Raw genomic sequence first — 102847 nt, forward strand, 5'->3', positions numbered from 1 at the left:
TCGTTCGTGAAGAGCCGGATTCACGACGGCGACCGCCATCTTCGGCGGGTTCGCGCCGCTCGTCGGGCAGAAGCTCATCGACTCGACTGGTTGGGCACCCGCGCCCGGCGCGATGATCGCCGTCGTCGCGATCTGTGTGCTGCCCGTCGTGTGGTTCCAGAAGGAGACGGCCCCGAACGTGACAGAGGGCAACGCCGCCAACGATCCGGCCTCCCCCACCCGCACGCCGTGACCATCTGCGATTCCTGGCCACATTCGCGATCTTCGTCCACGTCTGCGATTTCCGGTCACCTTCGCGATTCCTGATCCCATCCGCGAATCCCGGTCACTTTCGCACCGCCAGCCGTGACGGCGAAGGCCGCGCCCGACGCGTCGGGCGCGGCCTTCGCGGCGTCCGACACGGGGCAGCTCGCATCGTCGCCATTCTTCGCGCCCCGGGCCCCCTGGACCACAATGGTGCGGTGAGTGAGACGAGACCCGCGCCCGAGACCGACGCCCCGCCTCTGGCGATGCAGATCGCGCTGCGCGTCGAGAAGACCGCGCCACCGGACGAACTCGACGCCTGCGCCGCGGCCGCGCAGGCCTGCGTCGGATTGCTCGTCGAGGCCGAGCGCCGCGCGCACCCCGTCGTGTCCTCTGATGCCGCCAGCGGCGCCGACGACGACGGCGCCGCTGGCGGCATCGAGACGCCCGCCCCCGACACTGCGATGCTCGACGCCATCGACGCCTGGCGCGGCATCGCCATCCGCAAGATCGTGAGGCGTTGCAGCGGCAAGCGCTGGAGTGACGCGCAGGCCCTCGACGGGGTGACGGCTCGTCACGGCAGCGCCGAGGCTCGTGCGTTCACGCCGGCGCCGACGTCACCGCTGCCGCCCGAGCTGAAGAAGATGCAGGTCGAGGGCACGCAGCTCCCGTCGCACCCCGACGATGGAACGAGCGACGCGCGCGACCCGCAGGACGTGCATGCGATGGTCACCGTCCGCCTCAGCCCCCTCGTCACGATGACGAGCGGAAAGAGCGCCGCGCAGTGCGCGCACGCGGCGCAGCGAGCGTGGGAATCGATGAGCGCCGACGAGCGCGCACGGTGGGCGGCCGACGACCACCGCGTCCGCATCGTTCGCGATACAGAGGCGCACTGGGCCGCGACGCCGGGCCGCGTCAGCATCATCGACGCCGGATTCACCGAACTCGACGGACAGCACGAGACGACCCGCGCGGACTGGTGACGCACCCGCGCACGTCACGATTCGTCGCCGAGCATCACGTGAACCGCGGTTTCCCGCGCAGGGAGCACAAGATTGCGGCCCGACGACCGGCAGAATGAATGCACCCGACCGTCAGGAGTTCTCGTGACCGCCACGCCCCGCCTCGTCGCCGACCTCGACGTGCTCGAACGCAACATCGACGCCATGGCGAGCCTGGGTCGTGACGCCGGTGTCGCGCTGCGGCCGCACGTCAAGACGCACAAGATGCCGGAGATCGCCACGATGCAGCGTGACGCGGCGACGCACGGCATCACCGTCGCGACGATCGGTGAGGCCGAGGTCTTCGTCGACGCGGGCTTCGACGACGTGTCCATCGCCTACCCCTTGTGGGTCGACGACGAGGCTGGGCGGCGCCTGCGGGCCCTCGCGGAACGCGCGCGCATCGGCGTCGGCTGCGACTCGATGACGGCCGCGCGCCAGCTGCGCAAGCCGCTCGGCTCTGCGGTGGTCGAGGTCCTCGTCGAGCTCGACTCGGGTCAGCACCGCACCGGCATCCCGGCGCGTGACGCAGGCGAGCTCGCCGCGGGCATCGCGAGCCTCGGCTTCGACGTGCGCGGCGTCTTCACCTTTCCCGGCCACTCGTACTCGCCGGAAGGCCGAGCCCAGTCCGCTGACGACGAACGCGCTGCGCTCGACGGCGCGTCACGAGCCCTGCGCGCCAAGGGAATCGAACCGCAACGTTCGTAGCGGCGGGTCGAGCCCGAGCATGGCGTTCGCTGCACGCAACGGCGCTGGCGAAGGCGCGCGCGGGCATGCCGGGGGTTGCGTCGTCGTCGGGGAGCGCCCTCACGAGCCTGCCTGGCGCCACCTCCGCCGTCAACGACGGCGCGGGCCCGTCGACGGATGTCGCCCCCACGGAGATGCGGCCCGGCGCGTACGTCTTCAACGATGCGCAGCAGTGGGAACTCGGAGCCTGCGCGGCCGGGGACATCGCGCTCACCGCACACGCGCGGGTCGTCTCGCACTCGGGTGGGCGTCTCGTGCTCGATGCCGGGTCGGAGACGCTCGCTGCCGACAAGGCGCCCTGGGCGAGCGGCCACGGTCGACTGCTCGACCATCCCGACGCGCGCATCGTGCAGATGTCCGAGCATCACGGCGTCGTCGACATGGCCGGGGCCTCCCTGCCCGCACTCGGCTCGACGGTGCGCGTCGTGCCGAATCACTGCTGCAACGCGATCAACCTGGCCAACGCGGTCGACGTCGTACGCAACGGCACGCTCGTGGACACCTGGGCCGTCGCAGCGCGGGGCATGAACAGCTGACGCCTTTCGCGTGCTCGAGTGTGTGGGGCGTGATCGATCCAGCGCTCGCACCGAGGCGCCGCGCAGGTGAGTCAGTTGGTGCCGGCCGAGTCAGTCCTGCGTGACTCGGCCAGCATCAACTGACTCGGCTGCGCGAGGCGGGCGAGCGTCAGCGCACGAATCGGCGCAGGGCGTCGCTGACCTCGGCGAGCTTGGTGGCCTGTTCGTCGCCCCCAGCTCGAGCAGCCTCGACGACGCAGTGGGCCATGTGGTCGTCGAGCAGCCCGAGCGCCACGGCCTTCAACCCCGACTGGATGGCCGCGATCTGGGTGAGGACGTCGATGCAGTACCGGTCTTCCTCGACCATCTTCTCGACGCCGCGCACCTGCCCCTCGATGCGCTTGAGCCGCTTGGACAGAGCATCCTTCGACCCGGCGTTCTCGTACCCCGGTTTCGACGGTTCACAGCACGACGACCCCGCGGCGTGATCGCCGCCATCGGACACCCCGTTGCCCGGCTCCACAGCGTCAACCAGGGCGTCTTCAGCCCCCGTCAGTGCGTCGACGACGGGTTCCTGCCGCATCGCCTCCACGGCCGGCTCCTTCGACTTCGTCTCGCTCACGCGCGCCCACCCTCCTCGTTCGATCGATGACTCGACTGTTGCTCCGCCGTCCCGGCGAAGCGGCGCAACCGCAGGCTGTTGAGCACGACGAACACCGAGCTGAACGCCATCGCGGCGCCCGCGATCATGGGGTTGAGCAGCCCCGCGGCGGCCAACGGAATCGCTGCGACGTTGTACGCAAACGCCCAGAACAGGTTGCTCTTGATCGTGTTCAGCGTCCTGCGGCCCAGGCGGATCGCGTCGCCGACGAGACGCAGATCGCCGCGCACGACGGTGACGTCAGCCGCTTCGATCGCAACGTCCGTGCCCGTTCCCATCGCGATGCCGAGATCGGCCTGCGCGAGCGCGGGAGCGTCGTTGACGCCGTCGCCGACCATCGCGACGACGCGCCCCTCACCCTGCAGACGCGTGATGACGTCGACCTTGCCCGCCGGCAGCACACCGGCGATGACGTCGTCGATGCGGACCGCGTCGGCGACGCTCCGCGCGGCGCGCTCGTTGTCGCCCGTCAGCAGGACGGTGTGCAGGCCGAGGCGCGACAGTCCGCGCAGGGCATCCGCGCTCGTCGGTTTCACGGTGTCGGTGACGGCGATGACGCCACGCGCCGCGGCGCCCCATCCGACGGCGACGACCGTCCCACCACCCGATTCGAGATCGTCGAAGGCTCCACGCAGGTGGCCGTCGAGAGCCATGCCCCGGGCCGCGAGAGCATCCGGGCGGCCGACGATGACGTCGACCATCACGGCTGCCTCAGCGTTCGGGCCGGGCACGCGCACTCGCCCCGTCACGCCCTCGCCGGGCATGTTGATGAAACCGTCGGCGGTCGGCAGATCGCCGACGCGGTCGCGGCCCGCGTCGGTGATGGCGCGAGCGATCGGGTGCTCCGAGCCGCTCTCGAGGGCTGCCGCAACAGCGAGCACGTCGTCCTCGGATTCACCACCGGCACAGACGATCTCACCGACCGACATCTCGCCGGAGGTGAGCGTTCCGGTCTTGTCGAGCACGACCGTGTCGATGCGATGCGTCGCCTCGAGCACCTCGGGGCCCTTGAAGAGCACCCCGAACTGCGCGCCGCGCCCGGTACCCACCATGAGCGCCGTCGGCGTCGCAAGACCCAGCGCGCAGGGGCACGCGATGATGAGCACCGCGACGGCTGCGGTGAACGCCGCTTCGACGTCGCCCGTCACGACGAGCCAGCCGAGGAGCGTCAGCACCGACAGCGCAATGACGACCGGCACGAAGATGCCGGAGACGCGATCGGCGAGCCGCTGCACGTCCGCTTTGCCGTTCTGCGCGTCCTCGACGAGCTTCGCCATCTGCGCGAGCTGCGTCTGCCCGCCGACGCGGGTGGCGCGCACCACGATCCGTCCGCTCGTGTTGAGCGTCGCCCCGATGACGGCGTCACCGGGGCCGACGTCGACGGGCACCGATTCGCCCGTCACCATCGAGGCGTCGACGGCGCTGTCACCGCTGACGACCTCGCCGTCGGTCGCGATCTTCTCGCCGGGTCGCACGACGATGCGGTCGCCGACGACGAGTTGGCCTGCGTTCACACGCTGCTCGCGCTCGACGCCGTCAGGGCCGGAGCGCAGGACGGTCGCCTCCTTGGCCCCCAGGTCGAGCAGAGCGCGCAGCGCGGCGCCGCTCGCGCGTTTCGAACGCGCCTCGACGAAGCGTCCGAGCAGCACGAACGTCGTGACGCCGGCGGCCGCCTCCAGGTAGATGTTCGACGCACCGTGCCCTCGCGTCGCGCCGAAGTCGAAGCCGTGCTTCATGCCCGGCATGCCGGCGTCGCCGAAGAACAGCGCGTACAGCGACCACGCGAACGCCGCGATCGTGCCGACGCTGACGAGGGTGTCCATCGTCGTCGCGCCGTGCTTGAGGTTCATCCACGCGGCGCGATGGAACGGCCACGCACCCCAGACCACGACGGGCGCCGCGAGCGTCAGCGACAGCCACTGCCAGTTCGTGAACTGCAGCGGCGGAATCATCGCCATGAGCACGACGGGCACCGTCAGCACAGCGCTGACGACGAGGCGCTGCCGCAGCTCGCGCACGTGCGCGTCGGCCGGTGATTCGCCCGCTTTGCCGGCGCGAGCGCCGCTGTCCGCCCCGTCAGCGTCGGCCGATGACGGCGGGGAAACCGGTTCCGGCGTGATGACGCTCGCGCCGTAGCCGGTCTTCTCGACCGTTGCGACGAGGTCGTCGGGCGTCACGTCGTCGGCGAAGGCCACGCGTGCCTTCTCCGTCGCGTAGTTGACGCTGGCCTCGACGCCGTCGAGCTTGTTGAGCTTGCGTTCGATGCGGTTCGCGCACGAGGCGCACGTCATGCCCCTCAGCGCCAGTTCGACACTCTGCGTCGGCGTTGCCGGAGCCTCGGGGGCTACTGGCGCCGCTGGGGTGGGGGTCCGGGTCTGCGTGGTCGTCTTGATCATCCTCAGGCGAGCTGGTATCCGGCTTCGGTGACGGCGGCGTCGACCTGCTCGCGGCTCACGGGCCGGTCGGAGGTGAACGTCACGACGCCGCTCTCGTGGTTGGCGACGACGTCGCTGACGCCGGGGATCTCCTCGAGTTCCTCGCGCACGCTCATCTCGCAGTGGCCACAGGTCATGCCGGTGACGATGTACGTGCTGGTGTTCTGCTCAGCCATGACTGCTCCTTCGTCGTGTTCTACTGACACACAACACCATACCCCCAGGGGGTATTCCCCTCCGGTCGACCGTCGCCCGCCCCCACCGTCGCGCGCGTCAGTTCGATGCCAGGTGCGCGCCGAAGCGCTGCATCCCGCGGATCCACCGGTCGTAGTCGGCGCCCTTGGCGCGGTACATGTCGAGCACGTTCGCGTGGGGCAGCACGAGGAACGTCTCGTTCTCGATCGCGCGCATGACGTCGTCCGCCACCTGCGCAGGCGTGAGCACCGGGCCCGATTCGGTGACGGCGCGCTGCGCGACGCGCGAGGCGCCGCCGGTCTCGGTCAGCAGGTTCGTGTCGACGCCCATCGGGCACAGGCAGCTGACGCCGACGCCCTTGTCGCCGTACGACACGGCGAGCCATTCGGCGAAGGCGAGCGCCGCGTGCTTCGTCGTCGCGTACGTCGACGAGCCGATCTGCGTGAGCAGGCCGGCAGCCGACGCCGTCGAGACGAAGTAGCCGCGGCCGCGCTCCACCCATCCCGGCACGAGCTGCTGCGCGGCGCGCACGTGCGCCATGAGGTTGACGTCGATCGCGGTGGCCCAGCTCGCCTCGTCGGCCAGATCTGCGCCCACGCCGACGCCTGCGTTCGCGACGTAGACGTCGACCGGCGCACCGAACTCGCGTTCGGCGAGGGCGATGACCTCGGCGATGTCGGCGGCGCTCGAGGCGTCACCGGCGGCAGCGACCACGTCGCCGTGGGCGGTGGCGAGCCGTTCGCGCGTGGCACTGAGACGCTCGCCGTCGAGGTCGGTGAGGGCGACCTTCGCGCCGCGTTCGAGCAGCGCCTCCGCAAGCGCCGCGCCGATCCCGCCTGCCGCCCCGGTCACCACGCACACCGCGCCGTGAACATCCATGTCTGCCACCTCGTTCATCGTCGTGAAGCATTGTTGAGCAATGCTCAATAGTCACCTCGATCACATCACAGACTGCGTCGGCCGCGCCAGGGGTTCATCGCCACCGGCTCTTCCGACCGGCGCCCGGCCGAGCGATCCGTGCGCATCTCAGCGCCGCCCGGCCACTGCCGGGCCGGGCGAACCACGCCCGCCCCTCGAACGACGTGCGACGACCCGCTCGGCTCCCCCGGCCCGAGACGATACGTTCGAGCCATGCCATGGAACCCTCCAGAGATTCCCGCCTCCGCCGGCTCACTGCTCTTCGATCGTTCGGGGCGCCTGCTCATCCTCGAGCCGACATACAAGAGCGGCTGGACGATCCCCGGCGGCGCGATGGAGGCCGACGGCGAGAGTCCATGGGACGGATGCCGGCGCGAGGTGCTCGAAGAGACGGGGCTGGTCGTGACGAGCGGACACCTCGTCATCGTCGACACCCGCCCGGGCAAGCTCGAGCGCAAGCTGGGGCTGCGCTTCCTCTTCGACTGCGGCACCCTCGACGACAAGCAGATTGCCTCGATCCGCCTGCAGGCCGACGAGATCGCCTCCCACCGCTTCGCCGAACGCGACGAGGCGCTGGCCCTGCTGTCGAAGCCCGTCGGACGGCGCGTCGCGCACGGCTGGGGCGCCCCTCACTGCCTCTACCTCGAGAACGGTCGGCCGGTCGACGGGGTGAACTGACGCCCCGGGGCTCACCCCTCTGCGGTTGCCTCGGCCTGTTGACGCACCCCGCATCAGCCCGCAGGTCAGGCATCCACGCCCGCGGGAATGCGGATCGCAGCGCGACATCATAGGCTGGGCATCGAACGGAACGGCGCGCTCAGCGTCGTTGATTCTTCAACGAAGGTGGTATTCGCATGTTCAACCCCGGCAAGGCTCTCGGCCGCGCGATGGTCGGTTCGCTGTTCGTCTACGGCGGCCAGAACGCCATCAAGAACCGCGCTCACCTCGTGCCGATGATCGACGCCGCGCAGGAGCGCTACGGCCTCAAGGGTCAGCTCCCGCTCACGTCCGAGCAGCTCATCCAGGCCAACGGCGCCGGCATGATCGCCCTCGGCGCGGCGATGGGCCTCGGCATCAAGTCGCGTCTCGCTGCCATCGGCCTGCTGCCGTTGCTGGCCGCCACGACGGTCTCCGCCCACAACTTCTGGGACATCAAGGACGACCCGCAGGCCCGCAACCAGCAGATGACCGCCTTCTTCGGCAACCTCGCCGCCGCCGGTGGCCTCGTCACCGTCATCATGACGAAGAACTGACGCACCCGGGCGTCGAGGTCTGAGACGTCTGCGATCGACGGCTGAGGAGTCGCCGTCCGAGAATTCGATGGCGGCCTTGCGCCGCGTCACGCGTGAGAGCCGGAACCCTGCCTGGCAGGGTTCCGGCTCTCACGCGTTTTGTCTCGCAGCGGCGAGCGGCGCCAGCGGCGTCTCGGCTCTCAACGCGTGTCACCGCGACGCACGTAGCGCCGGGCATCCGACGTGATCGGCTCGGCTCTCGCCGAATTGGGGGGCGGAGAACAGATCGGAAACCTCCCCGATCGCTTCCGATTGTCTGGCGAGCTTCTGCGACATCGACGAGACGCGTGCGCACCTCACGAGTCGACCTGGCACGTTCAGACCCTAGGTGCGAAGTGACGATAAGACGTCGACCAGCCCGATGTGCACGCGCACTCGATGAGCGACGGCTCGTGCCAGCGGGGTGTACCCACCCACGAAAGTAGGCACCCTCTCAGGTGTGCACTTTCGAAGATGCGGAATCTAGGGACGGTCCTATTGGCGGTTTCCCTCGTTGAGGTGGCCGGTCTTGCCGGATGGTCAGGCGATGCGTGCGCCGCCGTCGACGTGGATGGTCTCGCCGGTTACGAACGACCCTTCGAGCAACCACAGGGCGGCACGTGCGATGTCGTCGTTCCGCCCCACTCGGCCGACCAGGGTCGCGCGCCCGGAGTCCTCGAGAAATTCGTGCTTCGCGTTGTCTCCCATCGCATCCCAGCTGCCGGAATCGATGATGCCGGGCGAGATCGCGTTGACCCTGATGGGAGCGAGCTCCTTTGCGAGATGCGTGACGGCGTAGGTGACCGCCCCGTTCGTGATGCCCATGACGGCGTATCCGGGCGACGGGTTCCACGCGGCGACGCCGGAGAACAGCAGAAGGCTGCCGTCGGGGCGAACCGTCTTGGCTGCATGCTTCGCCAGCAACATCGGACCGATCACCTTGGCCTCGAAGGCGGAGACGACATGATCGTGGTCGAGCTGCGAGACCGGCACGTTGTGATGCGCAGACGCGGTGGTGACGATGTGATCGAGTGGTCCGACCTCGTCCAGAGCGCGCACGATGCTGTCTTCGTCGGTGATGTCGATGCTGACAGCTCGCGCTCCGGGGATCCGCTCAGCGGCCTCGCGCGCTTTCACCAGGTCGCGAGCACCGATGACAGGTGTTGCGCCTGCTTCGTGGATGGCGTTCGCGATGGCGAACCCGATATCGCGCGCGCCGCCGATGATGAGGATGTTCTGGCTGGCCAGGGGCAGGGTGGCACTCATGGGGTTCTCCCTTGCGTTGCGGTAATGAGATGCGTTGTGCGGGGATCAGATGTGGCGACGCTCGCGCGCGTCCAGTCGCAGGGTGACAAAGGCAAGGGCCAACCCCGCTGCGGTCACCATAGCGCCGACGATGTTGGCCGAGGCGTACCCGAAACCGGCCCCGATGGCGGCGCCAGGGAGCCACGCAGACGGTCCGTTCGAGCCGACTGCTTCCATCGCACGAGGTGCCTGAACGCTTCCAGGGCCGGTCTGCCTCGACTTTGCGCAAGCGGGTGGCTCCGGGCCCGACTGTGCAATGTCCGAGGCGTGTCGTGTGCAAAGTACGGCGCATCTCGACATCGGTCAGCCGCATTCCTGGGCTATTGCAAAGGCCTGGTTCGAGTCAGTTGCCCAGGCTTGCCGGTGAACGTGTGAGTGGGGCCCCGCCAAGTTTGGCGGGGCCCCACTCACACGTTCAAGCGTGCAAGACGATCAGTGCTTGATCATCCCGTGCGGGTCGATGATGTACTTCTCGTCCGAACCCTCGTTGAACTTCGCGTATGCGTCAGGGGCCTCGTCGAGGCTGATGACCTGGGTGTTCAGCATGTCGCTCAGGTAGGGCATGCGGTCCCACAGGATGGCCATCATGAGTTCACGGTTGTAGTGCATGATCGGCGCCTGGCCCGCAGAGATGCGGGGCGACTTGATCCATACCTTGCCGAAGTCGAGCGGGAAGGTGCCTTCCTTGCCTTCCTGCGTCGGCGCGAGCGGGTCGGGCCCGTAGACACCGATGACGCCCGTGGCGCCGCCGGCTCGGGTTGCGTCCATGACCTGGTTGATCGCGGCCTGCGGCATGAGCTTGTCCGCGTCGGAGCCGATGCCGTGAGCTTCGGATCCGACGTAGTCGACAGCGCTGTCGACCATCGGCTCACCGAGGATGGCCTCGATCTGGTCGGTCAGGGGCACGTCCTGGGACAGGTCGATGGTCTCGCAGCCGTTGCGCTTGACTAGGTCGAGTCGCTTCTGGTCGTAGTCGCCGACGATGATGCACGACGCACCGAGCAGGCGGGCCGCAGCAGCGCCGCAGCGTCCGACGGGGCCAGCGCCGGCGATGTACACGGTGGAGCCCGGCTTGGCGCCGGCTTCCATGAGACCGTGGAATGCGGTGGGGAGGATGTCCGACAGCAGCGCCAGGTCGCGGATCTTCTCCATGGCCTGGTCCTTGTCGGGGAAGCGCAGGAGCTGGAAGTCGGCGTAGGGCACGAACATGTACTCGGCCTGGCCGCCGTCCCAGTTACCCAGGTTGAAGCCGTAGGCGGCGCAGGAGGCGTCGGGGTTCGTCGTCTCGCACACCTCGGTGTGGCGGGCGCGGCAGTTGCGGCAGCGGCCGCAGGCGACGTTGAAGGGGACGGAGACGAGGTCGCCCTCGGACAGGAACTCGACGTCAGGGCCGACCTCGACGACCTGGCCAGTCATCTCGTGACCCATGAGCATGCCCTCGGGCACCGGGAACGAACCGCGGTAGATGTGCAGGTCGGACCCGCAGATGTTCGTTGCGACGATCTTGAGGATGACGCCGTGCGGGGCCTTCTGGCCGTTCGGCATCTCGAGCTTGGGGTAATCGACGGTGTCGACTCGCATGTCTTCGGCACCGTGGAACACCACGGCGCGGTTACCAGTTGCCATGTCTTTCACTCCTTCGACCGCCCCAGCTCGAAGCGGCCCGTCGAGGGGCCCGTGGATTACGGGTCTGGCTGTAGCTAACCAGAGTGCGGTTGTTTGTTCCAGCCCGATGCAACCGCGTCGGGGCGTCCATGTCGCGAGTTGAATCGCCCCGGGTTCGGTAGAGGCTGTCAGCCGGCGCAAGGATCGACAACATGGCAGCACCAGGGGCTGCCGAAGAGTCGATTGCACCCCAACTCGACCAGCGCGCCATCACACACTGCTCAACCGATGTCGCGGGGCGCTGCTCGTCGCGCACGCCGACTGGTGGTCAGGGGGGTGAGGTTCGCGGCGAAGCGCGCCTTCGGCCCAGACGGAGCCAGATCCGTCCTGGCTGGCGGGCCGGAACGTTACGGCCTGTTCGCCAGCAACGTCCTCAACTGCGCCGCTGCCTCGTTCGCCGCCTGCTCGCTCATCTGCGACGGGTCCAACCCGATCAGCGGGCGAACCTGCAGCATGCAGTCCAGCCTCGCCTGCTGATTTGGGTCGTAGCTGACCTGCGGCAGGCCCTCCTCCTCGGCGATGTCCTCCGCCTCGTCTCGGCCTCGTCCACCATCGTTTTCTCCCACACGCTCGGAATCGGCACAAACGCCACCTGGCTCCAATCCGGGACCGGACTCGCGGGCGGCATCCGCAGTCTCGCCTGCCTCCGGCTCGCCCATTCCGAAAGGCCGAGGACGAGTCATGACGCTCGCCGCGAGGGTGGTCGTGGCGCAAGGGCCGTCATCGATCGTCAGTTGACGCGGGTGGGCAGCTCCTGGCCCGCACGGTGGGCGTCGATGTTGGCAAGGACGACGTCGGCCATCGCGCGGCGCGTCTCGTGCGTCGCGCTCGCGACGTGCGGGGTGATGACGACCGTGTCGAGGTCGCATAGCTCCTGCGGGATGCCTGGCTCGTCGGCGAACACGTCGAGCGCGGCGCCCGCGATCGCGTCATGCTGCAACGCCTCGATGAGCGCCTCCTGGTCGACGACGCTGCCCCGCGCAATATTGACGAGGTAGCCGTTTTCACCGAGGGCGGCGAGCACGTCGGCGTCGACGAGCGCCTTCGTCTGCGCGCCGCCAGGAGTCGCGACGACGAGGACGTCGGCCCATTCGGCCAGCGCCGCGGGGCTCTCCTCGTAGTCGTAGGCGACGTCCTTGCGCGAACGATTGTGGTACCTGATCTCGCAGCGGAACCCTTCGAATCGCGTCGCGATGGCCTGCCCGATGCGGCCGAGACCGAGGATGCCGACCTTCGCTCCGGTGACGCGCCGCTGCAGCGGGTACGGGCCGTCACTCTTCCAACGACCCTGTCGCGCATACCGATCCGAGGCGGAGATGGCGCGCATGACGTCGATCGTCAGGCCGATGGCGAGGTCGGCGACACAGTCGTCGAGGACGTCGGGGGTGTTCGTCACCGGGATGCCACGCGCGGTGGCCGCGTCGACGTCGGTGGCGTCGTACCCGACGCCGAAGTTGGCGATGAGTTCGAGGTTCGGCAACGCGTCGATGAGGCGCGCATCCGCTCCGACGCCCGCACTGCTGACAACGACGCGGATGTCAGCGGCGTGATCGTCGAGCATCGCGCGTCGGTCAGCGCCACCGCGTGGCCAGGTCAAGGCGCCGTCATCGACGAGCTGCTCGACGAGCGGCGGGTACAGCCCGCCGGCGCCCAGGATCAGTGTGTCGCTCATGCCCTCATCGTGGCATCCCGGTCACGCTCGAGCCGATGCGCCCCGCGACGCGCGCGGCACCACGGAGCGGGGCACCCAAGTCCTACGTGTCGGCCGCCAGCGTCTGGGAGACGACGATCAAGGTGCTCTCCGGCAAGCTGTCCGGGCCTGACGACATCACGACCCTCTGCGGGCGGCCGGGCTCTTCGAGTTGCCCGTTCTTCCTTGGCATGCCGATGAGGCGGCGCGCGTCAGCAGCGAACTGCCCCACCGCGACCCGTTCGACGCGATGCTCGTCACCCAGGCAGCCCTCGAAGACCTGACCCTGGTGACAGCCGACCGCCATCTTCTCGGCACCTCGCTCTGCCGCACCCTCGACGCCTCGCGCCGAAGACGACCAAGCGAGCTCCTGGCCGAGCCTGCGAGGTCAGCCCCCACCCCCACGCTGACGACGATCAAGCGAGCCCGCTGGGCGAGCGCTGAGGAGTCAGCGTCAAAGATCATCGAACTCCGGGTGACCGGGCAGCGCGCTCGCGCTGCCCGGTCACCCCGAGTTGCGCAGCGCTGTCGCCAGTCCGTTCATCGTGAGCAGGATGCCGCGTTTGAGTTGGGGGTCATCGTCGCCGGCGCGGTAGCGGCGCAGGAGTTCGACCTGCAGGTGGTTGAGGGGCTCGAGGTAGGGGAAGCGGTTGAAGACGGAACGTTTGAGAGCGGCGTTGTCCCACAGCAGGTCGTCGTGGCCGGTGATCTTCTCGTACATGGCGAGGGTGCGGGCGTGTTCGTCGCGGATCTTGTCGAACACGCGCGTTCGCAGGTCGGCGTCTTCGACGAGTTCGGCGTATTCGGCGGCGAGTCCGAGGTCGGATTTCGCCATGACCTGCGCCATGTTGGAGATGACGGAGCGGAAGAACGGCCAGCGTTCGACGTAGCCGCGCAGTTGCGCGAGGCGCGCGTCGTCGTCACCGATCCAGCGTTCGAGGGCGGTGCCCGTGCCATACCAGCCGGGCAGCATGACGCGGCACAGCGACCACGACATCACCCACGGGATGGCGCGCAGGTCGGCGATCGACGACGTCGGTTTGCGTGAGCTGGGGCGGGAGCCGATGTTGAGTTCGCCGATCTCGGCGACGGGCGTCGACGTCTTGAAGTAGTCGACGAATCCGTCGGTGCGGTGCACGAGGTCGCCGTACGCCTCGCGGGCGAGGGCGGCGATCTCGTCCATCGCGGCGTAGGCGTCGTCGACCTCGGACGGTTCGAGACCCTCGACGTCGAGCAGGGACGACTCGATCGTCGCGGAGACGAGTGCCTCGAGGTTGCGCGTGGCGAGCTTCGGTTCGGCGTACTTGGCGGCGATGATCTCGCCCTGTTCGGTGAGGCGCAGCGAGCCACGCACGGCGCCCGGCGGTTGCGCGAGGATCGCGTCGTAGCTCGGGCCACCACCACGTCCGACGGTGCCGCCGCGGCCGTGGAACAGCCGCAGTCGGATGCCGGCTTCTTCGGCCACCTCGACGAGGTCGAGTTCCGCGCGGTACAGCGCCCAGTTGGCGGCCATGTAGCCGCCGTCCTTGTTCGAGTCGCTGTAGCCGAGCATGACCTCCTGCAGCCCTCCGCCCTTGCGTGCAGGTGCACCCGGGTGCATCTGCACGCAGTGGGTGTCGGCGGGCGGCGCCTTCGAATCGACGAGGGCGCGGTAGGCGGGGACGGCGAGCGCCGCGCGCAGCGTCGTCGCGGAGACCTGCAGATCCTCGATCGTCTCGAACAGGGGCACGATGTTGACGCTGCAGCGCGGACCGTCTGGCGTCACCGTCAGCAGCCCGGCCTCCTTGAGCAGGACGGCCGTCTCGAGCATGTCGGACACGCTCGTGCACATCGAGATGACGTGGTTCGGCACGGCCTTCTCACCGAACGTCCTGACGGCGTGTGCGGCGGCCGCGGTGATCGCGAGTTCCTTCGTCGTCGTCTCGCTGAACGTCGCATTCGGCCCGGCGAGGGGACGGTTGTTCGCGAGCTCCGCGGTGAGCAGCTCGACGCGGGCGTCCTCGTCGAGCGCGGCGTAGTCGTCGCAGACGCCGGCCCAGGCGAACAGCTCCGCGATGGTCGCCTCGTGCGTCTCGGAGTTCTGGCGCAGGTCGAGGCCGTAGAGGTGAAAACCGAACGTGCGCACCGCTTCTCGCAGCGTGGCGAGTCGGTCGTCGGCGATCAGGTCGTCACTGGTGCTGCGCAGCGAGGCGTCGATGACGTCGAGGTCGGCGAGGAACTCCTCGGGCGTCGCATAGGCGACGTACGGGTCGTCAGCCTCACCGCCCTGCCCCGCGCCGACGGCGCCGGCCGGCCCAGCCGCGCCCGCCGCGCCGGGATCGCCCGCATCAGCCCCCACGACGACCCCATGCGTCACCATGAGTCGGTCGTGCACGTACGACAACGCCTGACGGTAGGGCTCGTCGTCGCGCGCGTCACCGGCGTCAGCCGCGTGCTGCGCGAGGGCCAGCAACTCGTCCGTGACGGGCGCCATGCGTCGGGAGAGCGACAGGCTCGTCTGCAGCTTGTCGAGCTCGTCGAGGTAGTGATCGAGCGCCGTCTCCGCGGCACGGCGTGTGGCGTAGGCGACGACGTCACCCGTGACGTTGGGGTTGCCGTCACGGTCGCCACCGATCCACGAACCAGCCTGCAGCACAGGATCATCCGCGATTCCAGCGCCCGGGAGCAGGGCCGCGAACGCGTCACGCAGCTCGGCGTTGAGCGTCGGCATCACCTCGAAGAACGCGGCGTCGTACCAGCGCAGGCCCGCGTCGATCTCGTCGGTGATCGTGATCTTGCTCAGCCGGATGAGGGCCGTCTGCCACAGCGTCAGCACCCACAGCTTGATCTGGCGCAGGTTCTCCGCATCCTCGCTCGGGTCGAGCTGCATGCGCGTGCGCTCCCGCATGAGGCGCTTGATGTGGCTCTGCGCCTCGAAGACGGTGCGGCGGCGCGTCTCCGTCGGGTGCGCCGTGATGACGGGAACGACGGTGGCGCCCGCCAGCCGCTCGGAGGCCGTGTCACCGTCGATATGGGCGCCGGCGAGCTTGCGGAAGGTCGCCGCGAGCGAGCCGTCCTGCGGATCCTCCCCCGCCGCGACGTGAGCGGCGCGGCGACGCTCACGGTGCAGATCCTCCGCGATGTTCGCGAGCAACGCGAAGTGGCTGAACGCTCGGATGACGTGGAGGGCGTCGCGCGTCGACAGCCCCGTCAGCGTGTCGCCGAACGACGCGCGGTCGACCTCCTGACGACGGACCCCGAACGCCCTGACCCGGGCGTCCTCGACGAGGCCGAAGACGCGTTCACCCTCGTGCTCGCGGATGACGTCACCGAGCAACCCGCCGAGCAGACGGATGTCGTCGCGCAGCGGCTCGGTGGCCGAGCGGTCCGCGTCAGTGGTCGTGAAGTGCAGAAGTTCTGACATGTTCGCCAGTATGCCGAGGCCGGCCCCCGCGTTTCAGCGGCGTCCAGGCCGTGTCACACGCCCGAAACACGCTTGCGCCACAGCGTGTTCGAGCTCGGGGGATGCGGCAATGACCTGACGTGCACGAAATGGCGCGGCTGGGCCCTGCGTTCGCCGCGCGATGCAGCCCTCAGGCCGTGACGCGACGCCGGTACGCGAGCACCATGGCGGTCGCCGTCAGTGTGCCGACGATGGCGACGACGAACACGGTGTGGATGTTCGAGACGTCGAGGACGAACGCTCCGAGGGCGGCTCCGCCGGCGATCGCGAAGTTGAAGATGCCCGAATCGAGCGCTGCGGCGGGCTCGGCGTAGGGCCCGGCGCTCGTCAGCACCCAGTGCTGCAGCACGACGGCCATCGCGCCACCGAACAGTCCCCACACGCCCATCGCGAGGGCCGCGACGGCGGGGGTTCCCGACAGCATGAGGCCCGCGATGCCGGCCGTCATGCCGCACGTGACGAGCAGCAGCGCGAGCATCGGGCGACGTCGCATGATGGGCGCTGAGCCGACGTTGCCGAACAACCCGGTGATGCCCATGACGAGCAGCATCGCGCCGACACCCGCGGGGCTGACGTGCGCGAACTCCTGCAGCGCAGGGCTCGCGTAGGTGTACGCGCAGAACTGCGCGACGACGAGCACCGCCGTCACGAGCAGCGCGAGACGCACCGGGCCGATCGACCAGGCGCGGCGGTACCCGTCGGTCGTGAACTTCTCGTCGACGAGCACGCTCGGCACGAGGAACCACAGCGCCACGGCAATGACGAAGCAGAACGCGGCGAGCGCGTAGAACGCGACGTGCCACGTCCACGTCGTGCCGAGCCACGTGCCGATCGGCACGCCGAGGATCGTCGCTCCCGACGCCCCCGCGAACGCGACGGTGGTCGCGAGCGCCGCGCGTTCGGGCGCGACGATGCGGGAGGCGACGATGGCGATGAGCGCCCAGAACACGCCGATGCCGAGCCCGGCGCACAAACGCGCTACGAGGTAGACGGCGACGTTCGTCGCCATCCCGGACGCTGTGGTCGCGGCCGCGACGACGAGCAGTGCCGTGAAGAGCACGACGCGGCGATCGAGGGTGCCGATGGCGAGTGACGTCGACAACCCCATGACGCCGGCGACGGCGCCGGCCAGCGTCACGCCGAGGCCTACGGCTCCTTCGGAGGCGCCCAGGTCGTCGCTGATCAGGGTGAGGACGCCGATCGGCAGCTCCTCGACCGTCACCATCGCGAAGATGCCGAGGGCGAGCACGACCACCCCCGGCCACCCTGACGCCCGCAGACCCCTGTGCTCGTTCATCGCCCTCCTTCGACAAGATGGCCGCCCCACAGGATCGGGGGCGGCAGATGAACTCCCAGTTTCTCAGACCTGGCGCTCTTGGCGAATCGCTGCGCTTCTGGGCGTCAACACCCCGCCCCATCTGCGATTCCTGTCCCCATCCGCGTTTTTCGTCCACATCTGCGATCCAGCGACCCAACGGCGATTCACGGACACATGTGACCGAGAAGCGCCGTTGAGTAGGGGCTGATCGGGACCCAGGTGTCGCGCTCGCCGCCCGGCCCGGCTCCGCGCGGTGTCGGCGACGTGCCCGACGTCGAGGACGGCGATGCTTGACGCGCGGGGTCGATGCGTCACGATGGAGGGGAACATCCATTCCCGAGACGTAGGACGCACCGTGACGGCGCCATCAGCCTCCTCCACCACATCAGCCCCCGACGGCTGGAACGCCTCCGTCGCCGCGAACCCCGACGGCGGCGCATTCTTCCAGCTCGCGGAGTTCGCCGAGATCAAGGCCGACGCCGGGTGGAGGCCCCGCTTCGTCGACGCGGGTGGGGTCGCCGTCATGGTGCTCGAGCGGATCGTCCCGCCGCTGGGGCGGCTGTGGTACGTGCCGCAGGGCCCCGGGCTGGCGGAGGGCAGCGACCCGTCGGGCGTGCTGACGGCGCTTGCCGCGCAGGCGAAGAAGCGCCTCGTCTTCGCGATCAAGTTCGAGCCGCAGCTCGTCGATTCACCCGAGAACCGGGCGGCGCTCGAGGCCGCGGGCGCTCACCGCACGACCGACGTCCAGCCCACGTTCTCGACGGTGTGGCTCGACATCCGGCCCGACGCCGAGACCCTGCTCAAGGGCTTCGACTCGAAGGCGCGCTACAACATCCGCCGCGCCGTCAAGGACGGCGTGACGACCGCCGAGGCGCCGATCGACGACGCCTCGTGCCGCACGTTCTACGACCTGTTCGTCAAGACGGCCGAGGGCCGTTTCGTCATCCGCCCCTACGAGTACTACCGCACGTTCTGGCAGACGTACGCGCGCGACGGCCGCGGCGCCTTCTTCTTCGCCTACTACGAGGGTGAGGTCATCTCGGCAGACTTCGTCATGATCAACGGCCACCTCGCGAGCCGCAAGGACGCGGCGTCGGTGCCCGTCAAGAAGGTGCGCGGCGCCGCGGCGCTTCTCGTGCTCGACACGATCAAGGCGCTCAAGGAGCGCGGCGTCACCGACTACGACCTGTGCGGCGCCCCGCCCTCGGATCGCGCCAAGGACGAGACGCACCCGCTCTACGGCGTCGGACAGTTCAAGACGGGGTTCAACAAGGAGATCACCGACTACGTCGGCACCTGGCTGCTGCCCGTGATGCCGCTGCAGGCGAAGGCGTGGGAGGCCGGCGTCGAGAAGGCTGTGCGCAAGGCCCACTTCGTCGTGAAGAAGACGCCGTACTTCTGATCGGCGCCCGCGCATCCTGCGATTCGGGGTGAGATGCCGCGCGGGGCGAGAATAGGCCACGATGAATGCCCTCTTCGACCTCGACGCCATCGGACGCGGGCTGCCCTTCGCGACGGCCACCGCTGAGTTGACGCGCGCTCTCGACGCGGGCGCGTGCGTCGTCCAGGCCCCGCCCGGCACGGGCAAGACGACGCTCGCGCCGCCGCTCGTCGCGAACTGGCTCGCTGAGCGAGGCGACGCATGGCGCGACGTCGACACCGCAGCGGCCCGTGGAGTGACGCCCGGCCGAGCGGGCCGCGTCATCGTCACCCAGCCGCGCCGCGTCGCCGTACGCGCTGCCGCACGGCGTCTGGCCCAGCTGACGGGGACGCGTCTCGGTGACGTCGTCGGCTACGCAGTGCGCGGCGAATCCCGCTCGAGCACAGCGACACTCGTCGAGTTCGTCACGCCCGGTCTGCTCGATCGGCGCCTGCTCGCCGACCCCGAACTGACGGGCGTCGGCGCCGTCATCCTCGACGAGGTGCATGAGCGCTCGATCGAATCCGACGTCGCGTTCGGCCTGCTCGCCGACGTACGCGCGCTGCGTGACGATCTCGTCGTCGTCGCGATGTCAGCGACGCTCGACGCACCGCGTTTCGCCGATCTCCTCGCCGCGACCACCACGTCGGGTGAGGCACCCCTCGTCGATTGCCCGTCTGCGCTGCACCCGCTCGACGTGCGATGGGCGCCGTTCGACTCGCCCCGCCTCGACGCGCGCGGCGTCACCCGGGCCTTCCTCGAGCACGTCGCGCGCATCACGACCCGCGCGCTGGATGATGCCGACACTCATGCCGGCGGGCGTGGCACTGCCGCAGCGACGGACGCCGTCGCCAACTTGGCCGGCTTGCGGGGCTGCGACGCGCTCGTCTTCCTCCCAGGTGCGCGCGAGGTGTCGATCGTCGCCGAGCAGGTGCGGCAACTGCGCCCCGAACTCGACGTGCTCGAACTGCACGGGCGCATCGACGCTGCCGAGCAGGATCGCGCGACGGCCGGTCGCGGACCCGGCGAACCGCGCCGCGTCGTCGTCTCCACCGCCCTCGCGGAGTCGTCACTGACGGTGCCCGGCGTGCGCCTCGTCGTCGACGCCGGGCTCTCGCGCGAACCTCGACGCGACGTCGCGCGCGGCATGAACGGCCTTGTCACCGTGGCGTGTTCGCGCGCCAGCGCGGTGCAGCGTGCCGGCCGTGCGGCCCGTCTCGGGCCCGGCATGGCGGTGCGTTGCTACGACGAGCAGACGTTCGCGCGCATGCCCGAGCATGTCACGCCCGAGATGGCGACGAGCGACCTCACCGACGTCGCCCTGACGTTCGCGGCGTGGGGCACGCCGGGCGGCACCGGGCTTTCCCTGCCGACGCAACCACCTGCGCCCGCCCTGCGCGAGGCGACGCACACCCTCGTCGGCCTGGGCGCGCTCGACGCTGACGGTCGCATCACCGCCCTCGGCAGGACGCTCGTCGAGGTACCCGCCGACCCGCGGCTCGCCCGCGCCTTGCTCGTCGCGGCCGAGCGAATCGGCGCCCGATCGGCCGCGGAGTACGTCGCTGCACTCGCCGACGACGTCCGCTCGAGGGACGCCGACCTCGACCACGCGATCGCCGAGCTGCAGGGGGCGGCCCGTTCGAGGTGGGTGCGCGAGAGCGAACGCCTCACGCTCGTCGTCGCGGCCGGCTCGAACGACGCCGCCGCCACCCCGGACCCCGGGTGGGCGCCCGGACACGCCGCGGCATCTCGACGGGCTCGCTCCGTGGACGCCGAGACCGAGAGCGACGCCGGTCTCGTCATCGCTCTTGCGTATCCGGAACGCGTGGCGCATCGCGTCGCCGAGGGCGTCTACCTCACGGCGTCGGGAACCCGTGCGGGGCTAGACGATTCACCGTTGACCGAGTGTGAGTGGTTGGCTGTCGCGGACGTCGCGCGTTCCGATGGTCGCGCCGCGCGTGGGACGGGCGCCGTCATCCGGTTGGCGGCCCCGATCACTCGACAGATCGCGGAGGACGCAGCGGCGCACCTGCTCGTCGACGAGGTGCGCGCGACGTGGGACGCGACCTCCGGCAAGATCGTGGGGCGGCGTGTCAAGGCGCTCGGCGCGATCGAGTTCTCGGCGACACCAACGTCCCCGACGCCGGAAGTGGCGCGACAAGCCGTCGCGAATGCTCTTGCAGCGCAGAGGCTTTCGTTGCTGACATGGAGCGATGCTGCAGCGGCGCTGCGACGTCGTCTGGCTTTCCTGCACCACCACCTCGCCGACCCGTGGCCCGCGATGGACGACGACACACTGCTCGCCCGACTCGACGAATGGCTCGCCCCGGAGCTCGACCGCCTCGCCCGTGGGGGGAAGCTCGCCTCCATCGACCTGACGGAACCGCTGCGTCGCCTGCTGCCCTGGCCCGAGGCGACACGTCTCGACGAGTTGGCACCCGAGCGGCTGCGTGTGCCCAGCGGCTCCAGCGTGCGCATCACCTACCCACCTCTCGACGAACCGGGCGGCCCGCCCATCGTCGCAGTGAAACTGCAGGAGTGCTTCGGGCTGACGCAGACCCCGCGCCTCGCCGACGGGCGCGCACCTGTGCTGTTCCACCTGCTGTCGCCTGCGCAGCGACCCGTCGCCGTCACCGACGACCTCGCCTCGTTCTGGGCCGGGCCCTACGCGGGCGTGCGCGCCGACATGCGCGGCCGCTACCCGAAGCATCCGTGGCCCGAGGACCCTCTCACACACGTCGCGACGGCGAAGACGAAGAACCGCCTCTGACGCCCGGCGGCACTTCGGAGGCACAATCCTGCATGGCCGAGTTGCAGTCCCCCAACTCCCAACTCGAGGGGCACAATCCTGCATGGCTGAGTTGCAGTCCGCAACTCACCGGCCGACAGCCTCAACCCGCCTGGCGACGCCGCAGCTCTGACGTCCGCGTCACGCCGGCGCAGCCGTCACTCCTCGTGCAGCCACTCGTCGAGCACGCGGGTGGCGAACGGCAGCATGATGTAGGTCATGAGCGGCGTGAGGATCGACGTCTGGATCAGCGTGCGCAACACGACGTGCAGGCTCGCGATGTGCGGCTGCAGCAGGTAGGCGGCAAGCACCGACATCGGGAAGAACACCGCCCAGATCATCGTGGCCTGCTTCCACCGCGGCGGCGCGAGACGACGGCCGGGCGCGGGCGCTTCGCCGGGCAGGACGACGTCACTGCTGTGCGACGGCTCGTCGAACCATCCCTCGATGCCGACGCGCTTCTCGCCGCGGGTGTGCTGCACGATGTCCGCACCGAACGACAACCACCAGGCGCGCTCGGGGCTGCGATCCCACGCGTCGAGGCATGCCTGATTGCGGAAACGACACAGCATGTGCCATTCCTGCGAGTTGCTCGACGAGCGCACCCACCCGGTGCCGAGGAAGCCCTCGAACTTCTCCGCCATCGCCATGCCGGCATGCACCCAGGCCAGCACCTGAGTCTCGTTGTCGGTGCTCATGTGGCGCGTGAACGACACCGTCACGGGCGCCTCGTCAGGCGCGGTCGGCGCGGCAGCGACAGCATTCGTCATACCCGTCATCGTCGGGCATGCACGGCGCAGACAACGAACCGAACCGGTGTCACATGCGTCACGCCGACGACGCTCGCCGCCCAGGCAGCACGCCCCTGGGCACCCGCGCCGCCCACCCTTATCACCCCCACGACGATCGGCGCTCGCCGCCCGCGCGGCGCACCTCAGATGTTCATCTCGTCCGCCCTCGTCACGGGGGCATCGCACACGAAACCCCGGCATACGTACGCCGTCGTCTGGCCGTCGACCGCAGGGCGATCTGCCAGCAACGGCACCCCGCCGGCGTCGGCAGCGCCACGAACACGCACCAACCCCGGACCCGTCGAACGCCAGGCGCGCAGCCACATCTCATCCGCCTCGGCCGCATCAAGCGGCCCATCGCCGGACCCCGCAGCCGCACCCCCATCCGCAGGGTCGACGACGGCGACCTGCACCGGCCCCGCAGCGAGCGCCTCCGCCGCAGCGAGCGCCCAGCCGGCGAACCGCGGGTTCGACGCCATCACACCCACGAGGCCGGACAGGCAGGCAAGAGCTCGCACGCGGTAATCGCCGTGCCCCGTCAGAGCGAACGCCATGACGTACGCCGAGGCGAGCGACGACGCGCCGCACGGTTCGGCGTTGTCGCCGTCGGAGCGCGGCCTGATGAAGAGCTGCGACGCGTCCGACCCCGTGTCGTACACGGTGTCGCCGTCGAAGAACAGGCGCGCCGCGTCGTCGAGCAGACCGATCGCCACCTCGGCATGGCGCGTCTCGCCATTCGCCTGATGCAGCACCAGCAGCCCCTCGGCGAGGTTGCCGTAGTCATCGGCGCAGGCGAGCGCCTCGCTCACCCGGCCTTTGAGCGACGCCCGCCGCAACCGGCCGTCGACGACGTGGGTCGCGAGCACGACGTCAGCCGCCTCCCGCGCCGCCGCCACCCACGAGGGTTGTTCGAGGATCATCCCGGCCTCGGCGAGCGCGGCGATGGCGAGGCCGTTCCATGACGTGACGACCTTGTCGTCACGGGCCGGCTGCGGGCGCTCGGCCCGCACCGAGCGCAGCCTGGCCCGAACGTCTGACCACCACGCGTCCGGGGAGCGGTCACCCAGCACCTCGGGCGAGAAAAGCTCGGCGGGGTCACGACGCAGCTGCAGGGTCGAGCGGCCGTCTTCGAACGTGCCGTGACGGGTGACGCCGAGAAGCTCAGCGGCGCGCGCGCCGTCGCTGCGGCCCAGCACCTCGACGAGCTCCTCCGCGTTCCATACGTAGGTGAGGCCTTCGACGCCGTCGGTGTCAGCATCGAGCGCGGAGGCAAACGCCCCCTCACTGGTGCCGAGGCGCCGCATGATGAAGTCGGCCGTCTCGTAGGTCACGCGACGCGCCCAGTCGTCGCCGGTCGCGCGCCACAGATGCGCGTACACCCGCAGCAGTTGCGCGTTGTCGTACAGCATCTTCTCGAAGTGCGGCACGACCCAGTCGGCGTCGACGCTGTAGCGCGCGAACCCTCCGTCGAGCTGGTCGTACATGCCACCGCGCGCCATCGCCTCGCCCGTGCGGCGAGCCATCGCGAGGGCGTCCGCGTCGCCCGTGCGGGCGTGGTGACGCAGCAGGTGCTCGAGCGTCATCGACGGCGGGAACTTGGGCGCGCCACCGAAGCCGCCCCGGCTGTCGTCGAACTGGCGACGCAGGCCGACGACGGCACGCGTCAGATCGACCCCCACGAGCTGTCGCTCAGCCCGATCGCCCTGCCCGAGCAGGTCATCTCCCCCAGGCCCCAAACCCGTCGCGTCGGCACGCGAGCGCGTCTGCATCGCCTCGACGATGGAACGCGCTGCTCCCTCGACGCGCGCCCGATCGTCACGCCACAACTCACCGATCGAGTGCAGCAGCGACGAGAACTGCTCACGCGGGAAGTAGGTTCCGGCGTAGAAGGGCTCACCGTCCGGCGTCAGCAACACCGTCATCGGCCAGCCGCCGTGCCCGGTGAGCGCCTGCGTGACGTTCATGTAGACGGCGTCGACGTCGGGGCGCTCCTCACGATCGACCTTGACGGCGACGAACCCCTTGGCGAGCTGCGCCGCAATGGCTGCGTCCTCGAACGACTCGTGCGCCATGACGTGGCACCAGTGGCACGCCGCGTAGCCGACGGACAGCAGCACGGGCACGTCACGATGTCGCGCCTCGGCGAACGCCTCGTCTCCCCATTCGTGCCAGTCGACGGGGTTGTCGGCGTGCTGACGCAGGTAGGGGCTCAGCGAGGCAGCGAGTCGGTTGGCCATGACCCCAAGCTAGGACCCGACACCGACAACCGCGTCATCCCAAGGGATTCAGCATGCAGAGCGCCCCCGTCACGATCATCACGTGAAGGGGGCGCACATCGTCAGGTATGCGGTTCAGGCGGCCCGCGACAACTCGGCCGCCGGCTCGAGCGCCGCGACGGGCGCCTCGTCGGTCTCAGCGTCCGGCGTGACCATGACGTCGTCGAACATCCGTGTCTCGACTCCCGCCATCACGAAGACGAGAACGAACATGGTCACGACGACGAGAACGGCCAGACCCAACGCTGCTCCAAGGCTCATGCCTCCACCCTGACAGGTTTGCGCTCATAGCGGAACCCCGACGCGCGGCGGGGGATGGTTGCATTGACGTATGTCACATTCGCCGGAGCCCGGGCGGCCAACGCGCCCGAGGCACGCCTTCATCGTGACGCCATCGCAGCGCCATCAGGCGGTCACCGGCCCGACGCGTCCCGTTCCACCAGCTCGCGCATGGCGCGCTCCTGCTCGGACGATTCCCATTCGACGTCGTCGAGCAGCCGGTGGATCTCGTCGATGACGCGCTGCACGCCCGCCTCGGAGATCAACCCCAACTCGTGAGCCTTGGCGGCCGCACCGACGTAGGTGTCGACCACCCAGATCCCCTTCGCGGCGAGTTCGGCGCGGCGTCCGGCATCCAGGGCCACGACGTCGTGGATGAAGACGGCCTTGACGACGTCACCGTGCGCCTGCAAGATCTGCTCGCCGACGGCGATGTCCCCCTGCCCCGAATCGCCGACGAACACGAGGTCGTACTCGGGAAACAAGGTCGCGTAGTGCGCGATGTTGGCGACCTTCTTCGCGGCCATCGCGTCGTGCGTCGCAAGATGGAAGATGCTGCCCGTCATGATCGACAGATCCGCGAACCCGGCCTTGGTGAGTGACTCGCGGCTGTAGCTCTTCATCAACCCCAGGGCATCCGCAGGCCGCGCCGTGACGAACGTCAGGTCACCGCGCGAGAGCGGCGCGTCACGAGGTCCGAGGTCGAGTGCTTCGTAGAACGCGATGATGCCCGGGATGACGGTTCCGCGCGGGTAACGCGTCTCGTGGATCTTCGCCAGGGCGGTGTCGTCGATGTCGGACAGGGTCTTCGCCTGCCGCTCACCCTCGAGCGACGAGGACGCGGCGAAGTGGTCGAGAATCTCGGCGCGGATGGCGTCGTCGTCGATGTCGGCGAAGACGAGACCCTCCAGATCGTGTCGGCCCTTCGCGAGGTTGAGCGTGTTCTTCAGGTGCGTCAGGTCGTTGCCCGTGTGGGCGAGCAGCATGTCACGGATCGCGCCCTCCATCGCAGCCGACGTCGCGCCGCCCTGCATCCCGTGGATGACGGCGACCTGCGCCGCCATGCTCAACTCGTGACGCCTCGTGCGGGTGAGCAACTCGATGAGGGCGGTCTCGTTGTCGGGGCCGATGAGGCGGTCGTCCATGTCGTCGAACAGCTTGGCCGCGTCGACGTTCTCGAGGACGTCGTTCAGCTCACCGGCGGGCGCCTCGCGCAGCAGCGTGAGGATCTGCTTCTCATCACGTCGCCCCGTCGGGCCGTCGAGAAGAGAATTGACGAGATCGAGCGTGGCACCCACGAGGCCTCCCCTGGCCGAACGGCTGACGGCAGCCGATCACGGCGCCACCCGGGCGCACCACGCCCGCGGCGACAGCTTATCGAGCCTCGACGCGGCGCCCCGCACCTCACCGACACACCGCGCGGGATACTCGCCCGCCCGCGAGTTCGGCGTGCCACAGTGAGTGCATGAGCGACACCATCACCGTGAAGAAGAACACCGAGACCCACCGCTACGAGGGTTTCCTCGACGACGAGCAGGTCGGGTTCGCCGACTACCGCGAGGACGGCGACGTCGTCACGATGCCGCACACGATCGTGCCGGAGCGCTTCGGTGGCCGCGGTTTCGCGAGCCAGATCGTCCGTTTCGCGCTCGACGACGTGCGCGCGGCCGGCAAGAAGGTCGACCCGGTCTGCCCGTACGTCGCGTCGTGGATCGACAAGCACCCCGACTACGCGGACGTGCGCGTCACGGCCTCCTGAGCGGGCGGTTCGTGGCCCCAACGGCGCGCGAACACCGCGAGGTCCTCGACACCACGCGTCGACGACGCCGTCGGCGCGTGCAATACGTGCGCGCCACCGACTCATGCCATGGACAGCCCGGCCTGCTCGGCGCGCATCGCGAGATCGAGGTCGCCGATGGCCGGGTCGCGGTAGTCGGGGGCAGAAACCACCGAGCAACCGCCACTCGCGCACGCGGACGGCGAAGTTGCCCGACAGGAGCAACCGATGGTCCTCGTTCGCGTGCACGTCACCAGGAGGCGGGAACGCGCGGCGCGGGTGCGGGTCGACGAGCTGCGCGACTCTGCGTCGTTTCATGGCCGCCAGGTCATCATCGGCCGACAGGTAGGTGATGGGGCCGTTGAACAACCACCCGCGGCTCGTGCCGCACACGGCAAAGGCGTCGCGATACGCCTCGAGGAACCCTGGTAGTGGGATGCTGCGCGAATCGGGATGGATGAAACCCTCACACCCCTGAGCGATGGCGATGCTGGCACCCATGTTGCCCGCCCGACCGATCATCAAGTCGGCCGCGTCGAGCTCGTGCAGCTGTACGTCGGGATCGTTCGCGAGCAAGGCGATCGATCGCGCTCACGCGAGATCGTCCACGACGACGTGCGGGACGCCGGATGCGACGTCGCGGAGGAATCGCCGCTGCTGCTCGAGCGAACCCAGATCTCCCGACGTCGCCGTCACGAAGGCGAGACGCGGCGGTGCTGACGAGGGTGTAGGAGACCACTGGGGCTTCGCGCGGAGGCAACGCTGAGGCACGCAAGACCTTCCGAGACATCCGCGACGAGGTCGTCGACACCCCGGTAACGAATCGCTTCTATCCCAAAATGCGACCCACATCTGAAAATTAGTCGCCGGTACAGCTCGAAACCGAACACCGCGCGCTGGCCGAGTCAGCGCAGCCTGTCAACGCGCCCAGCCGGTCAACCCGCCGTCAGGAGTGCGAGCGGGTGCGCGTGAGATCCGCCTCGAGCGGGTCGACCTTCTTCGACTTCGTCATGAGCTTGTGGCCGGCCCACACGGCGAGGAACAGCGGCAGGCCGATGTAGCTCTCGAGCAGGCCGCCGGGGTCGACGGTGCCTTCGAAGATCAGGTCTTTGTTCTGCAGCACGATGACGAGCGCGCACATGCCGAGCGCGACGACCGGCCCGAGCGGGTACCACTTCGCGCGGAACGGCAGATCCTCGACGCGGCCACCTTGTGCGACGTACGCCTTGCGGAACTTGAGGTGGCTCCACGCGATACCGCACCACGTGATGAACCCCGCGAGACCGGAGGCAGCGACGAGCCAGCCATAGGCGTCGGACGAGAGCAGGCTCAGCCCGTAGCAGCCGAGCGCGACGAGGGCCGTCAGCAGCAGCGCCGGCATCGGTACGGAACGGCGGTTGGTCTTGAGCAGGAAGCGGGGCGCCATGCCCTTCTGGGCCATCGCGTAGAGCATGCGGGTCGAGACGTAGAGACCGGACGAGCCGGCCGACAGGATGGCGGTGAGAATGACCGCGTTCATGACGCTCGCCGCACCGACCACGCCGACCTTCTCGAAGATCAGCGTGAACGGCGACGCCTGGATGTCGCCGTCAGCGGCATTGACGAGGCGCGGGTCGGTGTACGGCAGCAGGAAGCCGATGACGACGAACGCGCCGATGTAGAAGATGAGGATGCGGAAGAACACGGCGCGGATGGCCTTCGGGATCGTCTTCTCGGGCTCGTCGGCCTCACCGGCGGCGACACCGATCATCTCGGTGCCCTGGAAGCTGAATCCGGCGATCATGAAGATGGCGATGATGCCCGAGAACCCGCCGACGAACGGCGCCTGGCCGGTGGTCCAGTTCTTCGTGCCGGGCGCCTCCGTCATGATGCCGAAGATCATGAGGACGCCGACGGTGAGGAACACGAGGACGGTGATGACCTTGATCGAGGCGAACAGGAACTCGCTCTCGCCGAAGGCGCGAACACTGATCGCGTTGATGGCGAACAGGATGGCGAAGAAGACGAGCGCGACGAGACGCTGGTCGACGTCCGGCGCCCAGTAGTTGACGACGGCGCCCGCCGCCGCGATCTCCGCCGCGACCGTGATCGCCCAGTTGAACCAGTAGTTCCAGCCCTGCGCGAAGCCGAAGCTGCGGCTGACGAATCGGGTGCCGTACGACTCGAACGAGTTGGCGAGCGGCAGATACGTCGACATCTCGCCGAGGCTCTGCATGAGCAACCACACCATGAACCCGATGACGCCGTACGCGACGAGCGCGCCGCCGGGGCCCGCCTCGTGGATCGAACCGGCGGAGGCGAGGAACAGGCCCGTCCCGATGGCGCCGCCGATGGCGATCATGTTGAGGTGGCGCGCATTGAGGTCGCGTCGCAGCTCGTTCTGACCACCCGCGCCAGGCGTCGGGTCGGCGACGGAGCCCGCGGGCCCTGACGGCTCGGCGGGCGTGGAATCGGCCTGTGTGGCCATGGCGTCTCCTGCGAGATCGAGAAGTGGATGACGCGGCGTGAGGACCGGTCGTTCGGTTCCTCGCCGGGCACCTGCCCGGCGGGCGAGCCGGGCTCAGAGTAGCAACGCGAGCCGCCCGGAGAAGGGGCGACACGGGGGCCGACAACCCCTGCTGCGGCGTGAGATGTGCGGCAAATCACATCTTCGCGACAAAGCTGTGGCGCCGCGCTGCCTCAGCGCTGCGGAACCTCGCAGATCGGGGCCGCAAGGCGTCCGAGCACTGGACATTCCGGGGCATCGGCGATGGGATGAGAACCGTTTTTTCCCATTCGAGACGAACACCCACGAGCGACGAATGCGCTGCGGGCCCGGCTTCGCCCACCCGAACGTGCGCAGGAGAAACACACATGTCCCATACCGCTTCCGCCGCACCGGACGGCGAGCCCCGCGAGCTCGAACGCGACCACATCACCGTGGTCGAGAAAGCTCCACTCAAGAAAGCCATCACGGGCGCCACCATGGGCAACCTCATGGAATGGTACGACTTCGGCATCTACGGCTACCTCGCCGCCACGATGACGAAGGTGTTCCAGCCCGAGGGTGGCGACGACTCGACGAAGATGATCATCACCTTCGCCGTGTTCGCCGTCAGCTTCCTCGCCCGCCCCTTCGGTGGCCTCGTCTTCGGCCCCCTCGGCGACAAGATCGGGCGTCAGAAGACGCTCGCCATCACGATGCTCGCCATGTCGATCGCGACGGGCGCCATCGGTCTGCTGCCGTCGTTCTCGACCGCCGGCTGGTGGGCGTTCGCCGGTCTCATCATCTGCCGCCTCATCCAGGGCTTCTCCACCGGCGGTGAGTACTCGGGCGCAACGACGTTCGTCTCCGAGTACTCCCCCGACAAGCGTCGCGGCTACTTTTCGAGCTTCCTCGACACCGGTTCCTACCTCGGTTTCGCGGTCGGCGCCGCCGTCGTCGCGCTGTTCAGCATCGGCCTCGGCTCCGAGACGATGGACGACTGGGGCTGGCGCATCCCGTTCCTGCTCGCTCTGCCGTTCGGCCTGCTCGCCATGTACTTCCGCATGAAGATCGACGAGTCGCCGACGTTCGAGAACACGCAGGCCGCCAACGAGGCAGCCGAGAGCAACGACGCCATCGACGAGTCGCAGACGCAGCTCGGCCCGGTCGGCATCATCAAGCACCACTGGCGCCCGCTGCTCATCGCCATGGCGCTCGTCGGCGCGACGAACACCGCCGGCTACTCGCTCACGTCGTACATGCCCGGTTACCTCGAGAGCAACCACGGCTACACCACCCTGGGTGCCGCTGCAGCCACCATCCCGGCGCTCGTGGCGCTCTCCCTGGCCGTGCCCTTCGTCGGGCGCTTGTCGGACAAGATCGGCCGCAAGCCCGTCTACTGGATCGCGATCATCTCGACGCTGCTGTTCACCTACCCGGCCTACATGATGATGGAGAACCAGACGCTGGCCTTCGTCGCGATGTTCATGCTGGCCTTCTCCGTCTGCTTCTACGTCGCGATGTCGGCCTCGACGCTGCCCGCGCTGTTCCCGACGGCCTCACGCTTCGGCGGCATGGCGCTGTCGTACAACATCGCCGTCTCCCTGTTCGGCGGCACCGCGCCGATGATCAGCGAAGCGCTCGTCAAGTGGACCGGCAGCAAGAACGCGCCGGCGCTCTACACGATGTTCTTCGCCGTGCTCGGCGGCATCGCATTGCTCGCGATGAAGGAGTCGGCGCGCAGACCGCTGCCGGGTTCGATGCCGACGGTCGCCTCCGACGAAGAGGCCCACGAACTCGTCGAGACGCAGCACGACAACCCCGACATCGTCCACGAGGACCTGCCGTTCGACGCGCACGACGCCGCGAACGCGGCAACCGCGGGGACCACTTCGGACGCCGAGAAGCACTGACGTCCGCTGCCGCGAGCGCTGAGTCCACAGCGCTCGCAGCCACGAAGGCCGCCACCCGATCGGGGTGGCGGCCTTCGCCGCCGTCTCGCCGCGACCACCGCTCGTTCAGTCGCCCTGGTTCGCGTGCTCGTGCAGCAGCTTGGTGACCTCGCGGCGCAGCACCTTGCCCATCGGGTTCGTCGGCAGTTCGTCGACGACGACGAAGCGACGCGGCGCCTTGTACGCCGTCAGCTTGCCCTTGACGTGGCGGCGCAGCGCCTCGGCGTCAGCATCGGTGTGGCCGTCGGCGAGCACGACGGCGGCGACGACGTCCTCACCGCCCGCGGTGGCGGGCAGCCCGACGACGGCGGCGTCAGCGATCGAGTCGTGTTCGCGCAGCACGCCTTCGACCTCACTCGGGTAGACGTTGAAGCCACCCGTGACGATCATCTCCTTGATGCGGTCGACGACCGTCAGGTAGCCGCCCTCACCCATCTCGACGACGTCGCCGGTGCGGAAGAAGCCGTCGTGGAACGCCTCCTGCGTCGCCTCGGGCTTCTTGTAATAGCCACCGAAGACCTGCGGACCCTTGACGAGCAGCTCGCCCGGGCCGGAATCCGGCGCGTCCTTCGTGACGTCCTCGGGGTCGGCGAGGCGGATCTCGACGTCGGGGAACGGCACGCCGATCGAGCCGGCGCGACGATCGTCGGAGATGGGGTTGCCGACGACGACTGGGCTCGTCTCGGTGAGGCCGTAGCCCTCGATGAGGTGGCCGCCCGTCGCCTTCTCCCAGCGTTGCACGAGCGCGGACGGCAGCGACATCGCGCCCGACAGGCCGATGCGGATGCCCTCGAGGCTGATGTCGCGCTTCTCCGCCTCGTCGAGGATGCGGGCGTACAGCGGCGGTACACCCGGCGCGAACGTCGGGGTGCGACGCTTCACGGCGTCGATGATGAGCGGCACCTCGGGGGCGGGCAGCATGAGCAGGCACGCGCCGAGGTTGATGCCCGCGAGGACGCCGATCGTCAGGCCGTACGCGTGGAACATCGGGAGGACGACGAGGAACGTCTCCTCACCGTCACGCAGCTGCGCCCACGCCTTGCCCTGCAGGCAGTTGGCGGCGAGGTTCGCGTGCGTGAGCGGGACGCCCTTGGGGGTGCCGCTCGTGCCCGAGGTGTAGAGCATGATCGCCGGGTCACCGGCCGATGGCTTGGGGTGGTCGGCGGGCAGCGTGCCGCGTGATAGCAGGTCGTTCCAGCTCAGCAGGCCCTCGGGCGCCGGGCCGGTGAGGCGCTCGCGCGACTCGCGCGCCTTCTTCACCGGCAGGCGCAGCGCGAGACGCTTGACGAACGGCAGCTCCGCCGTCACGTCGATCGCGACTATGTGGCGGACGCCGTTCTCCTGCGCGAGGTCGACGAGCATCGGGCTGATCTTGTCCCATGCGATGACGACCTCGGCCTCGTGGTCCTCGAACGGCGCGCGCAGCTCACCGATCGTGTAGAGCGGGTTGTGCTGCACCGCGATCGCGCCGATGCGCATGATCGCCTGCGTGACGACGACGTTCTGCGGGCAGCCAGGCAGCAGGACGGCGACGCGGTCGCCCGCCGTCACACCGAGGTCCAACAGACCGGCCGCGGCGGCGTCGACCTGAGCCTTGAGCTGGTCGTACGTCGTGACGCGCCCCATGAAGTCGATGGCCGGGCGCTCGCCGAATCGCGCGACGGCGGAGTCGAACTGATCGACGAGCGTCGCCATGCCGTAATCGAGGCGCAGGGGCACACCGGGCGAGTAGGAGTTCGCCCACAGCGCGTTCGTCAGCATCGTCGTCATCCTCCATCGGCGCGTCGCGCCTCGTCACGGCTGGTCTCGTCACAGCACGAGGTGCCGAGCGGGATCGCCGGCACCGTCTTCGAGTGTATGCCCCGTCACGTCGAGCTTCTACACCCGTAGTACCCATCGGCGATTCCTGTCCCCTCCTGCGAACTACGTCCCCGGTCGCGATTCCTGTCCCCTGTGCGATTTTCGGTCACATTCGCGAATCCCGTCCCCACCTGCGGAACTGCGGCGCGGTGCAGGATGGGTGCCATGAACACCGTGACAGTCCATGAGGCCCCCTCCGTCGAGATCGTGCGTGGCGACATCACGACCGAGCAGGTCGACGCCGTCGTCAACGCCGCGAACTCGGGCCTGCTCGGCGGTGGCGGCGTGGACGGTGCCATCCATGCCGCAGCAGGGCCGCAGCTGCGCGAGGAGTGTCGCAAGCTGCGCGCGACACGGCTGACGGGCGGATTACCGACCGGCGAGGCCGTCATCACCGGCGCGGGGCGGATGCCCGCGCGCTACGTCATCCACACTGTCGGCCCGAATCGTCATGCGGGCCAGACGGATCCGGCTCTTCTAAGCTCCTGTTTCGCCGAGTCATTGCGGATCGCCGACGAGGCGGAATGCCGCTCCGTGGCCTTTCCCGCCATCAGCGCGGGCGTGTACGGCTGGGACGTCGAAGAGGTCGCGTGCATCGCTCTCGAGGTGGCGCGTTCCGCCCGATGTGCACATGTCCGGTTGATCCGTTTCGTGCTGTACGACGATCGCGCACTCGCCGCTTTCGAACGTGCTGCCGACCGAGCCTGACCGCATCCCGGCCAAGGCGAGTCGGATCTCTCTCGGGCAGACCAACGGCAGGGTGCGGGGAGCGTTCCTGCGGGCCGGTTGGGTGGCCACGTTCGATGGCTTGTCGGCGCCGCGTGGTTGGCTTCGACCATGGAGCTGAACGAGTGGAGTGGACGCATCGAGGGCATCTCGGCTGCGTACGGCGAGTACTTCGCTGTGGAGCGCACGCCGGAGTGGGTCCTGCTCGAGCTCACCGAGGAGGTCGGGGAGCTCACGCAGGCCTATCTCGCATCGAGCGGGCAGGGTCGAAACCGGGGCAAGAGCGACGACGAGCTGCGCCAGGACCTCGAGGGTGAAGTCGCCGACGCGTTCGCCATGATCCTGGTCTTCGCGCGGAGCGCGGGTATCGACATCGAATCAGCGCTGACGACGAAGTGGTTGCCGTGGGAGAAGTTCCACACCGATCGAGCCGCAGGTCTGGCCCCCGAGCCACTCGCCCATCGGTGGCCCGAGCCGTCCGACGATGACCCGCAGGCGCCGTCATGACCGTCGCGAGCCCTCCCCTGCTGCGCGGTGACGGCGCGAGCGCGCAGAATCGTCGGTCAACCCGCCTCGCGACGCCGCTGGGCGACATGCTCGTCGCCGTGAGCGATGACGGAGTGCTCGGCGCCTACTTCGACGGCCAGGCGCATCAGCCGGACGCGGCGTGGTTCGGGGCGCGAGTGGAGCAGCGTGACGATGCCCTCCTCGACGCCGTCGCGCAGCAACTCACCGCCTGGTTCGCTGGGGAGCGGACCGATTTCGACCTTCCGCTCGCTACGCTCGGCACCCCGTTCCAACGCAGCGTCTGGGAGCTGTTGCTGCAGATCCCTCCCGGCGAGACGACGACGTATGGCGAGCTGTCGGCGTCGCTCTCACCCGACGGAGTCGCCACCCCTGGCCAGGCACAGGGCGTCGGGCAGGCCGTCGGTCACAACCCGATCAGCGTCATCGTGCCGTGCCACCGCGTCGTCGGCTCGGGCGGTTCCCTCGTCGGCTTCGCCGGCGGCCTGGATCGCAAACGCTGGCTCCTCGCCCACGAGGAGAGCGAGACGACCCGTGAATCCCGTTTGTTCTGAACGGTTCTCGCGCCGCTCGGCTCGGTTGCGAAAAAAGTTCTCTCGCCGACCTCACACTTCGTCGTTCTCGGACGACTCCTGAGTGATGACACAGCAACCGCTCTTCCACGAGATCGTGGAACGCCATGGGCCGACGGTTCTGCGCGTGTGCGCCGCGACCCTCGGGCCCGGTGCGGACGCGGAGGACGCCTGGTCCGAGACGTTTCTCGCGGCGCTGCGGGGCTACCCGTTCGACGACATCGAAGACGTCGAGGCATGGCTCGTGCGCGTGGCGCGGCACAAGAGCGTCGACATCGTGCGACGGAATCGCCGCGCCGCACCACACCCCGAGCTCGTCCGCGATGTCGAGGCGGCCCACGACTCGACTCGATCGCGGCGCCTCGGCGCCGGAGCCGCCAAGGACGACGACGCCGGGCAGGCGCTTCAACGCCTGTTCGTCGACGACGTCCACCCGGGCGCCGATGTCGAGGCCTGGGACGGCGAGTTGTGGAGCCACGTGGGCGCTCTGAGCGAACGGCAACAGTTCGTCGTCGTGCACCGCTACGTGGGGCAGTGGACCTACCCGGAGATCGCCGACAAGCTCGGCTGCTCGACGGCGGCTGCCCGACGTTGCGGAGCCGACGCCATCGCCGCGCTGCGTCATCGACTCATCCCGACCCGAGAGGACACCTGATGACCAGCGACGACGTGTTCACCACGACCATCGACGCCTTCACCGACGCGTCATCGACCGAGGCGCTGACGAGTCGGCTGCTCGAACATGTGCGTCCGCGGGACGTCGACGTCGTGTGGACGACGCACGAGACGCTGCTCGGCCGGCTCCTGCTCGCCTTCCGCGACGACGCCGTCGTCCGCATCGCGTTCGAGTCGGAGGGCTTCGACGCCGTGCTCGACGACCTCGGTGAACGTCTCGGACGCCGCACGCTGCGCTCGGCCCAGCCCGCCGACACCCTGCGCCGCCAGCTCGACCTGTACTTCACCGGGGTGCGCGTGGAGTTCAGCGTGACGCCCGACCTGTCGTTGTCCACTGCCCCCTTCCGACGGGAGGTGCAGTCGAGCCTGCCCACGATTCCCTACGGCCGCACCATCAGCTACGCCGATCTCGCCTCCTCGACGGGACGCCCCCGCGCGGTTCGCGCCGTCGGCAGTGCCTGCGCGAGCAATCCGCTACCCATCGTCCTCCCCTGTCACCGGGTCGTGCGTAGCGACGGCTCCCTCGGCAACTACCTAGGCGGCGTCGAGGCGAAGCAGCGGTTGCTCGAGCTCGAGTCCGCCGCCGCGCCTTAGGCCCACCTAAGTCATGCAGCCGGCTCTCAGGGTTTACGCCGACGACATCTGCGCGACGTCTCGTGTCTGCCTCGACGCCCAAGGATCGACCCGCGTGGGCGCCCCCACCGTCCGCCCTGATCAGCTCCCGACTTTCCGCCCCGGCGAGGAGACCCCATGAGCCCCAAGCTGCTCCCCCTCATCAATACCCGCCACGGTTCGCGCAGCGCGAAGACGTGCGAGTACCGCTGCGCCAACCAGTGCGACGCGCCTACGCCGAACACCTCGGGCAACGAGGAATTCCAGACTCTCGCTCAGCGTGCCATCGCCCGTCGCGCGATGCTCACGGGCTCCGCGGGCGCCATGGTGCTCACCGGTTTCGGCGCGCAGGCTGCTGCGGCGGACACTGCGCACGGCCACCACCCGCGACCCGAGCGCAATGTCGGGCGCGCCTCCTTCACCTCCGTCGCGCCGAACCGCAAGGATGACGTCGTCAACGCCGAAGGGTTCACGCAAGACGTGATCATCCGTTGGGGCGACCCCGTCACCAAGCGCGCACCGCGTTTCGACGTCCACCACCAGACGCCCGAGGCACAGGCGCAGCAGTTCGGTTACAACAACGACTATGTCGGCATCATCCCGCTCGACGGTCGCCGCGCCCTGCTGAGCGTCAACCACGAGTACACCGACCCGGAACTGATGTTCCCGACCGGGACGGACGAGCTGCTCAAGAAGAAGATCGAGATGGCCGCGCACGGTCTGGCGGTCGTCGCCATCGAGAAGGGCCGGGCCAAGGGGTCATGGAAGGCCAGCGACCCGCGCTGCTCGCGCTACAACCGCCGCATCACGGCCAGCACGCCGCTGCGCGTCGACGGCCCCGCCGCTGGTCACGAGCTGCTGCGCACCAAGGCTGACCCCAAGGGCACGACGATCCTCGGCACCTTCGCCAACTGCTCCGGCGGCACCACACCGTGGGGCACGACGCTGCACGGCGAGGAGAACTTCCACGGTTACTTCGACGCCTCCGGCGCGCTCGACCCCAAGCAGGCCGATGCCTACAAGCGGTACGGCATCACCGGCCAGGGCAAGGGGTGGAAGGACGTCGACGAGCGCTTCGACCTGACGAAGACCCCGAACGAGGCCAACCGCTTCGGTTGGATCGTCGAGCTCGACCCGCTCGACCCGTCCGCCCCGCCCGTCAAGCACACGATGCTCGGCCGCGTGAAGCACGAAGGCTGCAACGTCACGATCGCACGTGACGGCCGCGTCGTCGCCTACACCGGGGACGACGAGAAGGGCGAGTACATCTACAAGTTCGTCTCACGTGACCGCTACCAGCGCAGTGCCTCGCCCGCCGCACGCCGCCACAACAAGACACTGCTGTCCGCCGGCACGCTCTACGTCGCGAAGTTCACCGGTGACGGCGACGCCGACGGCGTCCACGACGGCACGGGCACGTGGATCCCGCTCACGAGCGAGAAGAAGTCGTACGTTCCGGGCATGAGCGTCGCGGAGGTGCTCGTCCACACGCGCCTGGCGGCCGACAAGGTCGGTCCGACGCGCATGGACCGCCCCGAGGACATCGAGCCGAACCCCGTCAACGGCAAGATCTACTGCGCGCTGACGAACAACTCCGACCGCGGCAAGAAGTTCACCACGGACGAGGCCAATCCCCTGGCCTCGTCGATGACACGCAAGAAGCTGGGCGAGCCGCTCACGGCCACGTCCGGCAACCGCAACGGATACATCCTCGAGATCACGGAGGGCCGTGGCCGCTCCTGCGGCAAGGGGTACGAGACCTCGACCGACTTCACCTGGGATCTCATGCTCATCTGCGGTGACCCGGCCGCGCAGGAGACGTACTTCGCCGGCTTCCCGAAGGAGCACGTCAGCCCGATCAGCTGCCCCGACAACGTCGCCTTCGACGCCGTCGGCAACCTGTGGATCTCCACCGACGGCAACCAGCTCGGTTCCAACGACGGGCTCTTCCGTGTCCCGACGAACGGGCCGGAGCGCGGCCGCGTCCAGCAGTTCCTCACGGTGCCCTTCGGCGCCGAGACCTGCGGGCCGCTCGTCAGCCCGGACCAGCTTTCCGTCTTCACGGCCGTGCAGCACCCGGGCGAGACCGACGACGCGACGTTCGAGAAGCCGACGAGCACGTGGCCGCACACGGACGCCTTCCCCCGCCCGTCGGTCATCGTCTCCTACGCGAAATGACGATGCTCGTCTGACCGAGCGTGAGGCGTGAGGTCAGACGAGCAGGCGCCGGCGGCTCACCCGCGCATCGGGTGAGCCGCCGGCGTCATGCGTCATGGCCTAGGCTCGGGCCGTGAGTTCGCCCGCCTTGCATCGTCGCATCTCGATGGTCGCTCTCGTCGCCCTGGGCGGCGCAGCGGGGGCGGTGGCCCGCGCCGGTGTTGCGGCCGCGATGCATGCGCCGTGGGCGACGCTGACGGTCAACCTCGTCGGCGCGTTCGTCCTCGGCGGGCTGCTCGAGTTCTTCACCCGCGCAGGCGACCGCCCGGCCTGGCGTCTGCTGCTCGGCACCGGGTTCTGCGGGGCCTTCACGACGTACAGCACGTTCGCGCGAGAGGTCGCCGAACGCTCCGCTGGGTCGGGAGTGGGCCTCGCCGTCGCGGAGGTCGCGCTCGGACTCGTAGCCGCGGCGGCGGGGGCCGTCGTCACCGCCCGTTGGGCACCTCGGAGCAGCGCATGATGACGTGGCCGCTCATCGCCCTCGGCGGCGCTGTCGGAGCCGTCCTGCGCTTCGTCCTCGACGGAGAGATGAAGGCCCGCGGCCCACGCACGTGGCCCCACTCGACGTTCGCCGTCAACCTCCTCGGCTCGTTCGTGCTCGGCGTCCTCACCGCGCATCCTCGCCCAGGATGGTTGAGCGCCCTCGTCGTCACGGGCGTCTGCGGCGGCTTCACGACGTTCTCCACCGCGAGCGTCGAAACGCTCACCCTGCTGCGCGCACGGCGCGCGGCCACAGCTCTCGCGTATGCGGTGGGCAGCGTCGTCGTCTGCGTCGCCGTCATCCTGTTGGCCCACCGCATCGCCTGACGGCCGGGCTCGGGCCGGCTGCCGAGCCGCGCATCCGACACCGCGACCGGCTGGAACCGAAGCTCACTCAGCCCCGAGCGCTGCGGGGCGGCGCGGCAACGTCACGATCGCCGTCGTGCCGGCAGTGCTGGAGTCGAAGTGGATGCTCGCCTCCATCGACTCCGCGAGTGCCATCGTGATGGCGAGGCCCAGCCCACCGCGACGATCGGTGTCCGAACGCGACGCCCCCTTGAAACGTCGCCCTGGTTCGGCGGCGACGGACGCGGGCAGCCCCGGCCCGTCGTCGGCCACCTCGACGACGACGCTGTCGCCGGCGTCGCGCACGCTGAGCTGCACGCGCGTACCGGCGGGCGTGTGGCGTCGCGCGTTCGTCACCAGATTGACGATGACGCGGCGCACCCCGTTCTCGTCGCCCACGATCTCGCACACCTCGTCCGGCGCGTCGAACGCCCACAGGTGCTGCGGCGCCATCAGTTTCGCGTCGGACAACGCCTCCAACGCGAGGAACGTGACGTCGACGCTTTCCTGTGCCGCGCGTTGGCCGGCGTCGAGGTGGGCGAGGAGCAACAGATCCTCGACGAGGCGAGCCATGCGGATGCTCTCGCGTTCGATGCGACGCAGCGATGGCGCCAGCTCGAGCTCGAGCGCTCGGACGTCACTCGCCGCCCTACGTCCGTGGTCAGCGCCGCCATCCTGGCCCTCAACGCCCGGGAGGCCCCCGCCGGCAGAGTCGCCCGCCGCCTCGGATCGCTCGGCCTCCACGGCGCGCGCGAGCATCGACGCGGACAGCTCGGCATGCGATCGCACGACGGCCAGCGGCGTGCGCAGTTCATGGCTGACGTCGGCCAGCATGGTGCGCAGGGCGGCCTCGCTCTCGTCGCGGCGCGCGAGGGCCGCCTCGACCTGACGCAGCAGATCGTTGATGGCGTGCGTGAGCACCCCCACCTCGTCGGCGGCTCGTCGCGGTTCGGGCACACGGCGGCTGACGGCGTCCTCCACCGATTCCGCGGGTGTCTCGGCGATACTGCGCGCGGTGCGCGTGACGGCCTGCAGGGGCCGCACCTGACGTCGCGTCAGCCACACGCCGACGGCGCTCGCCACGATGCCCGCGGGCACCCACAGTGCCAGTTGCCACGCGGCGAGGCGGGTGAGGTCGCGCTCCGCAGGTTCCATGCTGACGGCAGCGAGCACCTCGGTGCCGGGCTGCCTCAGCGTGGCGACGCGCATGTCGTCGCGTTCGGGCAGCTTGACGTCGCGCAGGCCGTCCGGGCGATCGAGCTCGGTTCGCAGCGCGGTGGCGTCCTCCGCCGCCACCACGCGGTCGGGGCCGTTGGCGCGCACGTCGAGCCGGTCGCCACGTCGCACCATGACGATCGCCCCGGACGGTAGTTCTTCCGCCAGCTCCTGCGCCGACGTGTGCTCGTGGTTGACCGCAACGTGCAGGGTGTCGTCGATGCTCGCGTGGATGACGGCGCGTGACAGCAGGAACGAGGCGATGCAGCCGATGGCGGCGAGCACCATCGTCAGCGTCATGACGAGCACTGCGACGCGGGTGCTCAGCTTGCGTGGCCGCAGCCGTGCGAGGTTCATCCCGCGGCGGGTCGCATGGTGTATCCGAGGCCCCGCACCGTGTGGATGAGCGCCGGATGCGACCCGTCGATCTTCTTGCGCAGGTAGCTGATGTAGAGCTCGACGACGTGCTCACCGCCCTGGAAATCCTCTCCCCACACCGCGGCGAGCAACTCCTGCTTCGAGCACACGCGACGCGCGTTCTGCGCCAGGTGCCGCGCGAGCGCGAACTCGGTGGCGGTCAGACGGATCGGTTCGCCGGCGCGCGACACCTCGTACGTCAGGGTGTTGATGACGAGGTCGTCGACGACGAGATGCTCGCCCTGCCCCTGCGCGACCATGCCGCTGCGGCGCATGAGCGCCTCGGCGCGGACGATGACCTCCTCGAGGCTGAACGGCTTCGTCAGGTAGTCGTCAGCGCCCTGCCGGATGCCACTCACCCTGTCCTCCAACGCATCCCGCGCCGTGAGGAAGATGACTCCCGCCTCGGGCAAGATCGAGCGGATGCGGGCGAGGACGTCGAAACCGTCCGTGTCCGGCAGCCCGATGTCGAGGACGACGACGTCCGGGCTCTCGCGCCGCGCGAGGGCGACGGCCTGCGAGCCGGTCGTCGCCGTCAGCACCTGCCAGCCCTGGAACGTGAACGCCGCCGACAGCGACGCGAGCAGGCCCTCCTCGTCGTCGACGATGAGGACGCGCGCCGCACGTCCGGTGACGTGACGAAAGGATGCCTCGCGGGTGTTCATGCTCCCACGATAGAAGCCGCCGAGACGCGCGAAACAGACCACAGTTCCATGAGAGGGAATTCTGAGGAAGGGGCGATAGTTTCATCTCCGTGCCCAGGAAGGTGCTTCCGTTCCCCCCTGGTGTGATGCGTCCTGGGCACCCCAGCGGCGGTGGAGGTCTTGACCTTCACCGCCGCTTTCTTCCCACCGCGGGCGCATCGTCCACAGGCCGGACGGCTGGAGCGCTCTTTCCGCTGCCAGAGCAGGCTGATCCACAGGGTGGCCGTGCTGACGTTGGCGCCGCTCATGGCCCGCCCGCCACGCTCGAGCCATGAGCGACGATCTGGCACCCAGCCCCGTGTTCGACACCCCCGCGCCTGACACCCCCGACGACGCCGCACCGACGCTCGTCGGCGCGTGGATGAGCCCCGGCCTCCTGACACATGACAGTGTCGTGCCGCATGACGATCGGCTGCCGGGCGATTTCGGTGCGACCGGCCCCGGGGCGGACGATCCCGACGCGGGCGGCCCGGCGGAAACCGGCCTCGGGTCGGACGAGGCGCCGTCGGCCAGCCAGCCGTCCCCTGCTGACCCGACGGCCGGTGAGTCGGCCGCTCCCGAAGACGCGCCTGCTCCGGAGAACGAGCCAGCTCTCGAGGACGGTCTCGTTCCAGGGGACGATCTCGAGTCGTGCGCGGCGACCCTCGCAGTCGCCGTCGTGCTCGAGCGCGGCACTCCGTCTGCATGGCGCGCCGTGCCGGTGCGTCAGGGCCTGAGCAGCGCCGTCATCGATGCGGTGATGACGCCCCGCGTCATGACGAGCACCGTCGACGCCGTCGTCGCCCGCCACGAGGCCGCGTTCGGGGCGGGCACCGCGTCGGAGCTGCTGCACGCGTTCGATCTCATGGGCGAGACGACGTGGCGGGAGGAGATCGGCACCGGCCACCGCACCCGCGCCAGTGTGGACGCACCCCACAAGAGCGCCGTCATCCGTCAGGCGGCGGCGCTCCTCGCGGGCCGAGGTATCGAGTCATGCGCCGACCTGGTGGCGGCCGCCCACGACGACGACCTCCGACGGGCCTGGTGCGTGCTGCCCGGCCAGTCGTCCGGCTCGACGTGGCGTCATCTGCTGCTCGCCGCAGGGTGCGACGACGTCATGCTGTGCCCCCTCACCCGATCCTTCGCGCGCCGCGCCACCGGCCACACCTTCACCGCCGACGAGCTCCACGCCGTCATCGTCTCCGCGGCCGTCCAGTTGGGCATCACGCCCGCCGCGATCGAGCACCAGATGTGGCGCGGCGCGCTCACGGCGAAGCGCCGCCGCCCCAGCGTGAGGGACGACGGCGCTGCGCGTGAGGGGGCCGATGAGCCCCCTGCTGTCGACGATCAGCTCTGACGGCGCAGCCGCATCGCGATGCCCGCACCGGCAGCTACCACGACGACAGCCAGGCCCGCGAGGCCTGTGACGGCGCGCTCGTTGCTCACGCCATCGGTGTCGACCTTCGGCCCCGTCGTCGTGGTCGGGGACGCGCTGTCAGAAGCGGAACCGGTCTCCGTCGCGCCGGTGGTGGAGCTCGTCGAACCGGCCGTCGGCGTCGTGGGCTCGGTCGTCGGCGTCGTCGGTTCCGTCGTCGGCGTCGTCGAACCGGCCGGCGGCGTCGTGGGCTCGGTCGTCGGCGTCGTCGGTTCCGTCGTCGGCGTCGTCGGTTCCGTCGTCGGCGTGGTCGGCTCGGTCGTCGGCGTTGGGGTCGTCGTGGCGCCGGCCTCGAGCGTCACGGGGAAGCTGCCCGTCGTGCCGGATTCCTTGGCCCTCAGCGTGATCACGGCGTCGCCGGCGGCGAGGTCGCTCGGGGCGGTGAACGAGATCGTGGCCTCACCGTGGTTGGCCGGGTAGGGCGGGGTGGCGGCGCTCGTCGCGCTGATCGGGAACGTTCCGACCACGTGGCCACCGATCGAGACCTCGACCGAGGTGTTCGTCGGCGAGTTCTTGCTCGTCATGTCGAAGCCGGAGGCGGTGAACTCGACCTTCTCCCCGGCCTTGACGTTCGTCGGCTGCCCGTGGATCGACAGCGACTGCTTGGCGTACGACGGCTTCACCGGGCTGTGCGCCTTGAGCCACTCGACGAACAGGCCCTGGTCGATGAGACCGGAGTCGGAGATCGGGCCCCCCTCGTTGAGGGCGGTGAAGTTGTCTCCGCCGGCCATGAGGAAGGAGTTGGACGCGACGGTGTACTTCGCCGCCGGGTCGATGGGCTTGCCGCCCACCATGACGCTGGTGATGCGCGAGCCCGCGGGCTTGGTCTCGTCGAACGTGTACGTGACGTTGCTCGACAGGCCCATCTTGAGGAACGGGCGGGAGGCGCCGTCGGGCTGCCACTGCTGCTCGAGGAGCTTGACGAACGTCGCGCCCGAGATCTCACGCGTCGCGACCGTGTTGTTGAACGGCATGACGGCCGCGGCCTGCGCGAACGTCAGGTTGCCCGCGGCGTCGGGGACGAGGTCGGCGCGCACGCCGCCGGGGTTCATGATGCCGATCTCGACGCTGCCCGGGCGACCGGGCGCGTTGAGGGAGTCGACGTAGCTCTGCGCGATGGCGTTCGACAGGTTCGACTCGGCGAGACGGTCGTCGCGCGAGCCGTCGGGCTTGAGCGCCGAGGTGATCGGGCCCGTGGCCTGTGCGATGACCTGCTGACCGATCTGCGCGGCGCGGGCGTTCGCCGAGTCGACGATGGAGGCGGCAGCGGTGTAGGCGGGCAGCGACGCGCAGGCGTCCGTCGGCGCCGTGACCTTGCGGTTGACGACGGAGTACTGCTTCACCTTCCCCGAGGCCTTGTCGTAGCCGAGGTTGAGGATGCCCAGGTTGTGCGCGTAGAAGTCGGTCTGGATGATCGGGCGCGTGCCGTCGCCGTCAGGCATGGGAGCGTCCCAGTCGTACAGCTGGTGGGTATGGCCGGTGAAGATCGCAGAGACGTTCGCGCTCGTCTTCGTCACGATGTTCTTGAAGACGGGGCTCGCGGATTCCATCTGCTCCAGCGTCGCGCTGCCGCCCTCCGGCGCACCCTCGTGGTACTCGGCGACGACGACGTCGGCCTCACCGTTCGACGGGTCGCCGTCCTTCAGCTTCGCCGCGACACGGTTGACGGCGGCCACGGGGTCACCGAAGTCGATGCTCGCGATGCCGTCGGCGCCGACCATGTTCTTCGTGTCCGTCGTGACGGCACCGACGACGGCGACCTTGACGCCGTTGACGTCGAGCACCTTGTACTCGGGCAGCGCGGGCGTCGTCGTGCCCTTCTCGTAGACGTTGGCACCGAGGTAGGTCCACTGCGCGCGCGACTGGACGTGACCGGTCAGGTCGTCGAAGCCCTTGTCGAACTCGTGGTTGCCGACGGAGGAGACCTGCAGCTTCAGGGCGTTGAGGTAGTCGATCGACGGGTTGTCGTCCTGCGAGGCCGACTCGAACGGCGAACCGCCGACGTTGTCACCGGCCGAGATGAACGCCGAACCCGGGAACTCCTGCTCGGCCGAGGCGACGGTGCAGGCGAAGTCCTTCGTGAAGTGGCCGTGGAAATCGTTGGTGCCGAGCAGCGTGACGGGCGTGAGGTCGGCGTCGAGCGCGGGAACGACGGTGGCGGCGTTCGCGGCAGGCGTCAGGGCACCGGCGAAGGCGAGTGCGAGCACACCGGAGAGGGCACAGGTGCGCGCGATGCGGTTGGTCATGAGGTTCCTCGAGGTTCGAAGTGTTCGGCGGACGCTCGGCCTGGGGCACGTCGCCGCGGGGAAGGACAGCGCCTCATTGTGCGCAGGCTGGCCGCCCCCTGGGTGCCCCCAGCGCCCCCTGCGCGTGATGTTCACCAAGTGTTCGCCTGACGTCGTCGACCACGGGCGAAACCGCGGCGGCGGCCGTCCACCTCACCCGCCCCGCCAGGCGGAATAGTTGAAATGTAAACTAGGTTGAACCAGGCAACCGATCGCCAGGAGGATCACATGCCCGCCGTCACCGCAGACACGCTCACGCTGCCGCGCCTCGCCGCACCCGCGGCCACGGCCCGCGAGCGCCGCGTCACCCGTCACGTGGCCGGCCCGAAGGGGTACGAGGGCGAGGGTTTCCCGGTCACGCGCGCCTTCGCCGGCATACCCCACGACGAGCTCGACCCCTTCGTCCACATGGACGAGATGGGCGCCGTCAACTACGCCCCGGGCGAGCCGAAGGGCACCGACTGGCACCCGCATCGCGGTTTCGAGACCGTCACCTATATCATGGACGGGCGCTTCCAGCACCAAGATTCGCACGGGGGTGGCGGCATGATCGAGAACGGCGCCACCCAGTGGATGACGGCCGGTTCGGGCGTGCTGCACATCGAGACGCCCCCGGCCGAGCTCGTCGTCTCGGGCGGTTTCTTCCACGGCATCCAGCTGTGGGTCAACCTGCCGGCCGCGCAGAAGTTCGCCGACCCGCGATACCAGAACATCGACGGCACGGACTCCGAGCTCGTGACGACGCACGACGGTGCCGCGCTCATCCGCATCATCGCCGGCTCCATCGGCGGCTTCCGCGGCCCGGGCAGCACGCACACGCCGATCACGATGGCACACGCGACGATCCCTGCCGGCGTGCGCGCCGACATCCCGTGGGAGGCGTCCTACAACGGCCTCGTGTTCGTCCTGTCCGGTTCGGGCACCATCGGCAGCACGCCCGCTGACGGTTCGTCGCCCCGGCCCATCTCGGCGGGTCAGACGATCGTCACGAGCGCCGGTGACCTCATGACGCTGACCGCCGACGCCCGCCAGGACGTCGAGACCCCGTCGCTCGAGGTGCTGCTGCTCGGCGGTCGCCCCATCAAGGAACCCGTCGTGCAGTACGGTCCCTTCGTCATGAACACGAAGGCGGAGGTCATGGCGGCGTTCGAGGACTTCCGCTCAGGACGCCTCGGCCGCGTCCCCGCGGACGCCCTGCGCCCCTACCGCGCGACGGAGGCCGAACTGCGCGACGCCGTGGCCGCCATGCCGCACGGGGGCACCATCACGACCCCCTGACCACCGCGCCGCCGTCCCCAACTGCGATTTTCGTCCCCATCGGCGATTTTCGTCCACCTTCGAGGCCGGCTCGTCGCCCACGACGGGCCGGCCGGCGTCGTCACCCAACGGGCAGAGCGGGCATCTGCATGACGAACCACACCGCGAAGCCGACGGCCAGTGCGAGGGTGACGATGGCGACGACGGCCGTGACCGCGGGCGCCGTCCGAGGGCGTGGGCGCTGACCGCGCGGAGCTGCGATGACCTTCGGCAGCCGCCACACGTAGGCGAGGACGTGCGTCGCGGCGCAGATGATCCACCCCTAGAACGACGCCTCGTGCAGTGTCAGCCAGATCGTGTCCGGTTCGTACAGCGTCACGATGCCGGTGCCGATGACGCTCGCAGTGAGCACCACGAGCAGCGGCGCAAGCAGTCGCAGGACGATGAACGGTGGCCCTGACGCGACGTAGCGGCCGTCGCGCGTGTAGTAACGCACGAGCCGGTAGCCGGTGGAGGTCAGCTTGACGAGGACGACGACGCCCGCGGCGATGCCCAGCCCCGCATGCCACTCGATGAGCCCCTCGACGTCGAGCAAGGTGACGCCGACGGCGCTCAGGATGAGGACGAGCGAGGCCCCGAGCGTTGCGGTCAGGCGTGAGTTGGCGACGACGCCGTCGTCCGCGGCGGGCTTGTCGACGCTTTCGGGGCGGAACAGCTCGGCGGGGAAGAGCACCTCGTCGAGCGGTTCGGGCAGGCGATTCATGCGCCGATCATGCGGCCGCGCAGCGAGATGCGCCAACCAGTGCAGGCAAACCTGAGCTCGCCACCTCGTGCTCACTCCGGCGACACAGAACCCGCCCCGCGAAGCTGCCTGCCCGTTATCCACGCCCGCGGGGTCGATATCCACCGCGAGGCCATCGCGAAGCTGCGATGCTGAGGGGACGAGAACGGCGCTGACGCGCCCCGAGACCGAACCCGAGTTCAAGGAGAGATGACGATGACGCACGGTGAGCGGGCATGAAACTGCGTCCTCTGCGCCACCGTTCGGCAGGCCGCGCAATCACCTCACTTCCCGGCGCGGCCACGCGCCCTGCAATCGCTCGCCTCGCGACGACGCGCCCCTCGGCCGCGGCATACGTCGTCGTCGCTGCGACGACCAGCCTCGGGGCTCTGTTGCCCGACGATCGCCTCCACGCCGTCACCAAGCATCTCGTCGCACCGCTCGCCGCGCTCGACGTCGCGACTCGCCCGGGGGCGTGGACCCCGCGTCGCCGTCCTACGACCGGCACGCTGCTCGTCGCCCTCACCGGCTCGGCCATCGGCGACCACCTCATGCTCGCCGAGTCGCGCAGCGAGGGCGCGGCGGCTCGCCGTCATCTGCGTCGCGGCGCGGCCGCATTCGGTGTGCAGCAGCTCGGCCTGCTCACCGTCATGCGCACGCGCGGCCAGCGCTTCACGCCGCGCACGATCGCAGTCGGCGTGACGACGCTCGCCGCGCTCGCCGTGGTCGATCACGTTGCCGCCCGGCGCGATTCCGTCTCGTCGATCGTGCCGGACGACAGCGCTCCGAGCGCCGCTCACAACCCGGACGCCGCCAGGGTTCAGCCGCGCGCCCCCGAGCCGCGCACGCCCGACGCGCCATCGTCCGCACTGCCCGACCCTGTCGTCGCGACCTACGGGGCGCTCCTCGTCGCCATGGCCATGCTCGCCCAGGACGACGCCCGTACCGCCCGTGGCGGGGCCCTCTTCCTCGCGAGCGACGCCCTCATCGTCACCCGACAACTGCTGCCGCACAGCAGGCTGCGGCGCGTCGCCGACACCGCCGTCGTGGCGACGTACACCGCGGCGCTCGCGATGCTCGTCGACGCGTTGGCCGCCGACGACATCACTCCCGCGCGATGTCACCGCGGGTGATAATGCAGGCATGGCTCTGCAGATCGACTACTTCGCCGCCGCGTCCGACGAGGAGGCCGCGGCGCTCGTCAACCTCGAGACGGGCGTGCGCTCGATCCCGTTCGACGACGAATCCGACGCTCCGGCAGTCGAATACGACGTCGTCCCCTCCCAGGTCGTCGATCCGGGCCTCGCGTTCGGCTACCTCAACAAGCTGTTGACGGGCGTGCCCGTCGAGGAGTTCGTGACGAACGGCTGGCCCGCGCTCGTCGCGACGAGTGACGACGAGCAGAAGTTCGTCCTGCAGGTCGACCCGGGATTCGTCGCGCTCATGTCGACGCGCGAGGGGCCGTTCGACGACCTCGCCGCCCAATGGGCCGCCGTCGAAGCACCCGAGGACGCCGACGAGTGGGAAGCCGGCCCACGTGAACTCGGCGAGTTCCTGGCCCAGTTCGTCGCGCTCGCGCTGACGGCCGGCGACGAGGGCAAGCACGTCTACTGCTGGCTGTGGCCCTGACGGGTCTGGGTGCTCGCCGGCCCGGCGCCGCAGGAGACGCCCGCCGGATGGCAGGTCACTCACACGTAGGCGCGCAACTGCGTGCCTGCCTGTTCGTCAGTCGCCATCCTGCATCACGCGAGGCCACCGCAGCGTGTCATGCGAGGTCGCCACGCCGCATCACGCGCAGCGATCACCTCGCAAGATCCTCCCGCGACAGCGCACGGTAGGCGTGCCAGGCCGGTTCCTCGTACGGGTGCGCGGCGAGCATGGCGTCGAGCGCCCGCACGGCGTCGCGCCGCGGGCACACGACTTCGATGCGCTGCTCCTGCACGACCTCGGGGCGCCCTACGGCGCCGATGTGCGGCTGCGCGCCGGCGAGCGGTTCGAAGCGCCCTTCGCCGGTGACGCTGAACGAGCACGCGCGGTAGTCGCCGATCGCACCCGCCCCGGCCCGCGCCGCAGCGTCACGCACCGCGTCGACGTGGCTGACAGGGGCGAACACGACGATGACGACGAGGTCGTCGCGGCCGCCCGCACCCCCGTCACCGGCGCCGAGGTACTGGCCCCCACGCCGGACGGCGCGCGCCCAGCGCGTCTCATGCACCGTCGATCACCCGAACAGGACGGCTGCCTCGTCCCACTGCTTGCGCGGGACGGTCTTGAGCTCCTTCGTCGCCTCGGCCATCGGCACCGTCACGATGTCGATGCCCGAGAGCGCCACCATCTGACCCCACTTGCGCTGCATGACGGCGTCGATGGCGGCGTGCCCGAAGCGCGTGGCCAGCACGCGGTCGTAGGCCGTCGGCACACCGCCGCGCTGCAGGTGGCCGAGCGTCGCGGCGCGCGTCTCGATGCCGGTTGAGCGTTCGATGAGCGGTGCGAGCGCCTCACCGATGCCACCGAGGCGCGGGCGTCCGGCGGCATCGAGGCCGCGTTCGGCCGCGATGTCCTCGAGTTCGCCCTTGTCGTTCTTCAGCTGGAACCCCTCGGACACGACGACGACGGGTGCACGCCCGCGCGCCTGCGTCAGCAGTACCCATTCGGTGATCTGCGCGAGCGTCACCGACACCTCGGGGATGAGGATGGCGTGGGCGCCGCTCGCGAGCCCGGCGTGCAGTGCGATCCAGCCGACGTGACGGCCCATGACCTCGACGACCATGCAGCGGTGGTGCGCCTCCGTCGTCGTGCGCAGTCGGTCGATCGACTCGGTCGCGATGGAGACGGCGGTGTCGAAACCGAAGGTGTAGTCGGTGCCCGACAGGTCGTTGTCGATGGTCTTCGGCACGCCGACGACGGGCAGCCCGTCAGCGGCGAGACGCGCGGCACCCGACAGCGTGCCCTCGCCTCCGATCGCAATGATCCCCTCCATGCCGTGCCGTTCCATGACGGCGCGGATCGCGTCGGGGCCTCCGACGCCGTCGATGCCGTTGTAGGGGTGCGTTCGGGAGGTGCCGAGGATGGTGCCCCCCTCCTTGGACAGCCCACGCACGCGACGGCGTGGAAGGGAGAACACGTCGTCGACGATGAGGCCGCGCCACCCGTCACGGATGCCGGCGAACTCCTGCTCATAGATCTTGTCGCCCTTCATCACCGCGCCACGGATGACGGCGTTGAGGCCGGGGCAGTCGCCGCCAGAGGTCAGGATGCCGATGCTCATGCGCCTAGTTTCTCCCATGCGCGGCGGCAGGGGGCACCCGCACCGCCGGGTGGGACGTCGCGTCTCTCCCTACGGACGAGTAGACCCGCAGCCATGTGGATGGGACGGCAGCCGGCGCGACGCATCGCGCGTGCGCGGGGGACACCCGTCGGGAGGAGCGTTGCCCATTACGATAAGGTGTCACCACACCTCGACGGCAGGATCCGTGAGCATGACGCGCCCCGACGACACGACGCCTCAAGCCCCTGTTCCCACCGAGCCGGAGGCTGCGGAGCCAGAGCCATCCGGAACCCGCGACCCGTTGCTGCGTGGCGATCTGGCTCCCGCGCCGCGCACACTCGTCGACATCCTGCGCGCGAGCGTCGCCGCGCACCCGGACGACCCGGCCGTCGACAACGGCCAGGACGTGCTGACGTACGCCGAATTCGCCCAGGCCGCAGAGCAGTTCGCCGACGCCCTGCACGAGCTGGGCATCGGTTCGGGTGAGCGCATCGGCATCCGCATCCCGTCGGGAACCCTTGATCTGTACGTCGCGATCGCGGGGACGCTCGTCGCGGGCTGCGCGTACGTGCCGGTCGACTTCGACGACCCCGACGAGCGCGCCGACACCGTCTTCGGCGAGGCCGACGTCGCCGCCATCGTCGGCAAAGACCTCGTCATCAGCCCCCGCGCGCCGCACGCCGACGACGCCGCGGCGCATGACGACGTGCGCACCGGCGACCCTGCCCTCACCGACGACGCGTGGATCATCTTCACCTCGGGTTCGACGGGCAAGCCGAAGGGCGTCGCCGTCACGCATCGCAACGCTGCGGCGTTCGTCGACGCCGAGGCCAACCTGTTCCTGCAGAACGCACCCATCGGGCCGGGTGATCGCGTCATGGCGGGTCTGTCCGTCGCGTTCGACGCGAGCTGCGAGGAGATGTGGCTCGCGTGGCGCTACGGTGCCTGCCTCGTGCCCGCACCGCGCAGCCTCGTGAAGTCGGGCATGGATCTGGGGCCGTGGCTGACGGCGAACGACATCACGATCATCTCGACGGTGCCGACGCTCGTCGCGCTGTGGCCGCACGAGGCGATCAAGGACGTCCGCCTCGTCATCCTCGGCGGCGAGGCGTGCCCGCCCGAGATCGGCGCCCGTCTCGCGACCGAGGCCCGCGAGGTGTGGAATACCTACGGCCCGACGGAGGCGACCGTCGTCGCCTGCGCCGCGCAGCTGACGGGTGAGCCACCCGTGCGCATCGGCTTGCCCCTCGACGGGTGGGATCTCGCCGTCGTCGACTCCGAGGGCAACCCCGTGCCGCAGGGTGAGGCGGGCGAGCTCATCATCGGCGGCGTCGGCCTCGCGCGCTACCTCGATCCGGCCAAGGACGCGGAGAAGTACGCGCCGATGCCGACGCTCGGGTGGGAGCGCGCGTACCGGAGCGGCGACATCGTCGTCAACGATCCGATTGGTCTGACGTTCCAAGGCCGCGCCGACGACCAGATCAAACTCAACGGCCGACGCATCGAGCTCGGCGAGGTCGACTCCGCGCTGCTGCAACTGCCGCACGTCAGTGGTGCGGCTGCGGCGGTGCGTACCTCGGAGACGGGCAACAAGCTGCTCGTCGGCTACCTCACCGTCAAGGACGGCTTCGACCGCAAGGCCGCCACCGCGCACCTGCGCGAGACGATGCCCGCGGCGCTCGTGCCGCAGCTCGCCGTCGTCGACACGCTGCCGACGCGCACCTCCGGCAAGATCGACCGCGATGCGCTGCCGTGGCCCCTCGAGATCCCGACGGGTGACGGCGACGGCGAGACGTTCACAGGCACGGCGGCGCGGCTGCAGGAGCTGTTCGCCAGCATCCTGGGCACTCCCCCTACGTCGCCGGACGACAACTTCTTCGACCTCGGCGGCGGCTCGCTGACGGCGGCGCAGCTCGTCGCGCGGCTGCGTGAGACGAACCCGGAGATCACCGTCGCCGACGTCTACGAGGCGAACTCGATCACCGAACTCGCCGCGACGATCGACCAGATGTCCTCTCCCACCGGGCGATTGAACGACAACGTCGTCAAGGTGCGCCGCAGCACGCAGACGTTGCAGGTCGTCGCGTCGCTCGCTGTACGCCAGTTCTCGGCGCTGCGTTGGCTGACGTGGTTGGGTGCCGGCGCGAACCTCGCGCACGCCTCCGGCATGACGTGGGTGCCGACGCTGAGCTGGTGGTGGATCCTCGTGGGCTGGGTGCTGTTCGTCGCCCCGCCGGGGCGGATGCTGCTGGCCGCCGGATTCGCCCGCACCATCCTCGCGGGGGTGACGCCGGGCGCGTACAGCCGCGGTGGACGCACCCACCTGCGCGTCTGGCTCGCCGAACGCATCGCCGACGAACTGGGCGCCACCAACCTCGCCGGTGCGCCGCTCGTCAAGTTCTACGGCCGCCTGCTCGGCTGCGACATCAAGAAGCACGTCGACCTGCACAGCCTGCCGCCCGTCACCGGCTTCCTCACGCTCGGCAAGGGCTGCTCGATCGAGCCCGAGGTGGAGCTGCGCGGGCACTGGATCGACGGTGACACGTTCCATCTCGGACGCATCGAGGTCGGACCGAACGCCCGCGTCGGCACGCGCTCGACGCTGCTGCCCGGCGCCCGCGTCGGCAAGCGCGCGGAGATCGCTCCCGGTTCGGGCGTGTTCGGTCGCGTGCCCGCCGACCAGCTCTGGTCCGGGGCGCCCGCCGAGCACATCGGCACCGCACGCGGCCCGTGGGACGAGCAGGCGCCACCGAACAAGCCGATCTGGCTCGTCGCGTACGGCGCGACCGGCATGGCCGCGTCGCTCATCCCCGCGGTGGGTTCGGCGGCCGGGCTGGCCGTGCTGTGGCCCTGGCTGCGTCACGCCGACTCGGTCGCGGACATCGCCCGCATCGGCGCGATCGGCGTCATCCCAGCGACGCTCGTCGGTTTCGTCGTCACGGCCCTCGTCATCCTGGCTGCGGTGCGCGCCCTCGGCCGCGGCCTCGTCGCCGGTCACCACGCGATTCACGGCGGTCAGGGCTGGCGCGCGTGGACGACCATGCGCATCCTCGACGAGGCCCGCACCTGGCTGTTCCCGCTCTACTCGAGCACGCTGACGCCGAACTGGCTGCGCGCGCTCGGCGCGAAGATCGGACGTGAGGTCGAGGCCTCGACCGTGCTCATGCTGCCGAAGATGGCGGACGTCGGCGAGGGCGCGTTCCTCGCCGACGACACCCTCGTCGCCAACTACGAACTCGGCGGCGGCTGGATTCGCATCGCGCCCGTCAAGGTCGGCAAGGGTGCCTTCATCGGCAACTCGGGCATGGCCGCGCCCGGGCGCAAGGTGCCGAAGCGCGGCCTCGTCGCCGTACTGTCGGCCGCGCCCGCACGCGGGGCGGCGAAGAAGGGCACGAGCTGGCTCGGCTCGCCGCCGCAACGTCTGCGCCGCCAGGCCGGTGAGACGGACGCCTCCCGTACCACCGCGCCGCCGACAAAGCTGCGTGTCGCGCGCGCCGTCGTCGAGGCGCTGCGGATCATCCCGCAGTCGCTGCACTCGGCGCTCATCGCCGGTGCAGCGCTGACGATGCTGTGGGTCGCCGACACGCACTCGTGGTGGCTGGCGGCGCTGACGGCAGGATTCGTGCTCGTCGGTTTCGGCGCGCTCGGCGGGGCGTCCGCCGTCATCGCGAAGTGGCTACTGGTCGGGCGCCTGCGCGTCACCGAATACCCGCTGTGGAGTTCGTTCGTGTGGCGCAACGAACTCGCCGACACGTTCACCGAGGTCGTCGCCGCGCCCTGGCTCATCCGCGCCAACGGCGGCACGCCGGTGCTCAACCTGTGGCTGCGCGCGATGGGAGCGAAGATCGGCCACGGCGTGTGGTGCGAGACGTACTGGCTGCCCGAAGCCGACCTCATCCGCCTCGGCGACGGCGCCTGCGTCAACTCGGGTTGTGTCGTGCAGACTCACCTGTTCCACGACCGCATCCTCGCGATGGACACCGTCACCCTCGGCGCCGGCGCGACGCTTGGCCCCAACAGCGTCGTCCTGCCCGCTGCGAAGATCGGCACACACGCGACCGTCGGGCCGACGTCCCTCGTCATGCGCGGCGAGAGCGTGCCTGACAAGACCCGCTGGCTCGGCAATCCCATCGGCCCGTGGATCGAGGACGAGAACCCCGCCGACGCCCGCCGCGACGGCGGCGAGATGGAAACCGACGCCGTCGCGCACGATGACGAAGCGGCGCGCACTTCGCAGGGCGCGACCCACGTCGAGTTCCACGACGAACCGTCCTCACCGGTAGCATCCGACGAACACCCCGGCGACGGGCAACCCGTCACGAACGGCGCCTCCTTCGAGGGACGCGACGCCACGCCGACCGCACGACCCGAAAGCGATTCCTGATGTTCAGCAGCACTCCGAGCGGCGGCGCCGACCCCTACGTCCCGGGTCACGGCGATCTGGCGTTCGGCGTCGATTCCTACGATCTGACCCTCGACTACACGCCCGCCGGTAACCGTCTCGACGCCACGGCCGCGCTCGCCTGCCGCATCGTCGACGACGTGCCGGAGGCCTCGCTCGACGACGGCGGGGTGCGCCGGATCGAACTCGACCTGCATCACCGGCTCAAGGTCGCGAAGCTGACGGTGTCGGGCGCGAAGATGGCGCGGTTCGGCCAGGAGCGTTCGCGGCTGTTCATCCGGTTCGCGCAGCCGCTCGCGCCGGGCGCGCGCTTCACCGTCACCGTCGCCTACAAAGGTTCGCCCGGTCCGATGCGCGGGCCCGATGGCGACGCGGGCTGGGAGGAGCTGGAGAACGGCGTCATCGTCGCGTCGCAGCCCCACGGTTCGCCGACGTGGTTCCCATGCAACGACCGTGCCGCGGACAAGGCCGTCTACCGCTTCGCCGTGACGACGGATGCCGAGTACCACGTCGTCGCCAACGGCACTCTGCTGCGCCGCCGTCACACGGGCCGACGTGCGACGTGGACGTACGAGTGCACAGCACCCATGTCTCCGTACCTGGCGACGTTGCAGATCGGGCCGTACCAGACCCGTCAGATCCAGGCGAAGTCGACGGACGTCCGCCTCGTCTTCCCGCCTCGTCTGCGTGAGCCGGTCCGAGAGGCGTTCTCCGACCAGCTGCACATGATCGATTTCTTCTCCTCGCGCTTCGGCGCGTACCCCTTCGCCTCGTACACGGCCGTCATCACCGACGACCCGCTCGAGATCCCCCTCGAGTCGCAGACGTTGTCGACGTTCGGTTCCAACTTCGCGAACCGCGGCTGGGACGCGCAGCGCCTCATCGCGCACGAACTCGCGCACCAGTGGTTCGGCAACGCCGTGACGGCGGCGTCGTGGGAGGACATCTGGCTCCACGAGGGTTTCGCCTGCTACAGCGAGTGGCTGTGGAGCGAGGAGATCCATCTCGGGAGCGCCGACCAGCGGGCGCGCGAGGCGTGGCTGCGCCTGTCGCGGCTGCCGAAGGATCTGCGCCTGCACGATCCGGGCCCGAAGGACATGTTCGACGACCGCGTCTACAAGCGCGGAGCGCTGACGCTGCACGCCCTGCGCCTGACGATGGGTGACGCCGCGTTCTTCACGCTGCTGCAGCGATGGGTGGCCGAGAACACCGGCAAGACGGTGACGACGCAGCAGTTCGTGCGGCTCGCGGACGAGGTGGCTGCCGCAGCCGGCGTCGAACCCGTGGGCGCCCTCATCGCCGAGTGGCTCGAGACCCTCCCCCTGCCGCAGCTGCCTGGGCCAGGCTCCACGCGCGTCTGACCCGCTCGAGCCACTGAATGTGGACAGGAATCGCAGATGGGTACGCGGCGCCGCCACCGAAGCGATCCAGGTCACACCAGATGGGTAGGGTGAGGGCATGCCAGCTGATGCACCTGAGCTTCCTGCGTTCACGCCGCGCGAGGACGTCGACACCTACTTCATCCCCCGCCTCGAGACCCCCGAAGGAGCCCCCGAGGGCGCGCGCCTGTTCGATCCGACGATCCACGTGCAGGGCGCCTGGAACGAGGGCGAGCAGCACCTCGCCGCGTCGGCAGGGCTCATGGTGCACTGCATCGAACAGCACGAGCCGCGCGACGACATGCAGCTTGCGAAGATCACCTTCGACGTCCTCGGCTTCATCCCGCTGCGTCCGACGCTCGTGTCGGTGCGCACGATCCGCCCCGGCCGCACGATCGAACTCGTCGAAGCCACGTTCAGCGTCGACGGACGAACCATCATCGTCGGGCGCGCGTGGCGTCTGTCGAAGCAGGATTCCTCACCGGTGGCGGGCGCCGACGTGCCCACCATGCCGCCCCTCGAAGAATGCACCCCCTACAGCATGGCGAGCATGTGGCCGGGCGGCTTCATCCACTCCCTCGACGGTTACGAGGCCGAACCCTACGTGCCGGGCCGACACCGCGTCTGGCTGCGCACGCAGCTGCCGATCGTCATGGGTGAACAGATCACCCCGACGACGCACTTCCTCTCCGTCATCGACGGCGCCAACGGCATCGCCGTCCGCGTCGATCCGCGCGAGTGGATGTACCCCAACGTCGATTTGACGGTGCACCTCTTCCGCCAACCCGACCCCACCGCAACGGGATTCGACACCATCGTCGCGATGGGCGAGAGCGGGCTCGGCGTCACGATGACGTCACTGCACGACATCCACGGCCCCGTCGGACGCATCGCGCAGAGCCTGACGGTCCGCAAGCTCTGACGCGCGATGTTGCCCGGGAATCGTCAGTGGGTGAACTGCACGCCCTGGGAGGCGTCGAGCACGACGCCGACGCGGGCGCCGGGCTCGAGCGCGGCCGGTTCGACGTCGCCGGGGTAGGCCACAGCAGCCAGCTCCAGCATGGGCAGCGCATCGAGCCGGACGCTCACGCGCGTCAACTCGTCCGCCACCGCGCTGTGCACGATGCTCGCCGCCAGCGCGCGGGGGGCCCGGGCGTCACGCGCTCCGGCCGCTTCGCCCCACGAGGAACCATGCGTCGCCCCGGCGTCACGCATTGCGACACCGTCTCCCGAAGAGGAGCCGGACGCCGTTCCTGTCGCAACCACCCGTAGGGCACTCTGACGCAACTTCCAACGCCCCGGCGCGAGGCCCACCGCTGTCGCCTCGTCGGGGTCCAGGGTCGTCGTGAAGCCGAGGAAATCGGCGGTGTCTTCGTCGGACGGCACGGCCCACACCTCAGGCGCGGCACCGTGCTGGACGATGCGTCCGTCGCGCATGACGGCGATGTCGTCGGCGACGGTGAGCGCCTCGCCGTGATCGTGCGTGACGAACAGTGCGGTCGCGTTCTCGGCGGTGAGGATGGCCCGCAGATCGGTCGACAACCGCTCGCGCAGGCCTCTGTCGAGGGCCGAGAGCGGCTCGTCGAGGAGCAACAACCGCGGTCGCACCGCGAGGGCCCGCGCGAGCGCCACACGCTGCTGTTGACCGCCGGAAAGCGTTGCGGGAGAACGCTTCTCGTAGCCAGGCAGCCCGACGAGGTCGAGCAGTTGCCCGACGCGTGCGGCCTGCTCGGCGCGCCCCACACCACGTCGCGCCAGCCCGTAGGCGACGTTCGCGGCGACGTCGAGGTGCCCGAACAGTTGGCCGTCCTGGAACATCAGCGCGAAGTCGCGCTTGTGCGTCGGCACGCGCGTCACGTCGTCGCCGTCGAAGCTGACGCGCCCCGCGTCGAGACGCTGCAAGCCTGCGACGGCGCGCAGCAGCGTCGACTTGCCGCAGCCGCTCGGGCCGAGGACGGCGAGCACGCGCCCGGCGTCGACGGTGACATCGACGTCGTCGAGCGCCGGTGACTCCTGGCCGGCGAACGTCACGCGGGCGCCGCTGACGACGAGCCCGCGCGCCGCCTCCGCGGCCCGCTCACCATCGGCCCGCTCGCCACCAGACGTCATCCCCTCGGACCGCGTCCCACCGGCTCGCAACCCGTCGGACCTCTCGCCACCAGACGGCATCCCGTTGGCCCGCTCTTCACCGACCGGCGTCCCACCAGCCCACGCCGGACCGGCGTCGCCTCGCCTGGGTCGTCCCACCATCAGCCCATCCTCCCTGCGGCGACGCCGCCGATCTTGTCGACGGCCACCATGACGAGACCAGTCACGGCTGCGAGCACGACGGACGCTGCCATCGCGCCACCGAAGTTGGCGTCACCGGGGCGCCCGATCAGCTGGTAGATGACGACGGGCAACGTCGGCGAATCAGGTTGCGCGAGAAAGGCCGTCGCGCCGAACTCGCCGAGCGAAACCGCGAGCGCGAACCCGGCTGCCGCGACGAAGGGTCGCCACAGCACCGGCAGATCCGCCGTCATCCATGCCCGGACCGGCGAGGCCCCGAGCGCGGCGGCCGCCTCGCGCGGACGGGGGTCCAGCGAGCGCAGCACGGGCGTCAGCGTGCGCACGACGAGCGGCAGCGCGACCATTGCCTGCGCGATCGGAATGAGCGCTGACGACGAACGCAGGTCGAGAGGCGGCCGGTCGAGCGTGATGAGGAAACCGAAACCGACGGTCACGGCCGAGACGCCGAGCGGCAGCATGAACGCCGCGTCGAGCAGCCGGACGACACTCCGCCCCTTCGGGCTCGCCGCGCGCCACGACACGACGACGCAGACGCACACCCCCAGCACGAGCGCGAGCAACGCAGCGTCGATCGCGATGCGCCAGCTCTGCGAGAGCGCACCGACGACCCCGAGGTCACCCAATCCGCGATAGTGCTGCACCGTCCAGCCGCCATCGGAACGCAGCGAGCGCACGAGCAGCGTCACCAGCGGCGCCAGGATGAGCGCCCCGACAGCGGCGGTGAGCGTCAGGGCAGCCACGTCACCGCGACCAGGACGTCGCAGCGCCGTCTGCTGCGTCACGCCACGCCGCACCCGCTCGTCATGACGCCCGATGCGCGAGCGTTCGCTGACGACGAGCAGCGCCGCGACGAGGACGAACTGCGTCACCGACAGCACCGCCGCGGCTCGCAGGTCGAGGAATTCGACGGTGAGGGAGTAGATCTCCGTCTCGAGTGTCGAGTAGCGCAGGCCACCGAGCATGAGGACGATGCCGAACGCCGTCGAGCAGAACAGAAACACGACGCTCGCGGCGCTGACGACGGCGGGGCGCAGCTGCGGCCACGTCACCGTCCGGAAGACCTGCCGCGGTGATGCCCCGAGTGCCGCCGCCGACTCCGCCGTGCGCGGGTCGAGCGACGCCCACATCGGCCCGACGGTGCGCACGACGACGGACACGTTGAAGAACACCATCGCGAGCAGCACCGGCTGCCACGAGCCGTCCCAGCCCAACCAGGCAAGCGGGCCGCCGTCGGCGAACAGCGACCGGAACGCGACGCCGACGACGACCGTCGGCATGACGAACGGCAGGACGACGAGCGCGCGCCACACCCCCGCCCCCGGCACGCGCAGCCGGTACAGGGCGTGCGCGACGGGCACACCGAGCAGCACCGAGCACGCCGTCGCGAGCGCCGCCATCCACACGGTGAACCACAGCACGCGCAGGATGCGCGGGCGCGTCAGGACGTCCGTGAATCCGCCCAGATCGACGTGCCGACCCGGCGCGAGCCCACGCACCGCCATCGCTGCGACGGGCCACGCGAAGAAGATCGCGAGGAACACGAGCGGGACGACGGCAAGCGCGGCCATGACGAACGGCGCGCGAGCGCCCCGGGCTCGTGCGCCGCGACGCAGACCATCACGGGTGCCGTTCATCGCTCGGGCGTCACTTGGACGTGACGTCCTTCCACTTCGTCAGCCATTCGGAACGGTTCTTGTCGATGTCGGCGGGCGACACCTCGATCGGCTTCGTCGGCTGCTTCGCGTTCGCCGCCCACGCCTTGGGCAGTTCGACGTTCGAGTCGACGGGGAAGACGTACATCGAGTCGGGCAGCGACTTCTGGAAGCTCGCACCGTTCATGAAGTCGATGAGCGCCTTCGCGCCGTCGGGGTTCTTCGCCCCCTTGAGCACACCGGCGTACTCGGTCGATCGGAAGCACGTGTCGAGCAGCGCCGACGTCGTCGACGTGCCCGCCTTGTCGACGGTGAACGCCGGCGAGCTGTCGTAGCTGACGACGATCGGACGCTTGCCCTTGCCGCTGCCGGTGAAGTCGACCTCGTACGCGTCGCTCCAGCCCGACGTCAGCTTGAGCCCGTTCGCCATGAGCTTCTTCCAGTACGCCTCCCAGCCGTCCTGGCCGTAGTGGCCGACGGTCGCGAGGAAGAACGCCATGCCCGGCGAGCTCGACGACGCGCCCGGCGCGACCATGAGGTTCTTGTACTCGGGCTTGACAAGGTCGTCGAACGACGCGGGCTTCGTCTTGTGGTTCTTCGTGAACCACGCGTCGTCGACGTTGACGCACACCGACGCGGTGTCGATCGGCGACAGCTGCCCCTTGCCCTGGCCGTCCGGCAGCTCGTACTTCGACGCCGACGCAGGCGCGCCCTTCGGGCTGTACGGCTCGAGGACGTCGTTCGTCGTGACACGCGAGGCGAACGTGTTGTCGATGCCGAACACGACGTCACCGAGCGGGTTGTTCTTGCTCAGCACGAGCTTGTTCGCGAGCTCACCGGCGTCACCGGACTTCACGACCTTGACGGTGTAGCCCGTCTGCTTCGTGAACTCGGCCATGACGTTCTTGTCGGGCGCCCACGACTCGTGCGTCACCAACGTGACCGTCTTCGACGCGCCCGAACCCGACGCACCCGAGCCGCCCGCTGAACTCGACTTCGAGCCCGACGAGTTGTTGTCGACGCTGCACGCCGCCAGCGCACCCACGCACGCGAGCGCCAGCACGGCGCGGCCACCACGAGACATCATGTGAACGTTCCTCCTCACGGCCAGTGAGGGACGTCGTCGCCCGCACGTACGCGCGACGAGTGAGAACTCGACTTCCTCCGCCGGTGCTAACCGGGTCAGGTTCGAGGGTTTGGTGCCGGATGCGGCACGATCTCAGCGCACACTGCGCTCCCCTGTCGTTCGAGCGTGAGATTAGCACCGACCACCGACGGACGACACGCTTCGGCCCGCTTCGCACTCCGGCATCCCCGCTGACGGCTCGTGCGCACCTCACGCCGACGCCGGATCCCTCGTGCACGAGCCGGCCGCCACGACGCCCACCCCCGTCAGACCGGGCTGATGAGCATGCCGACTGGCGCAGCGACACATGCACGCGCGAGGATGGACCCAAGACATCAACGGCCCGAGGCTCGACGACGCCTCACGACGGCCGACGACACGTAAGGGGAAACACCATGGGCAACCTCGTGTGGAAGGTGCTGAGCATGGGCGCCGGCATCGTCGCGAGCAAGATCGCGACGACCACCGCAACCAAGACGTGGAAGATGACGACCGGCAAGAGCCCGCGCAGCGCGAAGGACCCGAACGCCAGCATCATCGAAGCCGCGATCTACGCCGCCATCTCCACCGGCGCACTCGCCGCCGCCAAGATGTACGCCGAACGCCGCGCCGCCGACTACTTCACCAAGTCCGCCGGCCACCCGCCGCAGGCCCTCGTCAAGCGCGCCGAAGAAGAGGCCAAGGAAGCCCAGAAGGGCAAGAGCCAGGCGCCCGTCGTCGTCATGAAGTAATTCCCCTTCGTCCGCTTTCCGGCGTGGGAGCCTCGCGGGCTCGGCTCCCACGCTCGGTGCAGCAGACTCGGGGGCGTCCATGTTGCGCATGGAGCTGTTCGCTTGGAGGGTCAGGTTCTGCCTGGCCCTCCTCGCGTGTCTCTGGCCGACGCATCACTGAGCGTCGCGAATTTCGTCCACACCGGCGAATTTCGCCCACATTCGCGATTCACGTCCACCTCGGCGGATCTCGTCCACATTCACGTCCCGGCCGAACATCACGCCGCGCTCCGGTGGCATGCTGACGCCATGAGCACGGCCACCCGAGCGCAACTGCGCCTCGGCACGTCAGGGTGGACGTACGCCTCCTGGAAAGGCACCGTCTACCCCGCAGGCGTCGCCGACCGCGTGCGCCTCGAGTACTACGCGGCGAACCTCTTCGACACCGTCGAACTCAACGCCGGCTACTACCGCTGGCCGGCACTCACGAGCTTCGAGAGCTGGCACCGCCGCCTGCCCGACGGCTTCCGCATGACCGTCAAGGCCCCCAAGGGCCTCACCCACGTCGGCCACCTCACCGCCCTCGACGAATGGCTACCGCACATCACCCCCGCCCTCGACGCGCTCGGCGACCGCCTCGGGCTGTTCCTCGTCCAACTCCCCCCGGCTCTGCAACGCGACGATGCGCTGCTCGACGCCTTCCTCACTGCGATGCCGAGCCGCTTCGACATCGCCGTCTGATTCCGCCACGACAGTTGGCTCGACGACGAGGTCTTCGCGCTGCTCAAACTCCACGACGCGGCCTACGTCGTCATGGACGGGCCCACCCCGAAGACGCACACCGCCGACGTCCGCGTCACCTCCTCGAACGTCTGCATCCGCTTCCACGGCCCGAAGGGCGCCAAGCTCTATGGCGGCAGCTACTCGGACGACGCCCTTCTTGCATGGGCAATCGGCATCGACGGCCGGCTCACCGAGAGACGCACCGTCTGGGCGTACTTCAACAACGACATCGACGGCGCCGCCGTCGCCAACGCGCAGACCCTGGGCCGCCTCGTCCGCGAGCGCACGTGAGCCGTCTGCCGTAACGTCGTCCCCATGACCACGGCACAGGGCACGAACCCGACGAACGACGAGGGCGCCGAGGGCGAGATCGTCCCCGTGGCGTTCAGCGAATACCGCGAGCACGAACCCGAGACCCCGGGCGTGCACGACGAATCCGTCACCGACGATGCGGAGCTGCGCCCCGACTACGCGGCCGTCATCGAGCGCATCGAGACGCTCGGGCCCGACGAGGTGTCGCGCCGCCTCGAAGCGGCCGGCAAGGGCCTGACCGAGCTCGGCGTGACGATCAACTCCGAGGACGGCAACCGCCCGTACCCGATCGACATCGTGCCGCGCATCATCTCGGCCGAGCGCTGGGCCGAGCTCAGCGCCGGCGCCGAGCAGCGCGTCCGTGCGCTCGAACTCTTCCTGCGCGACGTCTACGGCCCCGGCGAGATCATCAAGGCGGGCCGCGTCGACGCCGACATGCTGCGTCGCTCGCCCGGCTGGTCCGAGGACGGCCAGCGGGTGCCCGCTGACTTCGTCCGCGCCGGCATCTGCGGCCTCGACCTCGTCTCGCCCGCGTCCGGCGAGTGGATGGTGCTCGAGGACAACCTGCGCATGCCCGGCGGGCTCGGCATGACGCACATCAACCGTGAGGTGCTCGAGAACCACTTCGCCGAGATCCTGCCGCCCGCGGAGACGCTCGAGCACCCGACCCGGACGTACGGGCTGCTGCACGAGTCGCTCATCGCGAGCGCAAGACTCGTCGACGGTGGCGTTGCCGAGGCCGAGATCGGCCTGTGCATGGTCTCCCCCGGCCCGACGGACACGACCTGGTACGAGCAGAACCTCGTGAGCGGCCAGGTCGGCGCCGCCATCGTGACGGCAGACGCCCTCGTCGTCGACGACGGCAAGCTGTGGCGCCTCGACGGCGGCGAACGTCACCGCGTGCACCTGCTCAACCCGCGCATGGGTGAGACCGAGCTGTTCGAAGCGAAGGGCGCGGACGGTCGTCCGCTCGGCGACGCGCTGCGTGACGTGCTCGCGGCGGGCGCGGTCGCCATCGTCAATGCGCCCGGCAACGGCCTCGCCGACGACAAGGCGACGTACGCGCTCGTGCCCGACATCATCGATTTCTACCTCGGCGAGAAGCCGCTGCTCGCGCAGGTGCCGACGCTGCTGTGTGCCCGCGAGGACCACCGCGAGGAGGTGCTCGATCGCCTCGACGAACTCGTCGTCAAGCCGATCGACGGCTACGGCGGCAGCGGCATCACTGTCGGCCCGGAGTGCTCGGCCGACGAGCTGGAGACGCGCCGTCGGGAGATCCGTGAGACGCCGGAGCGCTTCGTCGCGCAGGACATCGTGCCGTTGTCGACCCTGCCGACGCTCGTCGACGGCTCGTTCGTGCCGAGCCACGTCGACCTGCGCGCGTTCGTGCTGCAGCGCCCGGACGGGCAGGACGCCTCGCGCACCGTCGCCGTCACGACACCGGGAGCGATGACGCGCGTCGCCCCAGCGGGCACGATGATCGTCAACGTCTCGGCCGGCGGCGGCGCGAAGGACACCTGGATCCAACGCTGACGCCCGCATCGCGGCCCGGTGCGACGCTCGAAGCGCCCTGACGCGATCGTCGACGGCCGCGCCACCGTGCGCAGAGTTACGCCCGGTCGCGCAGCCCCACGCCTCTGCGTGCAAGTGCACCCAGGTGCACTTGCACGCAGAGGAGACGGGGCGCGGCGCCGTGGGTGAGACTGAAGACATGACGCGCGACGCCAGCCAGCAGCCGACCGAGTTCATCCGCACGATGGCGGACGGCACGACGAAGCAGGTCAACCCGCTGAGCGGTACGAAGGTGTGGACGGTGCCCGGCCGCGGCGACCGTCCCCTCGGGCTCGTCCCGCCTGATGTCAAAGACCTCGTGGCGCAGGACTTCACGTCGTCCTGCGCGTTCTGCTCCGACCGCTACCTCGAGACGCCACCGGAGAAGGTGCGCTCGGTCCTCGCCGCAGGTTCCGCCGAGGGGTCGCGCTTCGTCCGACTGCGTGGTCTGACGCCGGCCGAGGTGACGTCGCAGGTCGCCGAGTTCCGCCGCATCCCGAACCTGTTCGAGATCATGTCGGTCGACTACTGGCAGGCCAACCACGGCTACACGTTCGACGACGCGATCGAGGCCCGCCGCCGCGCCTACGAGGCTGCTGACGGAGGGCGCGAACACCTGCTGCGCCTCGCGCGGGTGCGTCTCGGCGAGCGCGCCGAGGCCGCCACGGACGCCGAACTCCTCGACGCTGCAGGCGATTTCTTCGCGAGCACCCATGACGTCATCGTCGGCCGCCGCCACTACGTCGACGGCGCGACGCGCAGCGACCAGCTCGCCTCGTCAGGCGCCCTGACGCCGACCGAGCACCGCGAATACCTCGACCTGACGATCGACGCGATGGCCGAGCTGTACGCGACGAACCCGCACGTGCGCTACGTCGCGGCCTTCCAGAACTGGCTCAAGCCGGCGGGCGCGTCGTTCGACCACCTGCACAAGCAGATCGTCGGCATCGACGAGTTCGGCACCTCGACCGACCTCGACATCGATGCGGCGCGTCGCGATCCGCGCGTGTTCGAGGAACTCATCGCCTACGCGCGCAGCCACGATCTCGTCGTCGCGGAGAACGCTCACGCGATCGCCTTCGCCGGGTTCGGCCACCGCTACCCGAGCATCGAGATCTGGTCGACGTCCGGCACGTGCGAGCCATGGCTCATGACCGACGACGAACGTCACGCAATGGCCGACCTCGTCCACGCCGCGCATGCCGCGACCGGAGCCGACGTGCCGTGCAACGAGGAGTGGCACCACCGTCCGCCGTCCATGAGCGAGGTCGAGATCCCCTGGCACGTCGTGCTCAAGTGGCGCATCGCCAACCTCGCCGGGTTCGAGGGCAGCACGAAGATCTACCTCAACACCATCAGCCCCGCGGGCGTCCGCGACCGCGTCGTTCCCGCGCTCCGCCGGTTGCAGGACGAGGGCCGCCTCGCCCCCGGCATCCGCCTCTGATCGCTGCGCGCGTCACCGTCGGGTCGCGAAGAATTCCTTGAGGACCGCCGAACACTCGTCCTCACGGATGCCGCCGACCACCTCGATGCGGTGGGTCGAGCGTGAGTCGCGCACGACGTCCCACAGCCCGCCGCAGGCGCCGGCCTTGCGATCCCACGCCCCGAGGACGATGCGCGGCAGCCGCGCCTGAACGGCTGCCCCCGCGCACATGAGGCACGGTTCGAGCGTGACGACGAGGGTGCAGCCGTCGAGGCGCCAGCCCCCTCGCGACGCTGCAGCGCGCCGCATCGCGACGATCTCCGCATGACCCGTCGGGTCGCCGTCGACCTCACGAAGGTTCGCGCCGACGCCGATCACCTCGCCGTCAGGATCGACGACGAGCGCTCCGACCGGCACGTCTCCCGCCGCGCCCACCTCACGCGCCAGTTCGAGCGCGCGCCCCATCCACGCGTCGTACGTGAGCTCGATCGCTGGTGCCACGGGAAGATCCACGGGTTAAGTTTGTCCCATGCGCGTCATCGTTGCCGACCACCCGCTCATCTCGCACAAGCTCACGACGCTGCGTGACAAGCGAACCGACTCCCCGACGTTCCGTCGCCTCGTCGACGAACTCGTCACGCTCCTCGCGTACGAGGCGACGCGTGACGTCCGCGTCGAGGAGGTCGACGTCGAGACGCCGGTGACGACGGCGCGCGGCATCAAGCTCGCGACGCCGCGTCCGCTGCTCGTGCCGATCCTGCGCGCCGGCCTGGGCATGCTCGACGGCATGATGCGGCTCCTGCCGACGGCCGAGGTCGGCTTCCTCGGTCTCGTGCGCAACGAGGAGACGCTCGAGGCGACGACGTACGCGAACCGTCTGCCCGACGACCTGTCGGGCCGTCAGGTCTACGTCGTCGACCCGATGCTCGCGACGGGCGGCACCCTCGCCGCGACGATCGACTACCTCGTCGAGCGCGGCGCCGACGACATCACGGCCGTCGTGCTCATCGCCGCGCCGGAAGGCCTGGCGAAGCTCGAGGAGTTGACGTCGCACATCGAGGTGCCCATCACCCTCGTCACCGGTGCGATGGACGAGAAGCTCAACGAGAACGGCTACATCGTGCCCGGCCTCGGCGACGCCGGCGACCGTCTCTACGGCATCGCGACGCACGACGCGTGAGCGCCTGAGCCGCATTCTCGATGGGGGCCGAAATCCTGCAGTGCAGGGTTTCGGCCCCCATCACGCTCATTCGGGGCTGAAACACTGCATGGCAACGTTTCAGCCCTCAGCCCCGAGCACCCAGGTCGATGGCGTCGCCCCAGCCAGCGTCACGAGCCTGCTTGTAGGCCGGGCCGGCCTTCTTCGTCACGACGGCGCGTCGCACCTGGCCGGCGAGGCCTGAGGCGTCGAGCGCCTCGCACACCTGCAGCTCGACGAACCCCTTGTTCTTCTTCGGATGCCGGATGATGCGGGCGTCGCGCTCGCTGGGGCGCTGCGTCAGATCGACGCCGTCGCGCAACGGCACACCCTGCGCCACGTGCGCGGGCTCACGCACCATCGCGACGTACGAGAACTTCTCGTCCTCGTGCGACAGCTCGCCACCCTTGATCTGCCGGTGCACCGACGAACGGTTGACGCGCGCCGCGAAGTGGCACCAATCCGGTTCCGTCTTGGCGAGCAACGGGCACGCCCCCTGATGCGGACATGGCGCCGCGACCGACCACGACTGCTCGAGCAGTTGATCGCGGGCTCGCAGGATGCGCGCGTAGCCGTCCGGCGTGCCGGGTTCGACGATGACGACGGCGCGCGTCGCCGCTGACGTCGCCTCGGCGACGATGCGATCGGCCTGCTGCGGCGACAACTCGCTCAACACATAGGAGACCGTCGCGAGATCGGCGCCGCCACCGGATGGCGCACCGACCGTCACGTTCCACGACCCGACGCGGCCCTCCTGCCACACGGTGCGCTCGAGGGCGGGCACCCCACTGGCGCGCGCGAGCCGCTGCCCCAGGTCGAGCGCGGCCGGCACCTGGTCGAGGACGCTGATGTCGCGCAGCGTCTCGAAGACGTCCGCCGCCGCCCAGGCCGCGGCGCCGGTGCCGCCGCCGAGGTCGACCATCGACGTCACCGAATCAGCGTCGAACACACCGGAATCGGCGAGGGCGCGCAGCGCCGAACGCACCGCACCGAACGTCGCGGGCATGCGGTAGTGGGCGTACGCGAGCACGTCGACGGGGCGCGCGAGAATGGGCTCGTCAGCCGCCGCGACGGCCCGATACCGGGTCGACAGGCGCGTGACAGCGTCACTCAACTGCTTGATCGCCGTACCGGAGGCTTCTCGTTCGAGCGCATCGCGCAGACTCATCGCCAGATCCACGCCGTCAGCGTACGCACCACCAGCGACAGCGGCGCGCGCGTTCCACGGCGGGCCCGACGGCGCGCACCCGCCGGCGAGCGCCGCGAAAACGGTTCGGCGCGCCTGCGCCGCAGCATGGGTGAACCCTGCAAGGATGCGAGAGTTGCCCGTGCCTTCCCCCGCGCGCTCCACCCACCAGAAAGAGACGACGCCATGGACAAGATCAACTTCAAGTCGATCCTGAAGTTCTTGTTGTTCGCGTTCATCATCTACGCCGTCTTCTCGAGCCCCGCGAAGTCGGCCGACGTCGTGCGCGCCGTCGGCGACGTGCTGCGCAACGCCGTCACCAACCTGCGCGAATTCTTCGACGCGCTGCTCGGCAAGAACTGAACCCATGGGCCCACTGCGCCCACATCAGGCGAGCGACCGCGTCGCCGGTTATCTCGCGCGCGGTGAGGACGTCGTCCTCGAGATGAAGCAGCACTGGGCGCGCGTGCTGCCCGCCATCACCTCGTGCGTCGTCGGGTTCGTCCTCGTCATCGTCGCGGGCATCTGCGCGCCCGCCTGGATGGGCCCGCTGACGAACGCCGCGTGGTGGATCTGGCTCGTCCTCGCCGCGCACCTCGCCTGGCGCGTCGTCGAATGGTGGGACCAGACGTTCGTCATCACGAACAAGCGCCTCATCCTATTGCACGGGTTGTTCGTCAAGAAGGTGGCGATGATGCCGCTGTCGAAGGTGACGGACATGTCGTACAACCGCTCGCCCGCCGCGCGGCTGCTCGGCTACGGCACGTTCAAGATCGAGTCGGCGGGTCAGGAGCAGGCGCTCAACGTCATCGACTACGTGCGCAACCCCGACGAGAAATACCGCGACATCTGCGGGCTCATCTTCGGTTTCGAGGACGAGGACGACCCGCGCCCCAGCGGGCACGCGGACGCGCGGCACGCCGACGACGAGGGCTACGACGACGAATGGCGTGACCCGTGGGTCGAGGACGACTGGCGCGACGAGTTGCAGCATGACGAGTCGTGGGATGGCGTCGGCTGGTCCGACGACGAACAACGCCGCGAGACGCCGCGCCGCGAATCGCAGCGTCATGAGTCGCAGCGTCACGGCCCGTCAGGCGGCGACGACACCCGCCCCCTCGCGGTCCGTCAGCCCCGAGCTCGCTACGGCCGCGGGCAACGTCGAGCCGCCGAGGACGACACCGATCCTCACGGATTTGTCACGGTTGACCACCCAAACCCCCACAGTGACACCGATCACACGTACCGTCAGCGGCATGACAGGGACGAGACGTCGCCCGAGCAGGGTGACGAATCGGCCTGGTGGGTGAGCCGTGAACACGCGACCTCACCTCAACCCGTCCGCCGACGAGGTCGCGACCACGATGTGGACGATGGCTCCACATGGCGAGACGGAACGTAATCTCACACGGTTCCAACCATCCGGTGAAAGGGCGCTCACATGAGCCTTTTGCGCACCAAGTCGATCGAAGCGTCGATCGCAGACTCGGAAGCCTCCGAGTTCCAGCTGAAGAAGAACCTGTCAGCGCTCGACCTGACGGTCTTCGGCATCGGCGTCATCATCGGCGCCGGCATCTTCACGGTGACGGGGCGAGCCGCGCACACGATGGCGGGCCCCGCCATCGTCATCTCGTTCCTCATCGGCGCCTTCTGCTGCGGTCTCGCGGCCCTGTGCTACGCCGAGATGTCGTCGGCGGTGCCCGTCTCGGGCTCGGCCTACACGTTCTCCTACGCGACGATGGGCGAACTCATCGCCTGGATCGTGGGCTGGGATCTGCTTCTCGAGCTCATCCTCGCCGCGGGCGTCGTCGCCCAGGGTTGGAGCGCGTACTTCAACATCCTGTTCGGTGAGTGGGGGTTGAAGCTGCCCGACAATCTGCAGGGCGGCACCGGCTGGTTCACCCACTTCGACATCGCCGCCTTCGGCCTCGTCGCCGTGCTCACCTGCGTCATCGCGACGGGCATCAAGGAGTCGATGCGCGTCAACCTGACGCTCGTCGCCGTCAAGCTGTTCATCGTGCTGTTCATCATCGTGATGGGCATCCAGTACATCAACACGTCGAACTACACCCCGTTCGTGCCGCCGGCTCAGCACCTCGAGAGCACGTCCGACACGCTCAAGCGCCCCCTGTGGGAGCTCATGACGGGCATGGAACCGCAGGCGTTCGGCGTCATGGGCGTCATCTCCGGCGCAGCCCTCGTGTTCTTCGCCTACATCGGCTTCGACGTCGTCGCGACCACCGCCGAGGAGACGCGCAACCCGAAGCGCGACCTGCCGATCGGCATCATCGGCTCGCTCGCGATCTGCACGATCCTCTACGTCTCCGTCTGCCTCGTCATCACCGGCATGGTGAGCTACGACAAGATCGACCCCAAGGGCGCACTCGCCGCGGCCTTCCGCGATCACGGACATCCCGGGTACGCGCAGATCATCGCAGCCGGCGCCGTCGCGGGTCTCGCCACGGTCGTCATGACGCTGATGATCGGCGCCACCCGCGTCATGTACGCGATGTCGCGCGACGGCCTGCTGCCGATGGGCATGGCACGCACGAACCCCAAGACGGGCACGCCGGTCCCGATGACGCTCGTCATGGGCTTCATCATCGCGGTCGCAGCGGCGACCATCCCGATCGGTGAGTTCGAGGAGATGGTCAACATCGGCACCCTGTCGGCGTTCTTCCTCGTCAGCCTGGCCGTGCCCGTGCTGCGCAAGAAGCGCCCCGACCTCGAGCGCCCGTTCAAGGTGCCGGGCAGCCCCGTCCTCCCGTGGGTCGCCGCCGCTGTGTGCCTCTACCTCATGCTCAACCTGCCCGTCGAGACGTGGCTGCGTTTCGTGGTGTGGCTCCTCATCGGCTTCGCGATCTACTTCTTCTACGGCCGCGGCCACTCGCGCGTCGGTCGCAACCCGCAGCTGCAGGGCGGCGTCGGTGACGGCGTCTACGCCACCGACCTCGACACGTCGGTCGGTGACGGCGCCGAGGCGCTGCGCAAGAACGAGCGACGCTACTGAGCACACTCGCCTCGTTTCATCTCGAAGCCCCTCACCCGCATCGTCGGGTCGAGGGGCTTCGACGTGCTCCGTCGCCTCTTGTCGCAGCTCACCCGCGCCCGCGATCGAGCGGAATCGGTGGGATCGAGCGTCGGGGCACTCGATCCCGCCGATTTCGCTCGATCACGTCGGCGAGCACCCATGCACCCGGTCGCCCCACCCGAGGGCCCTAGAATGATCGACGCCCACCCGCCGACCCGCGTTCTTCGAGGTTCCTCATGGCTGTTCGCCCCATCACCATCGTCGGCCACAAGGCCCTGCACGCACCCACGAAGCGGGTCAAGGAGATCACCGACGACACGCGCGCCCTCGTCGAGGACATGTTCGAGACGATGGAGGCGGCGAACGGCGTCGGCCTCGCAGCCAACCAGGTCGGCGTCAAGCAGCGCATCTTCGTCTTCGACTGTCCCGACGACGAACTCGGCGATAACCGCCGCGGCGTCGTCATCAACCCGAAGCTCGAGAAGGGTCGCGTGCCTGCCGGCGAGGCCGACGAGGAGAACGACAACGAGGGTTGCCTGTCGGTGCCCGGCGAGCACTTCCCGACGGCGCGGGCCGACTGGGCGAAGGTGACGGGCACCGACCTCGACGGGAACGAGATCGTCATCGAGGGGCACGGCTTCTTCGCCCGCATGCTGCAGCACGAGACCGACCACCTCGACGGCTACCTCTACCTCGACCGCCTCACGCCGACGATGCGCCTCGAGTCGCGCGAGGCGGTCAAGGACCGCGGCTGGCAGTACGACGGCATCACCAAGTGGGACCCGACCGAACTCAAGGCCGAGGACGTCTGAGCCGACAGCGGCATCCGAGCATCGTCGCGGAGCGTTGCCGCCCGATATAGCCTGACGTCATGAAGGCTGAAGCTGTCGCGAAACCGCACGCCTACCACGGTGAGGGCGTCATCTGGGCCGACGATTGGGGCGGCGGCCACCCGGCGCTGCGCTACGTCGACATGCTGGCCGGGGACGTCCTCGAGCTCCAGCCGGGCGGTGATGTCACCCGATTCCACGTCGGGGACGTCGCGGCAGCGCTGCGTCCGCGCGCAGGTGGAGGCGCGATCGTCGCGACGGAGCGTGGTTTCGCACTGACGCGTTCGGTCGACTTCGCCGATCTGGAGCACACCGCCGATCTGTGGCCGTCGACGCACGAGCCGCGCACCCGGTTCAACGACGGTGGATGCGCCCCCGACGGGTCGTTCTACATGGGGTCGATGGCCTACGACCAGAGCGAGGGCGCGGCATCGATGTGGCGGCTGGCGCCGGACCGGTCGACGAGCCATGTCTTCGGTGACGTCACCATCTCGAACGGCCTGTGCTGGTCGCCCGACGGCACGCTCGCCTACTACAACGACACGCCGACCCGCATCATCTGGGTGTTCGACTGGAGCGCCGAGACCGGCCTGACGAACCGTCGGCCCTTCGTCCGGCTCGAGGACGGCATCGGCCACCCCGACGGGCTGACGGTCGACGCCGAAGGCGGAGTGTGGACGGCGCTGTTCGGCGGCTCCGCCGTGCGTCGCTACGACGCTGACGGCTCGCTCAGCGAGATCGTCGAGGTGGGGCCGAGCCTGGTGACGTGCCCGGCCTTCGGCGGCGACGACCTCGACCAGCTGTTCATCACGACCTCGCGAGAGAACCTGCCGGACGACGCGGAGCCCGACGCCGGCGCCCTCTTCGTCTGTACGCCGGGTATCCGCGGTCAACGCACCCTCCCCTTCACCGGCTGACCGCACCAGTCCGTCCCCATGTACGATTCTTGACCCTTCCGCGAACCGCGTCCACATCGGCGATTTACGTCCCCATTCAACGGACGTTGCCACCAGGGCGACCCGTGTCACGACGACTCGCGCCGACGCGTGCGAATGTGACGCTGATTCGCAGATGTGGACGCCGTTCGCGCGTGTGAACGTGGATCGCGGATGGGGACGCGATTCGCCGATGTGGATGAAAATCGCAGGTCATGACAGGCGGGGCTGGCGGAGGAGCACAGGCCGGTTCACAAGGGGCGGCCGAGCCGATTAGCGTTCCCCCGAGGATGCGTGTAGAGTTCTATCTCGTTGCAGCGGCCGCTGAGGCCGGGCAGCAAGCACCCGTAGCTCAACGGATAGAGCATCTGACTACGGATCAGAAGGTTTGGGGTTCGAATCCCTACGGGTGCACTCTGTGTTGAGACAGAGGAAAGAACCCCCGGCTCGCCGGGGGTTTTTGCTATGTCCGGGCCTTGCTCTCCGCGCGGCCCGACAACCTTCGCCGAAGTGGGGTCCGATGCCGCTCACCACCCTGCTGGTCCTCGGTCTCGTCGTCGGCGTCGGCGCCTTCGTGCAACGCATCGCCGGGTTCGGCCTCGCCGTCGTCGCAGCGCCGTTCGTCGTCATGGTCGCTCCGCAAGTCATGCCGGCGGCACTGCTATTCGTTGTCCTGCCACTGCCCGTGCTGGAGATGGCTCGGGCCCACCGTGACATCCGGTGGCGGCCGTTCGGGTGGGCGATGGCAGGCCGCCTCGCGACGATGCCACTCGGCGTCTGGCTCGCGGCCAACGCGTCGCACACCGTCACGTCACTCCTCGTGGCCGGCATGGTGCTCGTCGCCGTCGCCGGATCGCTCACGCGCTGGCGCGTACGCCCGTCGTCGGGCATCGCCCTCGGCGCCGGAGCCTTGACGGGCATCTCGGCGACGACGGCGTCGATCGGCGGCCCGTTCTTCGGCCTCGCCCTGCAGGAACTCACACCGCAGCAGGCACGCTCGACACTCGCGCCGTTCTTCCTCTTCGGCTCACTGAGTTCACTGCTCGGCCTCGCGATCGGCGGCCAGATCAGCGCTGACGGTCTGCGTGCCGGGCTCGCGTGGCTGCCGTTCATGGCCGTGGGCGCTCTCGCGGCGCAGCCGTTGCGGCACTCGATCGACGCGGTGCGCTTCCGCCACAGCATCCTCGCGCTCGCGACGGTCAGCTCCCTCGCCGTCATCGTCCGCGTCGCGCTCACCTGAACGCGTCCCTCTCGACGGCGAGCGCCACGCCGTCCGCGTCCCGCGCGTCGTCATCGAGCCCGCGACGCTGGGCGCGACGTCCCCGTCACGAACGCTTTGTCGCATAGGTGCACCTTGCTGGCGCAACGCCCTTCGTCAGCGTGAGATTGAGGGCAAACAGCCCCCGATTCCGGGGCCGTCTCACGGAGGTAGCCATGGACATCACCGAGATCATCCTGCAGCAGCACACCGCTCAGCGACGCGCGTTCGCCGTGCTCGAGGAGTGGCCGCGCGACGACACCGACGGTCTGGCCGCGCTGTGGAGCCAGCTGCGCATCTTCCTCGAGCTGCACGCTGAGGCAGAGGAGCTGTACTTCTACCCCGAACTCGTCAAGATCGGCACCGGCGGCGCAGACGCCGAGAGCAACGACGAGCAGGTCGAGGACGCGATCCACGACCACAACCTGCTGCGCGACGCCATCAAGCGCGCGGACGCCGCCACGACCGGGTCGAAAGACTGGTGGGAGGCCGTCGTCCAGGCCAACATCGCGAACTCCGACCACATGGCCGAGGAAGAGCGTCAGGACCTGGCCGACTTCCGTCAGCAGGCGAGCCTCGAACTGCGTCACCAGGTCGGCATCAACTTCCTGCGCCACCTCGCGGCGTCGTGGTCGAAGCCGCTGACGATCGAGGACAAGAACCCCGAGCGCTTCATCGCCGACGCCGAGAAGGCCGGCCCGAGCGGCGCCGTCCGCGCCGCAGCTGCTCAGGCGAAGGAGCAGACGTCGACGCGCGTCAGCGCCCACCCCGAGCCGTCGCTCAAGGCCGACGACCCGGAAGGCGACGACTGAGCTCCCCTGATCGAACGCAACGCGCCATCGCTGGGTCCTTCCCAGCGGTGGCGCGTTGCTACGTCTGTGCGGCTGGACGCACGTCGAAGATCGGCCCCGAGCGGCGGTCGGTCGGCGCCGGGCGCGGGTGGTGCGCCCCCGGCGCGCTCGGGTGGGCCTCAGTCGGTCGCGATTCCGACGCTCCGTCCGACGGTGCTGCGCTCGGCCCCGTCCAGCACGATTCAGCGCACGACGACGCGCGCGTTGCCGTCACGCCGCGTCCAGCCTCGCGCGTCGAGATGCTCGAGCAGGGGGATGACGACGCGGCGCGTCGTGCCGAGCGCCTGGCGCGCCTCGCTCGTCGTGAACGGTTGCGGCAGTCTTGCGAGCTCGCGCATCGCTCGCGCGGGCGCGTCGGGCAGCAGGACGATGTCGGCGGGCTCGGCCTTGAGTCGCAGGATCGCTCCGCGCTGTGCAGCCGCGGCGAGCTGCCGGTTGCCGAGGCCGAGCGCCACGAGGTCATCGGCTTCGGGGGCATCGAACGGGTTGGCGCGCAGCCGTTCTCGAAGTTGCTCCAGGGCCGCTTCATCGGCACCGAACGATGAGCCGTGGCGTGAGCCGACAACCCGCCCGTCGCGGATCACGAGACCCGCATCAGGGTTCGTCACGCCGCATGACTCGACGAGGGCGGGCAGCAGACGTCGGGGCACGCCGAGGCGCGTCTCGATGGCGCCTGACGGCAGCCCGGGGCTCAAGGGGTCGGCGGCGTCAGCGGTGACCGCCTCGATGATCGCGGCGCGCCAAGCCGTCGCCTGTTTCTCGTGCACGACGAGTCCCTCGACACGACCCAGGCCCTCCCCCGGCAGGGGCAGCCCCTCGCGCAGCACCTCGGGGCGGCGGGCCCCGACGGCGGTGACCCACTCGTCGCGCACCCAGCCGCGGTCGGCGACGAGTGGTTCGAGCTGCGCGACCGCGTGGCCGGCTAGGACACGTGCGCGCTCCCGACCGGCGCCGCGCCTCGTCAATGCCGCCGGGTCGAGGTCGAGCACCGTTGCCCCGCAATGGATCCGCCCCGCTGACGCATCGCGCACGATGATGCGATCCCCCAGCCGCAACGGCAGCGGATCGCTCAGCGTCAACCGCGCGTGACGCTCGTCGAACGGTCGCACCCGCGCCTCGACGGACGCTGTGCCGATGTGGACGCTGACCTCCGCCGACGCATCCTGCCACTCATGCCCGCCCTCGCTGCGCACGTCGAGGACGTTCACCCACGACGCCGACCCCGGCGTCAGCAGGGGCGTGCCGCGCGGCACGTCGTCGGTGTGCAGACCTCGCAGAGCGACCGCGACGCGCGAGACCGGCGCGACCTCGTCATGACGCTGCCCGAGCACCTGCAACGAACGCACGACCGCTCGTTCGTCACCCACCTCCAACTCGTCCCCGAGACGCAGCGTGCCCGCCGCGAGCGTGCCGGTGACCACGGTGCCGGTGCCCTTGACGGAGAACGAACGATCGACCCACAACCGCACAGGGGAAACCGTGTCCACGGGTGGCATCTGCGCGACGAGATCGTCGAGGGCGCACCGCAGTTCGTCGATGCCACGGCCGCTGACGGCGTCGGTCTCGACGACGTCGACAACTTCGAGTGACGTCGCGGCGATGTGGCCGAGCGCTGTCTCACGCACCTCGGCGACGCGCTCGGGCGTCGCCAGGCCACAGCGCGTGATGACGAGCAGGCCGTGCCTGAGACCGAGTGCGTCGATCGCGTCGAGGTGCTCGCGCGATTGCGCCTGCCACCCCTGATCCGCGGCGACGACGAGCATGACGGCCGGCGCCGGCCCGAGGCCCGCGAGCATGTTGCCGATGAAGCGACGGTGGCCGGGCACGTCGACGAATGCGAGCTTCTCGCCCGACGGCAGGTCGAGCCCCGCGAACCCGAGATCGATCGTCAGGCCACGCTTCTTCTCCTCCTCGAGCCGATCCGGGTCGGTGCCCGTGAGAGCCCGCACGAGGGTGCTCTTGCCGTGGTCGACGTGACCGGCCGTCGCGACGACGCGCATCAGCACTCACTCCCCGCGAGCCGCACCGCGCCGCCGCTGCGCTCGGCGACGTAGCCCCTGGCGGGGAGGAGCGGTGTCGTCGCCGACGGGGCCGTGGCATCACGCCGCGCGTTCATCGTCATGCGCGTCCTCCGTCGTCAGCTGGGGTGCCGGATTCGTTGCCTACAGCGACGGCCCGGATCGCGGCGGCGACGTCGGCGTCCGAGGACGCAGGGACGCACCGCAGGTCGACGAGGCAGCGTCCAAGCGCGGTGCGGGCCAGGACGCACGGGCGTCCGAGGCGTAGCGCCTCCGCGAAGGGCTCCGGCAGGGCGACGGCGAGGCTCGGCAGCTCGAAACCAGGCGCGCCTCCCCCACCGACGCGTCCGATGACGTCGACGACCTCGGCGCCCGGAACGACGTCAGCGATGGCCGCCGCAAGGTGTGTCGTGCGCTGACGGAGCGAGTCGCGCGTCTCGTGCAGGGCGCGGGTAACGGGGGGTTCGGGGCCGCGCAGGGTGGCTTCGAGAGCGGCGAGCGTCAGCTTGTCGACGCGCATCGCGCGGGCCATCGGGTGGCGGCGGACGCGTTCCACGGCGTCGGCGTCGCCGAGAACGAGCCCCGCTTGCGGCCCGCCGAGTAGCTTGTCGCCGCTCGCGGTGACGACCGTCGCGCCATCGCGCAGCCAGCTCGTCGCGTCGGGCTCGTCGGGCAGCACCCGTTCGGGGGCGAGCAGGCCGCTGCCGACGTCCGCGATGACGGGGACGCCGAGCGCCGCGAGATCGCGCACGCCTGGCACCCCGGCGAACCCTTCGACGCGATAGTTGCTCGTGTGGATCTTGAGCACGGCGCCCACCCGGCGGCCGTGACGTTCGGCGTCGACGATGGCGTTCTCGTAGTCGCGCAGATGCGTGCGATTCGTCATGCCTACCTCGACGAGCCGGGCCCCGGCCGACTGCAGCAACTCGGGCAGACGGAAGCCGTCGCCTATCTCGATGAGTTCGCCGCGGCTGACGAGGACGTCCGTGTCCCCGGCGATCGCGAGGCAGGCGAGCAGCAGTGCCGCCGCGCCGTTGTTGACGACCAGTGCGCCGCCCGCGTCCGGCACCCGCTCCTGGAGCGCGTCGAGCGTTGCGCGGCCGCGCTTGGCGCGCGTGGCAGTGACGGGGTCGAACTCGACGTCGACGTACCCCGCAGCGCGACCGAGCGCCTCGACCGCGGCGTCGCTGAGAGGCGCGCGCCCGATGTTGGTGTGCACGACGACGCCCGTTGCGTTGAGGATCGCTCGCAGGGTGGTGGCCGACTCGGGCAGGCGCAATGCGATGGCCGCGTCGATGCCGTCGGGGCTGATGGTGCCCGCGCGGACGTCGGCCTGGGCAGAGACGATGGCGCGCTTCACAGCGTCGCGTCCGAGCGCGCCTACCTCGTCGGCGAAGCGTGCGAGGAGCTCGTCGGTGCGCGGGATGCGTCGACGTGGGTCGTCGCTCGTGGCCATCGTTCCTCCAGGTCGAGTGCTGATGCGCCCCAACCTATCGGGCAGGTCTGACAATCCTGCGCAGCAACGGTTTTCACGCCCTTCGCCGCTCCGGCGCACTCATGGCTCGAGTGACCCTCCGTGGCACGTCGCTCCGAGCCGCGGCGGCGAGCCCACGCGGCCGGAAGACGGGCCAATGACGACACATGCGAGAAGCCCCGCCAGCTCGCGGGGCCCTGAGACTTGCGGAGGCGGACAGGAATCGAACCTGCCAAACCGAGATGCTCGGTTTCACCGGTTTTGAAGACCGGGGGGCCCACCAGGAACCCGGACGCCTTCCCTTGGTGCGTGTCAATCATAGGGGCGCTGGGGTCGTGGGTGCGCCGGGGCGATGGGCGGGCGGGGTCCGCGCGGCGTACCCGTCGGGGTCGTTGTCAGGGGTACGGCGTAGGGTCGGGTGCATGGAGTCGATACGTCTGACGCAGTACGCCCATGGTGGCGGGTGCGCGTGCAAGATCCCGCCCGGCGAGCTCGAGGAGGCGGTGAAGCACCTCGTGGGGCAGCCGAATCCGAGTGTCATCGTCGGCCTCGACGACGGTGACGACGCAGCCGCCGTGCGCGTCGGCGAGCAGGCGGTGCTCTCGACGGCTGACTTCTTCACCCCTGTCGTCGACGACGCGTACGACTTCGGTCGCATCGCGGCCGCGAACGCGCTCAGCGACATCTACGCGATGGGCGGCACCCCCGTCGTCGCCATCAACCTCGTCGGCTGGCCGCGCGACGTGCTCGGCCTCGACATCATGGCCGAGGTGCTCCGAGGCGGCGCCGACGTCGGTGCGCAGGCGAACTGCCCCGTCATCGGCGGCCATTCGATCGACGATCCGGAGCCCAAGTTCGGCATGGCCGTCACCGGCATCGCCGACCCGGGCAAGCTCATGCGCAACGACGCCGCCGAGGCGGGCCTGCCCATCTCCCTGACGAAGCCGCTCGGCGTCGGTGTGCTCAACAACAAGCACAAGTCGACGGGCGAGGTTTTCCCGCAGGCCATCGAGGTGATGACGACGCTCAACCGCGACGCGTCGATCGCCGCCGTCGCGGCGGGTGTCAAGGCGGCGACAGACGTCACCGGTTTCGGTCTGCTCGGCCACCTGTGGAAGATGTGCCGCGCCTCGGGCGTTCGCGCCGAGATCGACTCCGCTGCCGTGCCGTACATCGAAGGCGCCCGCGACGCCGCAGCCGAGGGTTACGTCTCCGGCGGCACGCGTCGCAACCTCGACTGGGTGCGTGAGCACATCACCGCAGCCGACGGGATCGGCGAAGACGAACTGCTGCTGCTCGCGGACGCTCAGACGTCCGGCGGCCTCCTCGTCATCGGCGAGGTGCCCGGCGCGCCCGTGATCGGCCGCACCCTCCCCCTCGACGGCGGCGCCCCCGGCATCAGCGTGCGCTGACTCGAACAGCACAGCTGCACGAGAAATGCGCATCTGCACGGGTATCAGCAGTCACGATCCCGGTGCAGATGCGCATTTCTCGTGTACAGACCCGGCCAGCCGACGAGCCGACCCGCCAGACACGCGAGCGCTCAGAGGTTGACGGGCTTGCCGTCCGGGCCAGGCAGCGGTCGGCGCCCATCCGCGGTGCGGGGGGCGTCATCCGCCGAGGCCAGCCGCGGGCCTGTCGTGATGTTCTCCGTCCCGCCACGCGCGTCGAGGCGGCGGCGCTGCGGCCCCATCGTGTACTTCGGGTCCTTCGCCGATTCCATGCCGGCTTCGAACACCGCGAAGCGTGTGCACACCGAGCCTGCGACGAAGCAGGCCCCGGAGACGACGGACGCCACGCGCGAGCGTCGCGCGAACAGCGCCGTCCCGACGAACCCGGCGACGTTGAGCGCCATGCTCGCCTTGTTGAGCTTGCCGGCAGTACCGTGGTGCAGCGGCTCGCCGACGCCCTCGGCGTCGAGGTGCTTCTCGAGACGATTGAGCACGCCGAGGTCGACGGCCGACCCGATGAGCGCTAGCGCCCGGGCGGGGCCAGCCTTCTCGACTGGCGTCCACATCATCGCGTTGCCGCTCGCCGCGGCCGATGCTGAACCGCCGAACACGAACGGCAGGTACAGCCGCGACTCGTGCCACGTCGGCGTCGACGTGTTCGACAGCAGCACCGCCGTGTACGTCGCCAGCGGCGCCGCCATCGACGCACCGAGCGCGACGAATCCCGGTTCGGTGACGCCGAGCATCTTCTCGACGCCGACGAGTGCCCCGTTGACGCGCAACCCGGCGTCACGACGACCCGCAGCACGCGACTGCCGCCGCAACCACCGCGACCCCGGCACCTCGAGCGAGGACGCCGACGCGACCTCGCCTGCAGCCCCGGCCACGCGATCGAGCGCGCCGACCAGACCCGTCACGGTGCCGCTTCGCTTGAGCGGCAGCATCCGCAGCACCTCGAGGGCCGCGAGCGGCATCGCACCGCCGCTGAAACCGGAGAGGATCCACGTGCCCACCGACATCGGCGAGCTGAGCTTCGCCACGCGCATCATGTTGTAGAAGCGCTCCGGGCGACCCAGGTCGCCGATGAGCGACGCACCCGAGACGGCGACCGCAACGGCCGTCGTCAGGCGCGTCACGCGCTGCAGGGGTTCGTTGCCCGTCAGGTACGCGCCGGTCGCGAGCAGCTGAGAACCGCCCGCGAGGCCACCGAAGAACAGGTACGTCGGGATCGGCCATTCCCACGGCACGGGCTTGATGACGCCACGCCCGTAGTAGCTCTGGAACTCGACGTCCGGCACGAGCGCGCGCTCACCGCGGCCCTCGCGACCGTTCAGCCAGTCGGTCGGACGGCGACGTTTGCCGCCACGCCCGCCGCGACGGCGCCGCCCACCCTCGGGTTCAGGATCCCTATACGCATCAAGGGAATTCACGCTCACGCCACACCACCTCCGACGAACGCCAGCGCTGCTGCGGCCATCATTCCGCCGGCCGCCATCGCCATCCGCTTGTACGACTCCGGCAAGGTCTTCGACGGCGCCACCGGGTCCGGTGGCAGTCCGTACACCTCGGGATCGTCGAGCAGGAGGAAGACCGAACCGGTGCCGCCGACGCCGTCGTCGAGGTTCGCGCCGTAGAGGCGCGCCTCCGTCATGCCCTGCGCGTGCAGCTGCGCGACGCGCTCCTCCGCGATCGCGACCATCTCCGCATGCGTGCCGAACTTGATCGACGTCGTGGGGCACGTCTGCGCGCACGCGGGCGTCTGGCCTTCCTTGAGCCGGTCGTAGCACAGCGTGCACTTCTGCGCGTTGCCGTGATTGACGGTCGCCGTCTTCTCACGCCGTTCGATGACGCCGAACGGACACCCGCCGACGCAGTAGCCGCAGCCGTTGCACACGTCGGCCTGCACGACGACCGTGCCGAACTCGGTGCGGAACAGCGCGCCAGTCGGGCAGTTGTCGAGACACCCGGCGTGCGTGCAGTGCTTGCAGACGTCGGAGGCCATGAGCCACCGGAAATCCTGGGCCTCGTGCAGCGCCGTCGGCATGACGCCGTTGTCGGTCGCGACGATGTCGAGCACGTTGACCCCCGCCAATTCGTCCGTCACCTGCGCCCGTTCGACGTCGAGCGCCGGGGCGCCCGGGTCGAGCGCTGACGGTGCGTCGGTCGCGTAGTCGGTGTGCCCACCGGCGACGCGGATGGCGCGCGCGGCGTCATCCGGCAGGTCGGCGAGGTGCGACGCTTCGCCCGAGCCGCCCGCAGCGTCTGCACCGGCGCCGGAGGCCGACCGCAGCGTCGGCATGCCGAGGTCGACGAGCTTGCGCCCCGACTCACGGGCCCGCGCGATCTGCTCGCCCGACTGCTCGACGAACGCGACGTGACGCCACGTGTCGGCACCCAGCTCACCCGTGTTGTCGTAGGAGTAGCCGGTGAACTCGTACCCGTCCTCGGGGTTGCGGTTCCACTCCTTGCACGCGACCTCGCAGGCCTTGCAGCCGATGCAGATCGAGGTGTCGGTGAAGAAGCCCATGCGTTCGGCGAGGACGTCGTTGGGCGCACCACCCGTCAGCGTCGTCGCCTCCGGGGTGCCCCAACCCGCCTGCTTCGACGGGTCACCTCCACCCGCGAACTGCGAACGGATGTACTCGGTCACCAGGCTCATCAGTCACACTCCTGGCAGATCTCGTTGCCCGTCTCGACGGTGACGCCGGCGCGGCTCTGGTACTCACTGACGAGCTGCTCGTACTCGTCCCGATCCTGTGGACGGCGGCCCGGGCGGATGTCGCACATGCCCATCTTGCCCTCCTGGATCTGGGTGTTGCGATCGAGCACCACGCCGAGCAGGTCGTTGGCCGAATCACCATGCACCTCAGCGGACTTCGCGCTGCCCCAGTGGTACGGCATGCCGATCTGGTGCACCATGCGACCACCGATCTTGAGCGGCACCATGCGGTCGGTGACGAGCACGCGCGCCTCGATCGCCGCGCGAGCCGACACGACGGTCGCCCAGTCGCCGTTCTCGAGGCCCTTCTCGGCCGCGAGATCGGGTGAGACCTCGATGAACATCGACGGCTGCAGCTCCGACAGGTACGGCAACCAACGGCTCATGCCGCCGGCCGTGTGATGCTCCGTCAGGCGCCCGATCTGGAACACGTACGGGTACACGTCGCCACCCGGCATGCCCTCGCTCGGCGCGTTGAGGTTGTCCTTACGACGGAACGTCACCCGTGTCGGGTTGGACTGCTGGCTGTAGAGCGGGTTGCGCATCGGCGATTCCGCCGCCTCGTAGTGCGTCGGCATCGGGCCGTCGACGAGACCGAGCGGCGCGTAGAGCCAGCCCTTGCCGTCCGCCATCATGATGAACGGATCGTCGCCGGCGAGGCCGTCGGGCCCACCCACACCCTCCTTCGGACGGTAGGACGGGGCGGTCTTGAGCGGGAAGTCGGGGTTGTCCTTGCCGACCCACTGCCCCTTCTCCTCGTCCCACCAGATGAGCTTCTTGCGCTCGCTCCACGGCTTGCCCTCACGGTCCGCGGAGGCGCGGTTGTAGAGCGTGCGGCGGTTCGCGGGCCACGCCCACGCCCATTCGGCGGCCGTCTCGTCCTGCTCGTACCCAGGCTTGCGCCGCGCGGCCTGATTGACCCCGTCCTTGTAGATGCCGGCGTAGATCCAGCATCCCGACGTCGTCGAACCGTCAGCCTTGAGATCCGCGTACGTCGCGAGGGGCTTGCCCTCCGCGTCGGTTCCGTTGATCTCGGCCATGACCGATTCGGCGATGACCTCGCCGTGCTCGTCCTTGGGGTAATCCCACGTGATCGCCTTGAGTGGCTCGTCGATGGGGTCGCTCGAATCGGCCAGCCTGGCACGGATGCGCACCCCGACCTCGTGGAAGAAGTCGAGCTCGCTCTGCGCGTCGCCCGGCGGGTTGACCGCCTTGTGACGCCACTGCACGAGGCGTTGGGTCTGGGTGAACGTACCGGCCTTCTCGACGTGCGTCGCCGCGGGGAAGAAGAAGACCTCGGTGTCGATGTCCTCACTCCTCCACTCCCCGGAGGCGATCTCCGGCGCGTCCTTCCAGAACGTCGCGGTCTCGATGAGCTGGAAGTCGCGCACGACGAGCCACTTGAGGTGGCGTAGGCCCTCACGTTGCATACGGGCGTTGGCCGAGCCGACGGCCGGGTTCTGCCCGAGCACGAAATAACCCTCGACCTGGTTCTCGATCATGCCCATGACCGTCTGGTACGTCCCGTGCGCGCCGGACAGACGCGGCATGTAGTCGAGCCCGAAGTTGTTCGCACTTGTCGCGTTCTCGCCGTACCAGGCCTTTAACAGCGACACGGCGTACTTGTCGGCATTCGCCCAGTACCCCTTGGCGTCCTTCGACACGATCGAGTCGATGTAATCCTCGAGCGTTTCGTGGTCGGAGACCCGCGGCATCGGAAGGTAGCCCGGCAGCAGGTTGAACAGTGTGGGAATGTCGGTCGATCCCTGAATCGTCGCGTGTCCGCGCAGCGCCATGATGCCGGCGCCAGGACGCCCGACGTTACCCATGAGCAACTGCAGGATCGCCGCGGTGCGAATCATCTGGGCCCCGCCGACGTGCTGGGTCCAACCGACGGCGTAGGCGAACATCGTCGTGCGCTCGCGACCAGAGTTGGCGACGACCTCGCGGGCGACGAGTGCGAAGTCCTCCTTGGAGACGCCGCACACCTCTTCGACCATCTCCGGTGTGTAGCGCGCGTAGTGCCGCTTCATGATCTGCAGCACGCACATCGGATCGGTGAGCGTCTCGTCGCGCAGCACGGCCGAATGCGCGAGCGTCGGGCCACCCGAGCCGTGCGTCTCGGCGCCACCGCTCGCCTGGTGGCCCGAGGAACCGCTCTTCTCGTCACTCGAGGTGCCCTGATCCGGTTTGCCGGGCGGCGTCTTGTACTGCCACGAACTCTGGTCGTACTGACCCGTGGTCGGGTCGTACCCGGAGAACAGCCCGTCGAGCTCCTCGGTGTCGACGAAGTCGTCGCTGACGATCGTTGCCGCGTTGGTGTAGGCGACGACGTAGTCACGGAAGTAGGACTCGGTAGTCAGCACATGGTTGATGAGTGCACCGAGGAAGACGATGTCACTTCCGCCACGGATGGGGATGTGCTTGTCGGCCACGGCGGACGTGCGCGTGAAGCGAGGGTCGATGTGGATGACCTTCGCGCCGCGCGCCTTGGCCTCCGTCACCCACTGGAAACCCACCGGATGACACTCGGCCATGTTCGACCCCTCGATGAGGATGAGGTCGGCGTTCGCCATGTCCTGCAGTGAATTGGTGGCTCCACCACGCCCGAACGAGGCTCCCAGACTGGGAACCGTGGCGCTGTGTCAAATACGCGCCTGGTTCTCGATCTGTATGGCCCCCGCGGCGGTGAACAGCTTCTTGATGAGGTAGTTCTCCTCGTTGTCGAGCGTTGCTCCACCCAACGAGGCGATTCCCATGGTGCGACGCAGGCGGTTGCCTTTGTCGTCCGTCTCCTGCCATCCGTTGCGGCGGCTGGCGATGAACCGGTCGACGACCATGTCAATGGCCTTGTCGCGCTCGATCGGCTCCCAATCGGTGCCACCCGGCTTGCGGTAGAGCACCTGCTTGACGCGTGAGGGGTTGTTGACGAGCTGCTCGCTCGCTGCCCCCTTCGGGCACAGGCGGCCGCGCGAGATCGGCGAATCTTTATCGCCTTCGATCCCGACGACCTTCTCGTCCTTGACGAACACGCGCTGGCCGCAGCCGACGGCGCAATAGGGGCAGACCGACTGCACGACGCGGTCGGCGGTCGTCGTGCGCGGTTCGAGCGTTCGAGTCTTCTCACTCGTCACTGCCGGGCCGCGACCGAGGAAATCCTTCGATCGCACCTGACGCAGGACGGGCCACTCGAGGGGTGACAGACCCATTGAGCTCCCCTTTCGTCGCATGCGTGATCGTTCTGCGTCCAAGTCTAGACCCGAGAGCCGACAACCCAACCGTCAGGCGCCGCCCGGAGCGCCGATCACGTTGCCGGGCGGCGAGATTCGCTCGCCTCGAGCTCTTGCCGCGCCGTCGCGCAGATCACTGCGGGCAGGCCTCCTGCAGCACCTCGACGACCGACGGCAGGACGTGCGTGTGCGGGCTCGCCTCAAGCGTCTCGCGCGAGACGGAACCCGAGAGCACCCCCGCGACGAGACCCGCCCCGCTGCGGGTACCCGCGACGAGATCGGCACCCGTGTCGCCCGCGACTACGACCCTTCGGACGTCGACGACGCCGGCACGTTCCATCGCCCGGAAGATCATGTACGGCGCGGGACGCCCCGCCGCCACCTCGTCGGCCGTGACGAGCGCATCGACCATCCCGCCGTCCTCGAGCGGCCCGACGCGCCAGCCCACCCCATCGAGCACCATGTCGGCGACGTCGCGGGTGAAACCGGTCGTCAGGGCGACCTTGAAGCCGGTGGCGCGGTGGATGGGCACGCTCGTGCGTGATCAGGTGATGTTCACCCCCGGCTGATTGGATGAGCGGGTGACCACCCTCCTGCTCATCCGCCACGGCCAGACCCCCAACAACGTCATCGGTGCGCTGGATACCGCGCTGCCCGGCGCCGGGCTCACCGAGCTCGGCCACGCGCAGGCCGACGACCTCGTGCCGCGCCTCGCCGATCGCCGCATCGATCGAGTCGTCGCGTCCGCCCACGATCGAGCGCGTCTCACGGCCGGACCGCTCACCGCCGAACGCGGGCTGACGCTGACGCAGGACGCCGGCTTCGGTGAGATCTTCGCCGGTGATCTCGAGATGGCGACGACGCACGAAGCCGCCGACATCTACCTCGACACGGCCTACGCGTGGGCCACCGGTGACCTCGAGGCGCGCATCCCGGGTGGCCCCGCCGGCGCGGAGACGCTCGAACGGTTCACCGAGGCACTCGAACGCTCCCTGGACGGGCTCGACGACGATGCGACGCTCGCCGTCGTCAGTCATGGCGCGGTGCTGCGGCTATGGGTGACGTCGCAGTGCGAGAACCTCACGCCGCGGGAGGTGCGTCAGCGTCGGATCCCCAACACGACCGTCCTGACGCTCGAGGGTCGGCCGGGCGCCTGGCGATTCGTGGCCTGGGACGAACCGCGCCTGCTCGACCTCGCCGCCGACGACCCGACGGCCAACGCCGACGAAGACTGAATAGCCCGCGGCGCGCATCGCGTCAGCCGTCCGCCGCCTGAGCCACATGATGCTGCCCGAGTCAGTCAGGACTGACTGAGTCAGTCAGGACTGACTCGGGCAGCGCCACGTGACGCGACTGATCAGGCAGCCTGCGCGCTCGTGCTCGACGAGGTGGGCGCCGTGGTCGACGAACTCGTCGAACCCGAACCACCCTGCGTCTGGCCGCTCGGCGCGCCATCGTGGCGGGGTCCGTCATGCCCGCCCGGCCCGCCGGGCTTGCCGGCCGTCACAGTCACGGTCTTGAGATCCTTGCTGACGTCGATCCGCACGTGCGCACCCGCCTTCGTGCCGAACGCGTGGTAGGTGCCGTCGCTCTCCTTGTAGACCTTCTCGACGGTGACGCCCGAGTCCTTCGCCTTGACGGCGTTCTTGACGCCGGTCAGGGCGGTACCCGTCACCTCGGTGCCGCGGTGGTGACCGTGGTGGCCGTGACCCCGGCCGGTGCGGACGGTGACCGTCTTGAGGTCCTTGCTCACCTCGACCATGACGCGCTTGCCGGACTTCGTGCCGAACGCGCGGTACGAACCGTCCGGCGCCTGACGCACGCCCTTGACGGTGATCGACGCGTCCTTCGCCTTCACCGCATTCTTGACGTTCGTCGCCGCGGTCCCCGTGACCAGCTTGTCGTGCATGCCGCGCATGCCGTGCCCGTCCTGGCCGGCGGCGCTGCCCTGCTGCGTCGTGGTGTTCGGGGTGGAGGTGCCGGTGCTCACCGTCTGCGAGCTCGCGAGCGCCGCCCCCGAGACCGCGAGGGTGCTCACTGCGCCGACGCCGGCGGCGATCTTACGACCGTTCTTCGCCATGGTTGACTCCTTCATCCGTGGGCCTCGACCGTTCGTGGCCCGACGGATGCACGCTGACCGCCGCGGCTGTGATGAAGCTATGTGCGCTACAAGGCGAGCCCATGCGTTCGCCTGCCGTCAGGTTCGAAGAAGCTGAGAGAATGCCGCCATGCCCGGCGCTCCCTCCGACGATCTCGCACCCATGACCTCTCCCGCTCCGTCCGCCCTCCCGTCGAGCGGCGATCACATCGCGTTCTATCGGTTCGTCGCGGTGCCCGACGTCGACGCCGCCGTCGTGCGGGTGCGCGAGCTGTGCGCTGCGCGCGAGGGTTTGACGGGGTCGGTCCTCATCGCGAGCGAGGGCGTCAACGGCATGCTCGCCGGAGCGCCCGAACAGGTCGACGCCTTTCTCGCGGCAGCGAGCGCCGACGCCGTCACGCGGGCCCTGTTCGACGGCATCGTCACCAAGCGCACCGCGTTCACACGTCCGCCGTTTCGCCGCATGATGGTCAAGGCGAAGCGCGAGATCGTGCCGCTGGGCGTCGACGGGCTCGACATGCCGAACCGCATGGAGGACGTGCGTGCCACCGACGTCGCGCCGCAGCGATGGCGCGAGCTGATCCGGCGCGACGACGTGATCGTCCTCGACAATCGCAACAGCTTCGAGTTCGGCGTCGGCCACTTCGAGGGGGCGATCGACCCGGGCGTCGAGAACTTCCGCGACTTCGCCGACTACGTCGAGGCGCACGCGCCTGCGTGGCGTGAGAGCGGGACGAAGGTCGCGATGTACTGCACGGGCGGCATCCGCTGCGAGAAGTCGAGCCCGTGGATGCAGGATCTGGGTCTCGAGGTCTTCCAGCTTCAGGGCGGCATCCTCAACTACTTCGCGCAGATGCCGGACGCCGACGTCGACTGGCGCGGCGAGTGCTTCGTGTTCGACGAACGCGTCAGCCTCGACACGCACCTGCGCGAGAGCGGCACGGGCGCCGCGGACGTCGACGAGCCCCGCCCCTCCGAGTGACGAGCGCGGGGCGCCTGCCCGACGGCACATGACATGTCGCCCCGGCTGACGAGTGCCCGCTGGGTCGTCGGGGCGTCGCGTCGTCGGGGCGTCAGGTCGCCGGGCCAACTGGCTGACGGACCGCCCAGCCCGCTGAAAATTGGGTGACGCCACCCCGCCACGCCGCCTAGCGTGAGGGTGTTCCCACCACTCCAGGAGGCCTGTGTATTCATCGTCCTTGCCCTCGGCCGGCGGCTCGTCCGGCAGCCACCTGCGCGTCGACGGCGTGTCGAAGAGCTACCCCGACCGTCGCGTCCTGACGAACATCTCCTTCAGCGTCGCGGGGGGCGAACGCGCCGCCCTCATCGGCGAGAACGGCACGGGCAAGTCGACGCTTCTGCGCCTCGTCGCCGGCCTCGAGCGCCCGGATGCGGGCAGCATCACCGCGCCCGGCAGCGTCGGTCTGCATCATCAACAGGCGCCGTTCGCCCTGACGCTGACGGCGCAGCAAGTGCTCGACGACGCCGCCGAGCCGATCCACGCTCTGGCGCGAGCGGTCGAGGTCGCGGGCGAGCGTCTCGCGCGAAACGCCGAGGACGCGCTCGCCGCAACCGAACTCGACGCGGCCCTCGCCGCGGCGGAGCGAGCCGATGCGTGGAACGTCGAGCACGCGATCGACGAACTCGTCGACGGCCTCGGCATCGGCGCAATCGCGCGTGACACGCCGATGAACGAGGTCTCCGGCGGCCAGCTCGCCCGCTTCTCCTTGGCGTGGATGCTCATCCGCCGTCCGCAGACGCTGCTGCTCGACGAGCCGACCAACCACCTCGACGATCGTGGCGCGCAGCTGCTCACATCGATGCTCCTGACGTGGCCCGGCCCGGTGCTGCTCGCGAGCCACGACCGTGCCTTCCTCGACGAGAGCGTCACCGACCTCATCGACCTCGACCCGCGGCCCCTGCCGCACCGGGTCGCCGCCCGCATCTCCGATGCCTCGGACGCCGGCGCCGCCCACGGCGTCACGCGTTTCACGGGCACGTTCTCCGACTACGTCCTCGCTCGCCACGACGAGCACGAACGCTGGGCGCGCCAGTATGAGGACGAGCAGGCCGAACTCAAACGGCTGCGCGCGAAGATGAGGGACGACCACACCGTCGGGCGCCCCGAACGAGGGCCCCGCACCGAGGCGCGCGGGGCGAAGAAGTTCTACTCGGACAAGAACGCCACCGTCGTCGCGCGCCGCGTCAACGATTCGCGCACGGCCTTGGAGCGACTCGAGAAGACGCAGGTGCGCAAACCCCCGGCCACGTTGCGGTTCAACACCGAGCGTTCCCTCGCGGCGGCCTCACGCCCGTCCGAACTTCCCGGCGGGCCGCTGCTCGCGGCGTCCGCCGTCAGCGTTCCGGGGCGTCTGGAGCCGACGAGCCTGACGGTGTCCGCCGGCGAGCGCTTCCTCGTCGAGGGGCCGAACGGGTGCGGCAAGTCGACGCTGCTGCGCGTCCTCGCCGGCGAGTTGGAGCCCGTCACGGGGTCAGTGCATCGCGAGCGTCGCGTCAGCGTCGGATTGCTCGGCCAGGACACGGCACCGCTCGCGTTCGACCGTCAGCCCTCTGCCGGCCCTGACGTCGACGCCCCGCACCTCGAGCCCGACACCACCGTCCTCGACGTCTACCGCGCCCGTGTCGGTGACGACCTGGCAGCGCGACGTCCGCTCGCGACGTTCGGCCTCATCGCCGCACGCGACGAGAACCGTGCGTTGGCCGACCTCAGCGTCGGGCAGCGTCGTCGTCTCGATCTGGCGTGTCTGCTGGCGTTGCCGCCGGACGTGCTGCTGCTCGACGAACCGACCAACCACTTCTCGCTCCTGCTCGCCGAGGACGTCGAACGGGCTCTTGACGACTACCCGGGCGCCGTCGTCGCCGCGAGCCACGACCGCATGCTGCGCTCGCGCTGGGCAGGAGAACGCCTCGCACTGAGCTCCCAGAAAACCCCCTAGCCACGCTCCGGAAAGCGGCGTAGGGTCGAGGCAACTGTTGTCCAGAGAAAGGAGTTCATGTCATGGGTATCGATGACAAGTTCGACAACGCCAAGGACGAGAAGCTCGGCCAGGCCAAGGAGGCCTTCGGCAAGGCGAGCGACGATCAGGGTCTCGAGGCCGAGGGCAAGGGCGACCAGATGGGCGCCAACCTCAAGCAGGCCGGCGAGAAGATCAAGGACGCCTTCAAGGGCTGATTGCCCGAAGCGTTGCCTACTTGGTCACGGGGCGCATCCTCACGACGAGGATGCGCCCCGTGTCGTATGTCCGCCCGGTCCAACCCTGCAGGCTCCCCCCGGGTACGAGCGCAGCGTCGACGGCCGATCGTCACGATGCGGTCTCGGTTGCGTCGCGTCCAGAGCGCTCGCCCAGGCCGCCCCGCAGCGTCAGACCGCGTCACCCACGCGACGTTCACAGGCCCCCTTAACACTCCCGTAACAATGGGGCGCGAGGGGTGTCACCTCGCTGGCCTAAAGTGATGAGCGGCACACCTGACCGGCGACGTGCGTCCCCGCGCGAGGCCGAGGTGTCCTCCTGTTCATGAAAGGCAACGTATGTCCTCGACTCCTGACGCGCTGAAGAATTCGGCCGCGTCCGATTCGCGCGACTCCGGTGACACCGGGTACGCCAAGCACCTGAAGAACCGCCACATCCAGATGATCGGCATCGGCGGCGCCATCGGCTCCGGCCTCTTCCTCGGCTCCGCGGGGCGTCTCAACGAAGCCGGCCCGTCCCTGATCTTCAGCTACGCCATCTGCGGCGCCGTCGCGATGATCGTCGTGCGTGCGCTCGGTGAGATGGTGCTGCACCGCCCGAGTTCGGGTGCCTTCGTCTCCTACAGTCGCGAGTTCATCGGAGAGAAGGGGGCGTACGCAGCGGGCTGGTTCCACTTCCTGAACTGGGCCTTCACTCTCATCGCGGACGCAACGGCGATCGCGACGTTCCTGTACTTCTGGAAGCCGGTGTCCGACGCCTTGCCGAAGTGGGCGCTCGCCCTCATCGCGCTGGCGATCGTTCTCGCCATCAACCTCATCGGCGTCAAGCTGTTCGGCGAGGTCGAGTTCTGGTTCTCCATCATCAAGGTCGCCATGCTCGTGGTCTTCATGGTGGTCGCGATCTACTTCATCGCGACGTCGCACCAGCTGGGCCCTGATACCGCAGGCCTGCGCAACATCACCGATCACGGCGGGATGTTCCCGAACGGGCCGAGCCACATGTGGACCCTGATGTCCGGCGTCATCTTCGCCTACGCCGCCATGGAACTCATCGGTGTGGCCGCCGGCGAGACGGAGAACCCGCGCGAGGTCATGCCGAAGGCCGTGCGCTCCGTCCTGTGGCGCATCCTGATCTTCTACGTCGGCACGATCACGCTGTTCTCGCTGCTCCTGCCGCACACCGCCTACCAGGCGGACACCTCGCCCTTCGTGACGGTCTTCGACCGCATCGGCTTCCACATCGGCGGCGTGAAGATGGCCGACATCATGACCGTGGTCCTCGTGACGGCGGTCGCCAGCTCGATGAACTCCGGCCTCTACTCCACCGGGCGCGTGCTGCGCTCGATGGCCGAGGCGGGCACGGCGCCGCGTTACCTGCGCAAGATGAGCAAGCACCAGGTGCCGTGGGCCGCGATCGCGACGACGGCTGCCTTCGGTCTCATCGGTGTGGCCATCAACTATGCGTGGCCCTCGGATGCCTTCGAGATCGTCCTGGAGGTCGCCGTCCTCGGCATCATCGGCGTGTGGGCCATGATCCTCATCTCTCACATGATGATGGTGCGCAAGGCGAAGCGCGGTGAGATGCAGCGACCCGACTTCCAGCTCAAGGGCGCGCCCTTCCTCAACATCGTCGCGCTGGGCTTCCTCGGCTTCATCCTGGTCCTGATGGCGACGCAGGGTGGCGTGCTGCAGAAGGTCGTCCTCATCATGGGCCCGGTCGTGGCCGCTCTCATGATCGGCGGTTGGTTCCTCGTCCGCAATCGGATCAACGCCGAAGCGTTCGACTCCGAGGACAACGCCATGGTGTGAGCCTCCGCTCATCACGTCTGATGCCCCGTCTACGTTCGTAGGCGGGGCATCACGCGTCGATGGCGTCATCTCAGAGCGGACACATGTGTGCACGCGGTCACATCGGTGGCCTAGAGTGTGCCAGTCATGTGGCCTGGGCTACGGCCCTCGAGCAGTAAGGCATCCCTCGATGTCCTCCCTCCTCTCTGAGCCTGCGCCCACCTCCGGGTCCGCGGCTCCCGGCGCGAACGGCCCCGCCGACGCCCCGCATTCCCGCGACGCCGGTGACACCGGGTACGCCAAGCACCTGAAGAACCGCCACATCCAGATGATCGGCATCGGCGGCGCCATCGGCTCCGGCCTCTTCCTCGGCTCCGCGGGGCGCCTGCACGAGGCCGGCCCGTCCCTGATCTTCAGCTACGCCATCTGCGGCGCCGTCGCGATGATCGTCGTGCGTGCGCTCGGTGAGATGGTGCTGCACCGCCCGAGCTCGGGCGCCTTCGTCTCCTACAGTCGCGAGTTCATCGGCGAGAAGGCGGCCTATGCCGCCGGGTGGTTCCACTTCATCAACTGGGGCTTCACCGTCATCGCCGACTCGACGGCCATCGCCGGGTTCCTCATCTTCTGGAAACCGATCTCCGACGCGCTGCCGCAGTGGGCTCTGGCGCTGCTGGCTCTCACGATCGTGCTCGTCATCAACCTCATCGGCGTGAAGTGGTTCGGCGAGATGGAGTTCTGGTTCTCCATCATCAAGGTCGTCACGATCATCGCGTTCATGTTCGTCTCGATCTTCTTCATCGTGACGAGCAAGGATCTGTCGTCGGACGGTCAGCACGCCACGGCCGGCCTGCACAACATCACCGACAGCGGTTTCTTCCCGAACGGCGTGTCGCCGATGTTCATGCTGATGTCCGGCGTCATCTTCGCGTACGCGTCGATGGAACTCATCGGCGTCGCCGCCGGCGAGACGGAGAACCCGCGCGAGGTCATGCCGAAGGCGGCGCGCGCCGTCGTGTGGCGCATCCTCGTGTTCTACATCGGCACGATCACCCTGATGACGCTGCTGCTGCCGACCGACCAGTACAAGAAGGGCGAGTCGCCGTTCGTCACCGTGCTCGACCGCGTCGGGTTCCACATCGGCGGCGTCCACATGGCCGACATCATGAGCGTCGTGCTGATCTCCGCCGTGGCGAGCTCGATGAACTCCGGCCTGTACTCGACCGGCCGTGTGCTGCGCTCGATGGCGATGGCCGGCACCGCGCCGCGCTACCTCGCGAAGATGAGCAAGACGCAGGTGCCCTACTGGGGCATCTTCACGACGTTCGCGTTCGGCCTCATCGGCGTCGGCATCAACTACGCGTGGCCGTCGGACGCGTTCGAGATGGTCCTCGAGCTCGCGACGCTCGGCATCATCGGCGTGTGGTCGATGATCCTCATCAGCCACCTCATGATGGTGCGCAAGGCCAAGCGCGGCGAGCTGGAGCGACCCGACTTCAAGCTCAAGGGCGCGCCGTTCCTCAACATCTTCGGCCTGCTGTTCATGGCGGCCGTGCTGCTGCTCATCATGTTCGGCGACGACCCGAAGGCCGCCAAGGCCGTCTACATCGGCGGGCCCGTCCTCGCGGCGCTCATGGTCGGCGGCTGGTTCCTCGTGCGCGGCCGCATCAACTCCGAAGCGTTCGACGACGAAGCGTCACGCATGTCCTGACGATCGAATGCCCGACGTGACGGCGCCCCACCCGGCCGGGTGGGGCGCCGTCACGTCTGTGCACTCCAGACGCCTCCTCGTGACCGGATCGCTCACGGCGATGACGGCCCTGCGTGCGTTGATGCCGCACGCCTCCCCTAGTGTGTGCGTGCCCAGGCCGCACCCGGCCTCGACGTGAAAGGGAGCGATGTCGACCTCCGCCGACACCCAGAACAACCCGGCGCCCACCGCGGGACGCCCCGCCGACGCCGGTGACCACGGCTATGCGAAGAACCTGAAGAACCGCCACATCCAGATGATCGGCATCGGTGGCGCCATCGGCACCGGACTGTTCCTCGGTGCCGGTGGCCGCCTCGAGAAGGGCGGGCCGTCCCTGCTCATCTCGTACGCCATCTGCGGTGTCGTCGCGATGATCGTCGTGCGCGCCCTCGGCGAGATGGTCGTGCACCGCCCGAGCTCGGGCGCGTTCGTCAGCTACAGCCGGGAGTTCATCGGCGAGAAGGCTGCCTACACCGCCGGTTGGATGCACTTCATCCACTGGGCGACGACGATCGTCGTCGACTGCACCGCGATCGCCCTGTACTTCCACTACTGGGGCTTCTTCAGCGAGCACGTCCCTCAGTGGGTCATCGCAGCCATCGCCCTCGTCGTGACCGTCGCGATCAACCTCGTCGGGGTGAAGCTGTTCGGTGAGATGGAGTTCTGGTTCTCCATCATCAAGGTCACCGCCCTGCTGGGGTTCATGGCCCTCGCGATCTACTTCATCGTCTCCGGCCACCACGTCGGTGGTTCCGCACCCGGGCTGCACAACATCACCAACCACGGCGGGTTCTTCCCGCACGGTCTCGCGCCGATGTTCATGCTCATGCAGGGCGTCATCTTCGCCTACTCGTCGATGGAGCTCGTCGGCGTCGCCGCCGGTGAGGCCGAGAACCCGCTCGAGGTCATGCCGCGCGCCGTCAACTCGGTGCTGTGGCGCATCATCGTCTTCTACCTCGGTTCTCTCGTGCTGCTGACGCTGCTGCTGCCCACCGATGAGTATTCGTCGACGACGTCGCCGTTCGTCACCGCCCTGGCGCAAGCCGGCGTGCCACACGCGGGGGACGTCATGAACGTCATCGTCATCACGGCCGCGGCATCGTCGATGAACTCGGGCCTGTACTCGACGGGACGTGTCATGCGGTCGATGGCCGTCTCCGGTTCGGCGCCGCGCTTCCTCGGCGTCATGAGCGGACGCGCCGTGCCCGCCGCCGGCATCATCGCGACGGCTGCACTCGGCGCTGTCGGCGTGGTCATCAACTATCTGTGGCCGAGCGAGGCGTTCGAGATCGCGCTCAACTTCGTGTCGGTGTGCATCATCGCGGTGTGGTGCCTCATCATGCTGAGCCACCTCGCGTTCGTCGTGAAGTCGAAGCGTGGCGGCGCCCCGCGGCCCGCGTTCCGCCTGTGGGCCTCCCCCGCGAGCGACATCTTCGCGCTGCTGTTTCTCGTCGCCGTCGTCGTGCTCCTGGCGACCAGTGACAACAAGGGCTTCCTGACGGTCTGCGTCGCCTCCCCGATCGTTGCGATCGCCCTCGTCATCGGGTGGTTCTTCGTGCGGAACAAGATCGACCCCGACGCCTTCGACGCCGAAGAAGCACGCCTCGAGGGCCCCGAACACTGACCCTCACCTCTGCACCCTGACGAACCCCCACCTGCCTGATGGGTGGGGGTTCGTGACGTCGCCGGTGCAGGAGGTTCGGTTGTGGCCGACGGCCGCCGACGCGCGATGGGGGTCATGTCGTTCGCCACTAGACTGACCGGGTGATCGAGCTTCCCGTGCTGTTCTCCACCACGCCCGACTACTACCGCTTCGCCGTCGTCGAGCTGCGCCGTGAGCTCGACATCGAGAAGGTGACGCGCGTCGGCGAGGACGCCGGGCTCGTGCAGTTGAAGGACGGCGGCCTCGAACGGATCCACGACCTCGCGACGAGCGGTTACCTCAGGTTCTGCAAGTACCTCGCGAACGTCGAGGCGAACACGCCGACGAAGGCGCATCGGCACGACGACGTCGAGGAGATCGCCGAGTGGGCCCTCGACGCGATGACGACGCGCCTCGAAGCGCTGACCGAGGCGGGCCGATATCGGGCCGGTGACGCCGTGTCGCTGCACACCTGGGATTCGGGGCAGGCGCCCTGGGCGCCGGGCAAGGTGCGTCGCCCCCTGCTCGAGATGCTCATGGACGAAGGTGTCCGCGTCGTCCCCGGCGGCGCCGAGCACACGCTGTCGCTCTGCCTCGGTGAGGATCGTCTGACGACGGGGGTGACGCCGACCCACCTCGGCCTGTCCGACTGGGCCGGCGGGCGCATCCGCCTCGCCGCGCGCAAGGAGCAGGTCAGCCGCGCCGAGTTCAAGCTCGAAGAACTCTTCGGTCTCATCGACGTGCCGCGCGGAGACGTCGCCGTCGACCTCGGCGCGAGCCCCGGGGGCTGGACGCGCATCCTGCGCTCGCGCGGTTTCTCGCAGGTGCACGCCGTCGACCCGGCCGACATCGACGAGCGCGTCATGAACCTCGGCGGCGTCGAGCATCACAAGACGACGGCGGGCGAGTTCGTCGCGAAGCACGGCGAGCGCGTCGACCTCATCGTCAACGACATGCGCATGCCGCCGCAGCTTTCGGCGCACACGATGCTCGAGGCGTCCGACATGCTGCGTCCCGGCGGCAGCGCGATCGTGACGTTGAAGCTCGGCACGAACAACCCCGTCAAGCAGGCCGACGAGGCGATGACGATGCTGACGAAGGCGTACGACATCACCTTCGCGCGGCAGTTGCAGCACAACCGCCACGAGATCACGCTGGTGCTCTCTCGCGTGTGATGCCGGCGCTCATCTCCCAGCATCGGGAGAAAATGCGTCGCCGCTCGCCGAGTTGGCTTTAGAACTCCCAACGTTGGGAGGTAATGAGTCGCCGCTCGCCGAGTCGGCTGCAAAACTCCCGACATGATGAGTTCTGAGCCAGATACTGCGACGCCGCCCGACTCTTGCGTGAACAGGCACCTCACCTTTCGACGCTCGAGGTGCGCCCGAGCAAGACGTCCGGCAGCAGCAACTGGGTCTTCCGGATCGGGGAGCACCTCGCGCTTCGGCTGACACGCTCCGATGCCTACGCCGACGACCTCGCCAAGGAGGTGACGTGGCTGCCGATGCTCGGAGCTGCCGTGAGAACACCGATCCCCCGAATCGAGTTCACCGGGCGCCCAAGTGCGGTGTTTCCGCGCCGATGGGCCGTCGTCACATGGCTCGAAGGCCGCACGCCCAGAGATCTTGAGGCGCCGATGCAGCAAGCGCTTGCCACCACGCTCGGCGAGTTCACCGCAGAGCTCCACGCGCTCGACACCTGCGGCGAAGTGGGCGGCGCCGAGCGCTGGGGCTACCGCTGTGGGGAGCCGGTGAACGACACCACTGACGGCTGGGTCGAGGAAGCAGCCGATGAGCTGAGCGATCTCTTCGACCCGGCTCAGGTGCGCCTGGCGTGGAAGCGGCTGCGCGAGGTCGGCCCCGCGCCGAAGGCCGGGGCCTGGGTGCACACCGACCTGTCGCCCGAGAACGTGCTCGTCGACGCTCGCGGCGCGCTGGCCGGGGTCATCGACTTCGGCGGGCTCGGTGTGGGTGACCCCGCGGTCGACCTGCTCTACGCCTGGGACCTCTTCGACGCACCGGGTCGCGCCGTGTTCGCGCGTGCCGCTGGTGCCGACGAGGCGATGTGGGCCCGTTCTCGCGCATGGGCCTTCGCCGGGCCGGGTCTTCTCACCTTGGCGAATTACCGCGACACCATGCCCGAGCGCACGGCGCGTCTCACCCGCATGGTCGAAGCCGTCGCCACCGACGTCGGGGTCGCTCTGCGCTGAAACGTCCAACCTTGGGAGTTTCGCAGCCAGTGCCTGGCCGAGTGGCTGCCGAACCCCCAACGTCAGGAGTTTCACAGCCAGTGCCTGCCCGAATAGCTGTAGAACTCCCAACGTCAGGAGTTTCGTCCGCCTACGCGAGCTGACGGAAGTGAGCCCGCCACTCGTCCGACGTTCGCACCGCGAGGCCCCGGCGTCCGAGGGCTGCGGCCACGGCTCGCACCGTTCCAGCCGGGTCGCGGTATATCCCGTGCGACACGACGCGGATGACCTCCCACCCCTCTGCGCGCAACGCCGCTTCGCGCTCGAGGTCCGCGTGCTTCTGCGCCTCGGTGGTGTAGTGGTGATCGCCGTCGTACTCGATCGCGATCTTCAGCTCGGGGTACGCGAGATCGAGCCGACGACGGCGCCCGCCGGCGACCACCTCGACCTGCGCCACCGGTCGCGGCAACCCCGCAAGGATGAGCAACACGCGCAGCCGCGTCTCCATCGCCGACTCTGCTGCCCCATCGACGAGCCGCACGAGATCCCGCCCGCGCCCCGGCCGCGTGCCGAGCGACTCCGCCCATGCAGCACGAGCCCGCACTGCATCCACCGACCTCAGGCGCAGGATGGCATCGGCGAGAACGACGGCGTCGACGAGGGAGAGCCACGGCAGGCACTCGCGCACGAGATCGAGCGGAGCCGTCGTCGGCAGGCGCCGCCGCACCGACGGCACCCACACCTCGGCAGTCTGCGAACGACCGAGGTGCCGATGCACGACCAACCCGGCGCTGCGTACGTCCCGATGCGCAGGGATGCTGACGCTGACACCCTCGAACGCAGGCACCGGCAATCCCCACAGCTGCGCCGCATCGAGGCGGGAGATGCGCGCTCCCTCCCCGCAGCGTCGTAACGCCGCCGCGCACCGAAGCCCGTGCGCCACCGGAACGCGAGCGTCGACGAATACACCTCGGAAGAGGCGACGGACGTCATCGGAGGCGAGGTCGCTCCGACTCAGGCCCGCCGCGAGCGCCTCCTGCGAGGTGAAGGGCAACGGACCGAATGCGCCCAGCGCGGTGCGTCGCCGCTCGGCTACCGCTCGGCGGGACGCGCGCTGTCCGGACGACGTTTCAGCTGCGGGTGAAGAGGTGGTCATGCCCCCAGACTCGCGGGTTCGCTGCGACCGTGCCGAAAGTTATCCACAGGACCTGGGAGCTTGGCGGGCGCGGCCGTCGAAGCGCCCGAGCTTGGGGTTTCGCAGCCGACCCGCGCCCCCGCCGGCCTTAAACGCCCGAGCTTGGGAGTTTCGCAGCCGACCCGCCACCCCCTGGGCCTCAGACGCCCGAGGTTGGGAGTTTCGCAGCCGGCCCGCGGCACGCGACCGTCGAAACGCCCAAGCTTGGGAGTTTCGCACTCAGCGTCCGCGCAACGTTCCGAATGCCTCCGAACGAACCCGCCAACAACCCGTGCCACAGGTCATCGTCGTGGGTGGAAATGTTGAGTTAACGGCGAGTTCGTCGTCACTTTCGACATTCGACACTGAAAACCAACAGGTCACCATGCATTTGTGACTCAGCTCACACGTTTGGTTCGATCGCCCATTTTATCTTGACGTCGAGATACCCGTACGTTCGAAGAGTCCCCATTCGTGCAGCGGAAAACAATCGTGGCCAGCCACGAAACGTCCGCGGCCGGGGTGACCGACGACAGCGATCAGGACGGCACGCGCGGAGATCCCGCTCGGGCCCGATCGCACACTAAGGATGGCCGATCCACATGACGACGATGGACATGCCGAAGGCCGGCGTTCCCACCGAAGGCGGCACGACGCACGAGGGCCTCGCGGCCTGGGTTGCGGAGGTCGCCGAGATGACCACCCCCGACCGCATCCAGTGGGTGACTGGATCGGATGAGGAGTGGAAGCAGATCACCGACAAGCTCGTCGAGCAGGGCACGTTCACGCGCCTCAACGAGGAGAAGAAGCCGAACTCGTTCTACGCCGCGAGCTCGCCGCAGGACGTCGCGCGAGTCGAGGACCGCACGTACATCTGCTCCGTCGACGAGAAGGACGCCGGGCCCACCAACAACTGGATGGACCCGAACGAGATGAAGGACCTCATGCGTGGCCTGTACAAGGGCTGCATGAAGGGCCGCACGATGTACGTCATCCCCTTCGTCATGGGTCACCTCGAGGCCGAGAACCCGATGTTCGGCGTCGAGATCACCGACTCGGAGTACGTCGTCGCGTCGATGCGCGTCATGGCGCGCTGCGGCACGAAGATCCTGAAGCGCATCGAGGAGCTCGGCGAGAACGCCAAGTACGTCCCCGCGCTGCACTCGCTCGGCGCGCCGCTCGCCGACGGCCAGAAGGACGTCGCGTGGCCGTGCAACGAGGAGAAGTACATCGTGCAGTTCCCCGAGGAGCGCACGATCTGGAGCTTCGGCTCGGGTTACGGCGGCAACGCGCTGCTGGGCAAGAAGTGCTACTCGCTGCGCATCGCGTCCGTCATGGCGCGTGACGAGGGCTGGCTCGCCGAGCACATGCTCATCCTCAAGCTGATCTCCCCGGAGAACAAGGTCTACTACGTCGCGGCGGCCTTCCCGAGCGCCTGCGGCAAGACGAACCTCGCGATGCTGAAGCCGACCATCCCGGGCTGGAAGGTCGAGACGCTCGGCGACGACATCGCCTGGATGCGTTTCGGTGAGGACGGCCGCCTCTACGCCGTCAACCCCGAGTTCGGATTCTTCGGCGTCGCGCCGGGCACGAACGAGCACACGAACCCGAACGCGATGGCCGCGATCAACAAGGGCAACAGCGTCTTCACGAACGTCGCCCTGACCGACGACGGCGACGTGTGGTGGGAGGAGCTGGAGAACACGCCGGCTCACGCGACGGACTGGAAGGGCAACGACTGGACGCCCGAGTCGGGCGAGCTGTCGAGCCACCCGAACAGCCGCTACTGCACGCCGATCGACCAGTGCGACATCCTGGCCGACGAGTACAACGACCCGCAGGGCGTGCCGATCTCGGCGATCCTGTTCGGTGGCCGCCGCAAGACGACGGTTCCGCTCGTCACCGAGGCCCGCGACTGGCTGCACGGCACCTTCATGGGCGCGACGCTGTCGTCCGAGACGACGGCCGCCGCGACCGGCGCGGTGGGCCTCGTGCGCCGCGACCCGATGGCGATGCTGCCGTTCATCGGCTACAACGCCGGCGACTACTTCCAGCACTGGGTCAACGTGGGCAAGGACGCCGACGCATCCAAGCTGCCGGCGATCTTCTACGTCAACTGGTTCCGTCGTGACGAGGACGGCGGCTTCCTGTGGCCGGGCTTCGGCGAGAACAGCCGCGTCCTCAAGTGGGTCATCGAGCGCATCGAGGGCAAGGCCGCCGCGGTCGAGACGCCCATCGGCCACGTCCCGACGCCCGAGTCGCTCGACGTCGACGGCCTCGGCCTGACGGACGCGCAGCTCGAGAAGGCGCTCGCCGTCGACGTCGAGGAGTGGAAGGCCGAGATCCCGCAGATCGAGGAATGGTTCGCGAAGTTCGGCGACCAGCTGCCCGTGCAGCTGCAGGTCGAGCTCGACGGTCTCAAGGAGCGCCTCGGCGCCTGAGCCCGTCACGGAGACGCTCACCGCCTCGGTGCCTGCATGAGTAGGTTCCGCCTCGGCGGGGCGTGCGCCAGCAGGTTCCGCTTGGGCGGGGCAGACTCGATGAAGCCCAGCAGGGTGCGTCTCCCCCACGACGTGGCGATCCCGGCCGATCGTCACTGGCCGTCGTCGGTCACGAAGCCTCCCGCGTGCTCACCCGAGCGCCCGGGAGGCTTCGCCGTCCCCCCGGCGATCCTCGTCCCCGTCGGCG

The 102847-nt window shown here is 69.2% G+C and carries 83 protein-coding genes, 2 tRNA genes, 1 pseudogene and 1 riboswitch; of the genes and pseudogenes, 48 read left to right on the forward strand and 38 right to left on the reverse strand.

Features of this window, described 5'->3' with window-relative positions:
* A partial coding sequence (locus HMPREF0321_RS16765; protein ID WP_217490529.1) for a hypothetical protein occupies positions 1-255 on the reverse strand: 255 nt, incomplete at its 3' end.
* A gap of 206 nt (positions 256-461) precedes the next feature.
* Here HMPREF0321_RS16765 and HMPREF0321_RS07895 point away from each other — a divergent pair.
* From HMPREF0321_RS07895 to HMPREF0321_RS14885, 3 genes are all read left to right on the forward strand, one after another.
* A complete protein-coding gene (locus HMPREF0321_RS07895; RefSeq protein WP_254653979.1) occupies positions 462-1226 on the forward strand; it encodes a peptidyl-tRNA hydrolase in 765 nt (254 codons plus the stop codon).
* Between the two features lie 123 nt (positions 1227-1349).
* On the forward strand, positions 1350-1952 hold the full coding sequence (locus HMPREF0321_RS07900; protein ID WP_006945722.1) for an alanine racemase: 603 nt from the start codon (positions 1350-1352) through the stop codon (positions 1950-1952).
* 65 nt (positions 1953-2017) lie between these two features.
* The gene (locus HMPREF0321_RS14885; protein ID WP_006945700.1) at positions 2018-2527 is read left to right on the forward strand and encodes a hypothetical protein; all 510 of its coding nucleotides are present in this window, start codon (positions 2018-2020) and stop codon (positions 2525-2527) included.
* A 148-nt stretch (positions 2528-2675) separates the two neighbouring features.
* Here HMPREF0321_RS14885 and HMPREF0321_RS17405 read toward each other — a convergent pair whose 3' ends face one another.
* The 4 genes from HMPREF0321_RS17405 to HMPREF0321_RS07920 form a co-directional block, all read right to left on the reverse strand.
* A complete protein-coding gene (locus HMPREF0321_RS17405) occupies positions 2676-3128 on the reverse strand; it encodes a metal-sensitive transcriptional regulator (RefSeq protein WP_006945739.1) in 453 nt (150 codons plus the stop codon).
* On the reverse strand, positions 3125-5563 hold the full coding sequence (locus HMPREF0321_RS07910) for a cation-translocating P-type ATPase (RefSeq protein WP_006945698.1): 2439 nt from the start codon (positions 5561-5563) through the stop codon (positions 3125-3127). The genes HMPREF0321_RS17405 and HMPREF0321_RS07910 overlap by 4 nt, the downstream gene beginning before the upstream one ends.
* A 2-nt stretch (positions 5564-5565) precedes the next feature.
* A complete protein-coding gene (locus HMPREF0321_RS07915; RefSeq protein WP_006945696.1) occupies positions 5566-5778 on the reverse strand; it encodes a heavy-metal-associated domain-containing protein in 213 nt (70 codons plus the stop codon).
* Between the two features lie 97 nt (positions 5779-5875).
* Positions 5876-6676, reverse strand: coding sequence for an SDR family oxidoreductase (locus HMPREF0321_RS07920; protein ID WP_040014715.1), 801 nt, complete (start codon positions 6674-6676; stop codon positions 5876-5878).
* Between the two features lie 252 nt (positions 6677-6928).
* Here HMPREF0321_RS07920 and HMPREF0321_RS07925 point away from each other — a divergent pair, with 252 nt between their 5' ends.
* Both HMPREF0321_RS07925 and HMPREF0321_RS07930 read left to right on the forward strand, forming a co-directional pair.
* Complete coding sequence (locus HMPREF0321_RS07925) at positions 6929-7393, forward strand: NUDIX hydrolase (protein ID WP_006945706.1); 465 nt, start codon at positions 6929-6931, stop codon at positions 7391-7393.
* Between the two features lie 176 nt (positions 7394-7569).
* Complete coding sequence (locus HMPREF0321_RS07930) at positions 7570-7968, forward strand: DoxX family membrane protein (protein WP_006945735.1); 399 nt, start codon at positions 7570-7572, stop codon at positions 7966-7968.
* A 558-nt stretch (positions 7969-8526) separates the two neighbouring features.
* On the opposite strand, the gene HMPREF0321_RS07935 is transcribed toward HMPREF0321_RS07930, so the two are convergent.
* The 7 genes from HMPREF0321_RS07935 to HMPREF0321_RS07965 all read right to left on the reverse strand — a co-directional run bounded on the left by HMPREF0321_RS07935 (position 8527) and on the right by HMPREF0321_RS07965 (position 17385).
* Positions 8527-9252 (reverse strand): SDR family oxidoreductase, encoded by a 726-nt coding sequence (locus tag HMPREF0321_RS07935; protein WP_006945713.1) that lies wholly within the window; start codon positions 9250-9252, stop codon positions 8527-8529.
* Between the two features lie 471 nt (positions 9253-9723).
* A complete protein-coding gene (locus HMPREF0321_RS07940) occupies positions 9724-10917 on the reverse strand; it encodes an alcohol dehydrogenase catalytic domain-containing protein (RefSeq protein WP_040014706.1) in 1194 nt (397 codons plus the stop codon).
* Positions 10918-11303: 386 nt separating this feature from the next.
* The gene (locus HMPREF0321_RS07945) at positions 11304-11615 is read right to left on the reverse strand and encodes a hypothetical protein (RefSeq protein WP_038566873.1); all 312 of its coding nucleotides are present in this window, start codon (positions 11613-11615) and stop codon (positions 11304-11306) included.
* 71 nt (positions 11616-11686) lie between these two features.
* Entirely contained in the window at positions 11687-12628 is a 942-nt protein-coding gene (locus tag HMPREF0321_RS07950) for a 2-hydroxyacid dehydrogenase (protein ID WP_006945730.1), read from the reverse strand.
* 82 nt (positions 12629-12710) lie between these two features.
* On the reverse strand, positions 12711-12953 hold the full coding sequence (locus HMPREF0321_RS16770; RefSeq protein WP_006945682.1) for a hypothetical protein: 243 nt from the start codon (positions 12951-12953) through the stop codon (positions 12711-12713).
* 198 nt (positions 12954-13151) lie between these two features.
* Complete coding sequence (gene ppc / locus HMPREF0321_RS07960; RefSeq protein WP_006945736.1) at positions 13152-16049, reverse strand: phosphoenolpyruvate carboxylase; 2898 nt, start codon at positions 16047-16049, stop codon at positions 13152-13154.
* A 169-nt stretch (positions 16050-16218) separates the two neighbouring features.
* Positions 16219-17385 carry an MFS transporter gene (locus HMPREF0321_RS07965; RefSeq protein WP_040014707.1) on the reverse strand — a complete coding sequence of 389 codons (1167 nt, stop codon included), beginning with the start codon at positions 17383-17385 and terminating at the stop codon, positions 16219-16221.
* Positions 17386-17761: 376 nt separating this feature from the next.
* Here HMPREF0321_RS07965 and HMPREF0321_RS07970 point away from each other — a divergent pair, with 376 nt between their 5' ends.
* Positions 17762-18808, forward strand: coding sequence for a peptidoglycan bridge formation glycyltransferase FemA/FemB family protein (locus HMPREF0321_RS07970; RefSeq protein WP_006945670.1), 1047 nt, complete (start codon positions 17762-17764; stop codon positions 18806-18808).
* 61 nt (positions 18809-18869) lie between these two features.
* Positions 18870-21596 (forward strand): ATP-dependent helicase HrpB, encoded by a 2727-nt coding sequence (gene hrpB, locus HMPREF0321_RS07975; protein WP_006945743.1) that lies wholly within the window; start codon positions 18870-18872, stop codon positions 21594-21596.
* A 176-nt stretch (positions 21597-21772) separates the two neighbouring features.
* Here hrpB and HMPREF0321_RS07980 read toward each other — a convergent pair whose 3' ends face one another.
* The 4 genes from HMPREF0321_RS07980 to HMPREF0321_RS07990 form a co-directional block, all read right to left on the reverse strand.
* Positions 21773-22384, reverse strand: a complete 612-nt coding sequence (locus tag HMPREF0321_RS07980; RefSeq protein WP_006945738.1) for an antibiotic biosynthesis monooxygenase — start codon at positions 22382-22384, stop codon at positions 21773-21775.
* Positions 22385-22548: 164 nt separating this feature from the next.
* A complete protein-coding gene (locus HMPREF0321_RS07985; protein ID WP_006945681.1) occupies positions 22549-24642 on the reverse strand; it encodes a thioredoxin domain-containing protein in 2094 nt (697 codons plus the stop codon).
* Between the two features lie 114 nt (positions 24643-24756).
* On the reverse strand, positions 24757-24942 hold the full coding sequence (locus tag HMPREF0321_RS16055; RefSeq protein WP_136788793.1) for a hypothetical protein: 186 nt from the start codon (positions 24940-24942) through the stop codon (positions 24757-24759).
* A gap of 152 nt (positions 24943-25094) precedes the next feature.
* Positions 25095-26258, reverse strand: a complete 1164-nt coding sequence (locus tag HMPREF0321_RS07990; RefSeq protein ID WP_006945749.1) for a phosphatase domain-containing protein — start codon at positions 26256-26258, stop codon at positions 25095-25097.
* 167 nt (positions 26259-26425) lie between these two features.
* Here HMPREF0321_RS07990 and HMPREF0321_RS07995 point away from each other — a divergent pair, with 167 nt between their 5' ends.
* Positions 26426-26719 (forward strand): GNAT family N-acetyltransferase, encoded by a 294-nt coding sequence (locus HMPREF0321_RS07995; protein WP_006945741.1) that lies wholly within the window; start codon positions 26426-26428, stop codon positions 26717-26719.
* Positions 26720-27683: 964 nt separating this feature from the next.
* Here HMPREF0321_RS07995 and HMPREF0321_RS08005 read toward each other — a convergent pair.
* Positions 27684-29204 (reverse strand): amino acid permease, encoded by a 1521-nt coding sequence (locus HMPREF0321_RS08005; protein ID WP_006945746.1) that lies wholly within the window; start codon positions 29202-29204, stop codon positions 27684-27686.
* A 386-nt stretch (positions 29205-29590) separates the two neighbouring features.
* On the opposite strand from HMPREF0321_RS08005, the gene HMPREF0321_RS08010 reads away from it, so the two are divergent.
* Positions 29591-31114: an MFS transporter gene (locus tag HMPREF0321_RS08010; RefSeq protein ID WP_006945703.1), complete on the forward strand. Its 1524-nt coding sequence runs from the start codon at positions 29591-29593 to the stop codon at positions 31112-31114.
* Positions 31115-31219: 105 nt separating this feature from the next.
* On the opposite strand, the gene HMPREF0321_RS08015 is transcribed toward HMPREF0321_RS08010, so the two are convergent.
* The gene (locus HMPREF0321_RS08015) at positions 31220-32914 is read right to left on the reverse strand and encodes a long-chain-fatty-acid--CoA ligase (protein WP_006945727.1); all 1695 of its coding nucleotides are present in this window, start codon (positions 32912-32914) and stop codon (positions 31220-31222) included.
* Between the two features lie 264 nt (positions 32915-33178).
* Here HMPREF0321_RS08015 and HMPREF0321_RS08020 point away from each other — a divergent pair, with 264 nt between their 5' ends.
* The 8 genes from HMPREF0321_RS08020 to crcB all read left to right on the forward strand — a co-directional run bounded on the left by HMPREF0321_RS08020 (position 33179) and on the right by crcB (position 39147).
* Positions 33179-33721, forward strand: a complete 543-nt coding sequence (locus tag HMPREF0321_RS08020; RefSeq protein WP_006945675.1) for an O-acetyl-ADP-ribose deacetylase — start codon at positions 33179-33181, stop codon at positions 33719-33721.
* A 129-nt stretch (positions 33722-33850) separates the two neighbouring features.
* On the forward strand, positions 33851-34246 hold the full coding sequence (locus HMPREF0321_RS08025; RefSeq protein WP_006945720.1) for a MazG nucleotide pyrophosphohydrolase domain-containing protein: 396 nt from the start codon (positions 33851-33853) through the stop codon (positions 34244-34246).
* Positions 34243-34818 (forward strand): methylated-DNA--[protein]-cysteine S-methyltransferase, encoded by a 576-nt coding sequence (locus HMPREF0321_RS08030; protein WP_006945687.1) that lies wholly within the window; start codon positions 34243-34245, stop codon positions 34816-34818. Before HMPREF0321_RS08025 ends, HMPREF0321_RS08030 begins: the two co-directional genes overlap by 4 nt.
* 85 nt (positions 34819-34903) lie before the next feature.
* Positions 34904-35491, forward strand: coding sequence for an RNA polymerase sigma factor (locus HMPREF0321_RS08035; RefSeq protein WP_038566850.1), 588 nt, complete (start codon positions 34904-34906; stop codon positions 35489-35491).
* Positions 35491-36105: a methylated-DNA--[protein]-cysteine S-methyltransferase gene (locus HMPREF0321_RS08040; protein WP_006945660.1), complete on the forward strand. Its 615-nt coding sequence runs from the start codon at positions 35491-35493 to the stop codon at positions 36103-36105. Before HMPREF0321_RS08035 ends, HMPREF0321_RS08040 begins: the two co-directional genes overlap by 1 nt.
* 156 nt (positions 36106-36261) lie before the next feature.
* Positions 36262-38301 carry a PhoX family phosphatase gene (locus HMPREF0321_RS08045; protein WP_006945732.1) on the forward strand — a complete coding sequence of 680 codons (2040 nt, stop codon included), beginning with the start codon at positions 36262-36264 and terminating at the stop codon, positions 38299-38301.
* Positions 38302-38413: 112 nt separating this feature from the next.
* On the forward strand, positions 38414-38800 hold the full coding sequence (locus tag HMPREF0321_RS08050; protein ID WP_254653980.1) for a CrcB family protein: 387 nt from the start codon (positions 38414-38416) through the stop codon (positions 38798-38800).
* A complete protein-coding gene (gene crcB, locus HMPREF0321_RS08055) occupies positions 38797-39147 on the forward strand; it encodes a fluoride efflux transporter CrcB (RefSeq protein ID WP_006945705.1) in 351 nt (116 codons plus the stop codon). The genes HMPREF0321_RS08050 and crcB overlap by 4 nt, the downstream gene beginning before the upstream one ends.
* A gap of 63 nt (positions 39148-39210) precedes the next feature.
* Here crcB and HMPREF0321_RS08060 read toward each other — a convergent pair whose 3' ends face one another.
* Both HMPREF0321_RS08060 and HMPREF0321_RS08065 read right to left on the reverse strand, forming a co-directional pair.
* Positions 39211-40737, reverse strand: coding sequence for a HAMP domain-containing sensor histidine kinase (locus HMPREF0321_RS08060; protein ID WP_006945710.1), 1527 nt, complete (start codon positions 40735-40737; stop codon positions 39211-39213).
* Positions 40734-41462: a response regulator transcription factor gene (locus tag HMPREF0321_RS08065; protein WP_006945717.1), complete on the reverse strand. Its 729-nt coding sequence runs from the start codon at positions 41460-41462 to the stop codon at positions 40734-40736. The genes HMPREF0321_RS08060 and HMPREF0321_RS08065 overlap by 4 nt, the downstream gene beginning before the upstream one ends.
* 310 nt (positions 41463-41772) lie before the next feature.
* Here HMPREF0321_RS08065 and HMPREF0321_RS14890 point away from each other — a divergent pair, with 310 nt between their 5' ends.
* Positions 41773-42837, forward strand: coding sequence for a hypothetical protein (locus HMPREF0321_RS14890; RefSeq protein ID WP_006945718.1), 1065 nt, complete (start codon positions 41773-41775; stop codon positions 42835-42837).
* On the opposite strand, the gene HMPREF0321_RS08075 is transcribed toward HMPREF0321_RS14890, so the two are convergent.
* On the reverse strand, positions 42828-45161 hold the full coding sequence (locus HMPREF0321_RS08075; RefSeq protein WP_006945668.1) for a bifunctional UDP-sugar hydrolase/5'-nucleotidase: 2334 nt from the start codon (positions 45159-45161) through the stop codon (positions 42828-42830). The two genes, HMPREF0321_RS14890 and HMPREF0321_RS08075, sit on opposite strands and share 10 nt — an antisense overlap.
* Before the next feature lie 267 nt (positions 45162-45428).
* On the opposite strand from HMPREF0321_RS08075, the gene HMPREF0321_RS08080 reads away from it, so the two are divergent.
* The gene (locus HMPREF0321_RS08080; RefSeq protein ID WP_006945690.1) at positions 45429-46478 is read left to right on the forward strand and encodes a pirin family protein; all 1050 of its coding nucleotides are present in this window, start codon (positions 45429-45431) and stop codon (positions 46476-46478) included.
* A gap of 301 nt (positions 46479-46779) precedes the next feature.
* Here HMPREF0321_RS08080 and HMPREF0321_RS08085 read toward each other — a convergent pair whose 3' ends face one another.
* The gene (locus HMPREF0321_RS08085; RefSeq protein ID WP_006945714.1) at positions 46780-47220 is read right to left on the reverse strand and encodes a hypothetical protein; all 441 of its coding nucleotides are present in this window, start codon (positions 47218-47220) and stop codon (positions 46780-46782) included.
* Positions 47221-47474: 254 nt separating this feature from the next.
* Between HMPREF0321_RS08085 and HMPREF0321_RS14895 the strand changes: the two genes are divergently transcribed.
* Positions 47475-48371, forward strand: a complete 897-nt coding sequence (locus HMPREF0321_RS14895; RefSeq protein WP_006945680.1) for a lysoplasmalogenase family protein — start codon at positions 47475-47477, stop codon at positions 48369-48371.
* Between the two features lie 10 nt (positions 48372-48381).
* A complete protein-coding gene (locus HMPREF0321_RS08095) occupies positions 48382-48867 on the forward strand; it encodes a hypothetical protein (RefSeq protein ID WP_006945704.1) in 486 nt (161 codons plus the stop codon).
* Between the two features lie 172 nt (positions 48868-49039).
* Here the strand turns inward: HMPREF0321_RS08095 and HMPREF0321_RS08100 are convergent, their stop codons facing one another.
* A complete protein-coding gene (locus HMPREF0321_RS08100; protein WP_006945701.1) occupies positions 49040-49453 on the reverse strand; it encodes a hypothetical protein in 414 nt (137 codons plus the stop codon).
* A gap of 6 nt (positions 49454-49459) precedes the next feature.
* Positions 49460-50506: an ATP-dependent 6-phosphofructokinase gene (locus tag HMPREF0321_RS08105; protein WP_006945748.1), complete on the reverse strand. Its 1047-nt coding sequence runs from the start codon at positions 50504-50506 to the stop codon at positions 49460-49462.
* Positions 50507-50717: 211 nt separating this feature from the next.
* On the opposite strand from HMPREF0321_RS08105, the gene HMPREF0321_RS08110 reads away from it, so the two are divergent.
* From HMPREF0321_RS08110 to HMPREF0321_RS08120, 3 genes are all read left to right on the forward strand, one after another.
* Complete coding sequence (locus HMPREF0321_RS08110; RefSeq protein ID WP_006945750.1) at positions 50718-54890, forward strand: Pls/PosA family non-ribosomal peptide synthetase; 4173 nt, start codon at positions 50718-50720, stop codon at positions 54888-54890.
* A complete protein-coding gene (locus HMPREF0321_RS08115) occupies positions 54890-56269 on the forward strand; it encodes a M1 family metallopeptidase (RefSeq protein ID WP_006945683.1) in 1380 nt (459 codons plus the stop codon). Before HMPREF0321_RS08110 ends, HMPREF0321_RS08115 begins: the two co-directional genes overlap by 1 nt.
* Positions 56270-56366: 97 nt before the next feature.
* The gene (locus tag HMPREF0321_RS08120) at positions 56367-57209 is read left to right on the forward strand and encodes a thioesterase family protein (RefSeq protein WP_006945674.1); all 843 of its coding nucleotides are present in this window, start codon (positions 56367-56369) and stop codon (positions 57207-57209) included.
* 23 nt (positions 57210-57232) lie between these two features.
* On the opposite strand, the gene HMPREF0321_RS08125 is transcribed toward HMPREF0321_RS08120, so the two are convergent.
* The 3 genes from HMPREF0321_RS08125 to HMPREF0321_RS08135 form a co-directional block, all read right to left on the reverse strand.
* Positions 57233-58396, reverse strand: a complete 1164-nt coding sequence (locus HMPREF0321_RS08125; RefSeq protein WP_006945740.1) for an ABC transporter ATP-binding protein — start codon at positions 58394-58396, stop codon at positions 57233-57235.
* A 140-nt stretch (positions 58397-58536) separates the two neighbouring features.
* Entirely contained in the window at positions 58537-60210 is a 1674-nt protein-coding gene (locus HMPREF0321_RS08130; RefSeq protein ID WP_006945742.1) for an iron ABC transporter permease, read from the reverse strand.
* A 10-nt stretch (positions 60211-60220) separates the two neighbouring features.
* On the reverse strand, positions 60221-61315 hold the full coding sequence (locus HMPREF0321_RS08135; protein ID WP_006945684.1) for a thiamine ABC transporter substrate binding subunit: 1095 nt from the start codon (positions 61313-61315) through the stop codon (positions 60221-60223).
* 55 nt (positions 61316-61370) lie between these two features.
* Positions 61371-61479, reverse strand: a riboswitch (TPP riboswitch).
* Between the two features lie 270 nt (positions 61480-61749).
* On the opposite strand from HMPREF0321_RS08135, the gene HMPREF0321_RS08140 reads away from it, so the two are divergent.
* From HMPREF0321_RS08140 to HMPREF0321_RS08155, 4 genes and pseudogenes are all read left to right on the forward strand, one after another.
* Positions 61750-62085, forward strand: a complete 336-nt coding sequence (locus HMPREF0321_RS08140) for a DUF4235 domain-containing protein (RefSeq protein ID WP_006945679.1) — start codon at positions 61750-61752, stop codon at positions 62083-62085.
* Between the two features lie 288 nt (positions 62086-62373).
* Positions 62374-63138, forward strand: a pseudogene (locus HMPREF0321_RS08145) (DUF72 domain-containing protein).
* Positions 63139-63162: 24 nt separating this feature from the next.
* Entirely contained in the window at positions 63163-64692 is a 1530-nt protein-coding gene (locus HMPREF0321_RS08150) for a circularly permuted type 2 ATP-grasp protein (protein ID WP_006945728.1), read from the forward strand.
* A gap of 178 nt (positions 64693-64870) precedes the next feature.
* Entirely contained in the window at positions 64871-66154 is a 1284-nt protein-coding gene (locus tag HMPREF0321_RS08155) for a DUF4921 family protein (RefSeq protein ID WP_040014711.1), read from the forward strand.
* A gap of 12 nt (positions 66155-66166) precedes the next feature.
* On the opposite strand, the gene HMPREF0321_RS08160 is transcribed toward HMPREF0321_RS08155, so the two are convergent.
* Positions 66167-66598: a nucleoside deaminase gene (locus HMPREF0321_RS08160; RefSeq protein ID WP_040014727.1), complete on the reverse strand. Its 432-nt coding sequence runs from the start codon at positions 66596-66598 to the stop codon at positions 66167-66169.
* Positions 66599-66662: 64 nt separating this feature from the next.
* Between HMPREF0321_RS08160 and upp the strand changes: the two genes are divergently transcribed.
* Complete coding sequence (gene upp, locus HMPREF0321_RS08165; RefSeq protein ID WP_006945708.1) at positions 66663-67313, forward strand: uracil phosphoribosyltransferase; 651 nt, start codon at positions 66663-66665, stop codon at positions 67311-67313.
* A gap of 106 nt (positions 67314-67419) precedes the next feature.
* Here the strand turns inward: upp and HMPREF0321_RS08170 are convergent, their stop codons facing one another.
* On the reverse strand, positions 67420-68511 hold the full coding sequence (locus HMPREF0321_RS08170; protein ID WP_062255809.1) for a small ribosomal subunit Rsm22 family protein: 1092 nt from the start codon (positions 68509-68511) through the stop codon (positions 67420-67422).
* 192 nt (positions 68512-68703) lie between these two features.
* Here HMPREF0321_RS08170 and HMPREF0321_RS16470 point away from each other — a divergent pair, with 192 nt between their 5' ends.
* From HMPREF0321_RS16470 to HMPREF0321_RS08205, 8 genes are all read left to right on the forward strand, one after another.
* Positions 68704-68880: a hypothetical protein gene (locus HMPREF0321_RS16470; RefSeq protein WP_006945715.1), complete on the forward strand. Its 177-nt coding sequence runs from the start codon at positions 68704-68706 to the stop codon at positions 68878-68880.
* Positions 68881-68884: 4 nt separating this feature from the next.
* Positions 68885-69919: a PH domain-containing protein gene (locus tag HMPREF0321_RS14900; RefSeq protein WP_006945688.1), complete on the forward strand. Its 1035-nt coding sequence runs from the start codon at positions 68885-68887 to the stop codon at positions 69917-69919.
* A gap of 39 nt (positions 69920-69958) precedes the next feature.
* Positions 69959-71527, forward strand: a complete 1569-nt coding sequence (locus HMPREF0321_RS08180) for an APC family permease (RefSeq protein ID WP_006945664.1) — start codon at positions 69959-69961, stop codon at positions 71525-71527.
* 257 nt (positions 71528-71784) lie between these two features.
* Complete coding sequence (gene def, locus HMPREF0321_RS08185; protein ID WP_006945693.1) at positions 71785-72360, forward strand: peptide deformylase; 576 nt, start codon at positions 71785-71787, stop codon at positions 72358-72360.
* A 59-nt stretch (positions 72361-72419) separates the two neighbouring features.
* Entirely contained in the window at positions 72420-73295 is an 876-nt protein-coding gene (locus HMPREF0321_RS08190; protein ID WP_006945667.1) for an SMP-30/gluconolactonase/LRE family protein, read from the forward strand.
* Between the two features lie 359 nt (positions 73296-73654).
* Positions 73655-73727 (forward strand) — tRNA-Arg (locus tag HMPREF0321_RS08195).
* A 106-nt stretch (positions 73728-73833) separates the two neighbouring features.
* Positions 73834-74553, forward strand: coding sequence for a sulfite exporter TauE/SafE family protein (locus HMPREF0321_RS08200; RefSeq protein ID WP_006945666.1), 720 nt, complete (start codon positions 73834-73836; stop codon positions 74551-74553).
* Positions 74554-74747: 194 nt separating this feature from the next.
* Positions 74748-75383: a hemerythrin domain-containing protein gene (locus HMPREF0321_RS08205; protein ID WP_006945733.1), complete on the forward strand. Its 636-nt coding sequence runs from the start codon at positions 74748-74750 to the stop codon at positions 75381-75383.
* Positions 75384-75604: 221 nt separating this feature from the next.
* On the opposite strand, the gene selB is transcribed toward HMPREF0321_RS08205, so the two are convergent.
* The 3 genes from selB to HMPREF0321_RS16475 all read right to left on the reverse strand — a co-directional run bounded on the left by selB (position 75605) and on the right by HMPREF0321_RS16475 (position 79214).
* Positions 75605-77422, reverse strand: a complete 1818-nt coding sequence (gene selB, locus HMPREF0321_RS08210; RefSeq protein ID WP_006945707.1) for a selenocysteine-specific translation elongation factor — start codon at positions 77420-77422, stop codon at positions 75605-75607.
* A gap of 118 nt (positions 77423-77540) precedes the next feature.
* Entirely contained in the window at positions 77541-78896 is a 1356-nt protein-coding gene (gene selA, locus HMPREF0321_RS08215) for an L-seryl-tRNA(Sec) selenium transferase (RefSeq protein WP_006945663.1), read from the reverse strand.
* Positions 78897-79121: 225 nt separating this feature from the next.
* Positions 79122-79214, reverse strand: a tRNA-Sec gene (locus tag HMPREF0321_RS16475).
* Between the two features lie 122 nt (positions 79215-79336).
* Here HMPREF0321_RS16475 and selD point away from each other — a divergent pair.
* The gene (gene selD, locus HMPREF0321_RS08220) at positions 79337-80326 is read left to right on the forward strand and encodes a selenide, water dikinase SelD (protein WP_006945665.1); all 990 of its coding nucleotides are present in this window, start codon (positions 79337-79339) and stop codon (positions 80324-80326) included.
* A 131-nt stretch (positions 80327-80457) separates the two neighbouring features.
* On the opposite strand, the gene nrfD is transcribed toward selD, so the two are convergent.
* From nrfD to HMPREF0321_RS08245, 4 genes are all read right to left on the reverse strand, one after another.
* Positions 80458-81801, reverse strand: coding sequence for an NrfD/PsrC family molybdoenzyme membrane anchor subunit (nrfD, locus tag HMPREF0321_RS08225; RefSeq protein ID WP_006945724.1), 1344 nt, complete (start codon positions 81799-81801; stop codon positions 80458-80460).
* Entirely contained in the window at positions 81798-83024 is a 1227-nt protein-coding gene (locus HMPREF0321_RS08230; RefSeq protein WP_006945686.1) for a 4Fe-4S dicluster domain-containing protein, read from the reverse strand. Before HMPREF0321_RS08230 ends, nrfD begins: the two co-directional genes overlap by 4 nt.
* Positions 83024-86314, reverse strand: a complete 3291-nt coding sequence (gene fdh, locus HMPREF0321_RS08235) for a formate dehydrogenase (protein WP_217490530.1) — start codon at positions 86312-86314, stop codon at positions 83024-83026. Before fdh ends, HMPREF0321_RS08230 begins: the two co-directional genes overlap by 1 nt.
* Positions 86315-86447: 133 nt before the next feature.
* Positions 86448-86846: an HAD hydrolase-like protein gene (locus tag HMPREF0321_RS08245; RefSeq protein WP_006945734.1), complete on the reverse strand. Its 399-nt coding sequence runs from the start codon at positions 86844-86846 to the stop codon at positions 86448-86450.
* 49 nt (positions 86847-86895) lie between these two features.
* Between HMPREF0321_RS08245 and HMPREF0321_RS08250 the strand changes: the two genes are divergently transcribed.
* Positions 86896-87549 (forward strand): histidine phosphatase family protein, encoded by a 654-nt coding sequence (locus HMPREF0321_RS08250; RefSeq protein ID WP_006945659.1) that lies wholly within the window; start codon positions 86896-86898, stop codon positions 87547-87549.
* A 122-nt stretch (positions 87550-87671) separates the two neighbouring features.
* Here HMPREF0321_RS08250 and HMPREF0321_RS08255 read toward each other — a convergent pair whose 3' ends face one another.
* Positions 87672-88394: a hypothetical protein gene (locus HMPREF0321_RS08255; protein WP_006945699.1), complete on the reverse strand. Its 723-nt coding sequence runs from the start codon at positions 88392-88394 to the stop codon at positions 87672-87674.
* Between the two features lie 181 nt (positions 88395-88575).
* On the opposite strand from HMPREF0321_RS08255, the gene HMPREF0321_RS08260 reads away from it, so the two are divergent.
* The 8 genes from HMPREF0321_RS08260 (at position 88576) to HMPREF0321_RS08295 (ending at position 99006) form a co-directional block, all read left to right on the forward strand.
* Positions 88576-89394 (forward strand): rhodanese-like domain-containing protein, encoded by an 819-nt coding sequence (locus HMPREF0321_RS08260; protein WP_136788809.1) that lies wholly within the window; start codon positions 88576-88578, stop codon positions 89392-89394.
* Between the two features lie 202 nt (positions 89395-89596).
* Positions 89597-91369, forward strand: a complete 1773-nt coding sequence (locus HMPREF0321_RS08265) for an ABC-F family ATP-binding cassette domain-containing protein (RefSeq protein WP_006945723.1) — start codon at positions 89597-89599, stop codon at positions 91367-91369.
* 62 nt (positions 91370-91431) lie between these two features.
* Positions 91432-91605 (forward strand): CsbD family protein, encoded by a 174-nt coding sequence (locus HMPREF0321_RS08270; protein ID WP_006945671.1) that lies wholly within the window; start codon positions 91432-91434, stop codon positions 91603-91605.
* A 357-nt stretch (positions 91606-91962) separates the two neighbouring features.
* Positions 91963-93432, forward strand: coding sequence for an amino acid permease (locus tag HMPREF0321_RS08275; protein WP_006945676.1), 1470 nt, complete (start codon positions 91963-91965; stop codon positions 93430-93432).
* Between the two features lie 169 nt (positions 93433-93601).
* A complete protein-coding gene (locus HMPREF0321_RS08280) occupies positions 93602-95119 on the forward strand; it encodes an amino acid permease (protein ID WP_006945689.1) in 1518 nt (505 codons plus the stop codon).
* A 187-nt stretch (positions 95120-95306) separates the two neighbouring features.
* Complete coding sequence (locus HMPREF0321_RS08285) at positions 95307-96782, forward strand: amino acid permease (protein ID WP_006945716.1); 1476 nt, start codon at positions 95307-95309, stop codon at positions 96780-96782.
* A 140-nt stretch (positions 96783-96922) separates the two neighbouring features.
* Positions 96923-97975 carry an SAM-dependent methyltransferase gene (locus HMPREF0321_RS08290; RefSeq protein WP_254653981.1) on the forward strand — a complete coding sequence of 351 codons (1053 nt, stop codon included), beginning with the start codon at positions 96923-96925 and terminating at the stop codon, positions 97973-97975.
* A gap of 164 nt (positions 97976-98139) precedes the next feature.
* Positions 98140-99006 carry an aminoglycoside phosphotransferase family protein gene (locus tag HMPREF0321_RS08295; RefSeq protein WP_006945685.1) on the forward strand — a complete coding sequence of 289 codons (867 nt, stop codon included), beginning with the start codon at positions 98140-98142 and terminating at the stop codon, positions 99004-99006.
* A gap of 130 nt (positions 99007-99136) precedes the next feature.
* On the opposite strand, the gene HMPREF0321_RS14905 is transcribed toward HMPREF0321_RS08295, so the two are convergent.
* Positions 99137-100141, reverse strand: coding sequence for an endonuclease domain-containing protein (locus HMPREF0321_RS14905; protein ID WP_082740941.1), 1005 nt, complete (start codon positions 100139-100141; stop codon positions 99137-99139).
* Between the two features lie 620 nt (positions 100142-100761).
* Between HMPREF0321_RS14905 and HMPREF0321_RS08310 the strand changes: the two genes are divergently transcribed.
* The gene (locus HMPREF0321_RS08310; protein WP_006945726.1) at positions 100762-102600 is read left to right on the forward strand and encodes a phosphoenolpyruvate carboxykinase (GTP); all 1839 of its coding nucleotides are present in this window, start codon (positions 100762-100764) and stop codon (positions 102598-102600) included.
* Positions 102601-102847: the final 247 nt, after the last annotated feature.

The sequence above is a fragment of the Dermacoccus sp. Ellin185 genome (genome assembly GCF_000152185.1).
Lineage (GTDB): Bacteria > Actinomycetota > Actinomycetes > Actinomycetales > Dermatophilaceae > Dermacoccus > Dermacoccus nishinomiyaensis.

What these genes read in the sequence shown, in the direction of transcription:
- HMPREF0321_RS14885 (WP_006945700.1), top strand. Translation starts at nt 2,018, where the DNA reads ATGCCGGGGGTTGCGTCGTCGTCGGGGAGCGCCCTCACGAGCCTGCCT.
- HMPREF0321_RS07910 (WP_006945698.1), bottom strand. Translation starts at nt 5,563, where the DNA reads ATGATCAAGACGACCACGCAGACCCGGACCCCCACCCCAGCGGCGCCA.
- HMPREF0321_RS07915 (WP_006945696.1), bottom strand. Translation starts at nt 5,778, where the DNA reads ATGGCTGAGCAGAACACCAGCACGTACATCGTCACCGGCATGACCTGT.
- HMPREF0321_RS07920 (WP_040014715.1), bottom strand. Translation starts at nt 6,676, where the DNA reads ATGGATGTTCACGGCGCGGTGTGCGTGGTGACCGGGGCGGCAGGCGGG.
- HMPREF0321_RS07925 (WP_006945706.1), top strand. Translation starts at nt 6,929, where the DNA reads ATGCCATGGAACCCTCCAGAGATTCCCGCCTCCGCCGGCTCACTGCTC.
- HMPREF0321_RS07930 (WP_006945735.1), top strand. Translation starts at nt 7,570, where the DNA reads ATGTTCAACCCCGGCAAGGCTCTCGGCCGCGCGATGGTCGGTTCGCTG.
- HMPREF0321_RS07935 (WP_006945713.1), bottom strand. Translation starts at nt 9,252, where the DNA reads ATGAGTGCCACCCTGCCCCTGGCCAGCCAGAACATCCTCATCATCGGC.
- HMPREF0321_RS07940 (WP_040014706.1), bottom strand. Translation starts at nt 10,917, where the DNA reads ATGGCAACTGGTAACCGCGCCGTGGTGTTCCACGGTGCCGAAGACATG.
- HMPREF0321_RS07945 (WP_038566873.1), bottom strand. Translation starts at nt 11,615, where the DNA reads ATGGGCGAGCCGGAGGCAGGCGAGACTGCGGATGCCGCCCGCGAGTCC.
- HMPREF0321_RS07950 (WP_006945730.1), bottom strand. Translation starts at nt 12,628, where the DNA reads ATGAGCGACACACTGATCCTGGGCGCCGGCGGGCTGTACCCGCCGCTC.
- HMPREF0321_RS16770 (WP_006945682.1), bottom strand. Translation starts at nt 12,953, where the DNA reads ATGGCGGTCGGCTGTCACCAGGGTCAGGTCTTCGAGGGCTGCCTGGGT.
- ppc (WP_006945736.1), bottom strand. Translation starts at nt 16,049, where the DNA reads ATGTCAGAACTTCTGCACTTCACGACCACTGACGCGGACCGCTCGGCC.
- HMPREF0321_RS07965 (WP_040014707.1), bottom strand. Translation starts at nt 17,385, where the DNA reads ATGAACGAGCACAGGGGTCTGCGGGCGTCAGGGTGGCCGGGGGTGGTC.
- hrpB (WP_006945743.1), top strand. Translation starts at nt 18,870, where the DNA reads ATGAATGCCCTCTTCGACCTCGACGCCATCGGACGCGGGCTGCCCTTC.
- HMPREF0321_RS07980 (WP_006945738.1), bottom strand. Translation starts at nt 22,384, where the DNA reads ATGACGAATGCTGTCGCTGCCGCGCCGACCGCGCCTGACGAGGCGCCC.
- HMPREF0321_RS07985 (WP_006945681.1), bottom strand. Translation starts at nt 24,642, where the DNA reads ATGGCCAACCGACTCGCTGCCTCGCTGAGCCCCTACCTGCGTCAGCAC.
- HMPREF0321_RS16055 (WP_136788793.1), bottom strand. Translation starts at nt 24,942, where the DNA reads ATGAGCCTTGGAGCAGCGTTGGGTCTGGCCGTTCTCGTCGTCGTGACC.
- HMPREF0321_RS07995 (WP_006945741.1), top strand. Translation starts at nt 26,426, where the DNA reads ATGAGCGACACCATCACCGTGAAGAAGAACACCGAGACCCACCGCTAC.
- HMPREF0321_RS08005 (WP_006945746.1), bottom strand. Translation starts at nt 29,204, where the DNA reads ATGGCCACACAGGCCGATTCCACGCCCGCCGAGCCGTCAGGGCCCGCG.
- HMPREF0321_RS08010 (WP_006945703.1), top strand. Translation starts at nt 29,591, where the DNA reads ATGTCCCATACCGCTTCCGCCGCACCGGACGGCGAGCCCCGCGAGCTC.
- HMPREF0321_RS08015 (WP_006945727.1), bottom strand. Translation starts at nt 32,914, where the DNA reads ATGCTGACGAACGCGCTGTGGGCGAACTCCTACTCGCCCGGTGTGCCC.
- HMPREF0321_RS08020 (WP_006945675.1), top strand. Translation starts at nt 33,179, where the DNA reads ATGAACACCGTGACAGTCCATGAGGCCCCCTCCGTCGAGATCGTGCGT.
- HMPREF0321_RS08025 (WP_006945720.1), top strand. Translation starts at nt 33,851, where the DNA reads ATGGAGCTGAACGAGTGGAGTGGACGCATCGAGGGCATCTCGGCTGCG.
- HMPREF0321_RS08030 (WP_006945687.1), top strand. Translation starts at nt 34,243, where the DNA reads ATGACCGTCGCGAGCCCTCCCCTGCTGCGCGGTGACGGCGCGAGCGCG.
- HMPREF0321_RS08035 (WP_038566850.1), top strand. Translation starts at nt 34,904, where the DNA reads ATGACACAGCAACCGCTCTTCCACGAGATCGTGGAACGCCATGGGCCG.
- HMPREF0321_RS08040 (WP_006945660.1), top strand. Translation starts at nt 35,491, where the DNA reads ATGACCAGCGACGACGTGTTCACCACGACCATCGACGCCTTCACCGAC.
- HMPREF0321_RS08045 (WP_006945732.1), top strand. Translation starts at nt 36,262, where the DNA reads ATGAGCCCCAAGCTGCTCCCCCTCATCAATACCCGCCACGGTTCGCGC.
- crcB (WP_006945705.1), top strand. Translation starts at nt 38,797, where the DNA reads ATGATGACGTGGCCGCTCATCGCCCTCGGCGGCGCTGTCGGAGCCGTC.
- HMPREF0321_RS08060 (WP_006945710.1), bottom strand. Translation starts at nt 40,737, where the DNA reads ATGAACCTCGCACGGCTGCGGCCACGCAAGCTGAGCACCCGCGTCGCA.
- HMPREF0321_RS08065 (WP_006945717.1), bottom strand. Translation starts at nt 41,462, where the DNA reads ATGAACACCCGCGAGGCATCCTTTCGTCACGTCACCGGACGTGCGGCG.
- HMPREF0321_RS14890 (WP_006945718.1), top strand. Translation starts at nt 41,773, where the DNA reads ATGAGCGACGATCTGGCACCCAGCCCCGTGTTCGACACCCCCGCGCCT.
- HMPREF0321_RS08075 (WP_006945668.1), bottom strand. Translation starts at nt 45,161, where the DNA reads ATGACCAACCGCATCGCGCGCACCTGTGCCCTCTCCGGTGTGCTCGCA.
- HMPREF0321_RS08080 (WP_006945690.1), top strand. Translation starts at nt 45,429, where the DNA reads ATGCCCGCCGTCACCGCAGACACGCTCACGCTGCCGCGCCTCGCCGCA.
- HMPREF0321_RS08085 (WP_006945714.1), bottom strand. Translation starts at nt 47,220, where the DNA reads ATGAATCGCCTGCCCGAACCGCTCGACGAGGTGCTCTTCCCCGCCGAG.
- HMPREF0321_RS14895 (WP_006945680.1), top strand. Translation starts at nt 47,475, where the DNA reads ATGAAACTGCGTCCTCTGCGCCACCGTTCGGCAGGCCGCGCAATCACC.
- HMPREF0321_RS08095 (WP_006945704.1), top strand. Translation starts at nt 48,382, where the DNA reads ATGGCTCTGCAGATCGACTACTTCGCCGCCGCGTCCGACGAGGAGGCC.
- HMPREF0321_RS08105 (WP_006945748.1), bottom strand. Translation starts at nt 50,506, where the DNA reads ATGAGCATCGGCATCCTGACCTCTGGCGGCGACTGCCCCGGCCTCAAC.
- HMPREF0321_RS08110 (WP_006945750.1), top strand. Translation starts at nt 50,718, where the DNA reads ATGACGCGCCCCGACGACACGACGCCTCAAGCCCCTGTTCCCACCGAG.
- HMPREF0321_RS08115 (WP_006945683.1), top strand. Translation starts at nt 54,890, where the DNA reads ATGTTCAGCAGCACTCCGAGCGGCGGCGCCGACCCCTACGTCCCGGGT.
- HMPREF0321_RS08120 (WP_006945674.1), top strand. Translation starts at nt 56,367, where the DNA reads ATGCCAGCTGATGCACCTGAGCTTCCTGCGTTCACGCCGCGCGAGGAC.
- HMPREF0321_RS08125 (WP_006945740.1), bottom strand. Translation starts at nt 58,396, where the DNA reads ATGACGTCTGGTGGCGAGCGGGCCGATGGTGAGCGGGCCGCGGAGGCG.
- HMPREF0321_RS08130 (WP_006945742.1), bottom strand. Translation starts at nt 60,210, where the DNA reads ATGAACGGCACCCGTGATGGTCTGCGTCGCGGCGCACGAGCCCGGGGC.
- HMPREF0321_RS08135 (WP_006945684.1), bottom strand. Translation starts at nt 61,315, where the DNA reads ATGATGTCTCGTGGTGGCCGCGCCGTGCTGGCGCTCGCGTGCGTGGGT.
- HMPREF0321_RS08140 (WP_006945679.1), top strand. Translation starts at nt 61,750, where the DNA reads ATGGGCAACCTCGTGTGGAAGGTGCTGAGCATGGGCGCCGGCATCGTC.
- HMPREF0321_RS08150 (WP_006945728.1), top strand. Translation starts at nt 63,163, where the DNA reads ATGACCACGGCACAGGGCACGAACCCGACGAACGACGAGGGCGCCGAG.
- HMPREF0321_RS08155 (WP_040014711.1), top strand. Translation starts at nt 64,871, where the DNA reads ATGACGCGCGACGCCAGCCAGCAGCCGACCGAGTTCATCCGCACGATG.
- HMPREF0321_RS08160 (WP_040014727.1), bottom strand. Translation starts at nt 66,598, where the DNA reads ATGGGGCGCGCGCTCGAACTGGCGCGTGAGGTGGGCGCGGCGGGAGAC.
- upp (WP_006945708.1), top strand. Translation starts at nt 66,663, where the DNA reads ATGCGCGTCATCGTTGCCGACCACCCGCTCATCTCGCACAAGCTCACG.
- HMPREF0321_RS16470 (WP_006945715.1), top strand. Translation starts at nt 68,704, where the DNA reads ATGGACAAGATCAACTTCAAGTCGATCCTGAAGTTCTTGTTGTTCGCG.
- HMPREF0321_RS14900 (WP_006945688.1), top strand. Translation starts at nt 68,885, where the DNA reads ATGGGCCCACTGCGCCCACATCAGGCGAGCGACCGCGTCGCCGGTTAT.
- HMPREF0321_RS08180 (WP_006945664.1), top strand. Translation starts at nt 69,959, where the DNA reads ATGAGCCTTTTGCGCACCAAGTCGATCGAAGCGTCGATCGCAGACTCG.
- def (WP_006945693.1), top strand. Translation starts at nt 71,785, where the DNA reads ATGGCTGTTCGCCCCATCACCATCGTCGGCCACAAGGCCCTGCACGCA.
- HMPREF0321_RS08190 (WP_006945667.1), top strand. Translation starts at nt 72,420, where the DNA reads ATGAAGGCTGAAGCTGTCGCGAAACCGCACGCCTACCACGGTGAGGGC.
- HMPREF0321_RS08200 (WP_006945666.1), top strand. Translation starts at nt 73,834, where the DNA reads ATGCCGCTCACCACCCTGCTGGTCCTCGGTCTCGTCGTCGGCGTCGGC.
- HMPREF0321_RS08205 (WP_006945733.1), top strand. Translation starts at nt 74,748, where the DNA reads ATGGACATCACCGAGATCATCCTGCAGCAGCACACCGCTCAGCGACGC.
- selB (WP_006945707.1), bottom strand. Translation starts at nt 77,422, where the DNA reads ATGCGCGTCGTCGCGACGGCCGGTCACGTCGACCACGGCAAGAGCACC.
- selA (WP_006945663.1), bottom strand. Translation starts at nt 78,896, where the DNA reads ATGGCCACGAGCGACGACCCACGTCGACGCATCCCGCGCACCGACGAG.
- selD (WP_006945665.1), top strand. Translation starts at nt 79,337, where the DNA reads ATGGAGTCGATACGTCTGACGCAGTACGCCCATGGTGGCGGGTGCGCG.
- HMPREF0321_RS08230 (WP_006945686.1), bottom strand. Translation starts at nt 83,024, where the DNA reads ATGAGCCTGGTGACCGAGTACATCCGTTCGCAGTTCGCGGGTGGAGGT.
- HMPREF0321_RS08255 (WP_006945699.1), bottom strand. Translation starts at nt 88,394, where the DNA reads ATGGCGAAGAACGGTCGTAAGATCGCCGCCGGCGTCGGCGCAGTGAGC.
- HMPREF0321_RS08260 (WP_136788809.1), top strand. Translation starts at nt 88,576, where the DNA reads ATGACCTCTCCCGCTCCGTCCGCCCTCCCGTCGAGCGGCGATCACATC.
- HMPREF0321_RS08270 (WP_006945671.1), top strand. Translation starts at nt 91,432, where the DNA reads ATGGGTATCGATGACAAGTTCGACAACGCCAAGGACGAGAAGCTCGGC.
- HMPREF0321_RS08275 (WP_006945676.1), top strand. Translation starts at nt 91,963, where the DNA reads ATGTCCTCGACTCCTGACGCGCTGAAGAATTCGGCCGCGTCCGATTCG.
- HMPREF0321_RS08280 (WP_006945689.1), top strand. Translation starts at nt 93,602, where the DNA reads ATGTCCTCCCTCCTCTCTGAGCCTGCGCCCACCTCCGGGTCCGCGGCT.
- HMPREF0321_RS08285 (WP_006945716.1), top strand. Translation starts at nt 95,307, where the DNA reads ATGTCGACCTCCGCCGACACCCAGAACAACCCGGCGCCCACCGCGGGA.
- HMPREF0321_RS14905 (WP_082740941.1), bottom strand. Translation starts at nt 100,141, where the DNA reads ATGACCACCTCTTCACCCGCAGCTGAAACGTCGTCCGGACAGCGCGCG.
- HMPREF0321_RS08310 (WP_006945726.1), top strand. Translation starts at nt 100,762, where the DNA reads ATGACGACGATGGACATGCCGAAGGCCGGCGTTCCCACCGAAGGCGGC.